The sequence below is a fragment of the Corynebacterium sp. zg254 genome (assembly GCF_024701495.1).
In the GTDB taxonomy this organism is placed as follows: Bacteria; Actinomycetota; Actinomycetes; order Mycobacteriales; family Mycobacteriaceae; genus Corynebacterium; species Corynebacterium zhongnanshanii.
Genome location: NZ_WIAR01000001.1, coordinates 230,687 through 346,029 on the forward strand (window position 1 = coordinate 230,687; position 115,343 = coordinate 346,029).

Consider the following 115,343-nt stretch of genomic DNA (forward strand, 5'->3'; position numbering starts at 1 on the left):
TGGGATGAACCACGGACGCATTCGGCGCTGGACGTGGGAGCACAGATTCTGGTGGTCAGCCAGTTCACGTTGATGGGTGCGACTGCGAAGGGACGGCGCCCCTCCTGGTCTGCCGCGGCGCCGGGCGAGGTGGCCGAACCCATCATCACCAACATCATCGAGGCGCTGCGCGCGCGAGGCCTGCATGTGGAGAGCGGGCGCTTTGGAGCGATGATGCGTGTCCAGTCCACAAACGAAGGTCCATATACTGTACTCGTTGAGGCTGAGTAGATACCCCTATCTTGGGGTAATGAGGAGCGGGTATGTGACGCCGGGAACAAAGTGCTTCACGTATGCGTTACACACATAGAACCGCGCGAGCAACCTGTCGCGCACACTAACGGTATATACATCGATATACATCTCGGATGCCAATGAAGGGGCTGAGTGCAATGAGCAACTCTACGTTTGAGGAGACCACCGTCGATTCCACCGAGAACACAGACACCGTCGAGGATTCCGAACAGAAAACTGAAGATAAAGGCCGGCGCCGCGGAAATAACGATAACCCCTCGGCCGACCTCGTGCGCGTCTACCTGAACGGCATCGGCAAAACAGCCCTGCTGACCGCCGAGGATGAAGTTGAGCTGTCCCAGCGCATCGAAGTAGGACTGTACGCAGAGCACCTGCTGAAGAATTCTGATGACTTGAGCCGCGCGAAGAAGCGCGACCTGAAGATCCTCGCCCGCGAAGGAAAGGCTGCCCGCGGCCACCTGCTGGAGGCTAACCTTCGCCTGGTGGTGTCCCTGGCCAAGCGCTACACGGGCCGCGGCATGCCTCTGCTGGACTTGATCCAGGAAGGCAACCTGGGCCTGATCCGCGCGATGGAGAAGTTCGATTACACCAAGGGATTTAAGTTCTCCACCTACGCCACCTGGTGGATCCGTCAGGCCATCACCCGCGGTATGGCTGACCAGTCCCGCACCATCCGCCTTCCGGTGCACCTGGTCGAGCAGGTCAACAAGCTCTCCCGCATCAAGCGCGAGATGTACCAGCAGCTCGGCCGCGAGGCAACCAATGAGGAGCTGTCCGAAGAATCGGGCATCGAGGAGCACAAGATCGAAATGCTGCTCAAGCAGTCTCGTGATCCGGTGAGCCTGGACATGCCGGTGGGTGCCGACGAGGAAGCGCCCCTGGGAGACTTCATCGAGGATTCCGAGGCCACGGATGCCGAGTCCGCGGTGGTGGCTTCCCTGCGCCACTCTGACATCCGGGCGGTTTTGGATACTCTCGAGGAACGGGAACAAGATGTGATCCGCTTGCGTTATGGTCTTGATGACGGCATGCCACGCACGCTGGATCAGATCGGTAAGCGCTTCGGACTGTCGCGTGAACGTGTCCGCCAAATAGAACGCGAAGTGATGGCTAAGCTGCGAGAAGGCGATCGTGCCGACAAACTCCGCGAATACGCCCTTTAAGCTGCTACTGTATGTGCAGTGCTAAAAGTTTTTACAGAAAGGTCCATAACTGGTGAGAGATCTCGTCGACACTACTGAAATGTACCTTCGTACAATTTACGAGCTGGAAGAAGAAGGGATCCCACCGCTGCGTGCCCGTATTGCGGAGCGTCTGGATCAATCCGGCCCGACCGTCAGCCAGACCGTAGCCCGCATGGAACGCGACGGTCTGTTGAGTATTTCCAAGGACCGTTCGCTGAAGCTCAGCGCCGAAGGTCGTGAGCTTGCCACCGCTGTGATGCGCAAGCACCGTTTAGCCGAACGCCTGCTCACCGATGTCATCGGCCTGCCCTGGGAGAAGGTGCACGATGAGGCCTGCCGCTGGGAACACGTCATGGGTGATGATGTTGAGCGGCGCCTGGTTGACGTGCTCAAGGAGCGCACCACCTCACCGTTCGGCAACCCGATCCCCGGTCTGGACGTCTTGTTGGATGATGCACCAGATGAGCACCGCACGGAACTGCTGAACGAGGCGGAGGAAAACCACCACCCTGACGCTCAGCGAGCCGCTGACTTGAATGCCACCAAGCCCGTTGAGGTCATCGTAGCCAGCATCAACGAGATCGTCCAGGTGGAGCACAAGATCATGGCAAAGCTGTCCGTGCTGTCCATGGGTCCCGGCAGCACGGTGACCCTGGTCAACACCGAAGACGGCATTCGCCTGAGCAATGACAACGGGTACATCGACCTGCCCGACGAGTTGTCTCACGCCATTCAGGTAAAGGCTGTGAAGTAATCCATGACGGACTCCCCTACGTCGAGTAGTTCCTCTGCCCTTCCCTCCGGCGCGCACGTGGTGGTCACGGGCGGAGCCGGCTACGTCGGTAGCGTCTGCGCCCATGTGCTGGTGGAGCAGGGCTATAAGGTGACGATCATCGACGACTTCTCCACCGGTAACCGCGAGGCTGTAGCGCCTGGCGCAACACTGGTGGAGGGCGATGTCCGCGACGTGATTGGCGACGTGCTGGCCAGCGGTGATGTGAGCGCTGTCTTCCATTTCGCGGCCCGGTCCCTCGTCGGCGAATCCGTGGAAAAGCCGGACCTCTACTGGCACCACAATGTGGTCACCAGCCTTCGTTTGCTCGATGCTATGCGGGAACACGGAGTTTCCAACCTGGTGTTCTCCTCCACCGCCGCGACGTATGGCGAACCGCAACAGGTCCCCATCACGGAGGACATGCCCACGCAGCCCACAAACCCTTATGGTGCGTCCAAGCTGGCGATCGACCACATCATCACCAGCTACGCCAAGGCCTACGGGCTGGGCGCGACCTCACTGCGCTATTTCAATGTTGCGGGCGCCTATGGGAGCGTGGGCGAAAACCGAGAGATTGAAACCCACCTGATCCCCCTGATTCTCCAGGTAGCCCTCGGGCATCGTGACTCCATCAGCATCTTCGGCACGGACTACCCCACCGAGGATGGCACGGCCGTGCGCGATTACATCCATATCCGTGATCTGGCCGACGCTCACCTCCTCGCCGCGTCCAGCAACGTCCCCGGAACGCACCGTATCTTTAACCTCGGCTCCGGCGATGGCTTTAGCGTGCGTCAGGTGATCGATACCTGCCGTGAGGTCACCGGCCACGCCATTCCGGCAGTGGAGTCCGAGCGCCGCACCGGTGACCCGGCCACCCTCGTTGCCTCCTCGGCCCGCGCGATCGAGGAGCTGGGATGGTCGCCGTCTCGCAGCGACATCACCACTATCGTGAAGGATGCGTGGGCCTTCACCAGTACTCTGGGTGACCGGGCACACAGTGCCAAGGCCTAGGTAGAGAGCGCCCGGGTGATTGCTGGCCATTCCAGCACATCCAGGGCCTCATCGAGTTGCTCCGCCCACTCAATGAGCTCTTCGACCTCGGCATCATCCACCACATCGGCTGCACACTCCCCCGACAGCTCGAGTGTGAGCGAGGCAAGATGATGCAGGCTACACGCCACCACAGCGCGCACGGTCTGCCGCTGATGTCCGCACCGCATGGTGGCCAGCAGAACTTCCAGCATCTCCTCGGTCAGACAATCATGGTGGTTCCTCTGCGACCGGGCTGAACATTCCTCTGCGGCACCTGCGGCGACGAAATGAGCCAACGACCCCTCGTCGTTGGAGGCAAGAATGACGCTGAGCAGCGCCAACAGCCGAATCCTCATGCTGCCGCGAGTGCGCCGCGCACATTCGGCCACCATATCCCTCATGACCGGGTTGACTGTTCCCTGGGCACAGAGCACCAGGAAGGTGTGGTCGTCCTCATCAATGGCCAGCCGCGCCACCGCCATCAACGCCTCGTGATCCTCAATCACCTCGTCCAGGGATCGGTGGCCGAGCACCACATCGGACAGTAATCGAGTCACGGCGAGGATGGCGTCGGTATGTTCGTCGGCGTCCTTGTCCTCAGGAGTCTCTGCCAGCAGCTCACGGGTATCGAGTCGAGGCATCGTGGGCAACAGCCAGCGTTCCCGTTCCTCCCGGTCCTTGAGCTGCAGTGCCCCGCTGCATCGCCCGATGGTCCGCAGGGGGTTATCATCCACGTCCTCCACCACTCCGCCCATCTCGCCGTCCGGGAAGCACCAGGGAACGCCAGACTCGATCTTCTCCACCCAATGAAGCCCGTTGATCCCCACGAGGTTGTCCTCGAAGAACATGCCCAGCACGGACAGCAGACCACAGGCCAGTTCCTCCTCCTCGGACACGGCAATAACCACGACCTCGGGTTCGTACAGGGTGTCGCACACGGCCATGATTTGGTCGAGCCCCTCGGCAATGGAGCGCATGCCCAGGTCTGTGCGCACGATGGGGCCGATCCTCATCGCGCGACCCGTAGTCGAGGCGTTGTAGAGCCCCACGATCACTAGGGATTCCTCTGGGGTAAAGCCCATGAGGGCTGGGATGCTGGCAATGAGGGTGCCCGGGTTTCCGCCCAATTTCACGCGGGGGCGGTCCTCCTCGCAGTCGAGGGGAGACTGGGTATTATTCGTCGAGGGAATATCTCGGTCTGTCATGCTGTTGTACCTTTCGAAAGCCAAGCCAGGAAGCACAATGGCTACGCTGTGTGATGAATGAAGCGAGACCATAGAAACACCCCCACCTCACGGTGGAGAGGCAGTGCGATGGCCGCCAGACTTCTTCGCACAGGCAGATGTGGAAAACCCGCGGGCTGTGGAAAACCCATTCAACTCCCGCGCCGACGCGTGTTTTCCCATGTCATTGGCTATCTCTGCTAGTCTTTGTCCGATACCTTTGGGACAGTGTAGGAAATTTTGAAGGAGCATATCGTGTCTGAGAACATGTACGATCTGGAGTACCCCGCCCCCGTTGTGCACGGTGATCAGTCAGATTCTCCTGTGCCTCTCATCGTCGCTCTTCAGGGCTATGCGGACGCCGGCCAAGCCGTGGTGAATGTGGGCACTCATCTGCTCCAGGCACTGGATAATCAGCTGGTTGCATCCTTTAACCTGGATCAACTCGTGGACTACCGCTCACGCCGGCCTGGAGTCACCCTCGATCACAACAGCATCGTGGACAGTGACCGGATGAGTTTGAACCTCCACGTGTTGAAAGATGACAGCGGGCAACCCTTCCTGCTGCTGGCCGGGCCGGAACCGGACCTGAAGTGGGAGGCCTTCTCCGATTCTGTAGTGCAGCTTGCTCGGCGGCTGAACGTCCACCGGGTGGTCTCGCTGTATTCTGCGCCCATGACCGTGCCGCACACTCGGCCGTTGATTGTCTCCGCGCATGCCTCGGATCCGGCGTTGCTGCAGGACTTTGCCACGTGGGATTCCCGGATGATCATTCCGGGTGCTGCCTCCCTGGAGACAGAGTTGAAGCTCGCCCGCAGCGGTGTGGAGACTGTGGGGCTGACCGCCCACGTGCCGCACTACATTGCCGCGAACGATTACCCTGAGGCCACGGTCAAGCTGCTGCAGGCCGTGTCTTCCACGATTGATCGCGAGTTCCCCCTGTCCGCGTTGGAGGGCGATCAATCCCGCGTCCAGCAGCAGCTGGAGAATCAAATGGAGGATTCGCCGGAGATCGCCCAAGTGGTGCAGGCGCTGGAGGGGCAATACGACGCCGAGGTGGAGCGACGTCGGCGTCGTCGGGAGAACAACCTGTTGCAGCCAGGCGAGGAAATCCCCACCGGCGACGAATTGGGTGCGGAGTTCGAGGCGTTCCTGGCGGACGTGGCGGATAAGGACACGGAGCCCGGCGACGACTAGCGGCGGTGACTGGCTCTGTACAGTGGAGGTAACTACTTACGAGGGGTGACCTACATTACCTCCACGCAGAAAGGACGTCCCGTGGGCATTGCGGCACAACTGGCGGAACTGCTTCCCGACCTAGATGAGGTACCAGAATCGCTGGTTGATGACGCGATCTTGGAGTCCTTCCTTGGCTGGACGCGTGATCGTGGGATCACGCTCTACCCCGCCCAGGAGGAGGCCGCCACTGCATTGGTGGCGAAGGATAACGTCATTCTGGCCACACCGACGGGCTCCGGAAAGTCCATGGTGGCTATTGCCGCACACTTTATAGCGTTGGCGCGAAAGCAACGGAGCTTTTATACGGCACCCATTAAGGCACTGGTGAGTGAAAAGTTTTTCGATTTATGCCAGACGTTCGGGCCCGAAAACGTCGGCATGATGACCGGCGATGCCACGGTCAATGGCAATGCATCGATTATCTGCGCCACCGCGGAAATCGTGGCCAATATTGCGCTGCGCGACGGCAAGAATGCGCGGATTGACCAGGTGGTGATGGACGAGTTCCACTATTATTCGGAGCCCGACCGCGGGTGGGCTTGGCAGATTCCTCTGCTGGAGTTGCCGCAGGCACAGTTTTTATTGATGAGCGCCACGCTGGGTAACACGGAGTGGTTGGAAAAAGATCTCTCTGAACGCACTGGCCGCACCAGCACGTTGGTGAGTGGGTCGGTGCGCCCTGTTCCGTTGGAGTTTGACTACGTCTACACCCCGGTGCACGAGACGATTCAGAACCTGATCCACGAGGGCCTGTCTCCCATCTACGTGGTGCATTTCAGCCAACGGGAGGCGATCGAACGGGCGCAGTCCTTGACCAGCATGTCTCTGGTGGATGAAGAAGCCAAGAAGGCGATCGCAGAGGGCATTGGCTCCTTCAGGTTCAGTTCTGCCTTCGGTAAGACGCTCTCGCGGCTTCTGCGGCGCGGCATTGGTGTGCATCACGCTGGAATGCTGCCGAAGTACCGGCGTTTGGTGGAAAAGCTTTCCCAAGCCGGCCTGCTGAAAGTCATTTGTGGCACCGATACCTTAGGCGTGGGGATTAACGTCCCTATTCGTACCGTGCTGATGACCGGTCTTGCAAAATACGACGGCGTGAAGCAACGCCTGGTGAAATCCCGCGAGTTCCATCAAATTGCCGGCCGCGCCGGCAGAGCCGGTTATGACACCAAGGGAACGGTAATTATTCAAGCTCCTGAGCACGAGATCGAGAATTATCGCCTTCGCGAACGCGCCGGTTCTGATCCCAAGAAGCTCAAAAAGCTTCGCAAGAAATCAGCCCCGGAGGGTCAGGTTGTGTGGACGGAAAAGACCTTTGACCGCCTCAGCGTGGCCGAGCCCGAGGAGCTGGTGAGCCAGTTCCGCATGTCTCACTCCATGCTGCTCAACGTGGTGGCGCGCGAGCAATGGACCTATGAGGCTCTCGAGAATCTTCTGCGCACCAACCATGACTCTCGCGCCAAGCAGAACAAGTCCATCATCCACACCATTGAGCTGTATCGCGGGCTGATCAACGCGGGTATTGTGGAGGAGTTTCCCGATGACACACCGTCGGGCCTGAACGCGCGTCTGACGCAGGACATGCAGCGCGACTTCGCCCTGAATCAGCCCCTGTCCCCCTTCGCGTTGGCCGCGCTGGACCTGTTGGATCCCGAGTCGGAGACATACACCCTGGACATCATCTCCACCTTCGAGGCCGTGTTGGACGATCCGCGCCAGGTGCTGCTGGCCCAACGCGCGCACGCCCGCGGCGAGGAGATCTCCGCCCTGAAGGCCGAAGGGGTGGACTACACCGAGCGGATGGCCATCGTGGAAGATATTTCCTGGCCACAGCCACTGGCCGACGAGCTGGAGGAGGCCTACGAGACCTTCTGCGAGGGCAACCCCTGGGCACGCGATTTTGAATTGAGCCCGAAGTCCGTGGTGCGTGACATGATCGAGAAGGCCATGACGTTCAGCGATCTCGTCGCCACCTATAGCTTGGGACGTTCCGAGGGCGTTGTGCTGCGTTATTTGACCGACGCCTGGCGCACGTTGGAACATTCAGTCCCACTTTCTCACCGGACCGAGGAGTTGGAGGACATCCTGGTGTGGCTGGGAGAGCTGATCCGCCAGGTTGATTCCTCCCTCATCGACGAGTGGACGGCCATGGCCGATCCGGATGCCAGCCTGACTGAAGAGCAGGTCCAGGAGCTGGCCTACGGAGTGGAGGATCCATCACTGCTGACGAGCAACCCTCGTGCGCTCAAGCGCATGGTGCGCAATCACTTCTTCCGCCACGTGGAGTTGTTCGCCTTCGAAAAGGAAGAACAGCTGGAGACGTTGGACTCCTACCTGGACTCGCCCCCAGACTGGCCGACTGCCATGGACCACTACTTCGAGGAGTATGCCGACGTAGGACTGGACGCCGCCGCGCGTGCCTCCCACATGATCCTCATCCGTGAAGGTGAGGGCGACGAGAAGAACTTCTGGTTCGTTCGCCAGATTATCGACGATCCCGAGGGCGACCATGGGTGGGCGTTGGAAGGCGTGGTGGACCTTGACGCAACCGATGAGGCCGGCGAGGTGCGCTTGGGCGAGCTCAAGATCGTCGAGGGCTAGCGCCGCGGTGCCATCACCGAGCGCTCCACGATCTCGCGGCTTCGTGTCACCACGTCGTGGTACGTGTTTTCCAGGATCCGTCCCAGGGCCCTAAACTCCTCCACCTGCACGGAACTGTTTCTGTAGACGAGTTCTACCGTCCGACTCGCCGTGCGTGCCCCACCCTTGATGGTCGCAATGCCAAGCCCGGGGCGTTGGCACTCCGCTTCCACTGCCGACAGCGGGATCAAGGTGGAGCCCAGGCCTGCGGCCACCATTTGCACAATCGTGGACAATCCGGCAGCCCGGGTGCGATCGTGCTGAGGATTGGTGCTCAGTTCCGCGCGGCGGCAGATGTTTAGCACCTGATCGCGCAGACAGTGCCCTTCGTCGAGCAGCAGCAGATCCAATGCCTCGAGCTCGCGCACACTCACATCGCGGCGTCCAGCCAGCGGACTAGACGACGGCACAATGAGCACAAACTCCTCGGTGTACAGCTCAGTGGAGTCCAGTCCCTTCACGTCTTCTCCCCCGGCGATGATCGCCACGTCGATTTTTCCCTGTCGCAGGGAATCGCTGAGGCTCGACGTCTGCCCCTCAATAATGTGGGGTTGAAGGTCCGGGGCTTCGGAAGGCAGGCGCTTCAAGAATCCCGGGAGGATGAACGGGGCGATGGTGGGAATGATGCCCACCGTAAACTCCCCGATCAACGCCCCGTGCCCTCCTTTGGCCAAGGCAACCAAGCAGTCCAGGCTATCCAGCGTGGCGCGAGCGTGCGGAAGCAGGCTGCGCCCCACGGGGGTGACGATGACTCGCCGGGTGGAGCGTTCAATCAGCTGCGCTCCCAGACCCATCTCCAAGGCGTTCAAACCCTGAGACAGCGATGGCTGGGAGATTCCCAGCTGTATCGCCGCGGTACCGAAGTGACCGGTCTCAGCGATAGTCGTAAAAGTTCTCAGTTGAGAGATCGTGGGGCGATACTCGCGTGGGCTCACGGCTGCATCCTTTCTTCCTTCAAATGTGCTTAGTCTACTCATAATTAGTTTCTCTTGTGAAGAATATTAACAATTATGTTTCGCGACAAAGGTTAAGCCTATGCAACAGTGTCCATTGTGAGAGGTCGCGCAGCAACACTTGATAGACTCTGTCCAGTGAACACGCCCAAGGACACCCGCGCTCGTAAGCCTCGCACGCACGCCAAGTCTCACTCCCGGCACCGTAGAAACCGCCCGTTGCGGACCATCCCCCCGATGACGTACCCCGACCTTCCCGTCTCTGACCGGAGGCAGGAAATCATGGATGCCATCAGCGCCCACCAGGTGGTCATCATCGCCGGAGAAACGGGATCGGGAAAAACCACTCAGATCCCGAAGATGTGTCTTGACCTGGGCCGTGGGCGTCGGAAAATCATCGGGCACACCCAGCCCCGCCGCATCGCAGCACGCAGCGTGGCGGAGCGCATCGCAGAAGAGACGAACTGCACCATCGGCGACCCCGCATCCCTCGTGGGATACAAGATACGATTCGACGACACCCTCTCGTCCCACACCGCCGTGAAATTGATGACCGATGGCGTGCTGCTCAACGAGATTCAGCACGATCGTCTCTTGCACGACTACGACACCATCATCATCGACGAGGCCCACGAGCGCTCCCTCAACATCGACTACCTCCTGGGCTACCTCAAGCAGCTGCTTCCCCGCCGCCCCGATCTGAAGGTCATCATCACCTCAGCGACGATCGACCCCGAAAGCTTTGCCGAACATTTCAAGGATGCCGACGGCGAACCCGCCCCCATCATCGAAGTGTCCGGGCGAACCTACCCTGTCGAGGTGCGTTATCGGCCACTGTATACCGAAAGGCTCAACGAGAAAACAGGTGAGATCGTTCGCGACGAGATCGACCCCCTCGACGGCCTGGTCGCAGCCTGTCAGGAACTCATGCGGGAAGGCCAGGGAGACATCCTGTGCTTCTTCTCCGGCGAGAGAGAGATTCGCGACGCCGCCGAGGTGCTCTCGGGAGAATTCACCGCGAAGGGACGCGGGCCCGGCGTCGATATCCTCCCCCTGTTTGGTCGTTTGTCTAACGCGGAACAGCATCGCGTGTTCCAGCCGCAAGGAACACGGCGACGCATCGTGCTGGCGACCAACATCGCGGAGACGTCCCTGACAGTGCCGGGGATCCACTACGTGATCGACACCGGCGTGGCCAGGATTTCCCGCTATTCCCACAGGACCAAGGTTCAGCGCCTTCCGGTGGAGCCCATCAGCCAGGCCAGCGCTCAGCAGCGTTCGGGACGCTGTGGACGTACCGCCGACGGCATCGCCATCCGGCTGTACTCGGAGGAGGACTTCGAGGCTCGGCCGGAGTTCACCGACCCGGAGATCCTGCGCACGCACCTGGCGAGCGTCATCCTGTCCATGGCGGCGTTGAATCTTGGGTCTATCGAGGAGTTTCCGTTTATTCAGGCGCCAGATCGTCGGTCGATTCGCGATGGTGTTGCCCTGCTGCAGGAGCTGGGGGCGCTCACCCCGGATAAAAGGCAAGAGTTGACGCCCATCGGCCGCGACCTGGCGCGCATCCCTACGGACCCGCGTCTTGCCCGCATGCTTGTGGAAGGCCACCGCAACAACGTCATGGAACCACTGTGCGTGATCGTGGCCGCGCTCAGCATCCAGGACGTGCGGGAGCGCCCGTTGGAGCACCAGCAGAAGGCCGACGAGCTGCACGCCCGCTTCGCTACCGACTCTGATTTCATCAGTGTTCTCCGGCTGTGGAATTACCTGCAAGAACAGCGGCAGTCGCTGTCCGGTAATCAATTCCGGAAGCTCTGCCAGCAGGAGTTCCTGCACTATATGCGCATCAGGGAATGGATGGATCTGGTCCGTCAGCTGCTGACCGTCATTCAGGACTTGTCCTGGTCTATCCCGAATATCCCCCACGTGCGTGAATTGGTCCTTGCCGCGGACAGCATCAACGAAGACATGGTCCATAAGTCCATCCTCTCGGGGCTGCTCACCCATGTGGGCATGCGTGAGGGAAACTCGAAGCAGTTTACCGGCACTCGGAACTCCCGCTTCGTGATCCATCCTTCCAGCCACGCCGCTAAAAAGCCACCACAGTGGGTGATGGCTGCCGAGCTGGTCGAAACCAGTCAGATCTTCGCGCGCTCTGTGGCCCCCATTGCGCCGGAGTGGCTGGAAGAGTTGGCTCCGCATCTGACCAAAACCACCTATTCGGAGCCGCACTGGTCTTCCAAGAAGGGCGCCGCCATGGCGACTCAGAAGGTTTTGCTGTTGGGGCTGCCTGTCATTGCGGATCGGCCTGTCTTGCTGGGCAAGGTTGATAAGGAGACTGCCCGCGAGCTCTTCATCCGCCATGCGCTGGTGGAGGGTGACTGGCGGACTCGCCACCACTTCTACAAGCACAATCTGGAGCTTCTGGAGCAAGCCAGCTCTTTGGAGGATAAGGTTCGCCGCCGGGACATTATCGTTGATGACCAGACACTCTTCGACTTCTACGACGCCCGCCTTCCCGACCACATTATCTCCGCCCGCCACTTTGATTCGTGGTGGAAGAAGGCCCGGCATAAGAATCCCGAGCGACTGAATTTCTCCCTCGACAAGCTCATTGAGTCTCACGAAGGCGCCGCGGAGGCCGATGAGTTTCCGGACACGTGGAAGCAGGGTTCGCTGGAGTTCGAGCTGTCCTATGTGTTCCGTCCCGGAGATCCCGATGACGGCATCACGATGCGCATTCCGCTGCCGCTGCTCGGCAATGTGTCCGCTGCCGATGCTCAGTGGCTGGTGGCGGGCATGAGGCAGGAATTGGTCATTGTTCTGATCAAGTCCCTGCCGAAGGCTTTGCGCACCTCGGTGGTGCCGGCGAATCAGTTTGCTGAGCAAGCGTTAAAGCGCATGGTGCCTTTTGATGGCCCAATCGACGTGGCCTTGGCCGACGCGCTTCGGCAGCTGGGCGGTGTGGGCATTTCTGCCTCGGATTTCAATTGGGAGCGCGTGCCGGATCACCTGAGGATGCAGTTCGCGGCGATTGATCGCCGGGGGAAGGTGGTGAAGAAGTCTCGGGTTTTGGCTGACTTGCAGACCTCGTTGAAGGCGCAAGTAACCAGCGCTGTGGCTCAGGCGTCCGCACGTCAGGCGCCGTCGCCAGCCGACGGCGCTGCCCACTCCTCGCGTTCGGGTGGCACATCGACCGGTGATGTGCTCGCCTCGGCAGGGCGATGGGATGCCGACGGTATCGGGGTGATTCCGGAGACGATGTCTACCGTGATTGATGGGCAGACTGTCGAAACGTACCCGGCGTTGGTGAAGTCCCCTCAGGGTGTGGATCTGAAGGCATTCCCCTCACAGCAGGCTGCTGCAGGCCAGCAATTTAAGTTCGTGCTGGACTCTATGACGTCGGCCTGTACGGTCTCTGCCCCGCAGATGCTGAAGGGCTTGCCGTTGCGTCAAAGAGTCGCGTTGGAAAGTGGTGTTGCAGGCGGTTTTGAGTCCCTGCTCGCCGATGTGGTGACGGTGGCGTGTAAGGATATTCTGATGTCCGCGGGGCCGATTGTGCGTGATCCTGACACCTGCGCCGAGGTGATCGATTCCGCCCGACGCCGAGGGCCCTCGTTAGTGAGGCAGTACGTGGTGGCTGTGGCTCCCGCTATCTTGGCGGTGGCCGACATGCGTGCTGAGCTGAAGGGTTGGTCTGGCGCAGCCATTGAGGACATGAACGCGCAGCTGGAGTTCTTCGCGGGACCACACGCCCTTGCACGGCATGGTGTACAGCCGTTTCAGCATGTTCCGCGCTATGTGGCGGCGATGAAGGAGCGTCTGGAGTTGCTGGATCGTGATCCGGACCGCGAGGCTGATCTGGACGATCAGGTCCAGGAGGCGATTGCCGCTCTCGAGGATACGTTACGCAGGCTCCCGTCCACTCGTGCAGCGTCCCCACAGGTCAAGGAGGTTCGGTGGATGATCGAGGAGTTCCGGGTGAGCCTCTTTGCCCAGCATTTGGGCACCACGCGGACCGTGAGTCTTCCGCGCATTAGGAAGGCCTTGGCGAAGATCCGCTAGTCCTGGTCTGCGTGTCCGCCACGCTGTTGCCGATGGGTACGCAGGGATCCGATCTCTTGCTCGAAGTCCTCGGCACTGTCGAAGGATTTGTAGACGGAGGCAAACCTGAGGTACGCAACCTCGTCCAGGTCTCTCAAGGGGCCCAGAATAGCCAAGCCGATATCGTGGGCCTGCACCTGGGATCCGTGATCGGCGCGGATCGCTTGTTCCACTTCGTGCGCGAGTCGCTTCAGTGCGTCGTCAGAAACTTCTCGTCCCTGGCATGCGCGGCGTACGCCCTTGATGACCTTGTCCCTACTGAAGTCTTCTACCACCCCGTTGCGCTTGGTCACCAGCAGAACTGAACGTTCGATCGTGGTAAAGCGATGTTCACAGGCGGCGCATTCGCGACGCCGCCGGATCGCCATTCCCAGTTCGATCGAACGGGAGTCAACAACACGAGACGATTCGGATCCACACGAAGGGCACAACACATGTTCATCCTATCCCCCTTCCGGTCCCGTGGGCTATCTAGGTGAGATATCGCCAGCGTTGCTGTCGATACTCACATGCTCAACCACGGGCGCTGGCTGTGGTTGAGCTGGCTCCTCACTCCAGAACACCGGGCTTAACCCCAGCGCCAACACGATAGCCCCCAAGGAGACTGCAACACCACCGCGCGATCGCGCAACCATATCGGCTCGCCGCATGACGCGCTGGATCAGCGAATGCCGATGTGAATATTCGAACACAGTATGCGGTGTTGCTGCGATGCGACGCCGACGGCTCACTAAACTGCGCGACGGAGCAACAGCACGTCCTGCCCCGGCAGTGTTCGATTCTAGAGAGGCCTGGTGCTCATCCCACATGGGCTTCTGCTGCACACGCATATCAAGATCCAGCCGGGCAATCGATCCGGGTATCGCACGCCGCGCCGCACTGCGATCCGTTCGGCGCTCTACCTGCTGAGTAAATGACGTAGTCACGAGTGACCACTCCCTTCTGAGTACTGGTGCGTTCGGTTGTCATTCATTCTGTCATCCGCGCCTCACAGCGCCGCACACATAATCGAACGCCATCGTCTCTATGTTCTATTTTCTGCTTAACGATGAATTTAGCACAGGCGTTCGAGTCCGTCTAGACCTTTGTGAACTTTTTTCGAACAAATGCTTTAAGTTGTTCGATAACTGCGCTAGAGTTGAGTCCACAGCACCATCAACGAAGGCAGGAGCCCATGCCAGAGACTGAAAACACTCGTGCCACAGTGACTCCCCTCGAAGGGACGTCTGCGGCACAATCTCAACCTCGCCGTCGGCGCGGCCGCCCGAAGAAGACTGCCGAAGAGCGCGCAGCAGAGCAGAGCGCGTCTGAAAAAGGTGGCAAGGCCACGTTGACCGCTCGCCAACGCCGCATCATGGAAGTCATTCGAGACTCCACCGTGTTGCGGGGTTACCCGCCGAGCATCCGCGAAATTGCAGACGCGGTTGGCCTACACTCCACCTCCTCGGTCTCGTACCACCTCACGCAGCTAGAGGAAAAGGGCTTTCTCAAGCGCGAACTGAAGCGCCCGCGCGCTGTGGATGTTCGCGCATACAACCAGTCTGCGGAGGACCCCAGCAACCAACCGAAGCCCGGCAGGAAGCCCAAGGCCGCTCAGGTAGACGCTGAAGGATTGGAGCTTCCCACGGCCACCTACGTACCCGTCGTCGGACAGATCGCTGCCGGAAATCCGATTCTTGCCGAACAACACGTAGAGGCCCACTTCCCTCTTCCCGAGGAGCTCGTCGGTAGTGGCGAGTTGTTCCTCCTGCAGGTGGTGGGCATGTCTATGAAAGACGCGGGCATCTTGGACGGCGACTGGGTTGCAGTGAAGTCCCAGAACACCGCCGAATTTGGGGACTTCGTGGCCGCAATGATCGATGATGAGGCGACCGTCAAGGAGTTCCATAAGGACGAGACCGGACTGTGGCTCCTCCCCCATAACGATGAGTTCGCGCCCATCCCGGCCGAGCAATCAACTATTCTCGGAAAGGTAGTTGCGGTTCTCCGCAAGGTCTAAGCGGCACGGAGCGCGTGCCCTCTACAGGAGAAGGTCGAGTCCTCACTGATGAACTCAGAAGAACGTCGCAGGCAGATTGCCTCCCTCACCGCAGTACACGGCAGGGTCACCGTTGTTGAACTGGCCGAAAAATTCGGCGTCACCGCGGAGACAATCAGGCGAGACCTCGCAACCCTGGACAACGAGGGTGGCCTCTACCGCGTTCATGGGGGTGCGGTTCCTGCGTATAGCTTTCGGAACGAGTCCACGTCCATCGAAACGCGCTCCAAGGCGGCACTGGCTGCAAAAAAGGCCATCGGCAAGGCCGCCTTACAGACCATCCCCACGGGCCCAGCTACCCTCTTTATCGACGCCGGCACCACCACCGCGATGATGGCCGAAGAACTCGCGGCTTCCCTGGCTAAGAACCACTCCGAGGACGACACGGTGGATGTGCACATCATCACCAACTCGCTGCCCATCGCCACCATGCTGGCCGATGCGCCCCGGTGCGATGTTCGCCTCATCGGTGGGCATGTGCGTCCCCAATCCCAAGCAGTGGTGGGCGACATCGCCACGCGCGCCATTGGAGTGTTGCGCGCGGACGTCGCATTCATCGGCACCAATGCCCTCACCATGCAGCACGGTCTGTCCACACCGGACGCTCAAGAGGGCGCGATTAAACGAGCGATGGTCACGAACGCTCAGCGCGTGGTGGCTCTTTGCGATTCCACAAAGTTCGGACTCGACTACCTCGTCAGCTTCGCCAGCATCAACGACATCGCCACGGTCGTCACCGATAAAGACGCGCCCCCCAGGTACATCGACGCGCTTCGACACGAAGAGGTGGACGTCGTCTTTGCGGACGAGTACCAGCCTCTCCCCTAAGATCCCTCGCTACCTGCAGCCTAGTGTTGTTCGTGGCAAAACTCCGCCAACTCGTCCACAACCTGGGCAGGGAGCCGGACGCGCAACCAGGTGCCGTCGGCGTCATACTCCTCGGTCAGGACCGTTCCATACTCGTGCACCCGGGCAACCACATCTCCTCGGCTAAACGGCACGTGAAGGCTCACCTCCCGGTCGAGGGTGTTGAGGAACATCTCCAGCCGGGTCTCCAACTCCGGAATGCCCTCGCCCGTGTGCGCAGACACGAACACCACGGCGTCCAACCGATGCCTGAGCTCGGCCAGAGTCAGCGGATCGGCGGCGTCGATCTTGTTGACGACCAATATCTCCGGTGGTGCTGGCTGTCCAGTCTCCTCGACAATTTCGCCAATCACCTTATTCACGGCAGCGATCTGCTCCATCGGGAAAGGATCCGAGCCGTCCACCACGTGCAGCACCACGTCTGCGGCCAGCACTTCCTCCAGCGTCGAGCGGAACGCCTCGACGAGCTGCGTGGGAAGATGGCGGACAAAGCCCACCGTGTCTGTAAAGACCACGGCCCTGCCGTCGGCCAGATTCGCGCGGCGCGTGGTGGGGTCCAGCGTGGCGAACAACGCATCCTCCACCAGAACACCCGCGTTGGTCAGCGCGTTAATCAGCGAGGACTTACCGGCATTGGTGTACCCGGCAATCGCCACCTGAGGGATCGTGGCCTGATCACGGCGCATACGCTTGACCTCACGCGAGGTCTTCATCGCGGCGATCTCCTTGCGGAGCTTGGCCATATCGGAGCGCAGGCGGCGACGGTCAGCTTCAATCTTCGTCTCACCAGGACCACGCAGACCCACGCCACCGTTGGACCCCGCACGGCCACCAGCCTGGCGGGACAGTGCTCCACCCCAGCCGCGCACGCGGGTAATCAGGTACTCCATCTGCGCCAGAGCAACCTGCGCCTTACCCTCCTTGGACTTCGCATGCTGAGCGAAGATGTCCAGAATGAGCATGGTGCGGTCAATAACCTTGACGTCCAGCGCCTTTTCCAGCGCAATCATCTGGCCCGGGGACAATTCACCATCGCAAATCACGGTGTCCGCGCCGGTTTCCGCAACGATGGACTTTAGCTCGTCGACCTTACCGCTTCCGATGTATGTTCCGGAGTCCGGCTTGTCGCGCTTTTGATACAGCATGTCGGCGATCTCCGAGCCGGCGGTTTCCGCCAACGCGGCCAGCTCATCCAGACGGGCTTCAATCTGTTGAACCGTTCCTTCTGTCCACACGCCCACGAGCACCACGCGTTCCAGGCGCAGTTTTCGATACTCGACGTCGTAACCGTCGGCCTGCTCATCGGTGTAAGTGCTGGTTCCGCGGGTCAGGCGCCGTAAGCTGGAGCGAGCCTCCAGATCAAGTTCGCCAATCGTTGGCGTATATGTATCCTGTCGAGGGGATTCAGAGTAGTCGTACTCATAAAAATCTTTCATTAGTAGCCTTTATACACCGTTGTCAGCACCAGTACTAAGGTAGGGATCATGATCGAGGAGTTGAAGAGCGTGGGGCTCGCGTTCCCACGATGGCAAGATGCTTTAGAAACCGCCTATTCCAGTGGCCAGCTGTTCGTCTCTGGCGAGGTACGCGGCGGTCAGGTATTGCAATATGACGACGCCTCCGGTGCACGCCTAGTCGTGATGGCCGTGGAGCCCTTCGGAACGTTCGCCAGTTACTTCGGCGGAGTATCCACCTCCGCGCACGTGAGCATGGTCGATGACATCATCGGTGTGATCGACGTGGTGGACGATTCGCCGGCGCTTCAGACCTCCGGTCAGCAAGCACCGGTGGTGGCATCCGTCGCTGCCACGATTGCCCAGGGGCCCATGCTGTCCGATGAGCCGCCGCTGGAGTATCAGCAGGTACAAGTGTCCGCCTTGGCCACGTCGGTGGAGGTGTTCACCGATCCCTCGATGCTCACCGCCGCAGGCATCACTGGAACACCAGGCACGATCGAGGCCACGGGCCTGACGGATCTCAACTCCGGGAGCACGTCCCCTCACGCCAGCGCATCCATCGTGGTAGAAACCTCGGCTGTGGGTCGGCGCACTAACCAGCTCACCGGCCAGCAGTTCTGGGCATGCAGCGTCCACGCGCCCTTCGATTTCACGCTGCTGATTCCTGCTGATGTTGCGGATATCGCGTCCCTCGCCATTGACGACGCCGGCGCACCCCGATCACTCATCATCGCCGGTCAGGTCCAGTTCACCGCGACCGTGGTGGACGCGCCCGGCTGTGGAGGTTCTGGCGGATGCGGCTCAGGAGGCTGTGGCTGCGGAGGCCACTAGTCCAGAAGGTCAGTCTCGCCGCGCGCGACGATGCGTGACGGACCGCGCAGGACGGAGGAGTCTTCTCTGACCTCAACGGTCACCGTACCGCCGGGGATATGGACGGTCACCGTTCCTGACTCGCGCCCGGCGTCGGCCAAGGCGGCAACGGTCGCGGCGACGGTCCCCGTCCCGCAGGAGCGAGTTTCGCCCACGCCACGTTCGTGAACGCGCATGTGGACGCTATCGTCCTTCAGGGGCGTGACCACCTCAAGGTTCACGCCATGGGGGAAGAACTCGGCATCCCACTCCACCGGCTGGTCCACGGGCAGGTCGGCCAGGGCCTCCTCGGTGAGCTCCGGGATCACCGCAGCCAGGTGCGGGTTTCCCATGTCCACCGCAAGCCCAGCAAGGCGGAAATCCCCCACCGACGCTGTAGACAGCCCTCGTAGCTCCGGCGTCCCCATGCCCACGCTCACGTCAGCGCTGTGGTCATCGTACGCGTGCACCTGGACGGTTTTACGTCCAGCGCGCGTACCCACCCCGCATTCCTTCGTGGTATCGATCAACTCCTCGGAAGCTAGGACGTGAGCAAACACCCGGACACCATTGCCGCACATCTCCGCAAGAGAACCGTCTGCGTTCCGATAGTCCATGAACCACTCGTCAGGCTGCACCCCCTGGGGTAAAGCTTCCAACACCCCGGCGTCGAGCAGGGCCTGTGCCCGAGCCACACGAATCACTCCGTCGCCACCAATACCTGCCCGGCGATCGGCCAGAGCAACCACGTGGGTCTCCTCAAGCTTGAGGTCCGCGTCCGGATCAACCAGAATCACGAAATCGTTTTCGGTGCCATGTCCTTTAATAAAGCGTGCCATGCGCACCAGTTTAGCCCCGGGCCCCTACAGCCACGGCGCATGCCTGTTCGATAACATCCGGGGCACTCGCGTCGATCCACTGAATCCGCTTGTCGCGCTGGAACCAGGACCGCTGTCTGCGGGCGTACCGCCGCGTCCCAATGATGGTTTTCTCCACGGCCTCCTCATAGCTCAACTCGCCGTCCAGGTAGTCGAGGACCTGCGCGTACCCGATCGCCTGACCTGCAGTGGACTCCCTGACCAGTCCCTGGTCCTTTAGCCGCGTCACCTCGTCCACCAACCCCTGCTCAAACATCTGATGCACCCGGCGCTCCAGGCGAGGATTCAGCCACTGCGCCGGCGCGTGCAGGCCGATTAGGGTCATATCCCACCGCGGGGGTTGATCCTTGGGCGGCTGTGACGCAGCGAACGGCTTGCCCGTCAACTCAATGACCTCCAGCGCCCGAACCGTGCGACGTGGATCGTTATCCTCAATGATCGACGCCGCCTGCGGATCGATCTGCGCCAATGTCTCATGGAGACGACCGACGCCGACCCGCTCCAGCTCCGCCTGCCACCGTGCCCGAACCTGCGGGTCCGTGGGCGGGAAATCCCAGGTGTCCACCAGTGCCTGCACGTACATCATCGAGCCACCCACGATGATCGGGGTGTGGCCGCGAGCCATAATATGGTCGACAACGTCGATGGCCGCCGCCCTGTATTCGGCAACGCTGGCGGTATCGGTCACGGTCCACACATCAAAGAGGTGGTGTGGAATAGACCCGCGTTCCTCTGGCGTTATCTTGGCTGTTCCGATGTCCATGCCCTTGTAGAGCTGCATCGAGTCGATATTGACCACTTCCCCATCGAGCTTTTCCGCGAGAGCAAGAGACACGGCCGTTTTCCCTGAGCCCGTGGGGCCCACAACGCACACTGGAGTGGAACTCATGGAAGCCAAGTCTATAAAAACGAGAACCTTCGTCACCGCATTGGGTGATTAGTGAGACGTCGGTGCGAATGATCTGGAATAATCTGGACAGAACACTTTCAAGGAGCCTTTGACTATGACCACACCGCAGAATCCTTCCCCTCGGCCCAAACCAGGTCCGAAGCCCGGCCCGAAGCCGGGGCCCACGGCTGCTGGACGGCGGGACCCACTGCCGCGGGTATCGCCAGCGGTGGCGCGCCAATCTGACCCTTCCGCCTTTGGGCGGGTCGACGCCGACGGCACGGCGTGGGTAAACACCTCCGCCGGAGAACGCAAGGTTGGCGTGTACAAGGCCGGAACGCCAGAAGAGGGACTGGCGCACTTCGGCGCACGCTTCGATGATCTCTCGACCGAGATTGCGCTCCTTGAGGCCCGCTTGGGCACCCACCCCGAGGAGGCGGCACGCATTCGTCAGGATGCCACGCATGTGAAGGACAGCTTGCCTACTGCCGCGGTGATCGGGGATCTCGATTCCTTGGATCAGCGCCTCGCCGCGATCATCGATCAGAGTTTTGGCGCAGAGCGCCAAGCTGAGCAGGACAAGGTTGAGCGCCGGGAGCAGGCCGTGGCCGCGAAGGAGCGTCTGGCTGACGAGGCCGAGAAGCTGGGTGCGGAATCCACGGACTGGAAGCGCACAGGTGACCGGTTCCACGCGATGCTGGAGGAATGGAAGAGCATCCGAGGTGTCGATCGCGCCACCGATGATGCCCTGTGGGAGCGTTTTTCTTCCGGCCGCGAGGCCTTTAACAAGCGCCGCGGTTCCCACTTCTCTGACCTCGATAAGGCTCGCGCGCATTCTAAGCGCATCAAGGAATCCCTGGTTGAACGCGCTGAGGCTTTGTCTGACTCGACCGACTGGGCCGACACGGCACGGGCCTACAAGGATCTCATGCGGGAGTGGAAGGCAGCTGGCCGAGCGCCGCGAGCCGCTGATGATGCGCTGTGGGAGAAGTTCCGCGCTGCTCAGGACAAGTTCTTTGACGCACGCGCGGCGGAGAACTCCAAGCGGGACGAGGAGTTTGCGGCCAATGCCACCCGGAAGCAGGCGTTGTTGGATGAGTTCGACGCGAAGATCAACCCAGACAATGGCCTCGACAAGGCAAAGTCTGCGCTTCGGGACCTTCAGGATAAGTGGGAAGAGATTGGCTTTGTTCCGCGCAACCGCGTCCGCGAATTTGAGGACAAAATTGCCCAGCTCGAGCGCAGGGTCTCTGAGGCGGAAGAGGCGCAGTGGCGAAAGACTGACCCAGAGGTGCAGTCCCGAGCCGCACAATTCCAAGCCAAAGTAGATCAACTCAACGGTGAGGCTGCGGCGGCCGAGTCTCGGGGCGACAGTGCCCGTGCCGCACAACTGCGTGAGCAGGCCGCGCAGTGGAGCCAATGGGCTCAGGCAGCTACCGACGCGCTCGAGAATTAGTCCCCGGTCTGTTCGCGTCGCTGGCGCACGCGCTGGCGACGGTCATCCACGATCTCGGCCTGTGCATGAGGCTTCAAGCCAGTGCGTAGGCGCTGCTGCTTGAGCAATGCCTCTTCATCTTTGCTGGCCTCTTCGCGCCGCGCGCGAGCGATAGCCTTTTGCAGAGGGCTGCGGCGGAATAGCAGCACACTCAGCGTCGCAAAGAGGGTGGTCATGCCGAGCAGCGCGAGGATCAGCCCGTAGCTAGGTCCGTCACCGTATAGCAAGGGATCGTTGACTGGCGCTGTAGGCCGGGACTGGCGCATCCAGATAGCGATGATGGAGTAGAACCATCCCACGCCGGCGACGGCCCAGTTAGCCCAGGCGACGATCCAGTCTCGGGTAAAGATAGTGGCCAAGGTGAGGAGCACACCGCCAGTCAGGGCAAGCCAGCTGTAAATCCGCTCTGGGTTGGTGGTTGCGAACTGTCGCGCCACCGACGTATCGAACAGGACGTCGTATCCATGCACGTCACCGGAGTGAGGCAGGAAGAACGCGAGGAACACAGCCAGAAGTCCGCACGCCATGGCGGGCAAGAAGGCCGTGTAGTTGATGTCGCGGTTGAGCTTCTTTTCCGCGCCGGCGAGGTCTTCCTTATACGTCTCTAACGCTTCGTCGATTGTTCGGTACGCGGGCGTGTTCTGGGTGCGTTTTTTAGTCACAACCGCATCCTCCCTTGAGTGGTTGTTGTACGGATAGTGGCTTTCCAATGGATGGCAAACCGAGGCCCACCCCCACGGGCGCGGTGGTCGGAGTCTGTCCGGCTTCGGACATGTCTCCGGCCTTGGTCTTACGGTGGCTGAGCACCCCGGCGTCCGCGGTCAAGAAGTACGGGGCGGATTCCGTGATCTCTACCTCAACAATATCGCCCGGGCGGATGCCGTCAATGGGTGTGAAGTGCACCAGGCGGCCGTCGCGGGCACGACCGGTCATGCGGTGGGTCTGGTCATTCTTTCGGCCGCCGGTGGCCTGGACCAGCAGTTCCTGCCGGGTGCCGATCAGCTTGGCGTTTTCCTCCTTGCAGATGCGTTCCTGTACTGCCACTAAACGCTCGTAGCGGTCCTGAACCACGGCCTTCGGCACCTGGCCTTCATAATCAGCGGCGGGGGTTCCCGGGCGAGGCGAGTACTGGAAGGTGTACGCGCTGGTAAAGCGAGACTCTTCCACCACCCGCAGGGTCTCCTGGAAATCTTCTTCTGTTTCGCCGGGGAAGCCCACGATGATGTCCGTGGTGATGGCGGCGTGTGGAATGCGCTCGCGGACGCGTTCCAAGATGCCAAGGAACTTCTTGGACCGGTAGGAGCGCTTCATCTCCTTGAGGACCTTGTCAGATCCTGACTGCAGAGGCATGTGCAGCTGCGGGCACACCGCAGGCGTGTCCGCCATAGCGTCGATCACGTCATCGGTGAACTCCGCGGGATGAGGGCTCGTAAAGCGGAGGCGTTCCAAGCCTTCGATCTCACCACAGGCTCGCAGCAACTTGGCGAACGCTCCCCTGTCCCGCTCAAGGTCGGGATCGGAGAAGTTTACTCCGTAGGCGTTGACATTTTGCCCCAGCAGCGTGATCTCAGAAACACCCTGGTCCACCAGCGCCTGCACTTCAGCGAGGATGTCTCCGGGGCGCCGGTCCTGTTCCTTGCCACGCAAGGAGGGCACGATGCAGAAGGTGCACGTGTTGTTGCAGCCGACGGACACGGACACCCATCCGGCGTAGGCCGATTCGCGCTTCGCAGGCAGCACGGAGGGAAATTCTTCCAGCGCGTCCACGATTTCCACTTCGGCTCGATGGTTGTGCGCGCTGCGCTCCAGCAGCGTGGGCAGGGCGCCGAGGTTGTGGGTGCCAAACACCACATCGACCCAGGGGGCCTTGTCCACCACGGTTTGCTTGTCCTTTTGGGCCATGCAGCCGCCAACGGCGATCTGCATCCCGGGGTGCTTTTCCTTCACCCCTTTCATCTGGCCGAGCGTTCCGTACAGTCGGTTATCTGCATTTTCTCGAACAGCGCAGGTGTTGAACACCACTACGTCGGGGGTGTCCCCCTCAGGTACGGGGATGTACCCGGAGTCTTCGAGCATGCCAGAAAGACGTTCTGAGTCGTGCACATTCATCTGACAGCCGAAGGTACGCACCTCGTAGGTACGTGGAGTTGGCTCAGTTGCGTTGTTTGTACCCGAATTTGTCGTCAATGCCACGGGACTCGATCCTACTCTAGTTATGCTCGAAAACCCTAAGGCTGACCGAGCTCGTCGATCCGGCGCTCCAGAGCCACTTTCGCATAGGCCACGCTAGCGCCTTGGGGGAAACCGCGTCGCGCCGCCACACCCACCATGCGTCGGAGGAACTTGTCGTATTCTTTACGGTCAGCCGGCGAATGGGTGAGCGATTGTGCCTTTTTATCGATCAGCTCTTCCATGATGGATTGTTGCTGCCCCTCATCAATGAGCTCGAGCGCGTCCTCGATCTGGCGTTCGCTGATCCCCTTCTGCGCCAATTCTCGACGCAGCACGGCAGCCGACTTCTTCTGATTTCGGCTGCGTTGCCGCACCCACTCACGGGCAAAGCTCTGGTCATCAATCATCCCGTTGCTGAGACAGAGGTTCACCACGCGGTCTACCAACGGTTCCTCGAAGCCCTGGTCGAGTAGCCGGCTCCGCAGCTCAGAGCTACTCCGCGCACGATGGTTGATAAGGGCAACCGCCTTACGCTTAATCGGGGCCAGGCGTTCTTCCTCATCATGATCTATCAGAGGTTCAGAATGCTGGCTGTCCCAGTGTTCAATCGCTGAGCGCAGCTGAGCAATCTTCTCCGCAGACGGTTTCACCATCGTGGCTAGTCTTCATCCTCGTCATCGAAGCTTGGGGCCAGGTCGATGGGTTGATCCTCCGGAGCTACTGCCTCCTCAGGTGCGGATCCCTTCTTCACCGCGTAAGGTCCGACCTTCATCTCCTGCATAATCAGGTCTTCCAGCTTCGTGGCAACATCCGGGTTGTTCTTCAGGAAGTCGCGAGCCTTTTCCTTACCCTGCCCCAGCTGGTCGCCGTCATAGGTGAACCAGGCTCCGGACTTCTTGATGATGCCGGCTTCCACGCCCAGATCGATGATGGATCCTTCGCGGGAGATGCCTTCTCCGTAGAGGATGTCGAACTCGGCCACCTTGAATGGTGGGGACACCTTGTTCTTCACGACCTTCAGGCGCGTGCGGTTACCCACCACATCCGTGCCGTCCTTCAGGGCCTGGATACGGCGAATGTCGCACCGCACGGACGCGTAGAACTTCAGGGCCTTACCACCGGTAGTGGTCTCCGGCGATCCGAACATCACGCCAATTTTCTCGCGCAGCTGGTTGATGAAAATCGCTGTGGTGCCGGTTTGGTGAAGAGCGCCCGTCATCTTGCGCAGCGCCTGGCTCATCAGCCTTGCCTGCAGTCCCACGTGGGAGTCACCCATGTCTCCATCGATTTCAGCCTTCGGCGTCAGTGCCGCCACGGAGTCAATCACGATAATGTCGATCGCACCTGAGCGAACAAGCATGTCTGCGATCTCCAGCGCCTGCTCCCCGGTATCGGGTTGGGACACCAACAGCGCGTCCGTATCCACACCCAACACTCGGGCGTACTCCGGATCCAACGCATGCTCGGCGTCGATAAAGGCGGCAATTCCACCAGCACGTTGCGCCTCGGCGATGGCGTGCAAGGCAACGGTGGTCTTACCCGAGGATTCCGGACCGTAGACCTCAACCACGCGCCCGCGGGGGAAACCGCCGATGCCCAGCGCTACGTTGATCGCGATATTGCCCGTAGAGATGGCACTGATCGGTGGACGCTCATCGTCTCCGAGGCGCATGATCGCGCCTTTGCCGAAGTCCTTCTCGATTTGCTGCATCGCAAGATCAAGCGCCTTCGTCCGATCGTTGGAGCCTGCCGCGCTGGCCTTCTTCTTGGGAGGCATAGTGATTCCTTTCGGGTTGTCCGTCCTGCTACATCGTTAGACTGCGCTGAGGCGGAAAAGGTTCATAGTTTTTAATTCTTCTGTGTTCTAGTTGTAGCCCACAGGCTCTACACCCGTGTTCGAATACCACCATAATACACGAACCTGTGTTCGAAAATAAACAGGCACCCGTACACCGTCACACTTTACTTTAAAACCCCTCGACATCCTCACCGAGCTGGCGCGATTCAGGAACATCGAAGTCCTCACAAAGCCCCTCCCACACTTGCCGAAGGTCGTACCCCTGTTCGATGAGATGCCCCGCAGTATCCCCCAGGCTGGAAATCACGTGAGTCCCTTCGATCCATGCGGCAAACGAGCTCCCGAACTCGCCCCTAACTAACCTGTCGAACTCCGTCCTGCGCATGCCTTCGAACATAACACGAGGCCACCGATCAGCCCGCGCACGACAGACCAGTTGAACACCGTTCAGCGGCGCTCTATATTAAATCCATGACTACACACCGCACGTCCTCGTTCAGCGCCGTCGACCTCGCCTACATCGCCGTGTTCGCCGCCCTCATCATCGCCTTAGGGGCCGTGTCCATCCCCGTAGGCTCCCTGGGCGTCCCCATTGTGCTCCAAAATGTGGGCCCCATTCTCGCCGGTCTGATTCTGGGTCTGCGCCGCGGAAGCCTCGCCACCATTTTGTTCCTCGCTGTGGGCCTCGTCGGTATCCCGAACCTTGCGGGCTGGCGCACCACTCTGTCCGCTCTCCCCGGCCCCACTGTTGGCTATCTGGTGGGCTATATTGTCTCCGCACTGATCGTGGGCTGGATCGCCGAGCGTGTCCCCACAAAGAGCGGCGTTCGCTTCCTCTGGTACCTTTGCGCCGGCGCCGTAGGCATTCTTGTCCAATACCTCTGCGGCTCCATCGGCCTCGTTATCCGCCTGGACATGCCCCTCGTGGACGCCATTGCGTCGAACGGCCCCTTCGTCTTCGGCGGCGTTGTAAAAATCATCGCCGCAGCGGCCATCACCACTGCTGTGGTCAAGGCCGTGCCTGATCTGGTGCCGTCGGTCCACACACAGCCATCGCAGGCTTAAACCATGCCCACACTCACCTTTACCGACGCCGAAGTCCGCGTACACCATCCCACACCCCGCACCATCCTCAGTCCTCTCACGCTCACTCTGACCGAACACAGAATCGGGATCATCGGCACCAACGGGTCCGGCAAGTCCACCTTCGTCCGGCTGATCAACGGGCTCACCAAGCCCACCGCGGGCTCAGTCACCGTCAACGGAACCGACGTCGCCCGCCACTCGCGTGACGTCCGCCGCCAGGTGGGCTTCATTTTCTCCGACGCCGACAACCAGATCATCATGCCCACCGTCGAAGAGGACATCGCCCTGTCCCTCCGGCGTTTCAAGCTCCCACAACACGAGGTCCGCACCCGCACAAAGGCCGTGATGGAGCGCCTGGGGCTCACCCATCTGGCCGATGCCTCTCCCCACTCCCTCTCCGGCGGCGAGAAGCAACTGCTCGCCCTCGCCTCGGTCCTGGTGATGGAGCCGTCAGTCATTGTTGCGGATGAGCCGAGCACCTTCTTGGATCTTAAAAATCGACGCCGGGTCTCCCGTACCTTCAGCGCACTCGACCAACAAATGCTAGTCATTTCGCACGATCTTGACTTCATTCACGACTACGACCGCATTCTCTGCTTCGAGGATTCCCGGCTGGTGGACGATTCTCTGCACTCCAGCCCGGGCGAGGTCATCGAGCGTTATGTCGAGCGCCAAGAGGCGGAGGACGTGTGAGCGCGCACAATGTGCCACTCGGCGTGTATGTCCCCGGCGATACTGTGCTGCATCGCGCCCGGCCGGGGCACAAGATGCTGGGCTTGATTCTGTTCTTGGTAGTCAGCACGCTGGCCATCCACCATTCCCCGCCCGTGTGGGCACTGGTCTGCGGTGCGGCAGCGCTTGGCCTGGCCCTTGGGGGCTACGTTCTTGCACGCATCCCGCGGGCCACGGCATGTGGCCAGCTGCTCGGGCCGCTGACCCTCATCCTCCCCTTCGGCGCTCTACTGGCCTGGCGCAGCGGCGTCCTCGCTGGAGTGGTGAGCATTCTGGGAGTCTATTCGGCCGTCGTTGCAGCAACCCTGGTAACACTAACTACCACCGTGGCCGACATGATGGATGCACTCGAGACAGCACTCCGCCCGTTCGCACGCTTCGGCCTGCCCGTGGACTCCATCGTCTTAGCTTTTAGCCTCACGCTTCGCCTGATCCCCCTGATGCTGGGCACGGCCTCTGAGGTCCTGGAAGCACAAAGGGCCCGTGGTCTCACGGGCCCTGGTCGTGCTCTCACGGCCTTCGGTATCCCCCTCATGGTGCGAACCTTAGTGCGCGCCAAAGCTCTCGGGGAGGCGATGATCAGCCGCGGTCTGGACGACTAGTTTCTATTCGCCGCGCAGCTCACGCATACGGCGAGCCACGGCGTCGTCAGCAACATCATTAACCTGAGGCTGTCCCTGCTCGATAGCCGCCTGAGGCTCAGAAGACTCCACCGCGGCGTGTCCTCCACCGTTCATCTGCGCGCGAATCTCCTCCAGCCGGGAGTGACCAGCCATCTGGATGCCAGCCTGCTCCACTTCAGCCATACGACCCTGAACGGAGTTCTGCGCCAACTCAGAAGCACCCAGGGCGTTGGCGTAACGAGCCTCAATCTTTTCGCGCACCTGGTCAAGGTTAGGAGTAGAGCCGCCGGAGATCTGGTTCATGGACTTCAGCGAGTCCGCTACCTTCTCCTGCATCTTCGCCTGCTCCAGCTGGCTGAGCAGCTTGGTCCGCTCCGCAGCCTTCTGCTGCAGCTGCATGGAGTTGCGCTCCACAGCCTGCTTCGCCTGGGCAGCTTGCTGCAAAGATTGGTCGTGCAGGCTCTTCAAGTCCTCCACGGACTGCTCGGCGGTAACGAGCTGGGCGGCGAAGGCCTCGGCGGCGTTTTCGTATTCCGTCGCCTTCTGAGTGTTTCCTTCGGCGCGTGCCTTGTCAGACAAGGTGAGAGCCTGCTTGGTGTTTTTCTGCAGCTTCTCTACTTCTTCGAGCTGGCGGTTCAGCTTCATTTCCAGCTGTCGCTGGTTGCCGATCACGGCTGCTGCCTGCTGGCTGAGCGCCTGATGCTGGCGCTGTGCTTCCTGGATGGCTTGCTCGATCTGGATTTTCGGATCGGCGTTTTCCTCAATTTTGCTGTCGAACAGCGCCATGAGGTACTTCCACGCCTTTACGAAAGGGTTTGCCATTGTTGGTGGGCTCCTAGCTCACAATGTACGAATCAACTGTATTACTCAAGCTTAGCGTGTGACAGACGCAGCGAGTTCAGCGGCAGCGGCGTCCAGAGCCATCATCGAGGCAGCTTCGATGATGATCGTCGCTACACTCACGCCCATGGCGTGGCAGACGCTGGCCAACAGCTCGGAAGAGACTTCCTTGCACCCACGCTCAAGCTCGGAGAGGTAGCCCGGGGACACGCTCGCCAGGGACGCCAACTCACGAAGGGTGAAGCCCGAGTGCGCACGATAGTCACGCAGCGTGGCTCCCAGCGCCTCTCGGAGAAGAGGTTCATTAGCGGCGGGCATGTGTGGCGCATGTGATTCAACCTTGGCGGCCTGCGCCGTATTCTTCTGTTCCAGAAGCAGTGTATTTTGAGTCATCACTTATCCCAACGCTCCACGGGTCTGATTTGTTCCCATCAGTGTACGCGATCTGTCAGACGTAAGGCATCGAAGAGCGCACAGTCCACGGCGAGGCTGCGCACGCGTGCGCGGACCTCCTCCGGGTCCAGGTCATTAAGCACCCCTTTGTGCACGAGGTCCTCATATTCATCCTGAATACAACGGACAGACTCACCGCCTGGATGAACCACGGCCACATAGACCTCTCCCACCGGGTGCCCGTCCTGGGGTTCGGGCCCTGCCACCCCGGTGATGCCGACCCCGAGCGTGGCTCCGCAGCCCTCGGCGGCGCCTCGGGCCAGTGCCGCAGCGACCGCTGAAGAGACCGGACCCTCAGTGTCTAAAAGCTGCGCATCCACCCCGGCAAGGGTTTCCTTAAGCTCGGTGGCGTAGACAATCACCCCACCGCGAAGCACCGCCGAGGCGCCGGGTACCTCCGCGATCGTCGCGGCGCATAGCCCCGCCGTGAGCGATTCCGCGGTAGCCACAGTGATGCCCGTGGACTGGCATCTCTCAACCAACGCAGAGGCCTGGGGGTTAATCACGCGAATCCACCAGGTACTGCACGCCCGTGATCACGGTCTGCGCCACGGCCAGTGCCATAAAAACCACCGCGGCAACATGCCAGAAGCCGGCCGCCGGGAGGATGAACAACGCCACTGCCACCGTCTGCAGGACGGTCTTGAGCTTTCCGCCCTTCGACGCCGGCACCACTTTTCCACGGCGCGCCAAAATCATACGCCACACGGTGATACCCAGCTCCCGCACCACGATGACGGCGGTCACCCACCACCACAGCTCGCCCAGGATATTCAGGCTGACGAACGCGGAGATCATCAAGGCCTTATCCGCGATGGGGTCCGCGAGCTTACCGAAGTCTGTGATGACCTGGTAGCGCCGTGCCAGGAAGCCATCTAGTTGGTCCGTGAACATCAGCGCGATAAATACGCCGAGCGCCCACCAGCGCATGGTGAGATCCGGCTGGGTGGCTGTGGACCAATCCTGGGAGGACAGAATGAGCCACAGGAACACCGGGATCACTGCAATTCGAATAACCGTCAGCGTGTTGGGCAGTGATACCGAATGGACAAACCGACCGAAGCTAGAGCGTGATAATTCCTGTGACGTGTGCACGCTTAAGAGTCTACCGCATCCTTCTTACGGCCAACGGTCAGCGAAAGGATCGTTACCACGGCCAGAATTCCCACGATCACAAGCAGCGAAAGCTCGGTGGGGAACTCAAAGACGGACACATTCTCACCGCCGTTGATGAACGGCAGATTGTTTTCATGCAGGGCGTGCAGAATCAGCTTCACGCCGATAAAGCCGAGGATCAGCGCCAGACCGTAGCCCAGGTAGACGAGCTTCTCCAGCAATCCGTCGAGCAGGAAGTACAGCTGCCGCAGTCCCAGGAGGGCGAAAGCATTCGTGGTGAACACGATGTACGGCTCCTGAGTGATGCCGTAGATGGCGGGGATGGAGTCCAGTGCAAACAACACGTCCACAAAGCCGATGCAGATCAGGGCGATGAGCAGTGGAGTGGCCATCGTCTTGCCCTTAGTCTTAAACAGCAGCTTATCGCCGTTGAACTTCTCGGACACGGGGATGAACTTGCGGGCGAGTTTCACCACCACCATGTCGTTGGGGTCCTCGTCCTCGGTGCCACGCACCTCGTCGATCACCAATTTCAGAGCGGTCCACAACAGGAAAATACCGAAAAGGTAGAACACATCGGACCAGACATTAATGACAGCCGCACCCGCCCAAATGAACAGGCCTCGGCATACCAATGCGATGGCAATACCGAACAGAAGCACCTTTTGCTGGTATTCCCGCGGGATCTTAAAGCTGGACATAATGAGCGCGAACACAAAGAGGTTGTCCACACTCAAGGCTTTTTCGGTGATAAAGCCGGTGAAAAACTCCACACCGTGCTGGTGCGGGTTGCCTGGCTCTCCCCAGGTCAGCCACAAGAATCCGCCAAATACAAAGGCCAGCGCGATATAGAACAGCGACCACAGGGCGGATTCTTTCATCGTCGGCGCATGGGGAGTCCGAACGTGGCTATAAAAATCAAAGATGAAGAAGCCGGCCACTACCGCAAAGGTAATGAGCCACGTCAGGGTATTCACTTCCATAAAAAGGACCTCCGGTCACTAGAACGTATGTCAAAGAACCGGAGGTCTCCCCCGCCACTCACAGAGTTAAGAGTGGCCAACGCGACCGGGAACTTTCTACCTCATGGTGTGGGTAAAAGTGCCGTGTTGACGATCAGCGTTGTCGTGGGTACTTAGGGGTACTCCCCTCCAATGATCGCCCAGTCTACACTAAAAAACACCCTTGGTTGGATCCGCGTCCACCACGGTGGTGTCACTGCGCTCCTGGATCTGGCTGGCGTTCTCCTCCATCTCGTCGCGTACCTCCTTCGGAGCGTCCGCCGGGTCGGCGCCCTTGATCATCCACAGAATCGTATCCAACTCTTCCGGCTTCACCAGCACCTCGCGCGCCTTAGAACCTTCCGATGGCCCCACCACTCCGCGGGTTTCCATCAGGTCCATCAGGCGTCCCGCCTTGGCGAATCCAATGCGCAGCTTACGCTGTAGCATCGACGTGGACCCCAGCTGTGCCGTGACCACAAGCTCCACCGCCTGGAGAAGGTCCTCCAGATCGTTGCCGATGTCGGCGTCGATCTCCTTCTTCGCCTCGGAAGATTTATCGTCGGTCACGCCCTCGGTGTAGTTCGGCTCGCCCTGCGCCTTGGCCGCTTCCACCACGGCCTGGACTTCCTCGTCGGTGACGAAGGCGCCCTGAATGCGCATCGGCTTGCCCGCGCCCTGCGGGATGAACAGGCCATCACCCATACCGATGAGCTTTTCGGCGCCGCTCTGGTCCAGGATCACTCGGGAGTCCGTACCGGAGGCCGTAGCGAACGCCAGGCGGGACGGCACGTTGGTCTTAATCAGACCAGTCACCACGTCCACCGATGGGCGCTGCGTTGCCAGAACCAAGTGGATGCCTGCGGCACGGGCCTTCTGAGTGATGCGGACAATGGAATCTTCGATCTCCCGCGGCGCGGTCATCATGAGGTCCGCGAGCTCGTCGACCACGCAGATGATGAACGGGTACGGACGGTACACGCGCTCGGAGCCGAGCGGTGCCGTGATCTCACCTGTGCGGACCTTGTGGTTGAAGTCCTTCACGTGGCGTACACGGGCGGCCTTCATGTCCATATACCGCTGCTCCATCTCCTCCACCAGCCAATTCAGGGCGGCGGCAGCCTTCTTCGGCTCCGTCACAATTGGCGTAATGAGGTGCGGAATCCCCTCGTACGGCGTGAGCTCCACCATCTTCGGATCCACCAGGATCAGTCGCACGTCCTCCGGGGTCGCGCGGGTCAGCAAGGACACCAGCATGGAGTTGACGAAGGCGGACTTACCCGAGCCGGTAGAACCCGCAACCAAAAGGTGCGGCATTTTCTGCACCGCAGAGGCCACGAAGTCGCCCTCGATGTCCTTGCCTAAACCAATCAGCGTGGGATCCGTGTCACCGACGACCGACGGTGCGTGCAGCACATCAGATAGTCGCACCATCTCGCGGTCCGTGTTCGGAACCTCGATGCCCACCGCGGACTTACCCGGAATAGGCGTCAGAAGACGCACGTTGTCGGTAGCCACGGCGTACGCCAAGTTGGACTGAAGGTTGGTGATCTTGGAGACCTTCACACCCGGCCCGAGCTCAATCTCGTAGCGCGTGACAGTCGGCCCACGGGAAAAGCCCGTGACGTGGGCATCCACGTTAAACTCTTCGAACACGGCGGAGATCGCCTCGATCATGCGATCGTTGGTGTCACTCCGGGCCTTCGATTCCTCACCGGGGATCAGCAGGTCGGCGCTGGGCAGCTGGTAGTTGCTGCCGTCGAACATGGTCACGGCTTCGTCGCGTGGCGCAGGAGTCTCCTCCTTCGGCTTTACCGCCGAGGCGTCAATCCCCGAGCGTGCGATGATCGCCTTCTTGATGGATTCCCGAGAGTCCTCTACTGCGTCTCGCTCCGGTTCAGGTTCCGGTTCCGGCTCCGGTTCTGGCATAGGCTTTGGCTTAGGTTTCCGCTTAGGCCGCTCTTCTTCCTCCTTCATCTTGCGAGAGAAGTCCAGGACCAACGTCTCATCCGCCGGGGCCACCTCCCGCGGCTGCCTCCGCTGTACACGTGGGGTACGGGATTCGGACACGGCGGCGTCGAGCTCCTCGTCCACGCCATCGTAAAGATCGTCGACGTCGGCGTGGTCATCCTCATATTCCCGACGCCCAAGCCCCAGGTAATCTCGGCTCGCGCGGAAGGCCTCGGCGAACGTCATGCCGGTGAGCTGCAGCGCTCCGTACACGATTGCGAGCAGGAGCAGCGGAATCGCGAGGAAGTTGGAAAAGCCCACGCTCAGGGGCGTTCCCACGAATTGGCCGATGATTCCACCGGCGGAGGCCCGTGGTTCCGATTCCGTGGGCAGCCCCGCGACGATGTGCATGATGCCCAGGCAGGACAGCGCAATGAGTCCGGTACCGAGGCCGATGCGCCCCAGGGAGCGTTGGGTCACGTCGATGCCCACCATCAGGATCCATCCGGCCGCAAGCAGGATGACTGGGATGATGTAGGCGCCTGCGCCCACGAACCACGTGAAGATGCCGGACACCACGGTGCCCACGGCGCCACCGACAGTGAACCACAGGGTTCCGGCGACGATCAGCGCCAATGCGAACAGCGCTAGGGCCGGGCCGTCGTGCCCTCCGCCCAGACGCGTGACGCCTGACGGTTCATCGAGTTCCTCTTCCTCAGGCTCCACGACGGGTGGCTCCTTTTTAGCGAAGCGGGGTGATGTGCGCTGCTTCTTCGGCGTCATAACCTCTGTGTCGGCCTCCTCAAAAAAGTCGTGGTCATCCTCATATCCCCCGCGGTCGGGCATCGCACGACGAGTCAGGGAGCCCAGCCCGCGCGCGGTTCCTCCAAACAGAGCACCCACTGCGGAAAATGCGCTGCCGGTGCGCTGAAAATCCGAGGTGTCATAGGCCTCGGTGCGGTAGTTCCGAGGCGATTTCTTCTGCGGATGTCGGCTACTGGCAGTCATGCGCTCCACTCTAGTCGCAAGTGCCACATAAGTAACATCTTTAACACGCGCGTGGCGCCGATCTTCTAGACTGAGCGGCCACTCACGCGCTGAAACAGGCCCGGGTCGCTGATCGTCAGCTGGGACACGGCAGCATCCCGCCCAAACAACCACAGCAGCAGGTCTTGCGGATCGCCCTCAATAGTCAAGGTTTCATCCTTGCCGTGTGACGCCGCGCCACAGCGCACACTCCGGTCTTTCCACCGCAATTCAATGGGAACATCGGACTTTTTCACCAGCAGGGACGCGCGGCCATCGATAAAGAACCACAACAGCTCGCGATCCTGGTCATCCAAGGGGCGGGCCGGCACCTCCCCTCCCCTAGCACGGCGAACATCCTCAAAGTGAATAAAATTCTCCGTGACGTTCACCACTTTATCCAGCGGCTTCATCGGCGACCACCAGGGAGGCCCCGCTTCAAAGCGCTGAACAAGCTCCTCATAAGGCAAGGCGGAATACTTCGCCGTCACGGAATCCAAATGGCCGGACACGGCCGGGACAAACATCCCCACGGCCGCATCGGGGCGCGCTTCGCGTAGGACCAGGTGGACCACCAAATCCTTGGTGGTCCACCCCTCGCACAGCGTGGGAGCATCCGGGCCGCTGGCCCTCAAGGCCTCGGCCAAGCCCTGACGCTCACGTCGAGCGAAATTCGAGGCGAACACATGGCGAAGGCGCACGGTACTACTGAGACTCCCGCGTCAAGGTCTCGTCGATCTCTTCGACGATCTCACTGGTCATCGGCACCACCGTAGGCACGATGAATGGCTTGCGCTTCCACTTATCGCTAATGATCTTGCCGACCTTGCGGCGGATCTTCTGAGCCATTCGGTATGGATCGTTCTCGCCCTCACCGGCCAGGTCCAACATGATGTTGTCCACGGCACCGGTGAGTTCCTTCACGATGTCCCGGGCGTCGTCGGAGAAGCCATTGGTCTTCACCGTCGGAGCCTCCAGAGGACGGCCGGTGCGGTTATCGATCACCACGGTGATGGACACCAGGCCACCTTCGGCCATGGCCGTGCGGTCTTCCAGAACCTCGGTTCCGATGTCACCCATCCGGGAACCATCCACGTACAAGTTACCGACGGTGGTCTGACCAACCACCTTGGCGTGGCCCTTGTGCAGGTCCACAAACACACCATTCTGTGCCAATGGAATATTCTTCGGGTTCACACCAGTCGAGATCGCGAGCTCCTTGTTGGCGCGAATGTGCCGCCACTCACCGTGGACTGGCATCGCATTGCGCGGACGCGCGGCGTTGTACAGGAACAGCAGCTCGCCAGCATAGCCGTGACCAGACGTGTGCACCTTGGCGTCGCGTCCAGTAACCACGGTGGCACCGATCTGCGAGAGCATATTGATCACGCCGAACACGGCCTCTTCGTTGCCAGGCACCAAGGAGGAGGACAGGATGATCAGGTCTCCAGCCTTCACGTTGATCTGGCGGTGCTCGCGACGAGCCATGCGGGACAGGGCGGCCATCGGCTCACCCTGGGTGCCCGTGGTCACCAGAAGAACCTTGTGCGGCGCCATCTTTGCAGCCTCGTCCATCGTGACGATGGTTCCCTTTGGCGCGTTCAGGTAGCCCATGCGCTCCGCGATCTCCATGTTGCGGATCATGGAACGGCCATTGAAGGCGACCTTACGGCCCGCGGCAACGGCGGCATCCACCGCGGACTGCACGCGCGACACGTTCGACGCGAAGGAGGCGAAAATCACGCGCTGCTTGGCGTCGCCCACCAAACGCTTGATGGTCGGCACCAGATCAGCCTCCGAACCGGACACACCCGGCGTGGTGGCGTTCGTGGAGTCGCACAGGAACAGGTCGATGCCCTCGTCGCCGAAGCGGGACAGTGCGGGCAGGTCCGTGGGGCGCTTGTCCAGCGGGGTCTGGTCTAGCTTGATGTCGCCGGTGTGGACAACAAGGCCCGCACCAGTCTTCAGTGCGATGCCCAGGCACTCCGGGATGGAGTGGTTTACCGCGAAGAAGCGGATGTCGAAAGGCCCGCGAGACTCGTGGGAGTTCTCATCCACCTCGATCAGCTTCGGACGCTGACGGTGCTCCTGGCACTTCGCAGCGATCAACGCGCAGGTGAAGCGAGAGGCGATGATAGGAATATCAGCGCGCTGCTTCAGCATCCATGGGATGGCGCCGATGTGGTCCTCGTGACCGTGGGTCACCACCAGTGCTTCCACACGGTCCCACTTGTCCTCCATGTAGGAGAAGTCTGGCAGGATCAGGTCCACGCCCGGCTCATCGGAACTCGGGAACAACACACCACAGTCAATGATGAGCAGGCGGCCGTTGTACTCGAAGACAGTCATGTTGCGGCCGATCTCCGAGATACCACCCAACGCGACGATGCGCAGATCGCCCTTGGCCAGCTTTGGTGGCTGAGGGAGGCGCTGAGTGAGGTCAGCGCCCTGCATTGTCTTCAATGCGCCTGAGCGCTGGTTGTCCTGCCCGCGACCTCCGCGGTTGCGTCCGCCGTTGCCACCGTTTCCGCGGCCTCCGCGAGAGCGGCGGTTTCGTCCCCCGCCGTTCTTATTATTCGTGTTCTTCTTCGTCTCTTCGCCGTTCTCCTGTGCCGCTGCTACGGTCTCAGCGCTAGGAGAACCAGCCTTCCGGGTCACTTTGCGTGCCCTGGAACGTTGTTCAGTCATATTTCCCTTGTACGAGCGGTGTCCTTACTGAAGGAATCCTGCTCGTTGTAAGTCGTGAGCGAGCTGTTCGTATTCAGCATCGCTAGGTTCGAGGATGGGCAGGCGTGGTGCTCCCACGTCATGCCCAAGAAGCTTCAGTGCTGCCTTGGCGAATGTAACGCCTCCCAACCGAGCCTGCGCTTCTTGCAATGGAGCCAGGGACACAGCGATGCGTCGGGCTTCAGCAAGATCCCCTGCGTCATAGGCGTTGCGCAGTGCGCGAAGTTCCGCGGCTGCCACGTGTCCAATGACGGAAATGAAACCAGTTGCCCCCGCGGCAAGCCACGGCAGGTTGAGCGGATCGTCGCCGGAATACCAGGCGAGATCGGTGGTTTCAATGAGTTCCATGGCGTGGAAGATATCGCCCTTAGCGTCTTTCACTGCCTGGATGTTGGGGTGTTCTGCAAGACGACGCAGGGTGTCTTGTTCGATGGGGATCACAGAGCGAGAAGGAATGTCATACAGACAGATAGGAATGTCCACAGCATCTGCCACCGTGGTGAAGTGCTGAACCAATCCTTCCTGGCTTGGACGGGAGTAATAAGGCGTCACGACCAGCAGTGAATCTGCGCCGGCCTCAGCAGAGGCCTTGGCGAGTTCCACAGAGGCAGCCGTATCGTACGATCCTGCACCGGCGACCAGCTTCACACTGTCTCCCAGTTCGGATCGTACTGCTCTGAGCAGGTCTAATTTCTCCGATGCTCCAGTGGTTGGAGATTCGCCGGTAGTTCCGGCGAGGATCAGAGAATCGAGGCCTTGTTCTACCAGATGACCAGCGAGTGATACACCGGCGTCCAAGTCGACGGTTCCGTCCTTCTTAAAAGGAGTCACCATCGCAACTGAGATCGTGCCGAAATGCTCGGCTCCGTTCGTTGCCACAATACCTGTACTCATAGCTCCCCACAGTACCTTTCTCGATAGCAAACTGTTGAATTGGCACGGCTTAAGTGAGCCGCGCACTAAAATTCGTTGACATAAGGGCTGGTGGCCATGCGGCCACCATCGACCAGATCTACCACGCTAAAGTCATCAAACACCTCGGGCGAAATCTGCTTCAGCTTCTCGAGGCATTCTACTGCGATCCGCCGAATCTCCGGGTCCGCATGCTCGGCGGCGCGTGTCCCGATGAAGTGCCTCCAGCTGCGGAAGTTTCCGGTCATGACAAAACGGGTTTCGGTGCAGTTCGGCAGCACAGCGCGCGCTGCCTGACGAGCCTGCTTCGCCCGCACCGCGGCGTGGGACCCTTGATTCAGCCCCTGCGCCGAAATGCCTTGAAGAATCTCTTCGTAGGCCTGATGAGCGACATCGGCGGATTGAAGAAACAGGCGCGTGAGCTGCTCATCAGCCCGCACTGCCTCCGGCACTACCACGCGTGCTTCCTCCGCGGGCACGTACCTCTGCGACAGTTGTGAAAAAGAGAAGTGCCGATGCCTCATGATCTCATGGCTGCACGAGCGCGACACGCCCCGGAGGTACATGCTCGCCGAGGAGTGCTCCAGAACCGCAGTATGCCCCACATCCAGGATGTGACGCACGTAGGCCTGGTTCGTGGCCGTGTGCGGGTTGGGCTTATCCCACGTTTCGTAGCAGGCGCGTCCGGCGAACTCCGACAGGGCGGACCCGTCCGCGGCATCCGTACTCCACCGCACATCACTCGGTGGGGCGAACGTGGTGTGCCCCACCAGGTCGATGGACAGCTCGGCGATGGTGGCCATGCTTACAGGTCCATAAAGTGCTCTAGTCCCACCGTCAACCCGGGATGCGACCCAATTTTTTCGACGCCGAGCAGCACTCCCGGGACGAAGGACTCACGGTCGTAGGAATCCTGCTTGATGGTCAGAGACTGTCCTCGAGTGCCGAAGATGACCTGCTCGTGCGCGACCATGCCGGTCATGCGCACAGCGTGCACGGGAACGCCGTCCACGTCAGCGCCGCGAGCTCCCGGCAGAGCCTGCTCGGTGGCGTCCGGCTGCTCGCCCAGGCCGGCCGCTGCCCGCGCCCGCGCGATACCTTCTGCAGTGTGCACCGCTGTTCCGGAAGGCGCATCCACCTTGTTGGGGTGGTGCAGCTCCACAACCTCGGCAGACTCGAAGTAGGGTGCCGCGATTTCCGCGAACTTCATCGTGAGCACTGCGGAGATGGCAAAGTTCGGCGCGATCAGCACACCTGTGGAAGGGTTGGCGGCCAGCCATTCTTTAAGCTGTGCGTAGCGATCTTCGGTCCACCCGGTGGTTCCCACCACGGCGTGGATGCCGTGCTCCACACAGAACTTGAGGTTGTCCATCACGGCGGCGGGGATGGTGAAGTCCACCACGACCTCTACCCCATTGTCGACGAGCAGCTGCAGATCGTCTCCGGCATCCAGTGCCGCGGCCAGCTCCAGCTGTGGATCGGCCTCCACTGCCGTCACGATGGCTGAGCCAACGCGGCCCTGTGCTCCCAAAACTCCGACCTTAGTCATCTGTGCTTTCCCTTCACTCGATTGCGTTGTGCGGTGCCTTAGTCCTCGTCGACCAGAATCAACGAGATCTTGCCGCGGTTATCAATATCGGCGATTTCCACTTCCAGTTTCTCGCCAACGGACACCTCGTCCTCCACCTTCTCGATGCGACGGTCGCCACCGATATTGGAGATGTGCAGCAGGCCATCGCGGCCTGGCAGCAGGGAGATGAACGCACCAAAGGCAGTGGTCTTCACGACCGTGCCCAGGAAGCGATCTCCCACCTTCGGCAACTGCGGGTTAGCGATGGCGTTGATCTTCTCCGTGGCCTCCTCCGCCGCGGTGGAGCTGGTCGCCGAAATAAAGACGGTGCCGTCCTCCTCGATGGTGATGTTCGCGCCGGTGTCCTCGGTGATCTGGTTAATGTTCTTGCCCTTAGGGCCGATGATTTCACCGATCTTGTTCACGGGGACCGTCACGCTGGTGATACGAGGAGCGAACTCGCTCATCTCATCGGGGGCGTCAATCGCGTCGTTCATAAGGCCCAGAATCTCCAGACGTGCTTCGCGTGCCTGGCCCAGCGCCTCGGCGAGCACCTCGGAAGGAATACCGTCGAGCTTGGTGTCCAGCTGCAGAGCCGTGATGAAGTCTTCGGTTCCGGCCACCTTGAAATCCATGTCGCCGAAGGCGTCCTCGGCACCAAGAATGTCGGTCAGGGTCACGTACTTGTCCTTGTTACCCACCTTGCCGGTCACGAGACCCATGGCGATACCGGCCACGGGTGCCTTCAGCGGCACACCAGCGTTATACAGGCTCAGGGTGGAGGCACAGACGGATCCCATAGAGGTGGAGCCGTTGGATCCCAACGCCTCAGAGACCTGGCGGATGGTGTACGGGAACTCCTCGCGGGAGGGAATCACCGGCACCAAAGCGCGCTCGGCCAGGGCACCATGTCCAATTTCACGCCGCTTCGGCGAACCGACCCTGCCGGTTTCTCCGGTGGAGTACGGCGGGAAGTTGTAGTGGTGGATGTAGCGCTTGTGAGTCTCCGGAGCCAGAGAGTCGATCTGCTGCTCCATCTTCAGCATGTCCAGGGTGGTCACACCCAGGATCTGCGTCTCGCCTCGCTCGAACAGGGCGGAGCCGTGGGCACGTGGCACCAGCTGGACCACAATGCCGAGGTCGCGGATAGTGGTGCTCTTGCGGCCGTCGATGCGGAAACCATCTTCCAGGATGCGCCGGCGCACGAGCTGCTTGGTGACGTCGTTGTGTGCCGCGGCGATTTCCTTCTCGCGCTCAGGGAACGTGTCACCGAGGGCGTCGACTGTCTCCTCCAGGTTCGCGGCCAGGGCGTCGTCACGCTCCTGCTTGTCGGCGATGCTCATGATGTCGCCCAGGGCTTCCAGGGCCTCGGCCTCCACGGCGGTCTGCACGTCGGCACCGAACGGTGGGAACAGCTCCAGTTCGCGCTGCTCGCTCGGCACAGCCTTCGCCAGAGCCTCCTGAGCCTCGCACAGGGTGGCGATGAAAGGCTTAGCAGCCTCGATGCCCTCGGCCACCACGGCCTCCGTAGGAGCAGGGGCGCCCTCAGCGATGCGCTCCACCACGTTGTGGGTAGCGCCGGCCTCCACCATCATCACGGCCACATTCGGCGTGGACTGGGCTGGCTTGCGGCCACGGCCGCGCGGCTTCGCTGGCTCCGTCACACGGCCGGCAACAACCAGTTCGAACACGGACTGCTCCGCCTGCTCGCGGGTGGGGAACGCTACCCACTGGCCGTCTGGGTGATCCTCGTCTGCCACCAGAGCCATGCGCACACCGCCCACGGGGCCGGATACAGGCAGGCCAGACAGCTGGGTGGATGCGGAGGCGGCGTTGATGGCCACCACGTCGTACATATCCTGTGGGTCCAGGGACAACACGGTCACGATGACCTGTACCTCGTTGCGCAGTCCCTTCGCGAAGGTGGGGCGCAGCGGACGGTCGATTAGTCGGCATGCCAGGATGGCTTCGGTGCCCGGGCGGCCTTCACGGCGGAAGAAGCTACCGGGGATGCGCCCCACGGCGTACATGCGCTCTTCCACGTCCACTGTCAGCGGGAAGAAGTCAATGCCCTCGCGTGGGGTGTTGGAGGAGGACGTGGTGGACAGCATCATCGTGTCCTCGTCCAGGTATGCGGTCACTGCCCCGTCAGCCTGGCGGGCAAGCAAGCCAGTTTCAAAGGTGATGGTGCGCTGTCCGAAATCACCGTTGTCGATGGTGGCGGAGGCCTGCCAGATGCCGGCTTCGTCGTCCACCAATTCCGCCTGGATCTTGGCGGGCTTCGTAGTCTTCTTCGTGTTCTTCTTCTGAGGGCTCATGCTCTCAACTTTCTGCTTGAGCGCTCACGTGGCCAAATCATCGGTGCCGGCCTGAGCGTTCAAACGGTCGTACGTCAAAAAGGCTACCTTACTATGCAAAAAACGCCACTATCGTCAGCGATAGTGGCGTGATTTTTACTAACAATGAGCCTAGCGACGCAGTCCCAGGCGCTCGATCAGAGAACGGTAACGGTCAACGTTGTTCTCGGACAGGTACTTCAGCAGGCCACGGCGGCGACCAACCAGCAGCAGCAGACCACGGCGGGAGTGGTGGTCGTGCTTGTGGAACTTGAGGTGCTCGGTCAGCTGACGGATGCGGACGGTCAGCAGTGCGATCTGAGCCTCTGGGGAACCGGTGTCGGTCTCGTGCAGGCCAAACTCCTTGAGGGTTTCAGCCTTCTGCTCCTTGGACAGTGCCATGGATTATCTCCTTAGTAGTTGTTTCAGTCCACGCAAAAGGTCATGCTGCAACTACCGTGGACCACAGTCACAGACCTTGGAACTTTAGCACAGCGCGGCGCGTCTGCGCAACATCATTCGTGATGGCGCGGATGAGTTCATCCAGGGACTCGTAGGTTTCCATCCCACGCAGGTGTTCGATGAACTCTACGCGCACGTCCTTGCCGTAGAGGTCGGCCTCGTGATCCAGGATGAAGGATTCCACGCTGCGGGGTTCGTGCCCGAAGGTGGGGTTCGTACCCACGGAGATAGCCGCCGGAAGCCGCTGTCCCACAGGCATGGTGCCCACCTTCTCGCCGTCCTGGCCGGAATCCACAACGGTCACGAACCCTGCGTACACCCCATCCGCAGGCAGCGCATAAATGTCCTGGAAGTACAGGTTCGCGGTGGGAAAGCCCAACGCTCGGCCCCCACGCCCCGCTCCGTGGGTCACTTCACCCTGCACGGCAAACGGCCTGCCCAGCGCGGTCATCGCCTCGGCAACCTTCCCCTCGGCGAGCGCGTCCCGGATCCACGTAGAGCAGATGACGTGCTCATCCTCTTCCAGCAGGGTCACCACATCCACGTCGATGCCGCGCGCCTCCCCCAGCTCACGCATGCTCTCACTCGTGCCTGAGGCCTTGTGCCCGAAGGTGAAGTTCTGCCCGATGATCACGGACTTCGCGTTGAGCAGCTCAATCAGCACGCGGTCCACGTATTCCGCGGGGCTCCACGAGGCGATCTCTGGGGTGAAGCCGATGACCACCACGTGGTCGATCCCCATGTCGTGCGCCAGCTGCGCGCGCTGCTCGACGGTCCCTAGCAGCTTGGGAACACTGCTGGGACGGAAGATGAAGGTGGGGTGCGGGTCGAAGGTGAACATAACGGAGGGCACGTCGAGCTCACGCGCCCGTGCCACTGCCCGTGTTACCAGTTCTTGGTGTCCTCGGTGTACGCCGTCGAACACACCGATGGTCACTACAGTTCCGTTGCGTCCCAGATGTTCGGGAACCCTGTCGAGTCCATACCAGATAGTCACCCCCGCAACTTTACTCCACCTATGATGGTCTGCATGAGTAGCATCCTCGATTCCTCTGGTGTGGTTCTTGTGGATAAGCCGGCGGGCATGACATCGCACGATGTTGTGGCCCGTCTGCGTCGGATTATGGGGACCCGCCGCGTGGGGCATTCGGGCACGTTGGATCCTATGGCCACGGGTGTGTTGGTGGTCGGTGTGGAGCGCGGCACGAAGTTCCTGGCGCATGTGGTCACCCATGACAAGCGCTACGAGGCCACCATGCGGCTGGGCATGTCCACCGTAACCGACGACGCCGAGGGCGATGTCCTGTCCTCCACCTCCACTGGGGGGCTCACCGAGGAGCGTGTTCGCCAGGCGTGCGCGCGTCAGGTTGGCGACATTATGCAGCGTCCCAGCTCTGTGAGCTCCATCAAGATCGATGGTCGTCGCGCCCATGAGCGTGTCCGGGCGGGCGAGGACGTGGTGCTGCCGGAGCGCCCCGTCACCGTGCACTCTCTGGATATTTTATCCATCGACGCCGAGGCGCCCGATCATATCGACGTCCGCATCGCCGTCCACTGTTCTTCTGGAACGTATATCCGTTCGATTGCCCGGGACGTGGGCGAGGACTTGGGCGTGGGTGGCCACCTGGTCGCCTTGCGCCGGACGTCCGTGGGGCCTTTTGACATCGCCGACTGCCGCACGCTGGAGCAGCTGGAGGGGGATAATTCCCTGACGATGGACTTGGACACCGCGATGATCCGCTGCTTCCCCACCCGAGAAATCAGCGAGGAGCAAGGCACCGACATTGCCATGGGTAAGTGGCTGGAGCCGGTGGGCCGGAAGGAGATCTACGCGGTGGTCACTCCCAGCGGCCAGGCGATGGCTCTGCTCAAAGAGCAGGGCCGCCGTGCGGCGAGCGTGTTCGTGGCCCGCCCGCATGGCCTCTAGGTGTGCGCGACGCCAGCGACCGTCACCACGAAGCCGTCCCGCACGGCCCAGCGGCCTTGGATGAAGGGCACGGGCACGGGGCGGGTCAAAAGATAGGACGTGAACGTGCCATCGGGGCGGATGTCAATATCGGCCTGATCGAAATCCAAGAAGCGGCGCGTGAGAGGGAACCACGCCTTGTACGTGGTTTCCTTTGCGGAGAAGAGGACCTTATCCACTACAGGAATGTCGTGGTGCCGCACCAGGCGCCGGAGGCGGCGCTGCTCTTCTGGCCGGGCGATGGCCGGGAACACTCCCTCGGGCAGGTGGGTTGCCGGTTCGGCGTCGATGCCTAAGGATCTCCACTGGAAGCTGCGTCCCACGATGGCTGCGCGGAATCCCTCGGTATGCGTCAAGGATCCGGTAATGCCCTCCGGAAAGACGGGCATGCCGCGTTGACCTCGCATGATCGGACCATCGTGCACCAGCTCGCGCATCGCTTGGTGGGCGCACCAGCGAGAGTCGCCGAAGTCGGACTTGCGCTTGTCCACCGCATGCGCCACCAGCTCCTGTTCTGCTTCATCCAACAGCAGGTAGTGGTCAAGGTTCTCCGAAGACGTGTGCATCTCCACGCAGCGGGTGCCCGCGGGCACCAGAGACTCGTCGATGAGCGTGTTTTTCAGCAGTACGTCGCGTCTCATGGGATGGACACCTCCTCTGTCAGAACTGGGTATGGCCACGTGTGAGTGTGAAGTCTGGGTGGCAGTGTGCGAAGTCTTTCCTTGGGATAACCGAGTGAGACCTCCACATGTGTTACACCTTCCAGCGAAATTGTGCGAGGAACGTGCAGATGCCCATAGATCACCGCCGTGGCGCGGTACCGGCGCGGCCACTGCTGCGTGTGCCTAGTACCGGACCACAAGCCGATGTCTTGGGCGGGGATTCCCTGCATTGCTTCTCTCACCAAGGGCCAATGATTCACCAAGATGGTGGGTCCGTCAACACGAGACAACCGGCTCACCGTATAGCTCAGCCTCTCGCGGCACCATTGGGGGACGTCCTCAAACGGCGAGATAGCCCAGTGATCTGTGAGCACGAAGCCGTTTTCGATCGCAGCGTCGATGGCTTGACTGGGTGTGATCGCCGGATCGCGCCAGGAGTGATCGTAGAGCGTGAACATGGGCACCACGGTGTGGCCCGCGAACACGGGATACCGATCCTCCGGGGTCAACACCCCAATGGAGCGGCAGGCGCTGATCAAGGCCTGGTACTTGTTCTTACCCTTGAAGGTGTCCTGGCTTCGGGAAAACATTTCATGGTTGCCGGGGGCGTAGATCACTTGCTCGAAGCGCTGGCGCAGCTCGCGCAGTACGTCGATCACCACCTCCATCTTCTCGGCGATGTCACCCGCGACGATGAGCCAGTCCTGGGGGTGCTGGGGCTGGACGTGTTCGTCCATCAGGTCCCTGTTGCCGGGAGAGTTGATATGAAGATCGCTCACGGCCCACAGGGTGCGCTTCTTCATGGTTGTTCGCCTCTCTCCCACCATCCACAGGTGCATACCTGTGTTAACTATAGTGAAAAAATTTAACTCGTGTTAACAATCCATGCATCCCCGCGGAACCTCCACACCACCGCGACCAGCCGTACGGCCACGAACGCCACCAGGCCACACCACACACCAGGCAGTCCCCAGTCGAACACCTTCGCCAACCAGACCACCGGCAAGAACCCCACCAGGGCGCTGACAATCGTGGCGGTCCTCAAAAACGCCACATCGGACGCCCCCAGCAACACGCCATCCAGAGCAAACACCACGCCACCCAGCAGCGCCAACACGACCAGCATCCACCAGGGAACGCTCATGGCATCGAGAACCTCGGCGTCGGAACTAAACAGGCGCGGCAGCACCGACGCACCCGCAGCGAGCCCCACCGCAATCACCACCGAGGCGACCATGGAAAAACGCAGCACGATCACGCCCACGCGGCGGGCGTGCAGCCACTGCCGGGCACCGAGCGCCGCCCCCACCAGCGCCTGGGCGGCAATGGCCACCGAATCCAGCACCAACGTTAGGAAGTTCCACAACTGCAGCAGGATCTGATGCGCGGCCAACGACGCCGCACCGAAGCTCCCCGCCACCGAGGCAGCCGAAATAAAGGCGACCTGGAAGGACAGGGAACGTGCAATGAGGTCGCGGCCCAGCACCAGCTGTGCCTTGATGATCGGCCACTGAGGCGCCATCGAGCGCCCATCGCCCACGGCCCTCCACCGCAGCACGAGGGCAATCAGGAAGCAGGTGGCGACAATGAGCTCACCCAACACGTTGGCGTAGGCCGAGCCCACCATCCCGTAGTGCCGCACAGCCACGGGCACGGTCACCGCCATCGGCACCACTCCCAGCAACGTAAACCACAGCGGCCACCGGGTATTGGACATGCCGCGCAACCAGCCATTACCCGCCATCACGATGAGGGCGGGAATGATGGACGCGCACGTGACGTGCATCCACTGCACAGCCAGGTCTTGGACCTCGGGATCGCGCGTGAAGAAGCTCATAATCGGGCGCGTGAAACTGAACACCGCAGCCACCAACAGGGCTCCGACGGCGAGGGCCACCCACGTGGCCTGCACACCCTCATAGACCGCGTCCGCATGCCGGCCGGCACCGTAGTGTCGCGCGGCGCGGGCGGTGGTGCCATAGGACAAAAACGTCAGCTGGGTGGTGACGGTACTCAGCACCGTGGAGCCGGCCGCCAACGCGGCCAACTCCTGGGCACCCAACCTGCCCACCACGGCGGTATCCCACAACAGGTACAGCGGGGTGGCCGACAGGACAATGAGAGCAGGAAACGCTAGGGCAAGAATGCTCCTAGCGTTGGGGGTACTGCTACTGCTCATCGCGGCTCGGCTTGTACGGATCACCATCCGCCGCAGGCGTGGCTTGCGCCGCCTGCGCCCGAATCGCCTCGTCCTGGGCGCGAGCCTTTGCCAGCAGTTCTTCCATGTGTGCCGAAACCTCCGGCACCGAGTCGAAGGAGAAACTCAACGTGGGCGTGAAACGGACCGACAGCTGGTCGCCGACAATCTTGCGCAGCTGGCCGCGAGCCTTCTCCAAGGCGCGCTCTGCTTGCGCGAGGTTCGGCTCCTCGTCGACCGTCTTGCCGCGGACGGTGTAGAACACCGTCGCGTCGTGGAGATCGCCCGTCACACGGGCATCCGTGATGGTCACGAACTCCAAGCGAGGATCCTTGATCTCTCGCTCGATCGCCGAGGCCACAATCTGCTGGATACGCTTGGCCATGCGAGCGGCACGGGCGTGATCAACCATTATTTCTCCTTCACACTGTCACCACACGACTAGTCGCGTGGAACCTCAACCAACTCGTAGGCCTCGATGACATCGCCGATCTGAATGTCTGGGTAGGACAGCACCATACCGCATTCGTAACCGGCCGCCACCTCGGTGACGTCGTCCTTCTCGCGGCGCAAGGAATCGATGTTTGCCTTCTCGGCAACCACGTTTCCATCGCGCACCAGACGCACCTGCGCGTTGCGGCGGACCTTGCCGGACTCCACCATGCAACCTGCAATGAGGCCCACGGAGGAGGCCTTGAAGATCGCACGGATCTCCGCCCGGCCCAGCTCGCGCTCCTCATAGATAGGCTTCAGCATGCCCTTCAGAGCTGCCTCGACCTCTTCGATCGCGCGGTAGATCACCGAGTAGTACCGGATGTCCACGCCTTCGGTGTTGGCCACCTCGGTAGCCTTGCCCTCGGCACGGACGTTGAAGCCGATGATCACTGCGTCGGAGGCAGCCGCCAGGCTGACGTTGGTCTCCGTCACAGCACCCACACCGCGGTCGATGATGTTCAACGCCACTTCGTCGTCCACCTCGATCTTCAGCAGGGCATCTTCCAGGGCCTCGACGGTACCCGCGTTGTCGCCCTTCAGGATCAGGTTCAGCGTATTCGTCTCCTTCAACACTGCATCCAGATCCTCCAGGGACACGCGCTTACGGTTCTTGGCCTGCAAGGCGTTGCGGCGGCGGGCCGAACGGCGGTCAGCAATCTGGCGAGCGGTACGGTCCTCGTCCACCACCAGCAGGTTATCGCCAGCACCGGACACCGAGGTCAGACCCAGGACCTGGACAGGACGCGATGGTCCAGCCTCGTCCACGTCCAGACCATGCTCGTCGATCATGCGGCGCACACGACCGTGCGCGTCACCGACCACAATGGAGTCACCCACGCGCAGCGTACCGCGCTGCACCAGGATGGTCGCCACAGGTCCGCGTCCACGGTCCAGGTGAGACTCGATGGCCACGCCCTGGGCGTCCATGTCCGGGTTCGCGCGCAGATCCAGAGACGCATCCGCAGTCAGCAGCACGGCCTCCAGCAGGGACTCGATGTTGGTGCCCTGCTTTGCGGAGATGTCCACGAACATGGTTTCTCCACCATATTCTTCTGGGATCAGACCGTACTCGGTCAGCTGGCCACGAATCTTGTCCGGCTGAGCGCCTTCCTTATCGATCTTGTTCACAGCCACCACGATCGGCACGTCTGCAGCCTTCGCGTGGTTGATGGCCTCCACGGTCTGAGGCATCACGCCGTCGTCCGCCGCAACCACCAGGATCGCGATGTCCGTGGACTTAGCACCACGGGCACGCATGGCGGTGAAGGCCTCGTGACCTGGGGTATCCAGGAATGTCACCAAACGCTCCTCGCCCTCCATGTCCACGGGAACCTGGTAGGCGCCGATGTGCTGCGTAATGCCGCCAGCTTCTCCGCCACCCACGTTGGCCTTGCGGATGGTGTCCAACAGGCGGGTCTTACCGTGATCCACGTGACCCATCACGGTCACCACTGGAGGACGCTTGGCCAGATCCTCATCCGTACCCTCGTCCTCACCGAACTGCAGATCGAAGGATTCCAGCAGCTCGCGGTCCTCATCCTCTGGGGAGACAACCTCCACCTTGTAGTCCATCTCCTCACCCAGAAGCATCAGGGTTTCATCGGACACGGACTGGGTGGCGGTAACCATCTCACCCAGGTTGAACAGGGCCTGGACCAATGCTGCGGCATCGGCGTCGATCTTCTCGGCGAAGTCCATCAGGGACGCACCACGAGCGAGGCGCAGGCTGGCACCCTTACCGTTCGGCAGCTTCACGCCACCCACAACGGATGGTGCCTGCATTGCCTCGTACTCGTTGCGCTTCTGACGTTTCGACTTGCGTCCCTTGCGCGGTGCGCCACCTGGACGTCCGAAGGCACCTGCCGTGCCTCCCCGACGCCCACCTCGGCCGCCGCGTGGACCTCCTGGTCCGCCGGGGCCACCGTTGCCGCGACCGCCGCCGGAGCCACCGTTGAATCCGCTGGCGTGGGCTGGCATCTGGCCTGGGTTCGGCTGCTTCGGCATGTTAGCCGGCGATGGCCGACGGCCGCCGCCCTGACGCTCCGATGCTCCGGAGCCGCGGCCCTTGGCACCACCCTGACCCGGCTTCGCGCCGGGACGTGGGCCTGGACGTGCGCCGGGACGGTTGCCCGGACGTGGCATGTCGCCAGGGGTCGCCTGGCCGCCGCGTGGCCGTGGCGCCGGGCGGTTGTCTCCATTGCCGGAGGAGAATGGGTTGTTTGCCACTCGAGGCGCACGGCCTCCTGGCTTGGGTCCAGGCTTCGGGCCCGGCTTCGGACCAGGACCCGGCTTCGGGCCTGGCTTGGGGGCGGGCTTTGGACTAGATTGTGCTGCCGGCCCAGGCTTAGGTCCTGGCTTGGGACCCGGCTTAGGCCCTGGCTTGGATGCACTAGACGGAGCCTTCTCGGCATCCTTCTTCTCGTCGACCTTGTAGAAGGCCTTCATCTTCTTGACCACAGGCGGTTCTACGGTCGAGGATGCAGTCTTCACAAACTCGCCTTGCTCCTTCAGCGTGGCGAGAAGTTCTTTGCTGGTAATTCCGAGTTCTTTCGCGAGCTCGTGAACGCGTAGCTTTCCGGGCACTACTCTCCTTTTGGTTTATGGAGCCGCAGGCCAGAATCTCACCGGCTACGTACGGCTCCCGTACTTAATCGTGATCATCGCTGATGCTGCTTCATCGTGCGCTCATCAATGGTCGGTTTCCTTTTGTTCTAAGTGAACACGTACAGGGTCTGCATCCACCACGGTGGTGGACAACTTCAACGCACGAGCGAACGCTCGACGTTTCACGGCGGCTTCCCATACCGACAACGTGGGTGTAATCCATGCTCCACGCCCAGGCTTCACACGGTCAGGATCGGGAACAATCTTCATCGTCCCATCCGGACTCGCCTGAGCGACGCACCGCAGCAGTTCATCCTGCGGCCGTTTCGCACGCGTGACCACACAGGTTCTCAGAGGACGGTTATCATTCACAGACGCACCATCCCCACTCATTGACATGTTGTCGCCTTGGAAGTCCCAAGACCACCCACAAGTGTACCGCGAAAAAGCCGGGAACTGTTAACCCACTGTCCTACGCCGTGTCTGGGTGGATGTCGATCTTCCATCCCGTCAGGCGCGCCGCCAAGCGTGCATTTTGCCCTTCCCGGCCGATCGCCAGACTCAACTGGTACTCAGGAACGGTGGCTTTCGCGACCTGAAGCTCGGCGTCGGTCACAATCACGCTAACCACCTTCGACGGTGCCAGGGCATTGCCCACGAAGACAGCAGGATCGTCGCTGTAATCCACAATGTCGATCTTCTCGCCGCCCAGCTGCGCCATGATGTTGGCGACGCGCTGGCCCCGCGGACCAATGCAGGCACCCTTCGCGTTCAGCCCCTTGATCGTGGACTTCACAGCAATCTTCGTGCGGTGGCCGGCCTCGCGCGCAACGGACACGATCTCCACGGACCCGTCCGCCACCTCGGGAACCTCCAGCGCAAACAGCCCGCGGACCAGTTCTGGGTGGGTGCGGGACAAGTTGATCTGCACGCTGCGGTTGCCGTTGTTGATCACATCGGTGACGAAGGCGCGCACGCGCATTCCGTGCTCCAGCTTCTCCCCCGGGATCAGCTCGGCAGGCAGGATCTGGCCGTCCATGCCGTTGGCCTCCGTGCCCAGATGGACCACCACCACGCCGCGTTCGTTCGCGCGCGCATCGGCCGTGACGATGCCGTTGACTACCGTGTAGCGCAGGTCCGAGTACTCGTCGTACTTCGCCTGAACGCGAGAGGAGTTAATGCGGAAGCGGATGGCCTCACGGACCGCCAGGGCGCCGGCGCGGCCGAAGTCCGTCGGGGTGTCGTCGATGTTGCCGATGACCTCCCCGTCCTCGTTCTTCTCGATTTGATAGACGGTGACTGTGCCGCTGATCTCGTCAATGTCCACGCGGGCCGGGCCGTCGTAGTGAGAGATTCCCCTGTAGGCCTCTAGCAGCCCCCGCTTGATCCCCGCCAGTAGCTCATCGAGCGGCACGTTCTCCTGCTTTTCCAGTGCCTTCAATGCCGCCATGTCGATGTTCAATTGTGCTCCTTGGGAGAAAAACTGCTGGGGTTAAGAGTTATACGCGTCCACATCCAGGCCCACCAATTGGGCTTCCTGCTGCGGTACCGCGTTGAACTCAACTTCTACCACCGCACCGGCCACTTCCGCCAATTGCTGACGGAAAACGTCCAGGTTCTTCTTCTGCGCTGCGATCAGGATCACGTTTTCCCCATCCACCTGCGCGATGCGAACCTTTCGCCCATCCTTAAGTCTCACCAGCCGTCCAATGTTCTTACGCCAGTGGCGCTCGGCGGTCAGCGGGAAATCCAACCCCGGGGTGGACACTTCCAAGGTGTAGCCCGGCCCGAAATTCAGCTCGCCGCGCTCCTCGGCCGCGTCGAACGACTCAGAGACGGACTTCGAAATCTCCTCCACCGCATCCAGATCTGGCGCGTCGACCAGAACCTTCACTCGGGACTTGGCGCCTGCCTTGGCCACCTCCACGTCTTCGAGTTCCACACCGAACTCGGCGATCACGGGGTGAAGAAAACTCTGCACTTGTTCTTTGCTTGGGAATGCCATAGGTATCGACAGTACTATGCTGAATGTGATGCGCTTCTACACCGTTCCCTATTCCCGACGCCAGCTGTTCGCCCTCGCAGGACTCCTCGGCACCACGGCGGTCGCCACGTCGGCCTGTACCACCGATGTGTTCACGCCGAAGGTGAACCTCAACTCCCGCGTTCTCGACGCCTACGGTGCCGCCGTCCAACGCAGCGCCGAGGGTGACGCGTGGGCGCCCATGTTCGCGGAGCAGGCTGACATTGTGAAGCAGGAGTTTCTGCGGCAGTGCGGTACTGACCGGGACGGCAACCCGCCGCAGGAATGCGTGGATGCATTGGAGACGCCGTCGGCAACGCTGCCTGTGGAACAAGCCCTGCTGGTTGCACTGCAAGACGGCGATCCCGGGGGAACCTTGACGGGCCTGTACGCCGCGGCGGCGACCGCCCAAGCGGCTCCGGAGCTGGCCGAAGCTAAGGCGCTGAATCTCGACGAGGTAGCGGCAGGTCACAAGCAGCACGGCGAAAGCCTCGCGCACCTCATGGATCTGATCTATGCCGCGGTCTACGCCACCGGCGTGGCCATGGCCGCCGACGGGGGTGCGCACCAGAATCTTCTGGGCTCGCTGGCTACCCGCTTACGCAGCCTGCGTGGACAGGTTCACACAATCCTGGAGAGTCTCGGAGCAGAGGTTCCAGAGCCGCAGGCGGGCTACGTCTCCCCCGACGGAACCCCGCACAATGCCGCCGAGGCGGCTCGGTATCTGTACACCGCTATTCGGCCGGTGACTCATCAGATGAGAAGCTTGGCGTCGATGGGAAATAATCCCACGGCGCGGGAGTTCGACGCACGCTGGGCGGGGCTCATCGCGCGTGGCGAGGCGGGCCTGGAGCCAATCTTCGGCGAGGACCCGCACGCGACGGCTATACGAGGCGAGTGATCTCCTCGACCGCGGACTCGTAAGGAATCTCCGTCTTCTCGCCGGTCAGGCGGTTGCGGAGCTCCACCACTCCATCGGCAAAGCCACGGCCTACCACAACCACGTACGGCATGCCCAGCAATTCGGAGTCCTTGAACTTCACGCCTGGGGAAACCTTTGGACGCTCGTCAAACAGCACCTCAAGGCCCGCGTCCGACAGTGCCTGCGCCAGCTCCTCCGCGGCGCGGTTGGCGGCCTCGTCCTTGTTGGCGATGACCACGTGAACATTGAACGGTGCGACTGTGGTGGGCCAGCGTAGGCCGGCATCGTCGTGCATCTGCTCGGCCATCACGGCAACCAGGCGCGTGATGCCCAGACCGTAGGAACCCATGGTGGGGATGGCGCGCTTGCCGTGCTCATCGAGGATGTGCAGATCAATGGCCTCGGTGTACTTACGGCCCAGCTGGAAGATGTGGCCGATTTCGATGCCGCGTTCCAGGGTCAGCGTGCCCTTGCCGTCTGGGGATGGGTCGCCCTCGAGCACCTCCGCGGCCTCGATGTAGCCGTCTGGGGTGAAGTCGCGGCCGGTCACCAGGCCCACCACGTGCTTCTGCTTCTCATCCGCACCAGTGATCCACGCGGTACCTGTGACCACACGCGGATCAGCCAGAACGCGCACGCCGTTGGCCTGCAGACCCCGTGGGCCGACGTAGCCCTTGACCAGGAAGGGATTCTTCGCGAAGTCCTCTTCGCTGGCGAGCTCTACGCTAGCCGGCTCCAGGGAGGCCTCGAGGCGCTTCATGTCCACCTCACGGTTACCGGGGACAAGGATGCCGGTCAGCTGAGGCTCAAAGGCACGTCCTTCCTCATCCGTCCCGGGCTCCTGAACTTTGACCACGATGCACTTCAGGGTGTCCTCAGCAGTCACATCGAGGCCTTCGGACTGAGCCCAGCGCACGAGAGCCTCAATCGTCTCAGACTCTGGGGTGTCATGGACCTTGGCCTCGGGAAGATCCGCGGTATCACGCTCGGCGGGCGCGACGGTCTTCACGGCCTCCACGTTGGCCGCGTACTCCGATTCGGTGGAACGCACGAAGGTGTCCTCACCCGTCGGGGACACAGCCAGGAACTCCTCAGACGCCGATCCGCCCATCGCCCCAGACGTTGCCGAGCAGATGGCGTACGTAATACCCAGGGCATCGAAGATCTTCTGATACGCCTGGCGGTGGAGCTGGTAGGCCTTCTCCAGTCCTTCGTCGTCCATGTTGAAGGAGTAGGAATCCTTCATGACGAACTCGCGACCGCGCAGCACCCCGGCACGCGGGCGCTCTTCATCGCGGTACTTGGTCTGCATCTGGTACAGGATGACTGGGAAGTCCTTGTAGGAGCTGTACTCCGACTTCACCACGGAGGCGAACATCTCCTCGTGCGTCGGCCCCAGCAGGTAGTCCGCACCCTTGCGGTCCTTCAGGCGGAACAGCGCCTGGCCGTACTCGTCCCAGCGGCCCGTGGTCTCGTAGTACTCGCGCGGCAGTAACGCAGGAAACAGCAGCTCCTGGCCTCCGATCGCGTCCATCTCCTGGCGTACGACCTCTTCTACCTTCCGGAGTACACGCAGCCCCAGAGGAAGCCACGTGTACACACCAGGGGCGGCACGCCGAATGTAACCAGCGCGGACGAGGAGCTTGTGGCTAGGCACTTCTGCGTCTGCGGGATCATCGCGCAGCGTACGCAGGAAAAGAGAGGACATACGGGTGATCATGCGGATGACTCTACCATTATGGTGGAGGCATGCTTATTGTCCTCCCACCTTCTGAAACGAAGTCTTTTGGTGGCTCCCCCGAACCCATGTCTATGGACGCGTTGAGCTTCCCTTCCCTGAACCCGATCCGGCTTGAACTTGTTGACAGTCTGATGCGCTTGTGCCGCTCCGGCAACGAGCCGGAAGCGCAGAGTGTGCTGGGGATTTCGGAGGCTTTGGCGTCGGAAATTAAGGAAAATCGGGCGCTGCGCAACGGGCCCACCGCGCCCGCGATTGAGCGCTACACGGGGGTTCTCTACGACGCCCTCCACGCCGCGCTCCTCACCGATCATGCGCGCTCGCGGCTGGCGATCGGTTCGGCGTTGTTCGGCGTGGTGGGTGCCGAGGATCCCATTCCTCATTATCGACTGTCGGGCGGGGTGAAGCTGGATGATCGGACGCTGAAGAGCCGTTGGGGCTCCGCGATTACGGAGACATTGGCCGAGGTTGCGGAACAGGAGCTGGTGGTGGATCTGCGCTCGGGTACATATCAGCAGCTGGGACGGCTGAAAGACGCGGTGACGGTGCGCGTGGAGTCCGTCCAGGAGGATGGCAGCCGTAAGGTCATCAGCCACTTTAATAAGCACTATAAGGGCGTATTGGCACGCGATTTGGCGGAGGCTGAGGAGAATCCGCGGACTATTGACGAGCTGAAGGCTCTGGCTGAGTCTGTAGGTCATGAGGTTGAGTATTCCAGCAAGAAGGCACAGGAGCTTGTGTTGGTAATCAGAAATTAGAACGGGTGTTCGATTTTGAGAACCTAAAGGCAGCGTGAATGTATGTCCTCCCCGGTAGGTTTACACATGAAAGGAACTACACCAGGGGAACACACCAGGGGGAACCATGACTACCACCTACGCTGACCGCCAGCGGCCACCTCAGCGCCGGCCCGGATCCTGGCGCATTGAAGATACCGAGGACCAGCTCTCATGTTTGGCGCGCCGCATCAACCGCGACCACATTGAACTGCTTCTCATGTGCACGCCCGAACCCGAGGACTACATTCCTGACTTTGCTTCACGGCTGGTCGCTCGCGCGGGCCTGACCCGCTACCAGGCAGAAAAGTACGCGATGGAAGCACTTGTCTTGTCCTTCTTCCCTCTTCTAAGCGGGCTTTTTATGAGTGGCGTCTTCACGCCACGGGTCGTCTCGCGGCTTCTGGATGACCTCAGCAGAGTCCCAGAACGCGCGAGGGCAGATGTGGAACGCGATCTTGTGGCAGCGCTGGAACCGCGCATCCAGAACCAGCACTGCCTCAGCCCACGAAACGCAGCCACCAAGCTGGAGAAGATCCTCACGTCACTCTGTCCGGAAGCTTTGCCAGAGCGTCCCGATGAGGAGTTGCATGCGCTGACCATGCGTCAGGTCGCGGAGCAGACAACCGCCATCACGCTCACCACGGATAGCATGACAGCCGATGCGATTGACGAGCTCATTCAAGCAACCGCGCATAAGTACGACGTGGATCCACACATCGCCCTGGAAATGCTCATCTTGGGCCAGGCTGACGTTCGCGTGACCCTCAATCTCTACAAAAACATCAGCACCACCGCCCGCGAGCTCTTCAGCGCAGGCGGCTGGCTTCAGGGAATGGTATCCGAGAAATGGCTCGAGAGGGTCACCAGTGTGCGCACGCTCGGCCCGTCCGCTACTGAGGGATACTCACCCACCGACGCCCAGCGCGCCTTCGTCCAAGCCCGCGATGGCCATTGCCGCTTTCCCGGCTGCGAGATCTCTGCTCACATGTGCGAGATGGACCACATCCAGCGCTACGCCGGGGGTGGCCCCACCCACACTGACAACCTTCATCTGTTGTGCAAGCACCATCACCAGCTGAAGACTGCGGGCATTTGGGATGTGACCCGCTACGCGGATAGCGGCGAAACGTGGACCTCCCACGGCGATGGCCACACGGTCAGCACGCTGCCCGACGGACCGCTGGCTCGGACCACGTTCAAGCAAAGGCTCAGCAGGAGGCAAGCCAATCGTCGAAAGAAAGCACCATTCGAGGCGCCGCGGCCGTGGGATCACATGTCACACGCGTAGGCCGGCGACCTCACCAATCAGATACACGGCGGGGGCCTTCACGTTCTGGTCCTTCATGGTCTGCCCCAGGAGCCCCAAGGACGTGCGCAGGGACTGCTCGTGTTCGTAGCTTCCCTCTTGGACGATCAGCACTGGCGTGTCCTCGGCCAGGCCACCCTCGATGAGGGCTTGTGCGATCGCGGCTGCGTTCTTTACTCCCATGATCACACTGAGGGTCCCACCGGCGCGCGCTAGGGCGTGCCAATCGACCAGAGAGGATGGACTTCCAGGAGGAACATGCCCAGAAATCACAGTGAAGGAATGAACCACTCCTCGGTTTGTCACCGGTACACCTACCAAGCCCGGCACGGAGATAGCGCTCGTCACGCCAGGGATGACGTCGCACGGCACGCCGGCCTGTGCGCAGGCTTCGACTTCTTCAAAGCCGCGGCCGAACACGAAAGGGTCTCCCCCCTTCAGCCGTGCCACAATCTTCCCCGCACGGGCGTGGGACACGATGAGCTCGTTGATGCGCTCTTGGCTGACCTGCCTGTCATAGGGCAACTTGGCTACATCTATAACTTCTTTGGCGCTCACGTCGCACAGTTGGTCGAGCTGATGGGACGGCCCCAGGTGATCAGTCAGAATGACGTCTGCCTGCTGAAGAGCATGCATACCACGCACAGTGATCAAATCCCATGCTCCAGGGCCACCACCAATTAAGATTGCTCGTCCCAAACTCATGACACCAATCCTAGACATACCTATGCTAAGACCATGCAGCTAACCCACGACTTCGCCCAGCACTTCCCGGAACTCTGCCGGCCCACGGTTGGAGAGGAGTTTCCCGAGGCACGCATGCTCATCAGAAACGATGCCCTGGCCGCCGAGCTCGGCTGCCCGGGCATCGATGTGGAGGATCTCCTCGGCAAAGAGGGCTTTACCATGGCATATAGCGGGCACCAGTTCGGGCAGTTCTCCCCCATCCTCGGCGATGGTCGTTCCATGCTCCTTGGCGAACTGGGCGGCTATGACCTCCACCTGAAAGGCAGCGGACGCACTCCCTTCACGCAGCTCGGCGCGGACGGGAGACTTCCCCTGATCCCGGCGTTGCGTGAGTATGTCATCAGCGAGTTCCTGCACACCATGGGTGTTCCCACCACCAGAGTGCTGGCCGTCATTGCCACCGGAGAGCGGCTCACTACTCCCCGCGGTACGGCCGGACTCCCCTTCCCACCCGGTGCGGTTTTGGTACGCGTGGCGCGCCACCACATCCGCATCGGAACCTTCCAGTGTGCCGCGATGTTCAATCCCGAGCTGGTGCAGCGGCTGGAGAGCTACGCCGCGCAGCGCTCCGGGATCACTGGCCCGCTCTTCCCCGCGGTCGTGGAGCGCCAGGCTACCTTGGTGGCGCAATGGATGCGGCTGGGATTCGTCCACGGCGCCTTAAACACGGACAATGTACACATTGCCGGGGATGCCATCGACTTCGGACCCTGCGGTTTCATGGACGCCTACGACCCCGAGGCCTGCTTCAGCTCCGTCGATACGGGCAAGCGCTACGCTTTCAACAAGCAGCCCGCCATCACCCAGTGGAACCTCGCGCGCCTCGCCGAGGCCCTCACCGTGGAGGATGCCGAGGAGCACCTGCGCCGTTTCCCCGATCTCTACTCCCACGCCTATGATCGTGAGATGACCGACGCCCTCGGCCCCAGGTGGGAGGAGGTTCTCGAAGAATGCGGGGATTATCCCACCGCGTTGGGACACGTCGTGCCTCGTAATCATGCGCTGCAGGATGCCTTGAACCGCGCAGAGGCGGGCGACATGGAGGCCTTCAACGACATTGTTGAGGATCTCCGCGACCCCTATGCACAAGGCAAAAAATCCGGTATCACCTCGCCAGGTGATACCGGATTCACAAGCTACTGTGGCACGTAATTAGGCCAGCTTCAGGGCCTTCTGGGAGCGCTCCCACTGCTCGTTGAACAGCTCTGGGTTCTTGGCCAGGCGGGTGCCGTAGGAAGGAATCATTTCCTTCAGCTTTGGTGCCCACTCGGCGATGCGGGAGCCGAAGCAGCGCTCCAGCACCTCGAGCATCGCGGATGGAGCGATAGATGCTCCTGGGGAGGCGCCCATCAGACCGGCGATGGATCCGTCCTGGGAGTTCACCAGCGCAGTACCGAACTCCAGGGAACCGAACTTCGGTGCACCGATTGGCTTGATGACCTGGACGCGCTGGCCGGCGATGACGAGCTCCCAGTCGTCGCCGTTGACGGATGGCATGTACTCACGCAGGGATTCCACGCGGGCAGCCTGGTCCTTCAGCACCTCTTCCACCAGGTACTTGGTCAGGGAGAACTCCTGCGCGGCAACACCCAGGTAGGAAGGAATGTTCGTGGCGCGGATGGACTTGAACAGGTCCAGGTAGGAGCCCTGCTTCAGGAACTTAGGTGTCCAGCCGGCGTAGGGGCCGAACAGCAGGCCCTGCTTGCCGTCGATCACGCGGGTGTCCAGGTGAGGAACGGACATTGGTGGCGCGCCCACGGATGCCTTGCCGTAGACCTTGGCGTGGTGCTGGGAGACGAGCTCCTCGTTGGTGCAGCGCAGCCATGCACCGGAGACGGGGAATCCGCCGTAGCCCTTGATCTCGGGGATGCCGGACTTCTGCAGCAGTGGCAGGGCCATTCCGCCGGCTCCGACGAAGACGAAGTTGGCGGTGATGACGGAGGTGTCTCCGGTGTGGAGGTTCTTGGTGGTGACCTTCCACTTGGCACCTTCGCGCTTCAGGTTCTTCACTTCGGTGCCGTAGCGTACGGTCACGCCGTTGTTGGAGACGTAGTCCAGGTACTGGCGGGTCAAGGCTCCGTAGTTGATGTCGGTTCCGTCTTCGAACCAAGAGATGGCAACCGGGTTGTTGAAGTCGCGGCCCTTGGACATGAGAGGCAGGAACTCGCGGAACTTCGACTCGTCCTCGGAGTGCTGCATGTTCGGGAACAGTGGGTGGTCCTTCAGGGCGTTGTAGCGTGCCTTAAGGTAGTCCACCTGATCCATGCCCTGGGCGAAGGAAACGTGTGGGACCTTGTTGATGAACTCACGTGGGTCGGACAGTGCACCCTTTTCGGTGAGGTAGGACCAGAACTGGCGGGAGACCTGGAACTTCTCGTTGACTCCCACGGCCTTGGAGATGTCGATCTTGCCCTTGACCTCTGGGGTGTAGTTCAGCTCGCACAGTGCGGAGTGACCGGTACCTGCGTTGTTCCATGGGTCGGAGGACTCTGCTGCGGGGACGTCCAGCCGCTCGACAATGAGCTGGCTCCAGTCTGGCTGGAGCTCGTTCAACATGATGGACAGGGTGCTGGAGATCACGCCGCCGCCGATAAGCAGTACGTCGACGGAATCCTTATTTCCGGTTGTAGATGCCACTTTTTCCTTCATTCCTTTGACAAGGCGATTTTTGTTGGGTCTTTTTCACAATACGCTCTTGAGGCAGAATCACAATACTGTGCCCCTGAGTTTCGCGAATTTTACTAGCATGACTAGCATGATCACTCTGTCTGAATTGAGTTTTGAACCGGATGAACTGGGCGAGGGCTTCGAGCGGGCCTTCGTGGAGTTGGGCACAGATCCCGATGGTGAGACGCCTATCCGTTTCACGCTTGTTCGTTATGCGCCGGAAGAACTCGACGGCCGTCCCGCCCTCTTCTTTGTCCACGGCATGACCGACTACTTTTTCCAGGCCCATGTGGCTCGCTATTTCCACGAGTTGGGATACGCGATCTACGGTGTGGACTTGCGCAAATGTGGTCGCTCGTGGCGCCCTGGTCAGACGTGGCACCACGTGTCGTCCCAATCTTTATACGACGCCGAGCTCTCACTCACCCTGCGTCTCTTAGCTGACCAGCACCCCAAGGTGGTGGCTGTGGGGCATTCGACGGGTGGACTGGACGTGACAATGTGGGCTGCCCGGCTTCGGGTTCAGGACCCCGAGTTGCATGCGCGGCTGAGCGGCGTGATGTTGAACTCCCCGTGGTTTGCGCTGCAGTTTGACCCGGTAACCAAGGCCATCGTGTCCCATGTCTTTCCTATTCTGGCCAAGCGCGCCCCCATGCTGCGCGTCCCCGGCGGGATTAACCCGGCCTATGGCCGCTCGCTGCACGCCTCGGAGCACGGCGAGTGGGACTACAACCTGGAGTTTAAGCCACTCGAGCCCCGGCCGAAGTACGTCAGCTGGCTGGCGGGTGTGATGAGCGAAATTAAGGAGCTGCAGTCCGGCCGTTATGACACGGGTGTTCCCACTCTCCTGCTGTGCTCGGACAACGCGGACATCATCTTGAATCCGGCGCAAATGCGGGAAAACGCGCACAACGCACACCCCGAGACCGAGGTGGTGGTCCTTCCGGGTGCGCTGCACGATGTGTTCCTCTCGCCTGAGCAGGTGCGCACCAGCGCCCTGGAGCACGCTGCCCGGTGGCTAGAAACGATCTAGGATAGGACGCGTTATGCACTTCGACCTCATCATCATCGGAACCGGATCCGGCAACTCCATCCCCAGCCCAGACAACGAGCATCTGTCGATCGCCATCATCGAAAAGGGGGTGTTCGGCGGCACCTGCATCAACGTGGGTTGTATTCCCACGAAGATGTTTGTCTATCCGTCGGATGTCATCCGGGAGATCGAGGGAGCCTCGCGCGTGAGTGTGCAGGCGTCGGTCCAGGAGGTGGATTGGCAGGACCTGCAACGTCGCATCTTTAGCGAGCGCATCGACCCCATCTCCGAGGGCGGGGCGAAGTATCGCCGCGGTGAGGAGACCCCCAACATCACCCTGTTCGAGCAGGCCGCCGAGTTCGTGGGGCCGCGGACACTCAAGGTTGGCGACGAGGTCATCACCGGCGATCAGATCGTGCTCGCCACCGGCACGCGGCCGTTCATCCCGGAGTACATCCAGGGCGTGCGGCACCACACCAACGAGAGCATCATGCGCCTGCCGGAGGTTCCGGAGACGCTCACGATCCTGGGAGGCGGAATCGTGGCCGTGGAGTTTGCCCACGTGTTCTCCGCGTTGGGCTCCCGCGTCACGCTCGTCAACCGCTCCCCTCGCCTGCTGCGGAAGCTGGACGACACGATCGTGGAGCGCTTCAACGAGCAGGCCGCCGCGCAGTGGGACCTGAAGCTCGGCCGCACGGTCGAGCGCGCCGAGGAGCGCGGGGACTCCATCGCGCTCACATTGGACGACGGAACCGAGATCATCTCCGACGAAGTGCTCGTAGCCATGGGGCGCATCAATAATTCGGACACTCTGAATGTGGAGGCCGGCGGCGTCGAGATTAATGACAACGGGCGGATCCTGGTCGACGACTACGGACGCACCAGCGCAGACGGCGTGTGGGCGCTGGGGGACGCATCGAACGAGTTCGAGCTGAAGCACGTCGCGAACAACGAGCAACGGGTGGTGGCGCACAACATCGCGCACCCGGATGACCTGATCGCGCTGAATCACCGCGCGGTGCCGTCGGGTGTGTTTACGCATCCCCAGATCGCCACGGTCGGCATGACGGAAGCACAGGCCAGGGACACCGGGCGGACGCTCACGGTGAAAGTGCAGAACTTTGGGGACGTGGCCTACGGCTGGGCCATGGAAGATCAGGTGGGCATCGCGAAGGTCATTGCCGACGCGGAGACCGGCGAGATCCTGGGCGCGCACGTGCTGGGTCACCAGGCCGCCACGCTGATTCAGCCGTTCGTGACTGCCATGACCTTTGGCATCGACGCCCGCGTGTTCGCCAAAAACCAGTACTGGCCGCACCCGGCGCTGACGGAGGTCGTGGAAAACGCTCTGCTGGGATTGGAGTTTTCCTCCCCCGATCCTGAAGGATTGCTGCCATAATGAGACAGCATGAAGTATCGGGAACCAAACATTGTGGTCATCACTGGTGCAGCCAGCGGAATTGGGCGGGCGTTGGCGCTGTCCTTTACTGACGCAACGCTGCTGCTGGCCGACCGGGATGAGGCCGGGCTGGCGGACACCGCGCGGCAGTGCACGGACTGCCGCGTGGACACCGAGGTGCTGGATATCGCCGATGTCGAAGCGGTGACCGAGTGGGCCGATCGGGTCGTGGCAGAGTTCGGTGTTCCCGACGAAGTCCATCATGTCGCGGGGATCTCCCTGTGGGGCGACGCCCGCAGCCTCCCTCACGACAAGTGGCAGAAAGTCATCGACATCAACTTGATGGGGTCTATCCACATGGTGGAGGCCTTCGCACACTATTTGGGTGATGGACACAAGCCCGGACGCAAGCTGGTCTTCGTCTCCAGCGCGGCGGGAATCTTAGGCCTGCCGTGGCACGCGGCGTACTCCGCGTCCAAAGCCGGGGTGATGGGCATGGCCGAGGTACTACGCTTTGATATGAAGCCGTTGGGCGTGGACGTGCACGTTGTCGCGCCCGGAGCGGTGGATACTCCCCTCGTGCATTCCATCGACATTCACGGGGTGGACCGGTCAAACAAACGAGTGCAGAAGGCCACCGCGCTGTTCCAGGGACACGCCATACGCCCGGAAGACGCGGCTCAGGCAATCCGGGCTGGGGTGCGGAAGAATAAGTACCTCATCACCACCAGCAGGGACATCGCCGTCGCCCGCTGGGCGCAGGTGAATTGCCCGTGGGCCTATAAGGCCGCCATGACGCTGCTCAACCGCGGCTTCGCCTGGGCTCGTCGATAGGCACGCCGAGCACGTCCAGGGCTGTGGCCAGGCCGTCGTAGTTCGTCACCAGCATCACGAAGGCCACCTGGTCGCGGGCAGAGAGCTCTGCAGTAAGCCGCTGCCGGGTTGTCGGCGAGAGCTGCTTGTCGCGCACGAGCTCATCCGTGGCTGCGAGGAGAACCGCGCGCCTGCCGGTGAAGCCGTGTTCTGGGGTCTGTACGGCGTCGATCTGCTGGGTACTCAACCCCACGCGGCGGGCGAGATCGCGATGCTGGTCGGTTTCATAGGCGCTGCCGCGCAGCCACGCCACACGCAGGATGATCAGCTCCGTATCCTGACGCGACAGGTAGCCGAAGGGCATCATCGTCGCCGAATACAGCAGCCACATGCGAAAAAGGCGCCGGGCGCGGCCCAGAGTGGCAAACACGCCCAGCGTCTTTCTTTTCTGAACCCGGGCGCCAAGGGCAGTGATGCTGCCGTTGATCAGGCCCAGTTCTCGGAATCGTGCCGGTCCAGGAGTATTCATACTCCTAACTATTCCAGAGAAGTAAGAACCTCGCATCCATCCTCGGTCACCACCAGGGTGTGCTCGAACTGCGCGGTCCACTTCCGGTCGCGGGTCTGGACGGTCCAGTTGTCATCCCAGATGTCGTACTCCAGGCCACCCAGGTTCAGCATCGGCTCGATGGTGAGGGTCATTCCCTCCTCCAGCACGTCGGTGTACGCCATGGAGTCGTAGTGCAGGACCACCAGGCCGTTGTGGAAGGTCGGTCCCACACCGTGGCCGGTGAAGTCCCGCACCACGTTGTAATCAAAACGCTTCGCGTAGGCCTCGATCACACGGCCAATCACGTTGATCTCACGGCCGGGCTTGACAGCCTTAATGCCTCGCCACATGGCCTTCTCCGTGCGCTCCACCAGCAGGCGGTGCTCCTCGGAGACATCCCCGGCCAAGAACGTGGCGTTGGTATCCCCGTGCACGCCGTTCTTGTAGGCCGTGACATCAATGTTGACGATGTCCCCGTCCTCAATCACGGTGCTGTCCGGAATGCCGTGGCAGATGATCTCGTTCAGGGACACGCAGCAGGACTTCGGGAAATGCATGTAGCCCAGCGTGGAGGGGTATGCGCCGTGATCGCACATGTACTCGTGGGCCACGCGGTCAATCTCGTCGGTGGTCACGCCGGGGGCCACGGCCTTGCCGGCCTCCCGTAACGCCTCGGCGGCGATGCGACTGGCCTCGCGCATCTTCTCGATGGTCTCCGGAGTCTGGACATACGGCTCCCCCATCGCCTCCTGTACGGAATCCTTCCACGCGTACTCTGGCCGCTCGATCGAGTGGGCAACGGGGCGAATCGGGGTGGGGTTTCCTGGTACAAGTGGAGCTCTAGTCATGCGCTCCACTGTACTCGTCCAGGTTGCTGAAGAAACTATTCGTCACGCCCACCGCGTTTTCCGAACCGCCACCCAGCACAACCAGCGTGGCAAAGGCAATATCGTCGCGGTATCCGGCGAACCACGAGTGCGATCCGCCGTTGATCTCGGCCTCACCGGTCTTACCGTAGACCTCACCCGCGCCGGCGATTCCCGCGCCCGAACCATTGGTCACCACGGCACGCATCATCTGGCGCAACTCCTCGATCTTCTCCGGCTTCAAGGACTCCTGCACCGTCCCCTTCGCGGACGTCTCATGCCCCTCCCCCGGAATCAACACGGGCGTGGGCAGGGAACCAGACGCCGCCGCGGACGCCACCAGCGCCATCCCAAACGGACTCACCAGATTCAGGCCCTGACCGTAACCCGACTCGGTGCGGTCCAGCATCGTCTCGCCGTGGGGAACCGAACCCGTGATCGTGTCCAATCCTTCAATCTGATAATCGACGCCCAGCCCGAATTGCTTCGCGATCTCTTGCAAATGACCCGGCTCAAGTTTGGTGGAGATGTCTGCGAACGTGGTGTTACAGGACTTCGCAAACGCGTTCTGCAGAGGCGTGGTGCCCAGGGAAAAGCCGTTGTAGTTCGTCACGATGCGGCCACCAATGTCCTGAGTGCCCGGGCAGCCCACCATCGAATCCGGAGTGAGGTCCTCCTCCGTGAGGCCCGCGTACGCCGTGACCATCTTAAACGTCGAGCCGGGAGGGAATTGGCCGGTCAACGCCAGGTTTCCCTTCTTATCGGCTTCCTTCGTCTGCGCGACAGCCAGGATCTCTCCCGTCGACGGGCGCATCACCACCATCATCGCCTCCGCGCCCTTGCGGGTATCCACCGCGGACTGGGCAGCCTGCTGGATCTGCCGGGACAGGCTGATGTGGACGCTGGGCGCGGGCTGGGCGTCGGTCTCATTGAGCGTGGTGAGTTCCGCCCCCTCAGTGTTCACGGAGACGACTTTCCAGCCATCCTTGCCCTTGAGATCGTCCTCCACTAGCGAGGACACGCGCGACATGATGTCCGGCGCGAAGCCCGGGTCCGGGCGGACCATCGCGGCTTCCGTGTTGAAGCGCAGCCCGCTCATGCCGTCGAGCGCGCGCTGGAGCTTCTTGCCGGGGATCTCCCCCAGCGTCACTACGGAAAAGTCCCCGTCCACGTCGGCGGCTTCTCGGGCGAGAGCGTCGGCGTCGATGTTGGGGACGGCAGGATCCTCGGCGCGCAACACGTCCAATTCCCGGGCGATGCGTGTGATCGCCCCGCCCACGTTGCCGGCCGTGTCCGTGTTCAGGACCACGCGGGTGATCGTGCCCGGCTCCAGCAGGACTGCCCCGTCGCTGCCCACAACGTTGGCGGTTTTCGCGGCTACCTTGCGCAGCTCCATGTGCTGGCGTGCGCCCAGGTCAGGGTGTACAACGGATGGCTGCCAGCGCACATTCCACCGGTCGCCCGACTTCGTGAGCTTCATCGTGGAATCGTAACCAAAGTGGCGATCACCGGGGAGGCTCCAGTCCATCCGGTAGGTTGCGGTGGCAATGTTACCGTCGGTGTTCACCCGCTGCAGGACCGCGGACAGACCCTCGGCCTGCATGGACTCCCACGTCTGATCCAGCTGGTCGTGGGCCTCCTGGGGGTTATCGGTCAGGCCCCCGGCCTGCTCGGTGGAGCGGGCGGCCATCGCAGACAGGAACTCTTGAGCAACCTCGTCCGCCACATCCGGTTTCGGGGTACACGCGGACAGGCCGAAAACCAAGCCGACGGTTGTGGTCGCTGCAAGAACTGTTCTCATGAGTCCTGACACTACCTGCCGGTCTACAGAATTCCGCGTTCCCGCGCCACGGCCACCGCCGCTGTTCGGTTGTTCACCCCCAGCTTGGCGAACACATGGGTCAGATGAGACTTCACCGTGGCTTCGGTGAGCACCAGCTGGCGTGCGATGAGGCGGTTGGATTTGCCAAGACTCGCCTCCCGGAGCACATCGAGTTCGCGGGCGGTGAGCTTTTCGATCGGGTTGGACAGCCGTCCCATGACCTTGCCCATGACGTTCGGGCTGAGCACTGTCTCGCCCCTGTGGGCCTGCCGGATGCCCTCCAGCAGTTGGGTGGGGCCGCAGTCTTTCAGCAGGTAGCCCACGGCGCCAGCGCTAATGGCCCCCATGACATCGGAGTCCGTGCTGTAGTTGGTCACCACCAGCACCTGAGGCGGATTCGGCAGCGCGCGGATCTGCTCCGTGGCCCACACGCCATCACCCGTTGTGGAGTTCGGGGTTTCGCCGAAGCGCAAGTCCATGAGCACCACGTCCACAGGCGTGGTGCTACACAGCTCCACGGCTTCCTGCGCGGAATCCACGCTGGCCACAACATCCACATCGTGGCCCTCCACCATGGAAGCCAGGCCTGCGCGGACGACGGGGTGATCGTCGGCGATGAGTACTCGGATCATGCTGGAACCTCGATCGACACGCCACAGCCGTGGCCTGGCTCGGACTCGATGTCCATAGTTCCTCCCATGGTGGTCACCTTTCTTTTCACGGCCCCTAAGCCGACGGGGCTCAGCCTGGCGTCATCCGGTTGGAACCCACAGCCGTTGTCCACCACATCGACCCGCACGGCGTCTGGCTGATAGGTGAGGGTGACCGCGGCGGCGTCGGCATGGGAATGCTTCACCACATTGGACACCAACGATTGGGTGATGCGCACGATCTCCACCTCGATTCGTGCGGCGAGGGGCCGGGCGTCCCCATCGATGGTGCAGCGCATCCGCTCGCCCATCGGGGTGGACGCCACCACGGACCGCACCGCCGTGGGAAGGTCCGCACCCTCCAGTTGCGCCGGCTGCAGCTCAGCGATGATGCGGCGCGTATCCTCTAGGTTCGCCTGCGCGGTCTGCCGGGCCAGCTGCAGATCGCGGCGTAGATCCTCCGGGACCTCACCCCACTGCCGGTCGATCTTCTGCTCCACGGAGTGCAGGAGCATCTGGATGGAGACCAGGCCCTGGGCGACTGTATCGTGGATTTCCCCGGCCAGCCGGGCGCGTTCGGCCGTGGCGGTTTCCCGGCGCAGCATACGGAAGCCAATGCCCAGGCCCAGGGCCACCAGGCTGCCGGTCACGGGGCCGATCACCCCGCCCAGCGTCCAACCCTTCTCCACGCCCAGCGACACGACCGCCACAGCCGCCACGGCGAACACGCAAGGGATGGCCCACCGGATGGGAAGGAAGCGCACCACCAGGAAGAACAGGGCGAAGGCGACAAACGCCGCCGAGGGCGCTGCATACAGCCACCACGCCCACGCCGCGCTCACCGCGAGCAGCCACACCCAGCGGGGTGACATGAACATCCCTGTGGCATACAGCACCGCAAACACCACCGCCGCAGCACTGAGCCCGTCGTTCAGCACAGCAACCACCCACAGGGCGGCAACCAACACATGCAGGCCGTGGCCTAAAAACACCCAGGCCTGATCCAATTTTTTGACCATGATGCCCCCAGCCTAATGCACAGCCCTCACACTCCACCTCCACCAAAAGTATGAGTTAAAGACCGATCCTGCGCCCGATGTGCCAGCGCACAGGCCAGGCAAGGATGGAGACTATGAATGGAATCATGTTTCAGGGGCTTGCCGAGCTCCGCACCGCCAAGGCACGCACGGCGCTCATCATCACCACCATCATGATGATCACCATCATGGTGACGTTCTTGAGCTCGCTGGCCGCAGGATTGTCCCACCAATCCGTCTCCGCGTTGCAGTATCAGCTTGAGGGAAATAAGGCCGTCGTCGTCAATGGCACGGGCTTGTCCAGCAGCCACATCGACGATGCTCAGGCTGAGGACATCCACGCTCATGGTGGCCGCATCGTCCACATCGCTCGCACACCGGACACCATCTACATGACCGGCGACGGGCCAGAGGATCTCTACCTCGAGCACCAGCCCATCACCTGGGCACCCGACCACGAGGTGGACGCCATGCCCGGGGCGGCCTCCTTCGGCGTGGTCGATCCTGACTACCCCGAAGCTCTGCAGGGCAAGGACGCGCTGAACACCTCCGGCTCCTACCAGGGCGAGCAGAGCTCATTGGGTCTGATGATCACCCTTCTGTACGTCATCTCCGCGCTCGTGCTCGGCGCCTTCTTCGCGGTGTGGACTATCCAACGCCTGCGTGGCGTGGCCATCACCGCCGCCCTCGGTGGTTCTCGCCCGGTCATTATGGTCGACGCCCTCGGCCAAGCACTCGTGGTCCTCGCTCTGGGGATCGTCATCGGAACGCTGGTAACGCTGGGAGCAGGCAGTCTGATCTCCGGCATCCCGATCGTGCTGAGCCAGCAGACCATCGCGACCCCTGCCCTAATCCTCCTGGCCGCGGGACTGCTCGGCGCCGCGATCTCCATCAAGCCCATCCTGTCCATCAACCCACGGAGCGCACTGACATGCTAAACCTCAACCACATCACCCTGGACATTCAAGACGGAAACCTCACGCGCAGGCTTCTGGATCACGTCTCCCTCAGCGTAAACCCCGGAGAGGTCGTGGGCCTGACCGGTCCCTCCGGCTCCGGTAAATCCACCCTGCTGGCCGTGGCGGCCGGACTTCAGAAACCCACCAGTGGAACTGCCACGCTAGGTGACAGCATCGACCTCATCAACGGCGGCGCTCGGACGCGCCGGGAACACGTGGGCATCGTATTTCAGCAGCCCAACCTGCTGCCTTCACTGACGGCCCAGGAGCAATTGCAGGTGATGGCCAGGCTGGATCGGCCGTGGGGACTTCGCCGCGCTCAGTGGCGCGCCACCACACGCCGCGCGGCCGAGCTATTGGAACGAGTGGGCCTCGGCGATAAAACGGGAGCACGCGTCTCCGAGCTTTCCGGTGGCCAGCAGGCGCGCGTCAACCTTGCCCGAGCGCTCATGAACCAGCCGGACGTGCTGCTCGTGGACGAGCCCACGGCCGCCCTGGACTCTGACAACGCGAGCCTGGTCACCGAGCTGATCACCGGCATCGCACGAGAAGACGGCATCCCCGTGCTCTATGTCTCCCACGATCAGGAACAGCTCACAGGGCTCGACCGCGTGGTCGAGATCGTCGACGGCCGCGTGCTGCAGCCTACTGGGTAACCTTCACCTCGGCCTTGGCGCCCTCCACGGCCTCCAGGCCCTGCTCCTCGGCGATGCGCATGGCCTCTTCGATGAGGGTTTCCACGATCTGATCCTCAGGCACGGTCTTCACCACCTCACCCTTCACAAAGATCTGGCCCTTGCCGTTACCGGAGGCCACGCCCAGGTCGGCGTCGCGGGCCTCCCCTGGCCCGTTGACCACGCAGCCCATCACAGCCACGCGCAGCGGGAACTCCATGCCCTCCAGGCCGGCGGTCACCTCGTCGGCCAGGGTGTACACGTCCACCTGAGCACGGCCACACGACGGGCAGGACACAATCTCCAGCTTGCGCGGACGCAGGTTCAGCGACTGCAGGATCTGGTCGCCCACCTTGATCTCCTCCACCGGATCCGCGGACAGGGACACGCGGATCGTGTCGCCGATGCCCTCGGACAGCAGCGCACCGAACGCCACGGAGGACTTGATGGTTCCCTGGAACGCCGGCCCCGCCTCCGTCACACCCAGGTGCAGTGGGTAATCGGACTTTGCCGCCAGCTGGCGGTAGGCATCCACCATCACCACGGGGTCATTGTGCTTCACAGAAATCGCGATGTCCCCGAAGCCGTGCTCCTCAAACAGGGACGCTTCCCACAAGGCGGACTCCACCAAGGCCTCCGGAGTGGCCTTGCCGTACTTCTCCAGCAGGCGCTTATCCAACGAGCCCGCGTTCACACCAATGCGGATGGGGATCCCTGCATCGCCCGCGGCCTTCGCGACCTCCTTCACACGGCCGTCGAACTCCTTGATATTTCCGGGGTTCACGCGCACGGCGGCGCACCCAGCATCAATCGCGGAGAAAATATACTTCGGCTGGAAGTGGATATCGGCGATCACGGGGATCGGGGACTTCTTCGCGATAGCGGGCAGAGCTTCGGCGTCGACAGTTTTCGGGCACGCCACACGCACGATGTCGCAGCCCGCAGCGGTCAATTGGGCAATTTGCTGCAGGGTGGCATTCACGTCGTGGGTTTTGGTGGTGGTCATGGACTGCACAGTGATCGGATGATCCGATCCCACCCAGGTGCCGCCAACATTCAACTGGCGGGTCTTACGCCGCGGTGCCAGCACTGGTGGAGGGCCGTCGGGGATACCCAGGGAAATTCCGGACATAGGGGTGCTCTTACCTCTTCCTTGTGAGTGTATGACTGGGCTCTAGTGTACGCGCGCTAAAACAACTTGATGGGATTCACCACGTCAGCAACAATCACCATCGCGCCGAAGACCATCAGCACCACCGTCGCGGCGTAGGTCAGCGGCATGAGCTTGGTGTAATCGGCAGGACCACCGGGTGCCAAGCCTCGGCGCCTGCGGAAGAAGTCGCGGATCTTCTCCCACAGCACCACGGCGATGTGCCCGCCGTCCAGTGGCGGCAGCGGCAGCAGGTTGAATCCCGCCAGGAACAAGTTCAAGCTGGCCAGCATCATCCAGAAGGTCTGCCACTGCTCATACTGCACCAGCTCGCCGCCAACGCGCGAGGCACCCACCACAGACATAGGCGAATCCTGCTCGCGATTGCCACCGAAGATGGAGCGCACGAGGCCTGGCACGCGCTCCGGGATCGCGATCATTCCCTCGACCGTCTGGCTCACCATGGTGCCGGCGAAGTGCGCCGTGCCGCCCACTGCGGTGACCGGGTTGTACTCCAGAATCGTGTACTCCGGCTGCTTGGCCTTGATGCCGATGGCGCCGGTCAGCATGGTGTTCCCGGCGGTGTTCAGCCGCTCCACCAGCTCAACCTGGACGTCCAAATCCACCACCTGGCCGCCACGATCCACCGTCGCGGGCACGCTGATGTGATCCCCTGCCGCGTGTGTGTCCTTATTATCCGACGCCACGCGCGAGATCTCCCGGGTTAACGCCTGAAAATCTGGAGTGTCCACGCCGTTGAAGCGGGTGAAGGTATCCCCTGCGCGCACACCGGATTGTTCGGCAGGGCCGTTCCCTGTGCAGGGCTCCAGCGTGCCGTCCGCATTCTGAGACTGCGAGACACACGCGGTCTCCGCCACGGTGGGTGTGAACACCACGGAAGTGTCCGGCAATCCCCACTTGATGGCCACGCCGTAGATGATCGCCAGCGCCAGGATGACGTTCATGATGATGCCGCCCAGCAGCACGAAGATGCGCTTCACCGCGGATTGCCGGTACATGGCGTAGGGTTTTTCATCCTCGGAGACCTCATCCAGCAGGGTCATACCCGCGATGTCGCAGAAGCCTCCCAAGGGCACGGCCTTCACGCCGTACTCCGTGGTGCCACCTGTCTTGCCCTTATAGGGACGGGTGAAGGACCAGATGGTGGGGCCAAAGCCCACGAAGTAGCGGCGTACGCGCATGCCGGTCATGCGTGCTGCCTGCATGTGGCCCAATTCGTGCCAGGCGATGGAGAACATGATCCCCACCGCGAACAGCAGGACTCCTAGTCCAAAAGCCACGGTTGCATCCTCTCATGGGCCTTCGTGCGGGCCTCTCGTTCGGCAGCAAGGACATCCTCGAGGTCGCGCGGTTGCGCCGCGAGGTGGGTAAGGTCGCTCATGACCACCTCGATGGTGTCCACAATGCGGGGGAAGCTCAAGCGCCCGTTCAAGAACTCCACGGCTGCTTCCTCGTTCACCGCGTTGTAGACCGCGGGCATGGTTCCACCGGCGGTCACGGCCTCCCGGGCCACGCGCACGGCGGGGAAGACCTCGTCGTCCAGAGGCTCGAACTCCCACGTGGCAGCCTGCCGGAAATCGAGTTTCGGCTGCGCGTCCGGCACGCGATCCGGCCAGCCGAGCGCCAGGGAAATCGGGAGTTTCATGGACGGCGGCGAAGCCTGGGCGATGGTCGCGCCATCGCAGAACGTCACCATGGAATGGACGATCGACTGCGGGTGCACCGTTACCTCGATGCGTTCAGCGGGAATGCCAAACAGCAGGCTCGCCTCAATTAATTCCAGCCCCTTATTCACCAAGGACGCAGAGTTCAGCGTGTTCATCTGTCCCATCGACCACGTCGGGTGCTGGGCGGCCTGAAGCGGCGTCACGGGCTCCAACTGCTCACGGGTCCAGCCACGGAACGGACCGCCGGAGGCCGTCAGCACCAGCGTGTCCACCTCGTCGGCACGCCCCGCCAGCAGGCACTGAGCCATCGCGGAGTGTTCGGAATCCACGGGCACCAGTTGTCCGGGATCTGCGGCGTCGAGCACCAAGTGTCCACCCGCCACCAGCGATTCCTTATTGGCCAGCGCAAGTTTCGCCCGCGTGGCGAGCGTCGCCAGGGTGGCATCCAGCCCCAGCGAGCCCACCAGGGCATTTAAGATCACGTCGTTGTCCGTCAGTGTCTCCGCGCAGCTCTCCACCAACTGGCGGGCGGAATCCACCCCGCGGATCACGTGTCCGTCCAGTTCGGCGTCGATGATGTCCGCAGAACGCTCCGACGCCACCGCCACGTGGTCGGCGGCAAGACCGAACTGGCGCGCTTGCTCGACCAGCAGCTCGGGCTGGGATCCTTGCGCGGCGATGCCCACAAGCTCAAAGCGATCAGCGTTGTGTGCAATGACCTCAAGAGCTTGCGTTCCGATCGAACCGGTACTTCCAAGAACAACAACTCGTGTCTTATTCACGTCAGCTAGTCTAGCCTCACCCCAAAAATCACACCTAAATTCGGGACTGTCCCGGCGATGATGCGCTATTTTCAGCAGATCTATGACAAAATGGCGGGGATAGAATTTTTTGACATCAGGAGGAATCGTGGCGTCCCACAAGAAGGAAGCTGAAGTTCACAACGGCGTCTCGACCGACGACGTGCCAAGCGCAGCCTGGGGCTGGAGCGCGCTGTCCACTCGAGCAATGGCAACCGCCGGTATCTGCGGTGGTCTGTTCCTGCTGGCCATGTTGTTCGGTAACCACCACGGCAACGTTGAGAACATCTACCTCATCGTCCTGGCCGTTGTGTGCTTCGTTGGAACCACCATCATGGTGACCGGCCTTCCAGGTAAGCAGTCCACTCGCCTGCACGCGAACAACAAGCCAGTGGGTCACATCGAGCCTAACTGGAGCGCTGACCAGAAGAATCTCACCGGAGCCTACGCGGACCTCTCCGATGAAGAGCTGCTGGCTCTGAACATCAAGAAGTAGTACCACTTCTTAAAAAGACCGCCGATCAACGGCGGTCTTTTTTTGTTATCGCTCCTCGGCGGCAAGCTGCCCACAGGCAGCCGCGATTTCCTGCCCCTTGGTATCGCGGACGGTACACGCCACCCCTTGGGCCTCCACCAGGCGCACGAATTCATCCTGGCGCTCCTTCGGGGACGCATCCCACTTAGAGCCCGGCGTGGGGTTCAGCGGAATCACATTCACGTGCACCTGGTTGCCCAGGGCGCCACGCAGCTTTTTGCCCAACAGCTCGGCACGCCACGGCTGGTCGTTCATGTCGCGGATCAGGGCGTACTCGATGGACACCCGGCGGCCGGATTTATCCGCGTAGTAACGGGCGGCGTCCAGCACCTCGGCCACGGACCAGCGGTTGTTGACGGGAACCAGCTCGTCGCGAAGTTCGTCGTCGGGGGTATGGAGGGACACGGCCAGGCGGCACTTCATGTCCTCATCCGCCAGCTTCCGGATCGCCGGTGCCAAGCCCACGGTGGAGACGGTGATGTTGCGTTGGGAGATGCCAAACCCCTCCGGAGCGGGCGAGGTGATCTTGCGGATAGTCTCCACCACGCGCTTGTAGTTCGCCAGAGGCTCGCCCATGCCCATGAACACGATGTTGGACAGGCGGCCCGGGCCACCGCTGACTTCGCCGTCTCGCATGGCCACGGCGGCGTAGCGGGCCTGCTCGACCATCTCTCCCACGGACAGGTTACGATCCAATCCGCCCTGGCCCGTGGCGCAGAAAGGGCAGGCCATGCCGCAGCCTGCTTGGGAGGAGATGCACAGCGTGGCTCGGTCCGGGTAGCGCATGAGCACAGACTCCAGCATGGTGCCGTCATGAAGGCGCCACAGGGTTTTGCGGGTCTCGCCGTCGTCAGTATTCAGCGAGCGCACCGGGTGCATCAGATCGGGAAACAGCGCCTCCTTGACGGATTCCCTCTTCGCCTCCGGAAGATCCGTCATGCTCAGCGGATCGCCTTGGAGGCGGCCATAGTATTGGCGAATGATCTGATCCGCACGGAACTTGGGCAGGCCTAGGTCCTGAACGCGAGTTTGGATGTCCTCGCGGTGAAGATCAGCGAGATGTACAGGTGGCATCCCGCGCTTGGGAGCGGAAAATTGAAGCGTTACTGGTGTACCCATGATGGTGCCCAATAGTACATGGCTGAGGGTGGCACAGGGGAATTAAGAAATTATGGTTGAATAGGTCTCATGACGAATCAACATCCTCAACCGAATGAGTCCACTGATCCTTTCGCAGAGTTTCCTCAGGAGACGGCACCGGTGGACACCCCCTCGTTCGAGCCTCAGGAGACCCCTGTTCAGGAAACCACCCCTGAGGTGGAACGGACGATCGCGGGAAGCACCTGGGTTGCCCTGATCCTGGGCATCTTCCTGCTCATCGTGCTGCTGGTATTCATCCTTCAGAACCAACAGAGCGCGCAGATCACCTTCTTCGCCTGGAACCTCAACTTCCCCATTGGCGTGGGTATGCTGCTGGCCGCCATTATCGGCGCATTGGTGATGGCTCTGGTGGGCGGCGTGCGCATCATGCAATTGCGACGCCAAGTCACCCGTCGCTAGACGGAGCTGATGATATTCAGCACCACCCAGGTCACCATTGCGGCGGGCAGCAGACCATCCATGCGGTCCATCAGCCCGCCGTGTCCTGGCAGCATGTGAGACATGTCTTTGAGCTTTAAGTCTCGCTTGAACTGCGATTCCACCAAATCGCCGAGCGTGGCGCAGATCGCCAGGCCAATGCCGAGGAGAATCCCGATCCAGAACGGAGCCTCGAGGAGGAACACCACGCACAACGTTCCCGCCACCATGGAGGTGACGATGGAACCGGCGAAGCCCTCCCAGGACTTCTTGGGACTCACGGCCGGAGCCATCGGGTGGGAGCCGAAGAACACGCCGAAGGCGTAGCCTCCCACGTCGGAGGCCACCACACAGATCATGAACGTGAGGATAAACATCACGCCATCTGCGCTGTCGTTTTCCATCCGGGACAGCATCGCCGCAAACGTGGCAAACAGCGGAATCCACGTCATGATGAACGTTCCCACAGCCACATCGCGCACGTAATTGTGCGGGGGCGAGTTACGCCCGTAATGGAACAGCCTCGTCACCATCAGCACCAGCACGCTGGTGACATAGCCCGCGATGAGCCCGGAGGTACCGAAGGGCAAGGAGAGCCACAGCATCGCCTGGCCACCGAGGACGCACACCAGGAGGTTCACCACATAGCCGGCCTCCAGCAGGCGGCGCCACACTTCATATGTGGCAAGCCCCACCGCAATGGCCACCAAGGGGTACCACGCGATGGGGTTCATCAGGGATGCGATGACCAGCGCGCCGAGGAGGACTCCCACGCCGATCGCTTGTTTCAGATTACGACCGGCGCCATTTTTTGGCTTTGGAGCAGCCATCGGTCCTCGTTTAGACTTCCATCAATTCGGATTCTTTGTTGGACACAAGGGCATCCACCTGGGTGACGTAGTTGTGCGTGACCTTCTCGAGCTCCTTCTCAGCGGCCTTCACCTCGTCCTCGCCCGCTTCGCCATCCTTCTGAATCTTTCCGAGCTGTTCCATGCCCTTGCGGCGGATGTTGCGGATCGCGATCTTCGCGTCCTCGCCCTTGGACTTCGCCATCTTCACGAGCTCGCGGCGTCGTTCCTCGGTCAGCTGCGGGATGGTGACACGCAGAACCTGACCGTCGTTCGTGGGGTTCACGCCCAGGTCCGAGTTGCGGATCGCGTTTTCGATATCGTTCATCAGGCTCTGCTCATATGGCTTGATGAGCAACATGCGTGGCTCGGGAACGCTGATGGTGGCCATCTGGGTGATGGGGGTCAGCGCGCCGTAGTATTCAGCCATCACGCCGTTGAACATCGCCGGGTTGGCACGGCCGGTGCGGATGGTGGTGAGGTCCTCGCGAGCGTGTTCAACGGAGCTGGTCATGCGCTCTTCGGAGTCCAGAAGAATATCGTCAATCATGGTTACTAACCTACCAGGAGCGTTATGCAGTGCCGTCGTTGGACTGCACCAGGGTTCCCACCTGCTCGCCAGAGACGGCGCGGGCGATGTTGCCGTCGGTCAGCAGGTTGAACACCAGGATGGGCATGTTGTTGTCCATGCACAGGGAGAAAGCGGTGGCGTCGGCCACCTTGAGGCCGCGTTCGATCACTTCCCGAGGGGTGATGTCGTGGAACATGGTGGCGTCCGGGTTGGTGCGTGGGTCATCGTCGTACACGCCGTCAACAGCCTTGGCCATGAGGAGAACCTCGCAGCCGATTTCCAGGGCACGCTGGGCGGCGGTGGTGTCCGTGGAGAAGTACGGCATGCCCATGCCCGCACCGAAGATGACCACGCGGCCCTTCTCCAGGTGACGGTCGGCGCGCAGCGGCAGGTAAGGCTCGGCGACCTGGGTCATCTGGATGGCGGTCTGCACGCGGCAGTCCACGCCCTCCTGCTGGAGGAAGTCCTGGAGCGCCAGGCAGTTCATGACCGTGCCGAGCATGCCCATGTAGTCAGAGCGGGAGCGGTCCAGGCCGCGCTGCTGCAGCTGCGCGCCGCGGAAGAAGTTACCGCCGCCGATGACGATGGCCACCTCTACCCCGGACTTGGATACCTCGGCGACCTGGCGGGCGATGTTTTGCACCACGTCGGGGTCGATGCCAACCTTGCCGCCGCCGAACATTTCACCGCCGAGCTTCAGCATCACGCGCTTGTATCCAGCGCGCTGTTGTTCCTGTCCCTGTGCATTGTCGCCTACGGTGCTGCTCACGGTGCTCCTTTGGATCGGATATGGATGGGGTTCACTTGATCGCCCTACATCATACATCCGAAGATATAAGAAAACCCGAACCTGCACGTAGCAGGTTCGGGTTCACGCGGTGAGCTGGACCTCTTAGGCCTGGCCAACCTCGTAACGGACGAAGCCGGTCAGGGTGATGCCAGCTTCCTCGGTCACCTGTGCAACGGTCTTCTTGGACTCGGTCACGGATGGCTGCTCGAGCAGGCAGGCATCCTTGAAGAAGCCCTTCAGACGGCCTTCGGTGATCTTTGGCAGGGCGGCCTCTGGCTTGCCCTCTTCGCGTGCGGTTGCTTCTGCGATCTCGCGCTCCTTGGCAACGATCTCCTCAGGAACATCCTCGGAAGACAGGTACTTAGCCTTCAGAGCGGCAACCTGCATTGCGGCGCCCTTGGCAGCTGCGGCGTCGTCACCGGTGTAGGTCACGAGCACGCCCACTGCTGGTGGCAGGTCAGCGGAACGGTGGTGCAGGTACACAGCAACGTTGTCACCCTCAACGGTCACAGCGCGCTTCAGCTCCAGCTTCTCACCGATCTTTGCGGACAGCTGCTGCAGAGCGTCTGCAGCGGACTGGCCGTCGACCTCAACGGCCTCGAGCTCTTCGCGGGAGTTTGCCTTAGCGGCGGCAGCAGCTTCAGCAACCTTGTTGGCGAAGTCGATGAACTCTTGGTTCTTGGCCACGAAGTCGGTCTCAGCGTTGACCTCGATCATGGTGTTGCCGGATACGGCGATCAGGCCCTCGGATGCGGAGCGCTCTGCGCGCTTTCCGACGTCCTTGGCGCCCTTGATGCGCAGGATCTCGATGGCCTTGTCGAAGTCGCCTTCGGCCTCCTCGAGAGCCTTCTTGCAGTCCATCATTCCGGACCCGGTGATCTCACGCAGCTTCTTTACGTCTGCGGCGGTGTAGTTCGCCATGGTGGGGCGATCCTCCTCTAGTGTGTGGAAGTGTTGGGTTCGCTCAATAGAGTAGCGCAGGTTTTACTCTGCTGCTGGGGTCTCTTCTGCTGGGGCCTCGGTGGCCTCGGCAGCTGCTGGCTTGTCACCGGCAGCGTCCTTAGCAGCAGCTTCCTGGCGCTCAGCGCGAACCTTGCGGCCCTCCTCCACAGCGGTGGAGATCACGTTGGACAGCAGCTGAACGGAACCGATGGAGTCATCGTTGCCTGGGATTGGGTAGTTGACAACGTCTGGGTCACAGTTGGTGTCCAGAATGGCCACAACGGGGATGTTCAGCTTGTGTGCCTCAGCAACCGCGATGTGCTCCTTGTTGGTGTCAACGATCCACAGTGCGGATGGGACCTTGGACATGTTGGAGATACCGCCCAGGACGCGCTCCAGCTTGTTGCGCTCGCGGGTCAGCATCAGAACTTCCTTCTTGGTGCGGCCCTTGTAGCCGTCCTCTGCTTCCTCCATTGCCTGGAGTTCCTTCAGACGGGACAGACGCTTGGCAACGGTCTGGAAGTTGGTCAGCATGCCGCCCAGCCAGCGGTGGTTGACGTAGGGCATGCCCACGCGCTCAGCCTCGGTAGCCACAGCTTCCTGGGCCTGCTTCTTGGTACCTACGAACAGGATGTTGCCGCCGTGGGCAACGGTCTCCTTGACGAACTCGAATGCTTCGTCGATGTAGGTCAGGGTCTGCTGCAGGTCGATGATGTAGATGCCGTTGCGGTCGGTGAAGATGAAGCGCTTCATCTTTGGGTTCCAACGGCGGGTCTGGTGACCGAAGTGGACACCAGCGTCGAGCATTTGGCGCAAAGTAACAACAGCCATGGTGTTACAGGGGCGGCTTCACTCTCGCTGTGGAGGTCGTATGTGCTCCACGCCGCCCCTTCCTCGCTTTCACAGTTTGGGGGTTTGACGGTTTTCCTGTGACGATTTTTTCGCCACCCTAGTGGGTCTTCTCTTGGGGTGTGGCTCACCATAGTTGCCCAGAAAAATCTGGGACCGTGCTGGTCAGACATGGAAGAGGTACGAATTACCCACGCGTAGTCAGTAGCCTGTGACCTGCGGTTGCATTCGCGGGCAACGTTTCGTGCGGGAAACAGCGCATACTGCTTGCATCAGACTACGCTATAGCCTGCACTTTCTTCAAGTGTGCCCTGCCGTGTCCTGTGAATAACGCGCGGAGTTTTCCACAGATTTCGCCGAATCGTGGATGGGGTCTTTACGGGAGGCTCGCGCGTCGTCCACGCTGTGTCCATGACTCGTGTATTTTTCCCACGCCTGCCCGTGCTCGCCGCCCTGTGCGCACTGGCGGTGTTCTTTATTTTTTCTGCCGACGCCCACGGCGCGCCGTCCCCCTTCTCCGCAACCCATGCACGGCCTGTGCCCGGTGCTTTGATGAAGCCCGCCGACATTCCAGAGCAGAACTGGATAGCGGGGCACCGTGGCGTCGATTTGGCGGCGCGTCCTGGTCAGGCGATCCACGCCAGCCGCGGCGGTGTGGTGTACTTCGCTGGCGTGGTCGCGGGCACGCCTGTGGTGTCGGTGATGCACCCCGATGGGCTGCGCACCACGTATGAGCCGGTGCGGGCGGGCGTGGCGGCGGGCCAGCGCGTGCGCCGCGGTCAGACGCTGGGGTGGCTGGTGGATGCGGAGCACACGACGCGGGCCTCGCAGGGGCTGTCCTGGGGCGCGAAGGTGGGTAAGGACACCTACATCGATCCGCTCACACTGCTGGGCGAGCCGACTATCGTGCTGAAGCGCTAGCGCCTAGTGCCCGGAGCGGGGGTGGGCCTGCCGGAACACAGCCTGCAGGCGTTCGGTGCCGACGTGGGTGTAGATCTGCGTGGTCGCCATCGACGAGTGACCCAGGATTTCTTGCACGGCGCGCAGGTCCGCGCCGCCCTCCAGGATGGCGGTGGCGGCGGAGTGCCGCAGGCCGTGGGGCGAGAGCGTGGGGCCGCTGTCCGACAGGCTGGTGAGTTCGCGGACAACGCTGCGGACTTGGCGCTGGTCGATCCGTCCTCCGCGCACGCCCAGGAAGAGGGCTGCGCCGGACTTCGAGTCCACGTGGAACTCCCGGCGCACGTCGAGCCATCGGGTCAGGGCTTCTGCGGCAGCCGTGCCGAAGGGAACCACGCGGGTCTTGTTGCCTTTACCGGTCACGCGCAACAGGCGTTGGGACAGGTCGCAGTCGTCGATGTCCGCGCCCACGAGTTCGGACACACGGATGCCGGTGGAAAAGAGTAGTTCCAGCATGGCGCGATCGCGGTGGAACGTGGCGGGGGCTTCTGGGTCACGGGCGCGTTCGGAGAGCTCGTCGAGCAGGTCGGTTGCCTGGTGTGTGCGCAGCACGCGCGGGAGGACGCGCTGGGCTTTGGGGGCTTTGAGGCCCGCGATGGGGTTGGCCGGGAGCCACTGTTTGTGGGCAAGGAAGCTCCCGAAGCCTTTCATGGAGCTCACGAGCCGGGCGATGGTGGCGCGGCTGGCGCCACCATCGACGGCGTAGCCGAGGCAGTCCCTCGCGTGATCCAGGGTGTAGTCCTCGAGGCTATCTAGCCCCTCGACCACGGCGGTGAGGTCCTTGCGGTAGGCAGTGATCGTATTCTCGCTGCGGCCCACCACGTAGCGCAGGTGCTCTTCGTAGAGCTGCACTGCTTCCTGGGGGCTGGGGATCTGGGCCATGCCCCTCAAGTTACACTCTCTGCCACTGGTTTCCCACCCGTCTCACCAGCCCCATGGAACTGAGGGTTCGCAGTTGCCTTACCACAATCGCCATCGGCAGGCCGGTGTCCCGGTGGATCTCTTCGACCTCCACGGGCCGGAGGGTGGCGTCGATGATGGCGGTCTGCTCCCAGCTTAAGGATGGGCCGGACAGCTCAAGGCTCAGTTGCGTGCCCTGAAGTGCTTCGATGATCTCCGCTGCGCTGCGCGCCAACTGGGCGCGTTGTTCCTGGATGGCCTTGAGACATCCCTGCGAACCCACCGTGGTGACGGGCCCCGGCACGGCAAAGGTGGGTTTGTTCATCGAGTTGGCCCAGTTCAGTGTGTTCAGTGCCCCGCTTCTTAACGCGGCTTCCACCACAACCGTCGCCCCGCCGAGCGCTGCCGCAAGCCGATTGCGCGTGAGGAAGCGGTGGCGCGCCGGCGCGGTATCCGGCGGGTATTCACTGACCAGCACTCCTCCACCGTCCACGATCTGCCGGAACAACTCGTAGTGCTTTTTCGGATAAGGGCGATCCAGGGAGCCCGCCATCACGGCAACCGTAGGACTTCGCCGGGACAGCGCACTATGGTGAGCACAGGCGTCGATCCCCTCAGCCCCACCGGAGATAATCGTCAGCCCATGGGCGGCGAACTGCCCGCTCCACTCGGTGGCGACTTCGCTGCCGTAGCGAGTTGCCGCCCGCGTGCCCACCATGGTCACGCTGTGCCTGGCGAGTGTGGACAGGTCGCCCGGCCCCGCCACATACACCGCGAAGGGCGCGAAGCGCAGGCCCCGCACCGCGCTATTGAGGCTGTGGACGTTAAGCTCCTGGGTCACGAAGGCCGAGCCGAAACTCTCCGGCCACTCCGGGGACTCCCGGGTGATGAGGCGCCAGCCCCGCCTGCTCGCGCACTCCATGTCCGGGCGGGGGTCCACCGCCCGGCGCGCTTGTGTTGCCTCCAACAACTCGCGCGGCAGCCGTGGGTTGGCCTCGGCGATGGCCATGGCGACCTCGCTGACGGGAAGGCCTGTGTCCAGCAGGGAGTTCACCACGGGGTGGGAGGCCTCCACCACCCGGCGGAGATATGCCCACGCCGTGGACGAATCCTCCAGGATCTGCAGATTAAACATGCTGCGCTCCCCCAAACTGCTCCACGGCATCCAGCACGTGGCCCACGGAGGGGCGCTGTACGGCGTCCATATCGGCCAACGTCCACGCCACGCGCAGCGCTCGGTCTACTCCGCGTTGCGACAAATCCCCGTGTAGAAGCAGATCTTGCAGCGTCACCATGCCGCTGTCGTCGGCGGGGAACTCCCGCCGGATGACCTTGCCCTGCACCAGAGCGTTGGGTGCACCCCAGCGGTGGATACTTCGTTCGCGGGCTTCGGCAACCCGCTCCCGGATCACCTCGCTACTGTCCTGGGAGCTCGCCTCCAGAAGATTAATGCTGGTGGAGCCCTGGGTGGTGGCATAGATATCAATGCGATCTCGCACAGGGCCGGACAAGCGCTGCTGGTAGCGCAGCCTTACACCTGCCGGGCAGCGGCACTCCGCTTCCCTCTCCGCCCCACACGGGCACGGGTTGGCCGCCAGCACCAGCTGGAAGTTCGCGGGAAACTCTACCACTCGCCGGTTCCTCATGATGTCCACGCGGCGGGTTTCCATGGGCACGCGCAGGGCGTCCAACACCCGCGGGTTGGCCTCCGCCACCTCGTCGATGAACAACACCCCGTGGTGGGCGAGGCTCACCGCGCCGGGGCGGGGATAGCCGCCTCCTCCGATGAGCGCTGCCTGCGTGACCGTGTGGTGCGGCGCGATGAAGGGCCGCCGGCCCTGCCAGATCGCCTCAAGCCTTGTGCCTGCCCCTGCCAAGGACGCCACACTCGCCACCTCAGCCTGCTCTTTCCTGGTCAGCGGCGGGAGGATGCCCGGCAGACGCTGCGCCAGCATGGATTTTCCGCTGCCCGGCGGTCCGGTCATCAGCAGTGCATGAGAGCCCACGGCGGCGACCTCCACCGCGCGCCGCGCAGCCACCTGCCCCGCCACATCCCCCATGTCCGGCAGGGCGGGAAGCGCGATACCTTCTGTCTGTTCCAATCCTGCGAGCCTCTGCCGCACAGCCCCTGAGTCCATCCACTGCACCAGATGGTGCAGCGTGGCCACGGGAACAATCTGCGGCGCCTCCTCCTCGCACAAGCACGCCGCTCGCTGCGCTTCGTCCACGTTCGCGTCGGGGACCACCACCCAGCGGAAGCCTTCGGATGCCGCGTGCACCACCTTGGGGATCACACCGGGCACCTGCCGTATGCCTCCGTCCAGCCCCAGCTCGCCGATGATGATGGACTCCTCCACCCTGTGCCTGATATCCAGGGAGGCCTGGGAATCATTCAAGCTCGCCACCAGCATGGAGCACACCATGGCCACGTCGAAGCTCGCGCCGTGCTTGGGAAGGTCCGCCGGTGACAGGCTGAGCACCGTCCGCGACCCCGGCCACTCAATCCCGCTATTGCGCAGAGCCGAGCGGATCCGGTCGCGAGCCTGCACCACGGCCGCATCCCCCATCCCCACCACGGAGATCCCGGGAAGTCCGCGGGAGATGTCGCACTCCACCGTGAGGGTCACCCCGTGAAGCCCCTCCAGTGCCACGCTATATGCACGTCCAATCCCCATGGCCTACCACACATCCTTCACGTGCTCGCGGATTCCCCACGGCCCCACGTCCACCACATCCACCCGGGGAGAACACCCCTCGGTCTGCCTGTGCAGGCTCAGCCACACCCCGGCCGCTCTGCGCATCCGCCGCAGCTTCGTCGGCGTAATCGCCCCCACGCCCGCCCCGTCGGCCTCCGTGGCACGGAACTTCACCTCCACAAACACCACCTGCTGGACCTGCGGATCCCGCGCCACAATGTCAATCTCAGCTCGGAAGCCCTCTACCTGAACTACGCAGTTGCGCTGGACAATCTCATAGCCCTGCCGCTCCAAAAACTCCGCGGCCATGGCCTCCCCGGCGTTTCCTTGGTGCCTGGTCATCGACCACTCCCCCTGTGTCTCGCATGAATATCATCGGGCGCCAGGCTAGTCACGGGGATATACACACAAAGGCCGAGCCACCCACGCGCCTCGGCATACGCCCAGGACTCTGTGGATAACTCGGCCCCTGTGGAAAACAGAGCTGTTAGTTCTCCGGCAGCTGCAACTCCGGCTTATCCAGCTCCTCAATATTGACATCCTTGTAGGTGATCACGCGGACGTAGCGCACGAAACGCGCCGGGCGGTACATGTCCCACACCCACGCGTCGGACATGCGGACCTCGTAGTAGACCTCTCCCCCAGAGTTACGTGGAATGAGCTCCACCGCGTTGGCCAGATAGAAACGGCGCTCGGTTTCCACCACATAGGAAAACTGGCTCACCACGTCGCGGTATTCGCGATACATGGACAGTTCTACGTTTGCCTCGTAGTCGTCAAGTTCCTCAGCGCTCATAGTGTTGGCCGCCGCCCTTTCCCATCTGGCGTAGTGACTATGTTGATGACCACAGCGCGTGCGCATGGGCCACATTTTTGTAAGTGTAGCGGTGCTCCGGGGTTCCGCCATGCAGACTCACCGCAGCCATATGCGTCTTTGTCCCGTACCCCTTGTGCCCCGCCAAACCGTACTCCGGGTACTCGGCGTCCAGCTCGATCATGTGGCGATCCCTCGCTACCTTCGCCAATATCGACGCCGCCGAGATGCTCGCGGCCATCTGGTCCCCCTTCAGCACCGGAAGATGCGGCTGGGCCAGCCCCGGGATCTTCACGGCGTCCGTTAAGACATACCCCGGGGTTGTGTCCAGCAGCGCGACAGCGCGCCGCATGCCAGAGACGTTCGCGTGCTGAACACCCCACCGGTCAATATCGGCGGCAGAGATCATCACGATGGAATAGCTCACGGCCTCCTCGACGATGCTGTCGAAGAGGGCCTCTCGGCGCCGGGGAGTCAGTTTCTTGGAATCTTGTAAGCCAGCCAGACAGGACGGGAAACTGTCGGCGTCGACATGAAAAGGGAGAATACACGCCGCAATGGTCATCGGTCCGCAGCACGCACCACGGCCAGCCTCGTCCACACCCGCGACGGGCCCCAAACCCGCCGCATAGAGCTGACGTTCCAGGTCCATCGGGTTAGCCCTGGACAGGCAGGGATTTAACCCTCGAGATGCGATCGAACGGCAGGATGATGGCCTCCACGCGGCCCACAACATGGTCCATGCTGATGGTGCCCTGCAGCTCGTCACCCATGTGGCCACGGGAATCCAGCGAGTTCGTGCGGTTATCGCCCATCATCCACAGGTGATCCGGCGGGATCGTCACCGGGCCAAAATAATTGCCCTGGCAGGCCTCGGAGCCCAACGTGGTATCGATCGGATTCGCCGCCGGGCGCATGATGTAGGAATCATCCACCTTCTTGCCATCGACCATGATCCCCGGGTCCCCCTCCAGGCACTGCACGGTCTGCCCCTCGGTGGCGATCACGCGCTTAACCAGCGTGTTTTCATCCGGAGCGACGATTCCGATATAGGACGCAGCGTTCTGCAAGGCACGCACCGGAGCCACATCAGAGCGCTGGGTGGTGTAATTCCAGTTCCAGGAATCCTCGCCCACGAACACCACAACCTCGCCAGGCTTCGGCTTATTGTTGCCCACGTAGGCCAGCTTGTTCACAAAGATCCGGTCCGGGGTGCAGCCCGCGCAGCCGTGCAAGGTCGGCTCCATGGACTCCGAAGGAATCAGATACATCCGTCCCACGAACGTATTGAATGCGCCCAACACCAGCAGCGTCACCACGATAATGATGGGCATCTCCACCCACCAGGGGTACGTCTTTTTCTTCTTGTCCGGGGTGCTGGGCTTCGCATCTTGAGAATCGGTCACGGTAGAACAGCTTAGCAGTCCCTGGGCACAACACAGGGCTTAGATACGCAAAAACCGCCGCACCCAACGACAAGCTGGGTGCGGCGGGAAGGCGGCAGCTCTTAGCGCTTTTCCTTGATCTTGGCTGCCTTACCGCGCAGGTTACGCAGGTAGTACAGTTTCGCGCGGCGAACCTTACCGCGGGTCAGGACGTCGATGTGGTCGATGTTGGGAGAGTGAACCGGGAAGGTACGCTCCACACCGATGCCGAAGGACACCTTGCGGACGGTGAAGGTCTCGCGGATACCGGAGTTCTGGCGGCGGATCACAACGCCACGGAACACCTGGATACGGGACTTGGTGCCCTCGATCACCTTCACGTGAACGTCGAGGGTGTCACCTGGGCGGAAGTCTGGGATGTCGTCGCGCAGCTGAGCTGCATCGACCTTATCAAGAATGTGCATTCTGAAGTAACCTTAAGTCTCGTCTGGATAGAGGATCCTGCGCGGCTTTTCACGATCAGCGTGCGCCTACGGGTTCGTACCCACAACATATGAACCCCGATATTATGCCATATGCCGAACTAGCGGCCAAATCCTGCGCGTTTCAGCGCGTCGGCCATGGAACCCGACGCCGCGCGCTGGTTGTTCTGCTTCTGCTGCTTTTTCTGGGACCGCTTCTTGGGACGCTCTCCCGCGGGAGCATTACCGCCAGGCTCGTCGTTGAGGCGCAAGCTCAGTCCGATGCGGTTGCGCTGCACATCCACATCCATCACCTTGACCTTCACCACCTGGCCTGAGGAGACAATCTCGTGCGGGTCAGAGACGAAACGATCACTCATGGCGGAGACGTGCACCAGGCCATCCTGGTGCACTCCGATGTCCACGAAGGCGCCGAAGGCAGCCACGTTGGTCACGGTGCCCTCCAGGATCATGCCCGGTGTGACATCGGAAACCTTCTCCACACCCTCCTTCAAGGTAGCGGTGGCAAAGCGTGGGCGCGGGTCGCGGCCCGGCTTGTCCAGCTCCGCCAGCACGTCCGTCACGGTGGGTACACCGAAGCGTTCGTCGGCGAAGTCCGCGGGACGCAAGGATGTCAGCACCGCGCTGTTGCCGATGAGGGCATCCACGTCCAGCCCCGTGGACTCCACGATCCTGTGCACCAGCGGGTATGCCTCGGGGTGCACAGCTGAGGAGTCCAGGCGGTCCGTGCCACCCTGGATCCTCAAAAAGCCGGCGGCCTGCTCGAAGGCCTTCGGGCCGAGCCGTGGCACCTTGAGCAACTCTTTGCGGGAGGCAAAGGCGCCGTGTTCATCCCGGTAGGCCACGATGTTGTCCGCTACCGTGGAGGACACTCCGGCCACGCGCCGCAGCAGCGGCGCGGACGCCGAGTTCACATCCACTCCCACGGAGTTCACAGCGTCCTCCACCACGGCCTCCAGGCCCTGGGCCAGCAGCGTTTGGTTCACATCGTGCTGGTACTGACCCACGCCAATGGACTTCGGGTCAATCTTCACAAGCTCCGCCAGCGGGTCCTGCAGGCGGCGTGCAATGGACACCGCACCACGCAGGGACACGTCCATGTCCGGGAACTCCTCGGCCGCCAGCTCGGAGGCCGAGTAGACCGACGCACCGGACTCGGAGACGATCACCGTCTGTGGGCGCACGGCCGCGTCCGCCTGCGTGATGAGCTCGCAGATCTCCCGGGACAGCTTCTCGGTTTCCCGAGAGGCTGTCCCGTTGCCCACGGCCAGCAGCTCCACGGAGTACTTCGCTGCCAGCTGCGCCAGGATCATGCGCGCCTCCTCCCAGCGCGCCTGGCCGTTGTGCGGATACACGATGACCGTGTCCAGCACCTTGCCGGTGCGATCCACCACCGCGCACTTCACGCCGTTGCGGTAGCCCGGGTCCAATCCCAGGACCGCGCGCTGGCCTGCGGGGGCCGCCAGAAGAAGATCCTTCAGGTTGCGGGAGAACACCTCCACCGCCGCCTGGTCCGCACGCTCCTTCAAACGCACGCGGGTGTCCACGGCGGAGCTCACCGCCAGCTTGGTGCGCCAGCCAAAGCGCACGCACTCGGCGCGGAACTTATCTGCGGCGTCCCCGGTGGCCTCCAGACCAGCCAGGTGAGCGATGCGCCCTTGGAAATACTCGTGCGCCTCGTCCAGCTGATCGGGGTGCCCCGGCTCGAAGTTCACCTGCAGCACGCCTTCGGATTCTCCGCGCAACAACGCCAGGATGCGGTGTGAGGGAAGCTTGGAAAACGGCTCGTGAAAGTCGAAGTAGTCGCGATACTTCGCGCCGGCCTCTTCCTTCCCCGCCACCACCGACGCCTGGGCGTATCCTCGCTCAAAGAACTCTTCACGGATGGAGCCCACCAGGTCGGCGTTTGTGGACAATTCCTCAATGACAATGGAGCGCGCTCCGGTGAGGACCGCCTTGGCGTCGTCAAATCCCTCGGTGATGTACTCGGCGGCGAGTTCGGCAGGATCACGATCAGTCCCCTCCCGCAGCAGGTCGGCCAGGGGTTGCAGGCCAGCCTCGCGCGCGATGGTGGCCTTGGTGCGGCGGGTGGTTTTGTACGGCAGGTACAGGTCCTCCAGGCGTGCCTTGGTATCCACGTCCAGAATCTGTGCACGCAGCTCGTCGGTGAGCTTGCCCTGGTCCTCGATGGCCTTGAGGACGGTGGCGCGCCGATCCTCCAGTTCGCGCAGGTACGTCAGCCGCTGTTCCAGGGAACGCAGCTGAGTATCATCCATCCCGCCGGTCAGTTCCTTGCGGTAGCGGGCGATAAACGGAACGGTGCTGCCCTCGTCCAACAGTTCAATGACGGCCTGGACATGCTGGGGCTGGCACTGCAACTCCTGCGCGATCTTCTGAGCAATCGAGTTCGAATTCATTCCAGCCATTCTAGCGGTCGCTACTGCTGCGTCCCGAAGTCCGCATTCCACTCGGGCGCGTCCTGCTGGTACTCGCTCAAGTCCGATGTCCCGTGGAAGTCCTTCTGCATGTGCAGGTACTCCAGGTGACGGTCGAAGAGGTCCAGGACGTTGCTGATGAGCTGCTTCTTGGTGTAGCCGTTGACGTCGTAGCCCAGGGAACCATTCATGCCGAAGACCTCCAGGCGAATATATGATTTCTCGCCAGGATGGAAGCCGGGGGCGTCGTGCTTCAGGGGGAACAGCTGGTAGCGGAACGCCGGGTCCTCGCCGAAAGGCACGGACAGGTCCAGCTGTTGGACGCACGTCTCGGTGTCCTGGCGGATCAGAAGTGTGGGCCGGTAGTCACGATCCTCCAGGGCGCGCGCCACGTCCTCCAGCGCGGGGGCGGCGATGGTGCGGATGTACTCGTTGGACTCGTCCGCATCGGGGAAGCTGACGGAGCGATCCAGGCGCTCCTCCCATTGGTCCTCCACGCCCCCGGTGCGGCCGGAGATCGCGGAGTGCAGCGCCACGGCGCGGGATTCCAGCTGGGCCTTCTCGCGCCGAATCGACCGCACGAGCCCCAGCATGATCAGGAAGATCACGATCATGAACGGCATGCCCACAATCAACGTGGCCATCTGGAGGGTGTTGATGCCGTCCACCTGCAGCATGGCGATGGTCAGCACACCTACGGACACGGACCACAGGATGCGCATCCACGGGGCACCGTCGTGCTGAGGATCGTGGGAGGTCGAGGAGAACTTAGCCATCACCAACGCGCCGGAGTCCGCCGAGGTGACGAAGAACAGCATGCCCGTCACCAGCGCCAGGACGATCACCCACGTGCCCAGCGGCAGATCCTGCAGCATCATGTAGAAGCCGCGCTCGGGGCTGTTGACCGTGGCCTCAAGGAAGTCACGATCGCCGCTCTGGACGCGGTCGAGGGCCGCATTGCCCAAAAACGACGCCCACAGCGCGAGAAAGAGAAAGGGCACAATCAGGGTGCCGATGATGAATTGGCGGAAGGTTCGCCCGCGCGAGATGCGGGCGAGGAACAATCCCACGAACGGTGCCCATGCCACCCACCAGGCCCAGAAGAACAGGGTCCAGTTGGACATCCACTGCTGCGTGGCCTCGGGGGTTTGGCTGTAGGAGAAGGTTTCGAAGGACCACAGGGGCAGCTTGTAGAGGTAGTCGCCCATGTTCTTGACCAACGAGTCCAGCAGGAATCCCGTGCGGCCGGTCACCAGGATGATCACCAGCAGCGCCGAGGCCAGATAGACGTTGATCTCGCTCAGCCTTTTGATGCCCTTGTCCACGCCGGAGACGGCAGACAGGGTCGCCACGCCAATCGCCAGGACAATGAGCGCGATCTGAACGCCCACGTTTTCCGGCAGGTCGAAGATCAGGTTTAAGCCGAAGTTCAGCTGCACCACGCCGATACCCAGGGAGGCAGCCACGCCGAAGATGGTTCCCAGCATGGCCACCACGTCCACAGCCTCCCCCACCGGCCCGTGGATGCGCTTGCCGATGATGGGATACAGCGCCGAGCGGATGGCCAAAGGCATGTTCAGGCGGTAGGCGTAGTAACCAAAAGCCAATCCCATCAGCGCATACAGCGCCCACCCGGAGATGCCGTAGTGAAACAGCGTCCAGACCACGGCGTTCTGTAGCGCCTCCTGGGACTGGCCCTCCCCCACGGGAGGGTTCACGTATTGCGCGATCGGCTCGGCCACGGAGTAAAACAGGATGCCGATGCCGATACCCGCGGCGAACAGCATCGCCGACCAGGAAAACAGAGAGTATTGCGGCCGTGAGTGATCGGGCCCGAGCCGAATATTGCCCGCGCTGGACACGGCAATCCACACCATGAACCCCAGCACAATGGCCACGGTTCCCACGTACAGCCAGCCCAGGTTCCCGGTAAGCCAGCCGGTGGCTGCGGTAACCACGTGCTCAAACGAAGACGAGCTGACGTAGGCCCAGATGCTCACGGCGATGGTGAACACCGCGGTGAAGCCGACCACCACCCAGTTGGGCTTGTTCTCGTGCGCCTGCGCCTCGCCCGCGGCCTCCCCGGACACGGTGCCCACGATGGCGTGCGGGGTGGATTCCTCTTCGGTGATGTCTCTGTCACTCACGGCTCAACCTCACTTCTGTGCGAACCAGCCCGTCACCGCCGGGGCGATGTTGGTGTAAACGTGCTTGTGCTCTTGGTATTCCGCCAGTCCCGTCGGTCCCAACTCGCGACCGTTTCCGGACTGCTTCATGCCGCCCCATTCCGCCTGTGGCAGGTAGGGGTGGAAGTCGTTGATCCAGATGGTGCCGTGACGCAGGCGCCGGGCGACGCGCTCGGCCGTGGCCTGACTGGAGCTCCACACGGCGCCGGCCAGGCCGTATTCGGTGTCGTTCGCGATGGCAACTGCCTCGTCTTCCGTGCGGAAGGTCTCGATAGTGACCGTGGGGCCGAAGGCTTCCGCGTGGACACAGTCCATCTCCGCGGTGCAGTGGTCGATGACAGTCGGCAGGTAAAACTCGCCGCCTGTTAGGTCGGTGTGTCCGGTGGAGTGGCTGCCGTCGTTGTCTTCCTCTGTTGCCCGACGCCCACCGCATGCGATCGTTGCGCCTTGGCTGCGAGCTTCATCGACGTAGGCTGCCACCTTGTCCAGGTGCTCAGCCGAGATCAAGGCGCCGGTCTCCGCTGCCTCGTCCAGCGGGCCGCCGATCTTGATGGTCTTGGCCCGATCCACGAGCGCCTCCACGAACTTATCGTGAATGGATTCCTCCACCACGATGCGCGAACCCGCCGAGCACACCTGACCAGAGTGGACGAAAGCGCCGTTCAAGGCGTTATCCACGGCGGCGTCGAAGTCCGCGTCGGCGAAGATCACGTTCGGGTTCTTGCCGCCAAGCTCCAGCGCCACGCGCTTGACGGTCTCGGCCGCATTGCGCGCAATGATCTTGCCGGTGGCCAGCCCGCCGGTGAAGGACACCATGTCCACATCCGGGTGCGTGGACAGGGGGTTTCCGCAGCGCGCGCCCGCGCCCGTGATGAGGTTGGCCACGCCGGCGGGAACGCCTACCTCCTCCAGCACCGCCATGAGCAACATCGCCGTGTGAGGAGTCAGCTCCGCCTGCTTCAACACGAAGGTGTTTCCGGCGGCCAGCGCCGGTGCGACCTTCCACGCCACCTGGAGGAGCGGGTAGTTCCACGGGGTAATGAGGCCGCACACACCAACAGGCTCGGCGTCGATTCGGGAACGGACGTTCGGGTCCCCCGGGTCCACCACGCGGCCAGCCTGGTGTTGCGCGAGGGTGCCGAAGTAGTCAAAGGCGTTGGCGATATCGTCCATGTCGATATATGCCTCGGCCAGGCGCTTGCCGGTATCGGCCGCCTCTGCATGCGCGAAGACATCCTTGCGCTCGCGGATGATCTGGGCGACCTTGATGAGCATCATGCCGCGCTCCGAGGCGGGCACGCTGGACCATTCACCGGAATCGAAGGCGCGACGGGCGGCGGCAATGGCTCGCTCGGTGTCCTGCTCCGAGGCCTCGGAGACCACCCCGACCTCTGAGCGGTCGGCCGGGCAGGTGATGGTCCGGGTCTCGCCATCGGCGGCGGGCACCCATTGGCCATCAATGTAGAGGGACGCAGGGTTACCGGGGTTCGCGTGCACGTCCTGCAGCATGTCGCACGTAGTGGGGTCAAAGATAGGAGTGGTAGAAGTCATTCAATAATCCTTAGGGTGTGGTTGCTTAGTCCGGGGTGTCCTCGGCCCATTCGCGCACGGGCGCTGCGCCGTCCGAGAGATCGGAGGTGCCGGGAAGGTCGCGTTGGATGTGGAGGAACTCCAGGTGGCGCTCGTAGAGGTCGAGAATGTTGTCGATGAGCTGTTCGCGAGAGTACCCAAAGATGTCGTATCCCAGGGATCCCGTGCGGTCGAACACCTCCAGGCGGTAGTACTTGTGATCCTTGCCAGTGCTTCGTGTGAAGCTCGGCACGGGATGCTCGATGGGATAGATCTGGTAGCGGAAGTCCTGTTCCTCTCCCAGCGGCAGGTACAGATCCAGCTGCCCCACGGGCAAGCTCTGAACGCTGGAGGCGATCATCTGCGCCTCGATTCCCTTGTCCTTCATCTCCTCGGCCACGGCGGCCATCGCCGGTTGGGCGATCGTATCCAGGTAGTGCTGGGCGCGGTCGGCTGATGGCCAGGTGTTGGCTCGGGAGAGGCGGCGTCGCCAATTTTGGTTGTGGTTGGTTCCGGAGCCGCCGGTACGGCCAGACATCGCCGCGTGAAGCGACACACTCCGGGCCTCCTTCTGCAGGGACTCCAAACGCAAGGAACGCACCAATCCCAGCATCACCAGATACATCACCACAGCAAACGGCAGGCCCATGACGATCGTGGCCGATTGGACGGTGGCCACGCCGTCGATCTGCAGCATGACGATGGTGAGCACTCCCACGAGGGCGGCCCAGAACACGCGAAGCCACTTCGGTCCGTCTTGGGAGGCGTTCGAGGTCTTCGAGGTGAAGTTGGCGGTGACCAGCGCGCCGGAGTCTGCGGAGGTGATGTAGAGCAGCAGGCCGATCGCGGTGGCGAGCACAATGACCACGGCACCGCCGGGGAATCCGGAGAGCAGGTCGTAGAAGCCCTGCTGAGGAGCGTCGATGGTGCGTTGGGCGAAGTCCTGATCGCCTCCGATGACGCGTTCCAGGGCAGTGTTTCCGAAGAAGCTCAGCCAGCCCAGGATGAACAGGAACGGGATGGTGAGTGTTCCGACCACGAATTGGCGCAGCGTGCGGCCGCGGGAGATGCGGGCGAGGAACAGGCCCACGAAGGGTGCCCAGGCGACCCACCAGGCCCAGAAGAACAGGGTCCAGGCGCCCATCCATTCGGTCACCGCCGCCTTGTCCTCGGCAAAGGCGAAGGTGTCCATGGTCATGCCTGGGAAGCGGGAGACATAGTCGCCGATGTTCATGACCAGTGCGTCGAAGAGAAAGGACGTCTTTCCGGCAATGACCACGTACAGGGCCAGTCCCATCGCCAGGTAGACGTTGATTTCGGACAGCAGCTTGATTCCCTTGTCCACACCGGAGACCGCCGACAGGATGGCGATGCCCACTCCCGCGATGACCAGGATGATCTGCCAGGTGGGTCCTTCGGACACTCCGAAGATGAGGTGCAGACCGTAGTTCAGCTGCACCACACCAATGCCCAAGGAGGCGGCGATGCCGAACACGGTGCCCATGACGGCTGCCACGTCTACGGCGTCGCCCACAGGCCCATGGATTCGCTTGCCGATCAGGGGGTAGAGCGCGGAGCGAATCGCCAGCGGCATGTGCAGGCGATAGGCGTAGTAGCCAAAGGCCATGCCCATGAGCGCGTACATGGCCCAGCCGGTCACGCCGTAGTGGAACAGCGCCCAGACCACGGCCTGCTCAGCGGCCTCGCGAGTTTCGCCGGCACCTTCCGGCGGCATCATGTATTGGGTCACCGGTTCGGCGACGGAGAAGAACATGAGGTCCACGCCGATGCCCGCAGCAAACAGCATGGCGGACCAGGAAAACAGCCGGAATTGCGGGCGGGAGTGGTCCGGCCCCAGGCGGATGTGTCCCGCGCTGGAAAACGCAAGAGACAGCACGAACACCACGGCCACGGTGGCGGTCAGGATGTAGAACCAGCCCAAGTGGGTGGAAATCCAGCCGGTGATGTCTCCCAGGGTGCGTTCGGCACTATCGCGGCCGAAGAAGGCCCAGAGAGCAATCGCGAGAATGCCCGCGGCGGAGGCGAGGAAGACTCGCCAGTTCACGCGAATCGCATCTGAATCAGGTTCCTGAGTGGTGTCAACCTGATCCACGGGTGCGTCCCCCACAATAACGCGGGTGTCTGAAGCGTCCGCTCCAGGTGGATGATGGTCTGTCACAACAAAATCCTCACAGTGATAATGAATAGAAACGTCAAAAGATAGACAGTAGCTTTATCGACCATACACAGTTTTCCAAGCCTCCGCATTATGTATGGTGATATAAGTCACAGAGGGAGATCAAGGCAGCTTCTGAAACGATACAGCGCGCGGTGACGTGCCCTTCTGCATGCCCGAAAACTTTCTGGCATACTTGTCTGGGTCAGAACGGCCACGCAGATTAGATTTATCACGTTCAGATTTTAACTATTTCTGAATGTCATTTACCCATACAATCCCTGCGTCACCTCAGCGGAAGGAATAATACTTTATGGGACTATTCAAAAAATTGATTTCTCAGTCCACGAACGATACAGCCGGCGAGGTTGTGCATGATACCCACCGCGATGTTGTGATCGTCGGAGGCGGCTCAGCCGGTTCCGTTCTGGCTCACCGCATGACCGAAGATGCCGACCAACGCGTCATGGTTCTGGAAGCCGGCCGCATGGACTCCCTGTGGGATCTGCTCATCCACATGCCCTCCGGCTTCTCCTTCCCCATCGGCAACAAGCACTACGACTGGAAGTACGAAACCGAACCAGAACCAGAGATGAACGGCCGCCGCGTTCCTCACGCCCGCGGTAAAGTCCTCGGCGGATCTGGATCCATCAACGGCATGATCTTCCAGCGCGGAAACCCTATGGACTACGAAAAGTGGGGCGCCCTGCCCGGCATGGAGAACTGGGATTACGCCCACTGCCTGCCCTACTTCAACAAGATGGAAACCGCCAAGGGTGCCGACGCCAAGGACCCCCGCCGCGGCCACAACGGCCCGCTGTACCTGTCCCGCGGCCCCGCCACCAGCCCACTGTTCCAGTCCCTGTTTAAGTCCATTCAGGAGGCTGGCTACCACCTGACCAACGATGTCAACGGCTACCGCCAGGAGGGCTTCGCTCCCTTCGACCGCAACATCAAGCACGGTCGCCGCGCCTCCTCCGCCCGTTCCTACATCCACCCCATCAAGGACCGGAAGAACCTGGACCTGCGCACGCGCGCCTTCACCACCAAGATCCTCTTCGACGGCACCCGTGCCACCGGCGTGGAATACGAATGGAAGGGCGCACTGCACCGCGTCACCGCTGACAAGGTGATCCTGTGCGGCGGCGCGATCAACACCCCTCAGCTCCTGCAGCTGTCCGGCGTGGGTCCACGCAAGCTGCTGGAGGAACACGGCGTGGAGGTTGTGAAGGATCTTCCCGGTGTGGGCGAAAACCTTCAAGACCACCTGGAGGTCTACATCCAGTACGAGGTGGATACCGAGTACTCCTCCCAGCCCTATCTGCACAAGTGGCGCTGGCCGTTCATGGGCCTGAAGTGGCTGCTGACCAAAAAGGGCCCCGTGGCTACGTCCCACTTCGAAGCCGGTGGCTTTGTCCGGTCCAACGAGGACGAGGACTACCCGAACCTCATGTTCCACTTCCTGCCGATGGCGGTGCGCTACGACGGGACCCCCGCCAAGGTGAAGCACGGCTTCCAGTGGCACGTGGGCCCCATGTTCTCGGACACGAAGGGCTGGGTGCGTATCCAGTCCGCAGATCCGCACGTGAAGCCAAAGATGCTGTTCAACTACCTACGCACCGAGCAAGACCGGCGCGAATGGGTGGAGGCAGTGCACAAGGCCCGCGAGCTCATGTCTACCGACGCCATGGCGGAGCACGGAACCCGCGAGTTCTCCCCGGGACCCTCCGTCCAGACCGACGAGGAGATCCTGGAATGGGTCCGCAACGACGGCGAGACGGCACTGCACCCCTCCTGCACCGCCAAGATGGGCCCGGCCAGCGATGACATGGCCGTAGTGGATCCCGAGACCATGCAGGTCCATGGAACCGAGGGCCTCTACGTGGTGGACGCCTCCGTCATGCCGATCATCACCAACGGCAACATCTACGCGCCGGTGATGATGCTGGCGGAGAAGGCCGCCGACCTCATCCGCGGCCGCAAGCCGCTGGATCCCATCAACCTGCCGTTCTACCAGGCCAAGAAAGATATGCCGCTCTACGCAGAGGGCGAACAGATCCGCGACCACGTCCACGCCATCCCGGGCGCGGACCACTAAACCTGGTCGAGGCCGTCCAGATACTCCCTGTCGCGCGCGCTGAGCTCCACCCGGTCCAGAAGATCGGGGCGGCGCTCGCGCGTGCGCTTCAGGGATTGTTCACGGCGCCACTGCTCAATCTTCGCGTGGTTGCCGCTGAACAGCACCTCTGGAACCTCCAGCCCTCGCCAGCTCCGCGGGCGTGTGTAGCTGGGCCCCTCCAGCAGGCCGTCCTGGAACGAATCCTCTTCGTGGCTGGCCTGGTTGCCGAGCACCCCGGGGATCAGCCGCACCATCGCCTCGGCCATCACCAGCACGGCCACTTCCCCACCGATCAGCACATAGTCACCGATGCTGACCTCTTCCACGCGGTAGCGCTGGGCGGCATCCTCCACCACACGCTGATCGATCCCCTCGTAGCGCCCGCACGCGAACACCACGTGCTGCTCCTGCGACCACCGCTCGGCCATGTCTTGGCTGAAGGGAACGCCGGCCGGCGTCGGGACAATTAAAAGGGGGCGATGATCACCCGCAACATCGTCAATATCCTTTACCCCCGACGCCGACAGTGCCGCATTCGACAGATTCCTCTTATGTTCCATGCTCGTGGTGAGATCGGCTGCGTCGGCCGCCGGACCAGTGCCAGCCGCCACATCGTCCAGCGCGGGGCCCCACACCTGCGGCTTCATCACCATGCCGGGCCCGCCCCCGCAAGGCCTTGAGTCCACGGACTGATGGACATCCGTGGTCCATTGGCGCAGGTTGTGCACGCCTACCTGGATGAGCCCCTGCTCGATCGCCTTGCCCAGCAGGGCGTGGCGCAGGGGTTCGAGGTACTCGGGGAAAATGGTGAGAACGTCGATGCGCATCTATCGAAGCTCCAGCAGGCCCTCGGGAGGGGTGATGACGCAGGCCTCGTTGTCCAAGTCCACGATGGGGACGATGGCATGGCGAAATGGGATCAGAACGATGTCTCCGGCGGTGGGTAGGTCCGCATCCTCGTCGATGGTGACCTCCAGGAGCTGGCCCGCGGGAGTGTGCTGCACGCCGGTGATCTCCCCGATGTCCGTGGGCTCCGGCTGCGCGCCCTCGTACGCCCGGGCGTAGGCGGTCTCTTCGTCCACGGCGCCGCAGGTGAGGACACGCAGGCCCTCCAGTTGGTGATCGTAGAAGGCCTCCTCGTCCTCATCGACGATAGGCTGTGCGAAGAAACGCAAGCCCCGCAGGGACTCTGCGGCGGTGCGGTCGGGGATCTCCTCGAAAAAGACCAGCAGGCGGCCCTGGTGAGGGCGCACAGATGTGATTGTCAGCTGCACTTCTTTCCCCGATTGCTTGCCGGTGAGGACGGTGCCTGGGGCGAACCGTTCCTCCGGCATATCGGTGGTGGCGTCCACGACCACTTCGCCGCGGACGCCATGAGGCTTAATCACCCGACCAATCTGCAATTCCATGCAGATTACTTTAGATGATGCCCTGCGCCAGCATTGCGTCAGCTACCTTCTTGAAGCCGGCGATGTTGGCGCCGATGATATAGTCGCCTTCCTGACCATACTCCGCAGCGGTGTTAGAGCAGTTCTGGAAGATGTTACGCATGATGCCCTGGAGGCGCTTGTCGGTGTACTCGAAGCTCCAGGAATCGCGGGAGGCGTTCTGCTGCATCTCCAGCGCGGAGGTGGACACACCGCCGGCGTTGGCGGCCTTGCCTGGGGCAAACCTGATGTTGCGCTTACGGAAGACCTCGATGGCCTCTGCGGTGGAAGGCATGTTCGCGCCCTCGGCCACGTACTTGCAGCCGTTGTCTGCCAGAGTGCGGGCGGACTCGCCGTCCAGCTCATTCTGGGTGGCGCATGGGAGGGCAACGTCGCACTCCACCTCCCAGATGTTTCCGTTCTCGTGGAAGGTTGCGCCGTCAACCTGACGTGCATAGTCGGAGACACGCTCGCGCTTGACTTCCTTCACTTCCTTCAGCAGGGCAACGTCTACACCATCTGGGGTGTGAACGTATCCGGAGGAATCAGAGAATGCCACCACAGTAGCGCCCAGTTCCTGAGCCTTCTGGATGGCGTAGACGGCCACGTTTCCGGAGCCGGAGACCACCACGCGGGCGCCGTCCAGGCGCTCCTTGTGCTCCTTCATCATCTCCTGGGTGAAGTACACGGTGCCGTAGCCGGTGGCCTCGGTACGCACCAAGGATCCGCCCCAGGTCAGACCCTTCCCGGTGAGTACACCGGACTCGTGCTGGTTGGCCATGCGGCGGTACTGTCCGAAAAGGAAGCCGATCTCGCGGCCGCCCACTCCGATGTCGCCGGCAGGGACATCGCGGTACTCACCGATGTGGCGGTGCAGCTCGGTCATGAAGGACTGGCAGAATGCCATGATCTCGCGGTCGGACTTGCCCTTCGGGTCGAAGTCAGATCCACCCTTACCGCCGCCGATGGGCAGGCCGGTGAGGGAGTTCTTAAAGATCTGCTCGAAACCGAGGAACTTGATGATGCCGAGGTTCACGGACGGGTGGAAACGCAGACCGCCCTTGTAGGGGCCCAGGGCGGAGTTGAACTGGACGCGGAAACCGCGGTTGACCTGAACGTTTCCTGCGTCATCAACCCACGGCACCCGGAAGATGATCTGACGCTCTGGTTCTGTCATGCGGTCCAACAGACCCTGCTCTGCATAGAACGGGTCCTTAGCCAGGACATAACGCAGACTGTCCAATACCTCGTGTACAGCTTGGTGGAATTCAGGTTCCCCAGGGTTTCGCTGCAGAACTTTCTGGTAATACTTCTGGACAGTTGCTTCTACGCTCATGCGCATCTCCTTTAAGAGGGTAAACAAGACTCTTCATATCTTTCCAGATTGCCTATAGGCAGCGCTACCCCTTAGAGACAAAAAAGTATAAGAACATACAAGAAAAACCGACCCGAAGGTCGGTTTGCTCTCTCAAGAATGAGGAAGGATTACTCCTCGGTTGCAGCCTCTTCAGCGTCTGCGTCTGCAGCCTCGGACTCAGCTTCCTTCGCGGCAGCCTCTTCCGCAGCAGCGGCCTCAGCAGCAGCCTTAGCCTCTGCCTCTTCCTTAGCCTTGCGCTTCTTCTGGGTGATGGCCTCAGCGGTTGGGCCCTCAGCAGCCTCAGCCAGAGCCTCGTTGAAGATGTCCAGCTTGGAACGCTTCTCCTCGGCAACCTTCAGGGTTCCCTCTGCACCTGGCAGACCCTTGTACTTCTGCCAGTCGCCGGTCACCTTCAGCAGAGCCAGAACAGGCTCGGTTGGCTGTGCGCCAACGCCCAGCCAGTACTGTGCACGCTCAGAGTCGATGCGGATCAGGGAAGGTTCCTGGGTTGGGTGGTAGATACCGATGTTCTCGATAACCTTACCGGAACGCTTGGTGCGTGCGTCAGCAACAACAACGCGGTATTCAGGGTTGCGGATCTTACCCAAGCGCTGCAGCTTGATCTTTACTGCCATGATTGGCTCCTTAAGTCTTGGTCACTGGGCAGTTCTGTCACCCGCCACCTGTGTGTGGCGGGCCGGTTCAGCCCTTGATGTTTATGCTGCGCGTGACCACCGGTCGACCGTGGTCGATGACGGTGTTACACAGACAACTCGAAACATTCTAGTAGCAGATGCCCGTTTTTCCAAGCCGGTGGCACCGGCGCGTCCTACTTCTTCGGGAAGTTCAGCTTGGACAGGTCGATGTTGTCGAACCCTGGGGGCAGCTCCTCCTGCATCTTCTTCAGGTCCTTCATCGACGGCATTCCCCCGCCCATGCCCGGCATTCCCGGCATTCCACCCATGCCTGGCATCTGTGGGTTGGAAGGGCGACGGTTGTTGCGGGCATTCTTGCCCTTCTTCCCCTTCTTGCCCTTGCGGTGATTCTTTTGCTTCTTCGTGGCGGACATGCCACCACCCATGCCGAACTGGTTCATGGCCTTGCCCATCATCTTCTTCGCCTCGAAGAAGCGATCCACCAGCTGGTTGACCTCGGACACAGACACACCGGAACCATTGGCGATGCGTTTACGGCGAGACGCGTTCAAGATCTTCGGGTCCTGACGCTCCGCAGGGGTCATGCCTCGAATGATCGCCTGGATGCGGTCCAGCTGTTTCTCGTCGACCATGTCCGCCATCTTGGACATCTGCGAGCCACCCGGGAGCATCTTCAAGATGTTGCCCAACGGCCCCATCTTGCGGATCATCATCATCTGATCCAGGAAGTCCTCCAGCGTGAGCTCGCCGGACATCATCCGGGCTGCGGAATCCTCGGCCTTCTTCTGATCCAGAACCTGCTCGGCCTGCTCGATCAGTGTCAGCACATCACCCATGCCCAAAATGCGATTGGCCATGCGGTCCGGGTGGAACACATCGAAGTCTTCCAGTTTCTCACCCGTGGAGGCGAACATAATAGGTTTGCCGGTGACCTCACGGATCGACAGAGCAGCACCACCGCGGGCGTCGCCATCCAATTTCGTCAGGACCACACCGGTGAAGTCCACGCCATCACGGAATGCCTCGGCGGTGGTGACGGCATCCTGACCGATCATAGAGTCGATCACGAACAGCACTTCGTCGGGCTCCACGGCATCGCGGATGTTGCGGGCCTGCGTCATCAGCTCCTGGTCGATACCCAGGCGGCCCGCGGTATCGATAATGACGATGTCATGCTTGGTTCGGTAGGCCTCTTCAATACCCTGCTGAGCCACCTCGACCGGATCACCATGGGACGTGCCCATTTCGTGGTCGTGGGACTCCAGGCTAGTGCCTGGGTCCGGGGCGAACACAGCCACACCGGCGCGTTCACCCACGATCTGCAGCTGCTGGACCGCACCCGGACGCTGAAGGTCACACGCCACCAGCATCGGCGTGTGCCCCTGCTTCGACAGGTGCTTCGCCAACTTTCCGGCCAGTGTGGTCTTACCGGCACCCTGCAGACCGGCGAGCATAATCACTGTGGGCGGGTGCTTCGCCAAGTGCAGGCGCCGGGTCTCCCCACCCAGGATCTGCTGGAGCTCCTCGTTCACAATCTTGATGACCTGCTGCGCTGGGTTCAGCGCCTCGGACACCGCCGCGCCATTGGCGCGCTCCTTCACTCGCTGGATAAACGCACGCACCACGGGAAGGGATACATCGGCCTCCAGCAGCGCCAGGCGAATCTCCCGGGCTGTGGTGTTGATGTCTTCCTCGGTCAACTTACCCTTGCCGCGAAGCCCCTTGAGGGCACCTGACAGGCGATCTGAAAGCGACTCAAACACGGTTGAACGCGTCTCCCTACAACGATGGTGAACAATAAGTAATCTCCCCCACTGTAACAGCGAGGGAGATAGTAAACCTAAAGCTTCACTGAAGAGTCCTGGAACTCGTAGTTGTAGGCCTCTTCACCGTGGTGAGAGGTGTCGATTCCCACGCTCTCTTCGTCGCTGCTAATGCGCCAGCCCAGGGTCTTCTTCAGGATCAACGCGATCACTGTGGTGACCACGGCGCAGTAGACGGCGGCGATGACCGTGATGAGGATCTGCACCACGAGCAGCTTCGCGCCCTCTACGCCGCCTCCGGTGAATAGTCCGGTATCGGTCGCGAAGAGGCCACAGGCGATGGTTCCCCATACTCCAGCAACCAGGTGCAGTCCCACCACGTCCAGGGAGTCGTCGAACTTGAAGACGTACTTCATGCCCACGCCCACCGCGGCGAGCATGCCTCCGATGAAGCCGATGATGATGGACGTCAGCGGAGTCATGTCTCCTGCTGCCGGGGTGATCGTCACCAAACCTGCCACCACACCCGACGCCGCGCCCAGCGATGTCACGTGCTTATCCCGGATGCGCTCGACCGCCAGCCAGCCCAACATTGCCGCACAGGTCGACGCCGTGGTGTTCACCCATGCCAGTCCCGCCATGCCGTCTGCGGCGAACGCGGAGCCGGCGTTGAAGCCGAACCAACCAAACCACAGCAGCGCAGCACCCAGCATTACCAGCGGCAGGTTGTGGGGGCGTTCCTTGGTTTCCATGAAGCCCATCGAGCGGCCAATGATGATGGCCAGCACCAGGCCAGCAACACCTGCGTTGATGTGCACCACGGTGCCACCGGCGAAGTCGATGGGCTGAATGTTCGCGACAATCTCGCCGCCCTCCTCGTGGGTTCCGAACAGCAGGGCTGCCACAGAGCGCTCGCCGTCACCGAGCCAGCCGCCGCCCCACACCATGTGTGCCATGGGGAAATAGGACGCGGTGATCCAGATGGCGACGAACACCATCCAGGTGCGGAACTTCACGCGATTGGCCAGGGATCCGGCGATAATCGCCACGGTAATCATGGCGAACGTCACCTGGAATGCAATATCAATGACGTTCGCGTAGCCATTGGCTCCCAGAACGTACTTACCGTCGGAATCAACGATGGCGTTGGTGAGGCCGAAAAACTCCAGTGGGTTGGAAAAGATTCCGGCGATGGACTGGGTTCCGTAGGACATGGACCATCCCCACAGCATGTAGAGCACTCCCACCACGCCCATGGATCCGAAGACCATCATCATCATGTTCAGCGCAGACTTTTGGCGCGACATGCCGCCATAAAAAAGGGCCAGTGCCGGAGTCATCAGCAGCACCAGGGCCGCGGAGACCAACATCCACGCGCTATTGCCACTGGCCAGTGAAATTTGTTCGGGAGTCATACTCTCGTCCTTTACGTCAAAACATCACTCATGGTGTACGAAGTGAAGTAAACACCGTCAATGTTTCCGTTCATGGTGCGTAAATGTTTCACGCAGATAAAAGAAAACCTGCTGTTGTTAACAGCAGGTTTCATGAGTCGAAAGTTGTGAGCGTGTGAGGACGTAACCAGCGAGGATGCTATCCCAGCAGCGCGTCCACGAAGCTTTCCACCTCGAATGGCGCCAGGTGATCGGCACCCTCACCCAGGCCCACGAGCTTCACGGGAACGCCCAGCTCCTCCTGAACCTGGAACACAATTCCGCCCTTGGCCGTACCATCCAGCTTGGTCAGCACCACGCCGGAGATGTCCACCACATCCCGGAAGATCCGGGCCTGCGCCAAACCGTTTTGGCCCACCGTGGCATCTAGGACCAGCAGAACCTCGTCCACTGTGGCCTTCTTCTCCACCACGCGCTTGACCTTTCCCAGCTGGTCCATCAGACCGACTGAGGTGTGCAAACGTCCGGCGGTATCCACCAGGACAACATCTACGCCTTGGTCGATACCGGTCGCGACGGCGTCGAAGGCAACGGAGGCAGGATCGGCGCCTTCCTTGCCTCGGACGGTATCGGCACCGACGCGGCGGCCCCAGGTCTCCAGCTGGTCAGCCGCGGCTGCGCGGAACGTATCCGCCGCACCCAGCAGCACCTTGTTGCCCATGCCCACCAGCACGCGGGAGAGCTTACCCGTGGTGGTGGTCTTACCCGTTCCGTTCACACCCACCACCATGATCACGGCTGGCTTGCCCTCGTACGGCATCGCCTTAATCGAACGATCCAGCTCCGGCTTGCCAGCGGAAATAAGCACCTCGCGCAACATCGCGCGCGCCTCTTCCTCGCTGGACACGCCCTGCACGGCGATGCGCTCGCGGAGGTCCTCCACCACCTTCATGGTGGTTGCAGCGCCAAGGTCCGCCATGATCAAGGTGTCCTCGATCTCCTCCCAGGCGTCCTCATCCAAGTCACCCGCGGACAGGATGCCCAGCACGCCGCGGCCGATGACGTTCTGGGACTTCGCGAGGTTTCCGCGCAGCTTGCCCAGGCGGCCCTGGACAGGGGCGATCTCCTCGCGGGTTTCGGACTCCGTCTTCTCGGGGACGTCCACCAGGGTAGAATCCTCGGAAACCTCGATGGTCTCATCGGAGATGTCTGGTTCGGATTCTGGCTCGGGTTCCGGTTCGGGGGTTGGCTCTGGTTCTGGCTCGGGCTCTACTACTGGCTCGGGCTCTACTACTGGCTCGGGTTCTGGAGCAGGCTCTGGCTCCGGCGCCTCGACGGGCCGCTCCGGAACATCCAACACCTCATCATCCAGGTGCTGAACGGGCTCCAGCTGAGGCTCAGCAACCTTCTCCTTCTCCCCCACTGGATCCGTCACCGTCACACCACCGATAGTGGACGTTGCCTCCTCAGTGCCACCCGAGGTGAAGTTAAACCCACCCTGAGCCTTGTAGTCACCGCTAGACGGCTTCTTCTGCTCGAGCTCATCCTTCTTTTGGAAAGAGACCTGCTTCGCCTTGCTGCGCTTCAAGCCCAGCACAATCAGCAGCCCCACAATCACGAGGAGCGCGACAACACCAACAATGATCCACGACGTAACGTTCATACCTACCAGTTGTACTTCAATACTGGCGCTCATGTGCAATGAACACAGGGCTTGACGGCGCTAGGATGAATGACATGCTGGATACACTGCGATCTTTATCGCTTGTCAGCACGCCCATCACGATTGTGAGCTGGGTGTGCATCATCCTCGGGCTGATCGGCACCGCCCTCATCGTCCCGTCAGGCAAACGCCTCAAAACCATCGCAATCGCGTGGGGCATCAGCATCGGCATCGCCCTGGCCGTGGTCCTGGCGATCGAGCTGGTTCTGAAGATGACCTTCGACGAACTCAAACCCATCGTCATCCTCGCCATCACGCTGTGCGGTTGCTGCCTGCTCACGTTCGCTGCCAGCATCTTCATGCATTGGCGCTCACTTCTGGGGGTAGCGCCCCTGGCTCTCTCGCTCATCGGCACCCTGCTTCTCGCGAACCAGGCCTACGTGCTCTACCCCACCGTCCACGCACTGGAAACTAAGGCGGACCTGGACACCGCCACAGTGGACGACCTTCCTGCCGCTCTACGAAGCATCCCGCTCCCGTCATGGAAGCCACCCCGCTCCGGATTACGAGACCATGGTGTATTGGTGCGCCATCAGCCGCCCGCGCCGGCGTCGGGATTTAATTCTCGCGACGCCGTGGTCTACCTGCCACCGGCGTGGTTTAGTGAGCCCCGGCCACAGCTGCCCGTGCTGGTGCTGATGCCCGGTTCCCCCGGCGATCCCGAACAATGGTTCGCCAACGGCCACGCCGATGAGCTGGCCGACCGCTACCAACGGCAGCACGGCGGGCTAGCACCCATCATCGCATCCATTGATACTACGGGTAGTACCTTCGGCAATCCGCTGTGCACAGACTCGCCCGAGGCGAAGATCACCACGTTCGTCGCCGAAGATGTGCCCATCTGGTTGAAGAAGCAGTTCAACGCGGCCCCCGATCAGCACACGTGGACCCTGGGCGGCATGTCCTACGGCGGCACCTGTGCGCTGCAAACCATCCTCAACCGGCCCGAGGCCTACGGAACGTTCCTGGACTTCTCCGGGGAGATCTCCCCCAACGACGGCCTCAGCCACCAGTCCACCGTCAGCCGATACTTCGACGGCAGCCAAGAGCTCTTCGACGAACGCAACCCAGAGTCCATCCTCACGCGCTCCCCGCACCCTGACCTCGTGGGCCACTTCGTGGCAGGGAAGGACGACGATCAGCCCATGGAGGACCTCAAGAAACTCAACGAGCTTGCGCAACGCGCCGGAGCGAACACCACGTTCACCATCGTGGACGGCGGGCACGACTTCGAGGCGTGGCGCCAGGCCCTCGAGCACAGTTTTAGCCTTGTGATCTCCCGTGGCGGTCTGCCAACGTAAAGGCCAACACGTCCCGGATTGGGGTACCCGTGAGCAGCATGATGATCCGATCCACGCCCAGCCCCAGCCCCCCGGTGGGCGGCATGCCGATTTCCAGGGCGTGGAGGAACTCCTCATCCACCTCCATGGCTTCGGGGTCGCCACCGGCGGCTTTGAGGGACTGGTCCTCCAGGCGGCGGCGTTGCTCTAGTGGGTCAGTGAGCTCCGAATAACCAGTGCCCAATTCCATGCCCCAGGCCACCAGGTCCCACCGTTCGGTAAGCCCCGGAGTGGTACGGTGCTGCCGGGTGAGGGGTGACACCGAGGTGGGGAAATCGCAGTAGAACGTGGGTAGCGTGGTCCGGGCCTCCACGAACGTCTCGTAGAGCTCCTCGATCAGCTGTCCCTCATCCCAGGACACGCGATAGTCGATGCTCAGCTGGTCGCATAACTGCTGTAGCTCCTCCACCGGGGTGGTGTGATCCACCACCACCTTCGTGCCCAATTCCTCGCTGACCGCCTCGCTGATCGCGCCACACACGCTTTTCACCGGCCACGGCTCCGCGATGGACACGTGCGTCCCGTCGGGAGCATGAACCAGCTCCTGGCCGTGCAGCTGACGGGCCGCGGCCTTAATCAGTTGCTCTGCGAGGACTCGCATCGAGGTGTAATCACCGTGCGCCTCGTAGACCTCGAGGGACGTGAACTCCGGATTGTGGGAGGCGTCCACGCCTTCGTTTCTAAACACGCGCCCCAACTCAAAGATCTTCTCCGCGCCCTGCACCATCAGCCGTTTCAGATACAGCTCTGGGGCGATGCGCAGGTACAGGTCCACGTCATAGGCGTTGAGATGCGTGGTGAAGGGCCGCGCGTTGGCGCCTCCATGCACCCGTTGCAGAATCGGTGTTTCTACTTCCATGAACCCGCCGTCGCGCAGCACCTCACGAAACGCGGTGGTCACGGCGTTGCGGGCAGTCAGCCTCGCCACCACGGTGCCCACGGCATCCTGCTGGAAGGCTGGCGGATGGAGGGACTTTGCCTCCACCGTGAGTGATTCCGCCAGCACCGACGGCGTGCCATTCCGACTCGCCCCGATGGTCCCGTCCACCGCAATGATGTCCCCCAGATCAATGGCCTTGAACTCCTGCCGAGCGCTGCCTTCGCTTAAGATTTGTGCGCTGCCGTGGGCGTCGCGAATGTCGAGGAACAGCACGCCGCCGAAATCACGCTGCCTCAGGACACGTCCGGAGACCCTCACCTGGCGCCCAGCCTCGGCCGTGGCGACGTCTGCACACGTGATGCTCGGCGGCACCGCCACCGGCCACGGTTGAATCCCCCGCTCCATGAGGTGCTGTGCCTTGTCGTGGCGAATCCGGGATTGCTCGCTGACTCTGCGTTGCGTGGTGCGTTGGGCGTCGCGTACATAGTGCAGCGCCCACTGTGCCTCGGGCTGGGACCGCACCGCGTTGTGCACCGTATCCCGCCCCGTCCAATCGGGGATGAATCCCTCTGCCCGTGCCGACGCCATGCCTACCTTTCCCAGGGATAGCGAATCAGGGAAGCACAGGTACCGCGGCAGCCACAGCGGTTGATATTTCTGGTTCGACTTATACAAGGACTCCATCTGCCAGCGCTTGGAGAGCATGCTGAGGGTCTTGCGCGTCCAGCGCGTCACGGCGCCCACCGCTACCCTGTCTTCGCTGGCGAAGATCTCACGGAACACCGCGAAGTTCAGTGACACTCGGCTGACCTTGAGGTCCTCGCGGGTGCACACTCCCGCAATCATGGTCTCCACGGTTCCGTTGGGTGCCTGCGGGCCGCGGCGCATGAGGTCCAGGGATAGGCCCGACGGTCCCCACGGGACGAAGGACAGCATAGCCACCGGCTCGGAATCCACCAGCGCTTCCACCAGTAGGCAGCGGCCGTCCTGCTCGTCACCCAGGCGGGACAGGGCCATGGAAAAGCCGCGCTCGTCTGAGGTATCGCGCCAGGCGTCCGCCCGCTGGGAAATGGCCGCGAACTCGTCGGCTGGGATCTCGCCGTGGCGCCGGAAGCGCAGCTGCACCCCGAAGCGCTCCGCATGGGAGATGGCCTGGCGCACCGGCTTCATCACCGGGGTCTTGAGGCGGAAGGAATCCGTGTACACCACGGCCTCATCGCCCAGGTGCAGGGAGCGCAGCCCGTGGCGTTCGTAGACGGCCGCTCCCCGCTCGCTGGCGCCCATGACCGCGGGAGTCCAGCCATAGGTCATGGAGTGCTCCAGCCATGCCTGGACCGCGGCATCCCAATGAGCGGAGTCACCGATGGGGTCGGCACTAGCCAGGCTCACCCCGTTTTCCACGCGGTAGGTCACGGCCGCCGCGCCATTGGGCGCGAAGATCACGGACTTATCGCGTCGCGTGGCGAAGTACCCCAGAGAATCCTCGGCACCGAACGCCCCGAGGAGCGCCCGCACGGCCTGCTCGTCCTGCTCGGACATCGTGTTCTCGCCTTGCTGGGAGCGCACCAGAGTAACCATCGCGGCAATCAGAACTATTGCGGAGAGCAGCGATATCACCAGGGACACCCACAGCGGTGGGTGTCCCTGGAACAGGTCGCCATCAACGATGGAAAAGGCCATCGCATGATTGGCCACCCACCCATAGCGGTGGTGCCCGTTGAGTGTGCCCGGCCAGTAGTGGACCAGCAGCGAGCCGATCAGGAACACGGCCACAACTCCCCCCAGCCACACGCTTAAGGCTCGGCCCACTGCACCCTCGCGCGTCCTCACCGCGAAGTCATGACGGCGAAGAAGCATCAGGACAAGGAAGAAGGCTTGAACAGCCACGCCCAAATAGAACAGTGGACCGTAGTAGTGGTGATCAATGCGCGTGTTCTCATCAGCGAGCATCACTGCAATGTTCGCGCCGTTGAGCAGCGCCAACCCGCCGATCGCTATGCACCACGCCAGCCTTTTACCCCGGGAGAGCCCCAACCCCAGGAGGAAAAGAATCACCGACCAGGCGATGGAGTCCACCGGCATGGGCAAAAACGCCAGATCCAGGATGTACGCCAGGTAGCCCAAGCGGCTTTCCACCGCACGCGAAATCGTCATCCCCAAAGACAGCAGCGCGTACAGCCAGATGGAGGTGCCGATGTAGCGTGGGAAGAATCCAGAGCGAGTTTTCATCACACGATAGTTATACGCCCCACCCCATACATTAGGTATTCGAACGGGACATTCTCTGCGAAATAACGCGCGTCACACCATCGCCACGCATCGTCACGCCGTACAGAACATTGGCCACATCCATCGTGGGTTTCTGGTGCGTGATGACGATCAGCTGGGAATCCTTCCGCAGCTCTTCAAACAGAGCGATCAGTCGTCGCAGGTTCACGTCATCCAGCGCCGCTTCCACCTCGTCCATCACATAGAACGGGGACGGCCGCGCGCGGAAGATAGCCACCAGCATGGCCAACGCGGTGAGGGACTTCTCTCCACCGGACAGCAGGGACAGGCGCTTGACCTTCTTGCCCGGCGGGCGCGCTTCCACCTCAATGCCGGTGGTCAGCATGTCATCGGGCTCCGTGAGCACCAGCCGCCCTTGGCCGCCGGGGAACAGCGTCTGGAACACCCGCGGGAACTCCGCCTCCACGTCCTTCCACGCGTCGGTAAACAGGTGCAGGATCGTGTCATCCACGTCCTGAATCACATCCTGCAGGTCCTTGCGCGCCTGCTCCACGTCGTCCAGCTGTTGGGATAGGAACGTGAAGCGCTCCTCCAGCGCCTTGTACTCTTCCAAGGCCAGAGGGTTGACCTTGCCCAAAGAATTGAGCGACTTCTCCGCCTTTTTCAGCTCCGCGCGGGTCGCGGTGGCGTCGAAGTCGTCCGGTAATTGTTCGGACAGCAGCTGCTCGGCGTTCATCGCCAGCTGCTCCATCGCGTGGGACAGCGCCTGCTCCAGCTTCACCTGCGCCTGCGTGCGCGCCAGTTCCGCCTCGTGCGCCGCATTGTTTACGCGGCCCAGCTGCGCTTGCAAGGCCGAGAGCTTATCCTTCTGCTGCGCCAGGGCAGCCTGCCATTGCTTCAGGGTCTGCTCCGTGGTGCTGCGCTGCGCCTCCGCGTTCAGCAGTGCCGCGGCGATGCGTTGCTCCACGCGCCGGGCCTGCGTGTGGACCGCCTGGGCCATCACGCGCACAGCGGCCTTTCGCTGCTGGGAACGTTCAAATTGTTCGCGAGACTGTTGCTCGTGGCGCGCTTGGCGTCGGAGGGCATCGGCACGGCCCCGCGTGGCCCCCGCACGTTCCTCCGCGGTGCGCAACGCTAGACGCGCCTCGGTCTCCATCGAGCGCACCTGGGTCAGCGCCTGCGCGGCCGCGTCACGCTCGGCGGTGGAGGCCACCTCGGGGTGATCGTCATCCTCCACCCGGGACACGCGGTCGTTGAGCTCCGCCAGCTCCTCCTCGGCGGCCTTCAGGGCCTGCTCCGCCGCGTCGCGTTGCTGCGCCGCACGCTGCCATTGAGATTCCGCCGCCGTGTATTGCTTCTCCACCGCCGCGTAGTGCTGTTCTGCGGCCACGCGTGCGGCCCGTTGCTCCTGAACCTTTGCCCTTGCCGACGCCGCCGTGGTGCGCAGGTCATTCGCCGCGTCCAAGGCTCCGCGCAGCTGCCCTTGGAGGTCGTCCAGGGTGTGGCGTGTGCGTTCCACCTCCGCTTCCAGCTGGGCAATATTCTCCGCGATCTCCACGGCGTTGGAGGCCCCACCTGTGCCGGCGGCGACCCAGCCGGATCCGTAGAGGGTTCCGGCACGCGTGACGGCGCGCAGGCGGGAATCCTGTTCCACGACTCGCCGGGCCTCGTCTCCGGATTCGACCGCGACCACGTCCACCAGTACGCTGGTGAGCGCGTGCTGCAACTCCTCAGGGCAGTCGATCAGGTCCAGCAGCCACTGCCCCGCCACCGGGGTGAGGTCCAGCCTCCAGGTATTCTTATCTGCCCGGGGTTCCAGCAGGACGGCGCGGCCTGCGTTGGCATCTTCCAGCGTGGTGACGATGGAGTCCTCCAGCGGCGCGATCACGCCCGCATCCGAGGCAGCACCCAGGGCGCTCGCAAGTGCCGCACCCCAGCCCGCCTGGGCCGAGACAGCATCCGCGATCGACCGCGCCGATACGCCTGCTTTCTCCGCCGCCTCCACGGCCACCGCGGCGCCGTCAGAGGGGCGCAACCGCTCCCGCCACGCAGCAAGGGTGGCCTGTCCGTGGGCGATGTCTTTCTCCAGCTGCAGCTGCTGCGCCCGAAGCGCCTCGGAACGCTCTTCGGCCCCGGCTGCTTCCCGCTCCGCGCGTGCGGTATCCTCCTCCAGCCCGGAAAAGTCGCCGCTTGCCTCCTCCACGGCATCGCGCGCCTGGGCGCGCTCGTTGTCCATGGAGTCCAGCATCTCCTTGAAGTGCTCAACGGACTCCGCGGCGCGTTCCAGCTGGGTGCGCGCGTTGTCCACGCGGGCCGTGGCTGCCTCGTGCTGCGCGAGCAGGCGCACCACGCCTTCGCGGCGATCCGCGATGGCCCGGGCCTGGGCCAGGTGTTCCCGTTCGGCCTCGCGGGCGGCATCTTCTGCCTCGAGGACAGATTCCCTGATGGACTCCAGGCTCTCCTGGGCCATCTCCACGGCCTCGTCCAGGGCCTGCTGTTCGAGCTCTGCAGCCTCCGCCCGGGCCAGGATCTCGTCGGGATCGGGTCCGGTCCACACCGCGTCTGCCGTGGATTCGGCCCTGTCCGCGGCGATGCGCACGGTTGCGGCATTCTTTTCGGACACCGCCGACAGGCGATACCACAGGTTCTTGGCACTTTCGGCTTCTTCCAGGGCGGTGCGCAGCTCTTCCTCGGTGATCGCCAGCTCTTCCGAGTGCACCTCGACCGTGTGCTGGAGCTCCTCCAGCTGTTCGTTGAGTTGCTGGGCTCGCTGGGTCGTGTCCTCGAGGCTCGCGGATAGTTGCGTCACCTGGTGCGCCGCCAGCTGCACGCGGGCTGTGCGGATGGTGGCCTGGACGGTGGAGGCCTTCTTCGCCGCTTCCGCCTGCCGCGCCAGGGGTCCCAGCTGCTTGTGCAGCTCGTCGGTGAGGTCGTGCAGGCGGTCGAGGTTCGCCTGCATGTTCACCAGTTTCCTCTGCGCTTTTTCCTTTCGACGCCGGTGTTTCAGCACCCCGGCCGCCTCCTCAATGAAGGCGCGTCGTTCCTCCGGCCGAGACTCCAGGATCTGGGCTAGCCGCCCCTGCCCCACGATCACGTGCATTTCGCGGCCGATACCGGTGTCCGACAGGAGCTCTTGAATGTCCATCAGACGGGACTTGGTCCCGTTGATCTCGTATTCTGAAGCGCCGTCGCGGAACATGCGGCGCGTGACGGAGACTTCCGAATACTCGATGGGCAGTTGGCCATCCGAGTTATCGATGGTCAGTGTGACTTCTGCTCGGCCCAAGGCCTTGCGCTCGCCCGCGCCGGCGAAGATCACGTCCTCCATCTTTCCGCCACGCAGAGTCTTGGCGGAGTGCTCGCCCATCACCCATGCCAGGGCGTCCACCACGTTGGATTTTCCAGAGCCGTTGGGTCCCACCACAGCGCAAATCCCTGGCTCGAGCTTGAGGGTCGTTGGCTGCGCGAACGACTTAAAGCCTTTGAGGGTCAGGGATTTGAGATACACGCGTAACAGTCTACAAGGTGATGGTTCCCTGAATCACGCTGGTGGCGCGACCGCCAACCCAGATCTCAGACTGATCCTCATCGGCCGTGATGTGCACCCGCCCGGCACGCCCAATCGCGGTGCCCTGGGCGGCAACATAGGGGGCCGTAGCGCGCCCAGTGGACAGCAGCCATTGCGCGGCGGCGGCATTGAGACTGCCGGTGACAGGGTCCTCGCGCAAGGGCTCCGTGCCTTCGGTAAAGAAGGCACGAACCTCCCACGCTGGCTCCTGACTGTCCTCCGACGCCACGGCGTGCGCCCCAATCACTCCGATGTCCCAACGGCCGGGGTGCTGGGAGGCGTCGGGGGTCAGGGAGAGCACGGTCTCCGCACTATCCAGAAGCAGCCCCACCCAGCCTGGGCCGTTGTCGAGCCACTCCGCGTCGAGGATACTGCTACGGTCGATCCCTAAGATCTCGCTCAGGGTCGCAACCAGGTCCGCGTCCACGGGGCCTGTGCGCAGTCGTTCGGGGGCTTGGAAGGCGAGCGTGTCCCCGTCGATGGTGATGGGGATCAGGCCTGCCTCGCATTGCTGGATGATGGTTCCCGGCGTGCGGGGCGCGCCACCCGCCTCCAGCCACGCCCGGGCGGTTCCCAGCGTGGGGTGCCCGGCAAAGGGCAATTCCTTGTTCAGACTGAAAATGCGCACGCGATAGTCCGCGCTGGGATCGGTGGGTGGCAGCACAAAGGTGCATTCAGACAGGTTGGACCACACAGAAAATCGGCGCATGGTGGCGTCATCGAGCCCCTCGGCGTCCAGCACCACGGCGACGGGGTTGCCCGTGCCGGGGTCCTGACCGAAGACGTCGACCTGGCTAAAACGCCGGCTGGTCATGACTCTCCCCCATCACGAAGCAGCTTCACTGCCGCAGCTGCAGCCTTGTGTTCGGCTTCGCGCTTGGTCTTTCCGGTTCCCGTGGATTG

At 62.0% G+C, this 115,343-nt stretch carries 103 protein-coding genes (2 of these 103 running past the window's edge); 29 read left to right on the forward strand and 74 right to left on the reverse strand.

The annotated features are described in order from the left end of the window. From dtd to galE, 4 genes are all read left to right on the forward strand, one after another. Positions 1-270: the 3' portion of a D-aminoacyl-tRNA deacylase gene (dtd, locus tag GC425_RS01115; protein WP_151844107.1), read on the forward strand. Its footprint begins 186 nt before the window's first position; the window shows 270 of its 456 coding nt (coding positions 187-456); its start codon lies off the left edge, out of view; the stop codon is at positions 268-270. A 161-nt stretch (positions 271-431) separates the two neighbouring features. After that, positions 432-1,457, forward strand: coding sequence for a sigma-70 family RNA polymerase sigma factor (locus tag GC425_RS01120; RefSeq protein ID WP_151844106.1), 1,026 nt, complete (start codon positions 432-434; stop codon positions 1,455-1,457). A 52-nt stretch (positions 1,458-1,509) separates the two neighbouring features. Beyond that, complete coding sequence (locus tag GC425_RS01125) at positions 1,510-2,232, forward strand: metal-dependent transcriptional regulator (protein ID WP_151841624.1); 723 nt, start codon at positions 1,510-1,512, stop codon at positions 2,230-2,232. Between the two features lie 3 nt (positions 2,233-2,235). Next, positions 2,236-3,267, forward strand: a complete 1,032-nt coding sequence (gene galE / locus GC425_RS01130) for a UDP-glucose 4-epimerase GalE (RefSeq protein WP_151844105.1) — start codon at positions 2,236-2,238, stop codon at positions 3,265-3,267. Here galE and GC425_RS01135 read toward each other — a convergent pair. After that, on the reverse strand, positions 3,264-4,493 hold the full coding sequence (locus GC425_RS01135; protein WP_192930375.1) for a DUF4192 family protein: 1,230 nt from the start codon (positions 4,491-4,493) through the stop codon (positions 3,264-3,266). The two genes, galE and GC425_RS01135, sit on opposite strands and share 4 nt — an antisense overlap. A 285-nt stretch (positions 4,494-4,778) precedes the next feature. On the opposite strand from GC425_RS01135, the gene GC425_RS01140 reads away from it, so the two are divergent. Further along, positions 4,779-5,708 (forward strand): PAC2 family protein, encoded by a 930-nt coding sequence (locus tag GC425_RS01140; protein WP_151844293.1) that lies wholly within the window; start codon positions 4,779-4,781, stop codon positions 5,706-5,708. Positions 5,709-5,789: 81 nt separating this feature from the next. Continuing rightward, entirely contained in the window at positions 5,790-8,348 is a 2,559-nt protein-coding gene (locus GC425_RS01145; protein ID WP_151844292.1) for an RNA helicase, read from the forward strand. Here GC425_RS01145 and GC425_RS01150 read toward each other — a convergent pair. Beyond that, positions 8,345-9,322 carry a hydrogen peroxide-inducible genes activator gene (locus GC425_RS01150; protein WP_151841627.1) on the reverse strand — a complete coding sequence of 326 codons (978 nt, stop codon included), beginning with the start codon at positions 9,320-9,322 and terminating at the stop codon, positions 8,345-8,347. The two genes, GC425_RS01145 and GC425_RS01150, sit on opposite strands and share 4 nt — an antisense overlap. Positions 9,323-9,478: 156 nt before the next feature. On the opposite strand from GC425_RS01150, the gene hrpA reads away from it, so the two are divergent. Beyond that, positions 9,479-13,408: an ATP-dependent RNA helicase HrpA gene (gene hrpA / locus GC425_RS01155; protein ID WP_231699704.1), complete on the forward strand. Its 3,930-nt coding sequence runs from the start codon at positions 9,479-9,481 to the stop codon at positions 13,406-13,408. Here the strand turns inward: hrpA and nrdR are convergent. Together nrdR and GC425_RS01165 are read right to left on the reverse strand one after the other, a co-directional pair. After that, on the reverse strand, positions 13,405-13,881 hold the full coding sequence (gene nrdR, locus GC425_RS01160; protein WP_151841628.1) for a transcriptional regulator NrdR: 477 nt from the start codon (positions 13,879-13,881) through the stop codon (positions 13,405-13,407). The genes hrpA and nrdR overlap by 4 nt on opposite strands. A 33-nt stretch (positions 13,882-13,914) precedes the next feature. Beyond that, positions 13,915-14,373, reverse strand: coding sequence for a hypothetical protein (locus GC425_RS01165; protein ID WP_151844103.1), 459 nt, complete (start codon positions 14,371-14,373; stop codon positions 13,915-13,917). A gap of 248 nt (positions 14,374-14,621) precedes the next feature. Here GC425_RS01165 and lexA point away from each other — a divergent pair, with 248 nt between their 5' ends. Beyond that, positions 14,622-15,446 carry a transcriptional repressor LexA gene (lexA, locus tag GC425_RS01170; RefSeq protein ID WP_151841630.1) on the forward strand — a complete coding sequence of 275 codons (825 nt, stop codon included), beginning with the start codon at positions 14,622-14,624 and terminating at the stop codon, positions 15,444-15,446. Between the two features lie 48 nt (positions 15,447-15,494). Next, positions 15,495-16,313, forward strand: coding sequence for a DeoR/GlpR family DNA-binding transcription regulator (locus GC425_RS01175; RefSeq protein ID WP_151844102.1), 819 nt, complete (start codon positions 15,495-15,497; stop codon positions 16,311-16,313). Positions 16,314-16,333: 20 nt separating this feature from the next. Here the strand turns inward: GC425_RS01175 and hflX are convergent, their stop codons facing one another. Beyond that, on the reverse strand, positions 16,334-17,788 hold the full coding sequence (gene hflX, locus GC425_RS01180; protein WP_151844101.1) for a GTPase HflX: 1,455 nt from the start codon (positions 17,786-17,788) through the stop codon (positions 16,334-16,336). 48 nt (positions 17,789-17,836) lie between these two features. Here hflX and GC425_RS01185 point away from each other — a divergent pair, with 48 nt between their 5' ends. After that, the gene (locus GC425_RS01185) at positions 17,837-18,640 is read left to right on the forward strand and encodes a hypothetical protein (protein WP_151841633.1); all 804 of its coding nucleotides are present in this window, start codon (positions 17,837-17,839) and stop codon (positions 18,638-18,640) included. Here the strand turns inward: GC425_RS01185 and dapF are convergent. After that, the gene (gene dapF, locus GC425_RS01190; RefSeq protein ID WP_151844100.1) at positions 18,637-19,497 is read right to left on the reverse strand and encodes a diaminopimelate epimerase; all 861 of its coding nucleotides are present in this window, start codon (positions 19,495-19,497) and stop codon (positions 18,637-18,639) included. The genes GC425_RS01185 and dapF overlap by 4 nt on opposite strands. Before the next feature lie 10 nt (positions 19,498-19,507). Next, a complete protein-coding gene (gene miaA / locus GC425_RS01195; RefSeq protein WP_151844099.1) occupies positions 19,508-20,425 on the reverse strand; it encodes a tRNA (adenosine(37)-N6)-dimethylallyltransferase MiaA in 918 nt (305 codons plus the stop codon). 115 nt (positions 20,426-20,540) lie between these two features. Between miaA and GC425_RS01200 the strand changes: the two genes are divergently transcribed. Then, positions 20,541-21,881 carry a DUF349 domain-containing protein gene (locus tag GC425_RS01200; protein ID WP_151844098.1) on the forward strand — a complete coding sequence of 447 codons (1,341 nt, stop codon included), beginning with the start codon at positions 20,541-20,543 and terminating at the stop codon, positions 21,879-21,881. On the opposite strand, the gene GC425_RS01205 is transcribed toward GC425_RS01200, so the two are convergent. From GC425_RS01205 to GC425_RS01225, 5 genes are all read right to left on the reverse strand, one after another. Further along, a complete protein-coding gene (locus tag GC425_RS01205) occupies positions 21,878-22,582 on the reverse strand; it encodes a hypothetical protein (protein ID WP_151844097.1) in 705 nt (234 codons plus the stop codon). The genes GC425_RS01200 and GC425_RS01205 overlap by 4 nt on opposite strands. Next, positions 22,575-24,107 (reverse strand): tRNA (N6-isopentenyl adenosine(37)-C2)-methylthiotransferase MiaB, encoded by a 1,533-nt coding sequence (miaB, locus tag GC425_RS01210; protein WP_151842391.1) that lies wholly within the window; start codon positions 24,105-24,107, stop codon positions 22,575-22,577. Before miaB ends, GC425_RS01205 begins: the two co-directional genes overlap by 8 nt. 41 nt (positions 24,108-24,148) lie before the next feature. Continuing rightward, positions 24,149-24,745, reverse strand: a complete 597-nt coding sequence (gene recX / locus GC425_RS01215; protein ID WP_151841638.1) for a recombination regulator RecX — start codon at positions 24,743-24,745, stop codon at positions 24,149-24,151. A gap of 5 nt (positions 24,746-24,750) precedes the next feature. After that, on the reverse strand, positions 24,751-25,869 hold the full coding sequence (gene recA / locus GC425_RS01220) for a recombinase RecA (protein ID WP_151841639.1): 1,119 nt from the start codon (positions 25,867-25,869) through the stop codon (positions 24,751-24,753). Between the two features lie 190 nt (positions 25,870-26,059). After that, a complete protein-coding gene (locus GC425_RS01225) occupies positions 26,060-26,287 on the reverse strand; it encodes a DUF3046 domain-containing protein (RefSeq protein WP_370451918.1) in 228 nt (75 codons plus the stop codon). Positions 26,288-26,361: 74 nt separating this feature from the next. On the opposite strand from GC425_RS01225, the gene GC425_RS01230 reads away from it, so the two are divergent. Genes GC425_RS01230 through GC425_RS01240 form a run of 3 tightly spaced genes read left to right on the forward strand, consistent with a single transcriptional unit; the run spans position 26,362 to position 28,310 of the window. Continuing rightward, positions 26,362-26,955 carry a biotin transporter BioY gene (locus GC425_RS01230; protein ID WP_187767859.1) on the forward strand — a complete coding sequence of 198 codons (594 nt, stop codon included), beginning with the start codon at positions 26,362-26,364 and terminating at the stop codon, positions 26,953-26,955. Positions 26,956-26,958: 3 nt separating this feature from the next. Continuing rightward, positions 26,959-27,669 (forward strand): energy-coupling factor ABC transporter ATP-binding protein, encoded by a 711-nt coding sequence (locus tag GC425_RS01235; RefSeq protein ID WP_151841641.1) that lies wholly within the window; start codon positions 26,959-26,961, stop codon positions 27,667-27,669. Further along, positions 27,666-28,310: an energy-coupling factor transporter transmembrane protein EcfT gene (locus tag GC425_RS01240; RefSeq protein WP_231699703.1), complete on the forward strand. Its 645-nt coding sequence runs from the start codon at positions 27,666-27,668 to the stop codon at positions 28,308-28,310. The genes GC425_RS01235 and GC425_RS01240 overlap by 4 nt, the downstream gene beginning before the upstream one ends. 3 nt (positions 28,311-28,313) lie before the next feature. Here GC425_RS01240 and GC425_RS01245 read toward each other — a convergent pair whose 3' ends face one another. The 14 genes from GC425_RS01245 to GC425_RS01310 all read right to left on the reverse strand — a co-directional run bounded on the left by GC425_RS01245 (position 28,314) and on the right by GC425_RS01310 (position 43,721). After that, a complete protein-coding gene (locus GC425_RS01245; RefSeq protein ID WP_151844096.1) occupies positions 28,314-29,153 on the reverse strand; it encodes a PspA/IM30 family protein in 840 nt (279 codons plus the stop codon). Between the two features lie 51 nt (positions 29,154-29,204). After that, complete coding sequence (locus GC425_RS01250) at positions 29,205-29,564, reverse strand: helix-turn-helix domain-containing protein (RefSeq protein ID WP_151841643.1); 360 nt, start codon at positions 29,562-29,564, stop codon at positions 29,205-29,207. A 38-nt stretch (positions 29,565-29,602) separates the two neighbouring features. Next, the gene (locus GC425_RS01255; protein ID WP_151844095.1) at positions 29,603-30,130 is read right to left on the reverse strand and encodes a CinA family protein; all 528 of its coding nucleotides are present in this window, start codon (positions 30,128-30,130) and stop codon (positions 29,603-29,605) included. Beyond that, positions 30,123-30,719, reverse strand: coding sequence for a CDP-diacylglycerol--glycerol-3-phosphate 3-phosphatidyltransferase (pgsA, locus tag GC425_RS01260; RefSeq protein ID WP_151841645.1), 597 nt, complete (start codon positions 30,717-30,719; stop codon positions 30,123-30,125). Before pgsA ends, GC425_RS01255 begins: the two co-directional genes overlap by 8 nt. 2 nt (positions 30,720-30,721) lie before the next feature. Continuing rightward, positions 30,722-31,723, reverse strand: a complete 1,002-nt coding sequence (locus GC425_RS01265) for a TerC family protein (RefSeq protein ID WP_151841646.1) — start codon at positions 31,721-31,723, stop codon at positions 30,722-30,724. A 189-nt stretch (positions 31,724-31,912) separates the two neighbouring features. After that, the gene (locus GC425_RS01270; RefSeq protein WP_151844094.1) at positions 31,913-34,699 is read right to left on the reverse strand and encodes a DNA translocase FtsK; all 2,787 of its coding nucleotides are present in this window, start codon (positions 34,697-34,699) and stop codon (positions 31,913-31,915) included. A 65-nt stretch (positions 34,700-34,764) separates the two neighbouring features. Then, a complete protein-coding gene (locus GC425_RS01275; protein WP_231699702.1) occupies positions 34,765-35,418 on the reverse strand; it encodes a TIGR03085 family metal-binding protein in 654 nt (217 codons plus the stop codon). A 4-nt stretch (positions 35,419-35,422) separates the two neighbouring features. Further along, a complete protein-coding gene (locus GC425_RS01280; protein ID WP_151841648.1) occupies positions 35,423-37,405 on the reverse strand; it encodes a ribonuclease J in 1,983 nt (660 codons plus the stop codon). Between the two features lie 24 nt (positions 37,406-37,429). Next, positions 37,430-38,338, reverse strand: a complete 909-nt coding sequence (dapA, locus tag GC425_RS01285; RefSeq protein ID WP_151841649.1) for a 4-hydroxy-tetrahydrodipicolinate synthase — start codon at positions 38,336-38,338, stop codon at positions 37,430-37,432. A gap of 65 nt (positions 38,339-38,403) precedes the next feature. Beyond that, positions 38,404-39,159 (reverse strand): FAD-dependent thymidylate synthase, encoded by a 756-nt coding sequence (thyX, locus tag GC425_RS01290; RefSeq protein WP_151844093.1) that lies wholly within the window; start codon positions 39,157-39,159, stop codon positions 38,404-38,406. Positions 39,160-39,161: 2 nt separating this feature from the next. Next, positions 39,162-39,905, reverse strand: coding sequence for a 4-hydroxy-tetrahydrodipicolinate reductase (gene dapB, locus GC425_RS01295; protein WP_151841651.1), 744 nt, complete (start codon positions 39,903-39,905; stop codon positions 39,162-39,164). A 38-nt stretch (positions 39,906-39,943) separates the two neighbouring features. Beyond that, positions 39,944-42,244 carry a polyribonucleotide nucleotidyltransferase gene (locus GC425_RS01300; RefSeq protein WP_151841652.1) on the reverse strand — a complete coding sequence of 767 codons (2,301 nt, stop codon included), beginning with the start codon at positions 42,242-42,244 and terminating at the stop codon, positions 39,944-39,946. A 150-nt stretch (positions 42,245-42,394) separates the two neighbouring features. Then, positions 42,395-42,664 carry a 30S ribosomal protein S15 gene (rpsO, locus tag GC425_RS01305; protein ID WP_151841653.1) on the reverse strand — a complete coding sequence of 90 codons (270 nt, stop codon included), beginning with the start codon at positions 42,662-42,664 and terminating at the stop codon, positions 42,395-42,397. 67 nt (positions 42,665-42,731) lie between these two features. Further along, entirely contained in the window at positions 42,732-43,721 is a 990-nt protein-coding gene (locus GC425_RS01310; RefSeq protein WP_192930373.1) for a bifunctional riboflavin kinase/FAD synthetase, read from the reverse strand. Between the two features lie 33 nt (positions 43,722-43,754). Here GC425_RS01310 and truB point away from each other — a divergent pair, with 33 nt between their 5' ends. Further along, positions 43,755-44,651: a tRNA pseudouridine(55) synthase TruB gene (truB, locus tag GC425_RS01315; protein WP_151844091.1), complete on the forward strand. Its 897-nt coding sequence runs from the start codon at positions 43,755-43,757 to the stop codon at positions 44,649-44,651. On the opposite strand, the gene GC425_RS01320 is transcribed toward truB, so the two are convergent. The 8 genes from GC425_RS01320 to rimP form a co-directional block, all read right to left on the reverse strand. After that, a complete protein-coding gene (locus tag GC425_RS01320) occupies positions 44,648-45,331 on the reverse strand; it encodes a 4'-phosphopantetheinyl transferase (protein WP_151844090.1) in 684 nt (227 codons plus the stop codon). The two genes, truB and GC425_RS01320, sit on opposite strands and share 4 nt — an antisense overlap. Next, the gene (locus GC425_RS01325) at positions 45,328-46,155 is read right to left on the reverse strand and encodes a metallophosphoesterase (protein WP_151844089.1); all 828 of its coding nucleotides are present in this window, start codon (positions 46,153-46,155) and stop codon (positions 45,328-45,330) included. The genes GC425_RS01320 and GC425_RS01325 overlap by 4 nt, the downstream gene beginning before the upstream one ends. A 62-nt stretch (positions 46,156-46,217) precedes the next feature. Further along, positions 46,218-47,531: an MATE family efflux transporter gene (locus GC425_RS01330; RefSeq protein WP_151844088.1), complete on the reverse strand. Its 1,314-nt coding sequence runs from the start codon at positions 47,529-47,531 to the stop codon at positions 46,218-46,220. Further along, entirely contained in the window at positions 47,521-47,961 is a 441-nt protein-coding gene (rbfA, locus tag GC425_RS01335) for a 30S ribosome-binding factor RbfA (RefSeq protein ID WP_151841659.1), read from the reverse strand. Before rbfA ends, GC425_RS01330 begins: the two co-directional genes overlap by 11 nt. A gap of 29 nt (positions 47,962-47,990) precedes the next feature. Further along, positions 47,991-50,627 carry a translation initiation factor IF-2 gene (infB, locus tag GC425_RS01340; RefSeq protein ID WP_151844087.1) on the reverse strand — a complete coding sequence of 879 codons (2,637 nt, stop codon included), beginning with the start codon at positions 50,625-50,627 and terminating at the stop codon, positions 47,991-47,993. Positions 50,628-50,732: 105 nt separating this feature from the next. Further along, complete coding sequence (locus GC425_RS01345) at positions 50,733-51,047, reverse strand: YlxR family protein (protein WP_308240234.1); 315 nt, start codon at positions 51,045-51,047, stop codon at positions 50,733-50,735. 73 nt (positions 51,048-51,120) lie between these two features. Next, positions 51,121-52,110, reverse strand: a complete 990-nt coding sequence (nusA, locus tag GC425_RS01350; RefSeq protein ID WP_151841662.1) for a transcription termination factor NusA — start codon at positions 52,108-52,110, stop codon at positions 51,121-51,123. Positions 52,111-52,140: 30 nt separating this feature from the next. Then, positions 52,141-52,653, reverse strand: coding sequence for a ribosome maturation factor RimP (gene rimP / locus GC425_RS01355; protein ID WP_192930371.1), 513 nt, complete (start codon positions 52,651-52,653; stop codon positions 52,141-52,143). A gap of 16 nt (positions 52,654-52,669) precedes the next feature. On the opposite strand from rimP, the gene GC425_RS01360 reads away from it, so the two are divergent. Continuing rightward, complete coding sequence (locus tag GC425_RS01360) at positions 52,670-53,572, forward strand: DUF4439 domain-containing protein (protein WP_151844085.1); 903 nt, start codon at positions 52,670-52,672, stop codon at positions 53,570-53,572. Here GC425_RS01360 and GC425_RS01365 read toward each other — a convergent pair. Continuing rightward, positions 53,556-55,313 carry a proline--tRNA ligase gene (locus tag GC425_RS01365; protein WP_151844084.1) on the reverse strand — a complete coding sequence of 586 codons (1,758 nt, stop codon included), beginning with the start codon at positions 55,311-55,313 and terminating at the stop codon, positions 53,556-53,558. The two genes, GC425_RS01360 and GC425_RS01365, sit on opposite strands and share 17 nt — an antisense overlap. A 29-nt stretch (positions 55,314-55,342) precedes the next feature. Between GC425_RS01365 and yaaA the strand changes: the two genes are divergently transcribed. Next, positions 55,343-56,089, forward strand: coding sequence for a peroxide stress protein YaaA (gene yaaA / locus GC425_RS01370; protein WP_151844083.1), 747 nt, complete (start codon positions 55,343-55,345; stop codon positions 56,087-56,089). A 106-nt stretch (positions 56,090-56,195) separates the two neighbouring features. Next, a complete protein-coding gene (locus tag GC425_RS01375; protein ID WP_151844082.1) occupies positions 56,196-57,398 on the forward strand; it encodes an HNH endonuclease signature motif containing protein in 1,203 nt (400 codons plus the stop codon). Here the strand turns inward: GC425_RS01375 and cobA are convergent. Next, positions 57,387-58,121: a uroporphyrinogen-III C-methyltransferase gene (cobA, locus tag GC425_RS01380; protein WP_231699701.1), complete on the reverse strand. Its 735-nt coding sequence runs from the start codon at positions 58,119-58,121 to the stop codon at positions 57,387-57,389. The genes GC425_RS01375 and cobA overlap by 12 nt on opposite strands. 33 nt (positions 58,122-58,154) lie before the next feature. Here cobA and GC425_RS01385 point away from each other — a divergent pair, with 33 nt between their 5' ends. Beyond that, on the forward strand, positions 58,155-59,315 hold the full coding sequence (locus GC425_RS01385) for a protein adenylyltransferase SelO family protein (protein WP_151844080.1): 1,161 nt from the start codon (positions 58,155-58,157) through the stop codon (positions 59,313-59,315). Here the strand turns inward: GC425_RS01385 and mqo are convergent, their stop codons facing one another. Further along, positions 59,316-60,800, reverse strand: coding sequence for a malate dehydrogenase (quinone) (mqo, locus tag GC425_RS01390; protein ID WP_370451924.1), 1,485 nt, complete (start codon positions 60,798-60,800; stop codon positions 59,316-59,318). Between the two features lie 118 nt (positions 60,801-60,918). Between mqo and GC425_RS01395 the strand changes: the two genes are divergently transcribed. The 3 genes from GC425_RS01395 to GC425_RS01405 are packed head-to-tail and all read left to right on the forward strand — an operon-like array spanning position 60,919 to position 64,096. Continuing rightward, positions 60,919-61,863, forward strand: a complete 945-nt coding sequence (locus tag GC425_RS01395) for an alpha/beta hydrolase (RefSeq protein ID WP_225723450.1) — start codon at positions 60,919-60,921, stop codon at positions 61,861-61,863. Between the two features lie 13 nt (positions 61,864-61,876). Continuing rightward, a complete protein-coding gene (gene mtr / locus GC425_RS01400) occupies positions 61,877-63,262 on the forward strand; it encodes a mycothione reductase (RefSeq protein ID WP_151844079.1) in 1,386 nt (461 codons plus the stop codon). Between the two features lie 9 nt (positions 63,263-63,271). After that, entirely contained in the window at positions 63,272-64,096 is an 825-nt protein-coding gene (locus GC425_RS01405) for an SDR family oxidoreductase (RefSeq protein WP_151844078.1), read from the forward strand. On the opposite strand, the gene GC425_RS01410 is transcribed toward GC425_RS01405, so the two are convergent. Genes GC425_RS01410 through GC425_RS01430 form a run of 5 tightly spaced genes read right to left on the reverse strand, consistent with a single transcriptional unit; the run spans position 64,065 to position 68,982 of the window. Continuing rightward, complete coding sequence (locus GC425_RS01410) at positions 64,065-64,604, reverse strand: carboxymuconolactone decarboxylase family protein (RefSeq protein ID WP_151844077.1); 540 nt, start codon at positions 64,602-64,604, stop codon at positions 64,065-64,067. The two genes, GC425_RS01405 and GC425_RS01410, sit on opposite strands and share 32 nt — an antisense overlap. Positions 64,605-64,612: 8 nt before the next feature. Beyond that, positions 64,613-65,473, reverse strand: coding sequence for a type I methionyl aminopeptidase (map, locus tag GC425_RS01415; protein WP_151844076.1), 861 nt, complete (start codon positions 65,471-65,473; stop codon positions 64,613-64,615). Then, positions 65,466-67,292 carry a penicillin-binding transpeptidase domain-containing protein gene (locus GC425_RS01420; RefSeq protein WP_151844075.1) on the reverse strand — a complete coding sequence of 609 codons (1,827 nt, stop codon included), beginning with the start codon at positions 67,290-67,292 and terminating at the stop codon, positions 65,466-65,468. Before GC425_RS01420 ends, map begins: the two co-directional genes overlap by 8 nt. A gap of 23 nt (positions 67,293-67,315) precedes the next feature. Then, the gene (locus GC425_RS01425; RefSeq protein WP_151841677.1) at positions 67,316-67,945 is read right to left on the reverse strand and encodes a response regulator transcription factor; all 630 of its coding nucleotides are present in this window, start codon (positions 67,943-67,945) and stop codon (positions 67,316-67,318) included. Next, on the reverse strand, positions 67,942-68,982 hold the full coding sequence (locus GC425_RS01430; protein WP_151844074.1) for a sensor histidine kinase: 1,041 nt from the start codon (positions 68,980-68,982) through the stop codon (positions 67,942-67,944). The genes GC425_RS01425 and GC425_RS01430 overlap by 4 nt, the downstream gene beginning before the upstream one ends. 113 nt (positions 68,983-69,095) lie before the next feature. On the opposite strand from GC425_RS01430, the gene GC425_RS01435 reads away from it, so the two are divergent. Both GC425_RS01435 and GC425_RS01440 read left to right on the forward strand, forming a co-directional pair. After that, entirely contained in the window at positions 69,096-69,938 is an 843-nt protein-coding gene (locus GC425_RS01435) for an ABC transporter permease (protein ID WP_374707621.1), read from the forward strand. Then, complete coding sequence (locus GC425_RS01440; protein WP_151844073.1) at positions 69,932-70,615, forward strand: ABC transporter ATP-binding protein; 684 nt, start codon at positions 69,932-69,934, stop codon at positions 70,613-70,615. The genes GC425_RS01435 and GC425_RS01440 overlap by 7 nt, the downstream gene beginning before the upstream one ends. Here the strand turns inward: GC425_RS01440 and ispG are convergent. The 3 genes from ispG to dxr are packed head-to-tail and all read right to left on the reverse strand — an operon-like array spanning position 70,605 to position 74,253. Then, positions 70,605-71,765, reverse strand: coding sequence for a flavodoxin-dependent (E)-4-hydroxy-3-methylbut-2-enyl-diphosphate synthase (gene ispG, locus GC425_RS01445; protein ID WP_151841680.1), 1,161 nt, complete (start codon positions 71,763-71,765; stop codon positions 70,605-70,607). The two genes, GC425_RS01440 and ispG, sit on opposite strands and share 11 nt — an antisense overlap. A gap of 56 nt (positions 71,766-71,821) precedes the next feature. Beyond that, entirely contained in the window at positions 71,822-73,084 is a 1,263-nt protein-coding gene (locus tag GC425_RS01450) for an RIP metalloprotease (RefSeq protein WP_151844072.1), read from the reverse strand. After that, complete coding sequence (dxr, locus tag GC425_RS01455; protein WP_151841682.1) at positions 73,069-74,253, reverse strand: 1-deoxy-D-xylulose-5-phosphate reductoisomerase; 1,185 nt, start codon at positions 74,251-74,253, stop codon at positions 73,069-73,071. Before dxr ends, GC425_RS01450 begins: the two co-directional genes overlap by 16 nt. 109 nt (positions 74,254-74,362) lie before the next feature. Between dxr and GC425_RS01460 the strand changes: the two genes are divergently transcribed. Further along, the gene (locus tag GC425_RS01460) at positions 74,363-74,767 is read left to right on the forward strand and encodes a DUF2631 domain-containing protein (RefSeq protein WP_231699700.1); all 405 of its coding nucleotides are present in this window, start codon (positions 74,363-74,365) and stop codon (positions 74,765-74,767) included. A 45-nt stretch (positions 74,768-74,812) separates the two neighbouring features. On the opposite strand, the gene rlmN is transcribed toward GC425_RS01460, so the two are convergent. Beyond that, complete coding sequence (gene rlmN / locus GC425_RS01465; RefSeq protein ID WP_151841683.1) at positions 74,813-75,925, reverse strand: 23S rRNA (adenine(2503)-C(2))-methyltransferase RlmN; 1,113 nt, start codon at positions 75,923-75,925, stop codon at positions 74,813-74,815. A gap of 69 nt (positions 75,926-75,994) precedes the next feature. Between rlmN and GC425_RS01470 the strand changes: the two genes are divergently transcribed. Continuing rightward, a complete protein-coding gene (locus tag GC425_RS01470; RefSeq protein ID WP_151844071.1) occupies positions 75,995-76,366 on the forward strand; it encodes a lipopolysaccharide assembly LapA domain-containing protein in 372 nt (123 codons plus the stop codon). Here GC425_RS01470 and GC425_RS01475 read toward each other — a convergent pair. From GC425_RS01475 to rpsB, 5 genes are all read right to left on the reverse strand, one after another. After that, positions 76,363-77,214, reverse strand: a complete 852-nt coding sequence (locus GC425_RS01475; RefSeq protein ID WP_151841685.1) for a phosphatidate cytidylyltransferase — start codon at positions 77,212-77,214, stop codon at positions 76,363-76,365. The genes GC425_RS01470 and GC425_RS01475 overlap by 4 nt on opposite strands. 10 nt (positions 77,215-77,224) lie before the next feature. Continuing rightward, positions 77,225-77,782, reverse strand: a complete 558-nt coding sequence (gene frr, locus GC425_RS01480; protein ID WP_151841686.1) for a ribosome recycling factor — start codon at positions 77,780-77,782, stop codon at positions 77,225-77,227. A gap of 22 nt (positions 77,783-77,804) precedes the next feature. Further along, the gene (gene pyrH, locus GC425_RS01485) at positions 77,805-78,506 is read right to left on the reverse strand and encodes a UMP kinase (RefSeq protein WP_223111913.1); all 702 of its coding nucleotides are present in this window, start codon (positions 78,504-78,506) and stop codon (positions 77,805-77,807) included. Positions 78,507-78,695: 189 nt separating this feature from the next. Continuing rightward, positions 78,696-79,514: a translation elongation factor Ts gene (gene tsf, locus GC425_RS01490; RefSeq protein WP_151841688.1), complete on the reverse strand. Its 819-nt coding sequence runs from the start codon at positions 79,512-79,514 to the stop codon at positions 78,696-78,698. Positions 79,515-79,577: 63 nt separating this feature from the next. Next, positions 79,578-80,366 (reverse strand): 30S ribosomal protein S2, encoded by a 789-nt coding sequence (gene rpsB, locus GC425_RS01495; protein WP_151841689.1) that lies wholly within the window; start codon positions 80,364-80,366, stop codon positions 79,578-79,580. 429 nt (positions 80,367-80,795) lie between these two features. Between rpsB and GC425_RS01500 the strand changes: the two genes are divergently transcribed. Next, on the forward strand, positions 80,796-81,305 hold the full coding sequence (locus GC425_RS01500) for a M23 family metallopeptidase (RefSeq protein WP_151844070.1): 510 nt from the start codon (positions 80,796-80,798) through the stop codon (positions 81,303-81,305). A 3-nt stretch (positions 81,306-81,308) separates the two neighbouring features. Here GC425_RS01500 and GC425_RS01505 read toward each other — a convergent pair whose 3' ends face one another. The 12 genes from GC425_RS01505 to betT (GC425_RS01560) form a co-directional block, all read right to left on the reverse strand. Beyond that, positions 81,309-82,223 (reverse strand): tyrosine recombinase XerC, encoded by a 915-nt coding sequence (locus tag GC425_RS01505; protein ID WP_151844069.1) that lies wholly within the window; start codon positions 82,221-82,223, stop codon positions 81,309-81,311. 10 nt (positions 82,224-82,233) lie between these two features. Then, complete coding sequence (gene dprA / locus GC425_RS01510; protein WP_151844068.1) at positions 82,234-83,376, reverse strand: DNA-processing protein DprA; 1,143 nt, start codon at positions 83,374-83,376, stop codon at positions 82,234-82,236. After that, the gene (locus GC425_RS01515; protein ID WP_151844067.1) at positions 83,369-84,916 is read right to left on the reverse strand and encodes a YifB family Mg chelatase-like AAA ATPase; all 1,548 of its coding nucleotides are present in this window, start codon (positions 84,914-84,916) and stop codon (positions 83,369-83,371) included. The genes dprA and GC425_RS01515 overlap by 8 nt, the downstream gene beginning before the upstream one ends. A gap of 3 nt (positions 84,917-84,919) precedes the next feature. Then, positions 84,920-85,279, reverse strand: coding sequence for a YraN family protein (locus tag GC425_RS01520; RefSeq protein WP_151844066.1), 360 nt, complete (start codon positions 85,277-85,279; stop codon positions 84,920-84,922). A 145-nt stretch (positions 85,280-85,424) separates the two neighbouring features. Next, a complete protein-coding gene (locus GC425_RS01525; protein WP_099297575.1) occupies positions 85,425-85,733 on the reverse strand; it encodes a DUF2469 domain-containing protein in 309 nt (102 codons plus the stop codon). A 37-nt stretch (positions 85,734-85,770) separates the two neighbouring features. After that, positions 85,771-86,397, reverse strand: a complete 627-nt coding sequence (locus tag GC425_RS01530; RefSeq protein ID WP_151844286.1) for a ribonuclease HII — start codon at positions 86,395-86,397, stop codon at positions 85,771-85,773. A gap of 10 nt (positions 86,398-86,407) precedes the next feature. Further along, entirely contained in the window at positions 86,408-87,157 is a 750-nt protein-coding gene (gene lepB / locus GC425_RS01535; RefSeq protein ID WP_257821671.1) for a signal peptidase I, read from the reverse strand. A 101-nt stretch (positions 87,158-87,258) separates the two neighbouring features. Next, positions 87,259-87,600 carry a 50S ribosomal protein L19 gene (gene rplS / locus GC425_RS01540; protein WP_151841695.1) on the reverse strand — a complete coding sequence of 114 codons (342 nt, stop codon included), beginning with the start codon at positions 87,598-87,600 and terminating at the stop codon, positions 87,259-87,261. Between the two features lie 119 nt (positions 87,601-87,719). Beyond that, the gene (locus GC425_RS01545) at positions 87,720-90,044 is read right to left on the reverse strand and encodes a Tex family protein (RefSeq protein WP_374707622.1); all 2,325 of its coding nucleotides are present in this window, start codon (positions 90,042-90,044) and stop codon (positions 87,720-87,722) included. 11 nt (positions 90,045-90,055) lie between these two features. Continuing rightward, complete coding sequence (gene betT, locus GC425_RS01550) at positions 90,056-92,200, reverse strand: choline BCCT transporter BetT (protein ID WP_257821676.1); 2,145 nt, start codon at positions 92,198-92,200, stop codon at positions 90,056-90,058. Positions 92,201-92,209: 9 nt separating this feature from the next. Beyond that, entirely contained in the window at positions 92,210-93,748 is a 1,539-nt protein-coding gene (locus GC425_RS01555; RefSeq protein WP_374707633.1) for an aldehyde dehydrogenase family protein, read from the reverse strand. Positions 93,749-93,815: 67 nt separating this feature from the next. Then, complete coding sequence (gene betT / locus GC425_RS01560) at positions 93,816-95,921, reverse strand: choline BCCT transporter BetT (RefSeq protein WP_231699731.1); 2,106 nt, start codon at positions 95,919-95,921, stop codon at positions 93,816-93,818. A gap of 376 nt (positions 95,922-96,297) precedes the next feature. Between betT (GC425_RS01560) and betA the strand changes: the two genes are divergently transcribed. Beyond that, a complete protein-coding gene (gene betA, locus GC425_RS01565) occupies positions 96,298-98,082 on the forward strand; it encodes a choline dehydrogenase (protein ID WP_151844061.1) in 1,785 nt (594 codons plus the stop codon). Here betA and trmD read toward each other — a convergent pair. The 7 genes from trmD to ftsY form a co-directional block, all read right to left on the reverse strand. Next, positions 98,079-98,930: a tRNA (guanosine(37)-N1)-methyltransferase TrmD gene (gene trmD, locus GC425_RS01570; RefSeq protein WP_151844060.1), complete on the reverse strand. Its 852-nt coding sequence runs from the start codon at positions 98,928-98,930 to the stop codon at positions 98,079-98,081. The two genes, betA and trmD, sit on opposite strands and share 4 nt — an antisense overlap. Next, positions 98,931-99,512 carry a ribosome maturation factor RimM gene (gene rimM, locus GC425_RS01575; protein ID WP_151844059.1) on the reverse strand — a complete coding sequence of 194 codons (582 nt, stop codon included), beginning with the start codon at positions 99,510-99,512 and terminating at the stop codon, positions 98,931-98,933. 10 nt (positions 99,513-99,522) lie between these two features. Further along, complete coding sequence (gene gdhA / locus GC425_RS01580; protein WP_151841701.1) at positions 99,523-100,866, reverse strand: NADP-specific glutamate dehydrogenase; 1,344 nt, start codon at positions 100,864-100,866, stop codon at positions 99,523-99,525. Positions 100,867-101,015: 149 nt separating this feature from the next. Continuing rightward, positions 101,016-101,522, reverse strand: coding sequence for a 30S ribosomal protein S16 (gene rpsP / locus GC425_RS01585; protein WP_151841702.1), 507 nt, complete (start codon positions 101,520-101,522; stop codon positions 101,016-101,018). Between the two features lie 194 nt (positions 101,523-101,716). Further along, complete coding sequence (ffh, locus tag GC425_RS01590; RefSeq protein ID WP_151844058.1) at positions 101,717-103,306, reverse strand: signal recognition particle protein; 1,590 nt, start codon at positions 103,304-103,306, stop codon at positions 101,717-101,719. 77 nt (positions 103,307-103,383) lie between these two features. After that, positions 103,384-104,721, reverse strand: a complete 1,338-nt coding sequence (locus tag GC425_RS01595; protein ID WP_151844057.1) for an ammonium transporter — start codon at positions 104,719-104,721, stop codon at positions 103,384-103,386. A gap of 178 nt (positions 104,722-104,899) precedes the next feature. Then, positions 104,900-106,363: a signal recognition particle-docking protein FtsY gene (ftsY, locus tag GC425_RS01600; RefSeq protein ID WP_151844056.1), complete on the reverse strand. Its 1,464-nt coding sequence runs from the start codon at positions 106,361-106,363 to the stop codon at positions 104,900-104,902. 74 nt (positions 106,364-106,437) lie between these two features. Between ftsY and GC425_RS01605 the strand changes: the two genes are divergently transcribed. Then, the gene (locus GC425_RS01605; protein WP_192930370.1) at positions 106,438-107,724 is read left to right on the forward strand and encodes an alpha/beta hydrolase-fold protein; all 1,287 of its coding nucleotides are present in this window, start codon (positions 106,438-106,440) and stop codon (positions 107,722-107,724) included. On the opposite strand, the gene lysX is transcribed toward GC425_RS01605, so the two are convergent. The 4 genes in view from lysX to rnc are tightly spaced (at most 31 nt apart) and all read right to left on the reverse strand, a layout consistent with a single transcriptional unit that may run on beyond the window. Beyond that, a complete protein-coding gene (gene lysX, locus GC425_RS01610) occupies positions 107,687-110,872 on the reverse strand; it encodes a bifunctional lysylphosphatidylglycerol synthetase/lysine--tRNA ligase LysX (RefSeq protein ID WP_151844054.1) in 3,186 nt (1,061 codons plus the stop codon). The two genes, GC425_RS01605 and lysX, sit on opposite strands and share 38 nt — an antisense overlap. A gap of 31 nt (positions 110,873-110,903) precedes the next feature. Beyond that, on the reverse strand, positions 110,904-114,380 hold the full coding sequence (gene smc, locus GC425_RS01615; protein WP_151844053.1) for a chromosome segregation protein SMC: 3,477 nt from the start codon (positions 114,378-114,380) through the stop codon (positions 110,904-110,906). 10 nt (positions 114,381-114,390) lie between these two features. Next, entirely contained in the window at positions 114,391-115,254 is an 864-nt protein-coding gene (locus GC425_RS01620; RefSeq protein WP_151844052.1) for a PhzF family phenazine biosynthesis protein, read from the reverse strand. Further along, positions 115,251-115,343 carry the 3' end of a ribonuclease III gene (rnc, locus tag GC425_RS01625; RefSeq protein WP_151844051.1) on the reverse strand. 654 nt of this gene lie beyond the right edge of the window, so the window shows 93 of its 747 coding nt (coding positions 655-747); its start codon lies off the right edge, out of view; its stop codon occupies positions 115,251-115,253. Before rnc ends, GC425_RS01620 begins: the two co-directional genes overlap by 4 nt.

Coding starts and splice junctions, on each gene's coding strand:
- GC425_RS01120 (WP_151844106.1), top strand. CDS start 432: ATGAGCAACTCTACGTTTGAGGAGACCACCGTCGATTCCACCGAGAAC.
- galE (WP_151844105.1), top strand. CDS start 2,236: ATGACGGACTCCCCTACGTCGAGTAGTTCCTCTGCCCTTCCCTCCGGC.
- GC425_RS01135 (WP_192930375.1), bottom strand. CDS start 4,493: ATGACAGACCGAGATATTCCCTCGACGAATAATACCCAGTCTCCCCTC.
- GC425_RS01140 (WP_151844293.1), top strand. CDS start 4,779: ATGTACGATCTGGAGTACCCCGCCCCCGTTGTGCACGGTGATCAGTCA.
- lexA (WP_151841630.1), top strand. CDS start 14,622: ATGCCAGAGACTGAAAACACTCGTGCCACAGTGACTCCCCTCGAAGGG.
- GC425_RS01175 (WP_151844102.1), top strand. CDS start 15,495: ATGAACTCAGAAGAACGTCGCAGGCAGATTGCCTCCCTCACCGCAGTA.
- hflX (WP_151844101.1), bottom strand. CDS start 17,788: ATGAAAGATTTTTATGAGTACGACTACTCTGAATCCCCTCGACAGGAT.
- GC425_RS01185 (WP_151841633.1), top strand. CDS start 17,837: ATGATCGAGGAGTTGAAGAGCGTGGGGCTCGCGTTCCCACGATGGCAA.
- dapF (WP_151844100.1), bottom strand. CDS start 19,497: ATGGCACGCTTTATTAAAGGACATGGCACCGAAAACGATTTCGTGATT.
- miaA (WP_151844099.1), bottom strand. CDS start 20,425: ATGAGTTCCACTCCAGTGTGCGTTGTGGGCCCCACGGGCTCAGGGAAA.
- GC425_RS01200 (WP_151844098.1), top strand. CDS start 20,541: ATGACCACACCGCAGAATCCTTCCCCTCGGCCCAAACCAGGTCCGAAG.
- recX (WP_151841638.1), bottom strand. CDS start 24,745: ATGGTGAAACCGTCTGCGGAGAAGATTGCTCAGCTGCGCTCAGCGATT.
- recA (WP_151841639.1), bottom strand. CDS start 25,869: ATGCCTCCCAAGAAGAAGGCCAGCGCGGCAGGCTCCAACGATCGGACG.
- GC425_RS01225 (WP_370451918.1), bottom strand. CDS start 26,287: ATGTTCGAAGGCATGCGCAGGACGGAGTTCGACAGGTTAGTTAGGGGC.
- GC425_RS01230 (WP_187767859.1), top strand. CDS start 26,362: ATGACTACACACCGCACGTCCTCGTTCAGCGCCGTCGACCTCGCCTAC.
- GC425_RS01235 (WP_151841641.1), top strand. CDS start 26,959: ATGCCCACACTCACCTTTACCGACGCCGAAGTCCGCGTACACCATCCC.
- GC425_RS01245 (WP_151844096.1), bottom strand. CDS start 29,153: ATGGCAAACCCTTTCGTAAAGGCGTGGAAGTACCTCATGGCGCTGTTC.
- GC425_RS01250 (WP_151841643.1), bottom strand. CDS start 29,564: ATGACTCAAAATACACTGCTTCTGGAACAGAAGAATACGGCGCAGGCC.
- GC425_RS01265 (WP_151841646.1), bottom strand. CDS start 31,723: ATGGAAGTGAATACCCTGACGTGGCTCATTACCTTTGCGGTAGTGGCC.
- GC425_RS01270 (WP_151844094.1), bottom strand. CDS start 34,699: ATGACTGCCAGTAGCCGACATCCGCAGAAGAAATCGCCTCGGAACTAC.
- GC425_RS01280 (WP_151841648.1), bottom strand. CDS start 37,405: ATGACTGAACAACGTTCCAGGGCACGCAAAGTGACCCGGAAGGCTGGT.
- dapA (WP_151841649.1), bottom strand. CDS start 38,338: ATGAGTACAGGTATTGTGGCAACGAACGGAGCCGAGCATTTCGGCACG.
- thyX (WP_151844093.1), bottom strand. CDS start 39,159: ATGGCCACCATCGCCGAGCTGTCCATCGACCTGGTGGGGCACACCACG.
- dapB (WP_151841651.1), bottom strand. CDS start 39,905: ATGACTAAGGTCGGAGTTTTGGGAGCACAGGGCCGCGTTGGCTCAGCC.
- GC425_RS01300 (WP_151841652.1), bottom strand. CDS start 42,244: ATGAGCCCTCAGAAGAAGAACACGAAGAAGACTACGAAGCCCGCCAAG.
- rpsO (WP_151841653.1), bottom strand. CDS start 42,664: ATGGCACTGTCCAAGGAGCAGAAGGCTGAAACCCTCAAGGAGTTTGGC.
- truB (WP_151844091.1), top strand. CDS start 43,755: ATGAGTAGCATCCTCGATTCCTCTGGTGTGGTTCTTGTGGATAAGCCG.
- GC425_RS01320 (WP_151844090.1), bottom strand. CDS start 45,331: ATGAGACGCGACGTACTGCTGAAAAACACGCTCATCGACGAGTCTCTG.
- GC425_RS01325 (WP_151844089.1), bottom strand. CDS start 46,155: ATGAAGAAGCGCACCCTGTGGGCCGTGAGCGATCTTCATATCAACTCT.
- GC425_RS01330 (WP_151844088.1), bottom strand. CDS start 47,531: ATGAGCAGTAGCAGTACCCCCAACGCTAGGAGCATTCTTGCCCTAGCG.
- rbfA (WP_151841659.1), bottom strand. CDS start 47,961: ATGGTTGATCACGCCCGTGCCGCTCGCATGGCCAAGCGTATCCAGCAG.
- GC425_RS01345 (WP_308240234.1), bottom strand. CDS start 51,047: ATGTCAATGAGTGGGGATGGTGCGTCTGTGAATGATAACCGTCCTCTG.
- rimP (WP_192930371.1), bottom strand. CDS start 52,653: ATGGCATTCCCAAGCAAAGAACAAGTGCAGAGTTTTCTTCACCCCGTG.
- GC425_RS01360 (WP_151844085.1), top strand. CDS start 52,670: ATGCTGAATGTGATGCGCTTCTACACCGTTCCCTATTCCCGACGCCAG.
- GC425_RS01365 (WP_151844084.1), bottom strand. CDS start 55,313: ATGATCACCCGTATGTCCTCTCTTTTCCTGCGTACGCTGCGCGATGAT.
- yaaA (WP_151844083.1), top strand. CDS start 55,343: ATGCTTATTGTCCTCCCACCTTCTGAAACGAAGTCTTTTGGTGGCTCC.
- GC425_RS01375 (WP_151844082.1), top strand. CDS start 56,196: ATGACTACCACCTACGCTGACCGCCAGCGGCCACCTCAGCGCCGGCCC.
- cobA (WP_231699701.1), bottom strand. CDS start 58,121: ATGAGTTTGGGACGAGCAATCTTAATTGGTGGTGGCCCTGGAGCATGG.
- GC425_RS01385 (WP_151844080.1), top strand. CDS start 58,155: ATGCAGCTAACCCACGACTTCGCCCAGCACTTCCCGGAACTCTGCCGG.
- GC425_RS01395 (WP_225723450.1), top strand. CDS start 60,919: ATGATCACTCTGTCTGAATTGAGTTTTGAACCGGATGAACTGGGCGAG.
- mtr (WP_151844079.1), top strand. CDS start 61,877: ATGCACTTCGACCTCATCATCATCGGAACCGGATCCGGCAACTCCATC.
- GC425_RS01405 (WP_151844078.1), top strand. CDS start 63,272: ATGAAGTATCGGGAACCAAACATTGTGGTCATCACTGGTGCAGCCAGC.
- GC425_RS01410 (WP_151844077.1), bottom strand. CDS start 64,604: ATGAATACTCCTGGACCGGCACGATTCCGAGAACTGGGCCTGATCAAC.
- map (WP_151844076.1), bottom strand. CDS start 65,473: ATGACTAGAGCTCCACTTGTACCAGGAAACCCCACCCCGATTCGCCCC.
- GC425_RS01420 (WP_151844075.1), bottom strand. CDS start 67,292: ATGAGAACAGTTCTTGCAGCGACCACAACCGTCGGCTTGGTTTTCGGC.
- GC425_RS01425 (WP_151841677.1), bottom strand. CDS start 67,945: ATGATCCGAGTACTCATCGCCGACGATCACCCCGTCGTCCGCGCAGGC.
- GC425_RS01430 (WP_151844074.1), bottom strand. CDS start 68,982: ATGGTCAAAAAATTGGATCAGGCCTGGGTGTTTTTAGGCCACGGCCTG.
- GC425_RS01435 (WP_374707621.1), top strand. CDS start 69,096: ATGAATGGAATCATGTTTCAGGGGCTTGCCGAGCTCCGCACCGCCAAG.
- GC425_RS01440 (WP_151844073.1), top strand. CDS start 69,932: ATGCTAAACCTCAACCACATCACCCTGGACATTCAAGACGGAAACCTC.
- ispG (WP_151841680.1), bottom strand. CDS start 71,765: ATGTCCGGAATTTCCCTGGGTATCCCCGACGGCCCTCCACCAGTGCTG.
- rlmN (WP_151841683.1), bottom strand. CDS start 75,925: ATGGGTACACCAGTAACGCTTCAATTTTCCGCTCCCAAGCGCGGGATG.
- GC425_RS01470 (WP_151844071.1), top strand. CDS start 75,995: ATGACGAATCAACATCCTCAACCGAATGAGTCCACTGATCCTTTCGCA.
- GC425_RS01475 (WP_151841685.1), bottom strand. CDS start 77,214: ATGGCTGCTCCAAAGCCAAAAAATGGCGCCGGTCGTAATCTGAAACAA.
- frr (WP_151841686.1), bottom strand. CDS start 77,782: ATGATTGACGATATTCTTCTGGACTCCGAAGAGCGCATGACCAGCTCC.
- pyrH (WP_223111913.1), bottom strand. CDS start 78,506: ATGCTGAAGCTCGGCGGTGAAATGTTCGGCGGCGGCAAGGTTGGCATC.
- tsf (WP_151841688.1), bottom strand. CDS start 79,514: ATGGCGAACTACACCGCCGCAGACGTAAAGAAGCTGCGTGAGATCACC.
- rpsB (WP_151841689.1), bottom strand. CDS start 80,366: ATGGCTGTTGTTACTTTGCGCCAAATGCTCGACGCTGGTGTCCACTTC.
- GC425_RS01500 (WP_151844070.1), top strand. CDS start 80,796: ATGACTCGTGTATTTTTCCCACGCCTGCCCGTGCTCGCCGCCCTGTGC.
- GC425_RS01505 (WP_151844069.1), bottom strand. CDS start 82,223: ATGGCCCAGATCCCCAGCCCCCAGGAAGCAGTGCAGCTCTACGAAGAG.
- dprA (WP_151844068.1), bottom strand. CDS start 83,376: ATGTTTAATCTGCAGATCCTGGAGGATTCGTCCACGGCGTGGGCATAT.
- GC425_RS01515 (WP_151844067.1), bottom strand. CDS start 84,916: ATGGGGATTGGACGTGCATATAGCGTGGCACTGGAGGGGCTTCACGGG.
- GC425_RS01520 (WP_151844066.1), bottom strand. CDS start 85,279: ATGACCAGGCACCAAGGAAACGCCGGGGAGGCCATGGCCGCGGAGTTT.
- GC425_RS01525 (WP_099297575.1), bottom strand. CDS start 85,733: ATGAGCGCTGAGGAACTTGACGACTACGAGGCAAACGTAGAACTGTCC.
- rplS (WP_151841695.1), bottom strand. CDS start 87,600: ATGCACATTCTTGATAAGGTCGATGCAGCTCAGCTGCGCGACGACATC.
- GC425_RS01545 (WP_374707622.1), bottom strand. CDS start 90,044: ATGGCTGGAATGAATTCGAACTCGATTGCTCAGAAGATCGCGCAGGAG.
- GC425_RS01555 (WP_374707633.1), bottom strand. CDS start 93,748: ATGCTGCAGGACGTGCACGCGAACCCCGGTAACCCTGCGTCCCTCTAC.
- betA (WP_151844061.1), top strand. CDS start 96,298: ATGGGACTATTCAAAAAATTGATTTCTCAGTCCACGAACGATACAGCC.
- trmD (WP_151844060.1), bottom strand. CDS start 98,930: ATGCGCATCGACGTTCTCACCATTTTCCCCGAGTACCTCGAACCCCTG.
- rimM (WP_151844059.1), bottom strand. CDS start 99,512: ATGGAATTGCAGATTGGTCGGGTGATTAAGCCTCATGGCGTCCGCGGC.
- gdhA (WP_151841701.1), bottom strand. CDS start 100,866: ATGAGCGTAGAAGCAACTGTCCAGAAGTATTACCAGAAAGTTCTGCAG.
- rpsP (WP_151841702.1), bottom strand. CDS start 101,522: ATGGCAGTAAAGATCAAGCTGCAGCGCTTGGGTAAGATCCGCAACCCT.
- GC425_RS01595 (WP_151844057.1), bottom strand. CDS start 104,721: ATGACTCCCGAACAAATTTCACTGGCCAGTGGCAATAGCGCGTGGATG.
- ftsY (WP_151844056.1), bottom strand. CDS start 106,363: ATGAACGTTACGTCGTGGATCATTGTTGGTGTTGTCGCGCTCCTCGTG.
- GC425_RS01605 (WP_192930370.1), top strand. CDS start 106,438: ATGCTGGATACACTGCGATCTTTATCGCTTGTCAGCACGCCCATCACG.
- lysX (WP_151844054.1), bottom strand. CDS start 110,872: ATGAAAACTCGCTCTGGATTCTTCCCACGCTACATCGGCACCTCCATC.
- GC425_RS01620 (WP_151844052.1), bottom strand. CDS start 115,254: ATGACCAGCCGGCGTTTTAGCCAGGTCGACGTCTTCGGTCAGGACCCC.